This window comes from Phytohabitans aurantiacus, from assembly GCF_027923225.1.
Taxonomy (GTDB): Bacteria; Actinomycetota; Actinomycetes; order Mycobacteriales; family Micromonosporaceae; genus Phytohabitans; species Phytohabitans aurantiacus.
Map to the genome: position 1 here is coordinate 130,914 of NZ_BSDI01000013.1, position 113,293 is coordinate 244,206.

The 113,293-nt window shown below is 70.1% G+C and carries 105 protein-coding genes and 2 pseudogenes (2 of these 107 only partly in view); 62 read left to right on the plus strand and 45 right to left on the minus strand.

What is annotated here, in order from left to right:
- The 5 genes in view from thiS to thiC are tightly spaced (at most 21 nt apart) and all read left to right on the plus strand, a layout consistent with a single transcriptional unit that may run on beyond the window.
- A protein-coding gene (gene thiS, locus QMG73_RS16105) for a sulfur carrier protein ThiS (protein ID WP_281896285.1) crosses the window boundary here: on the plus strand, window positions 1-53 show its final stretch. Its footprint begins 148 nt before the window's first position; the window shows 53 of its 201 coding nt (coding positions 149-201); its start codon lies beyond the left edge, outside the window; it ends in the stop codon at window positions 51-53.
- A gap of 2 nt (window positions 54-55) precedes the next feature.
- Window positions 56-826: a thiazole synthase gene (locus QMG73_RS16110; RefSeq protein ID WP_281896289.1), complete on the plus strand. Its 771-nt coding sequence runs from the start codon at window positions 56-58 to the stop codon at window positions 824-826.
- Window positions 823-1,434 (plus strand): thiamine phosphate synthase, encoded by a 612-nt coding sequence (locus tag QMG73_RS16115; protein ID WP_281896291.1) that lies wholly within the window; start codon window positions 823-825, stop codon window positions 1,432-1,434. The genes QMG73_RS16110 and QMG73_RS16115 overlap by 4 nt, the downstream gene beginning before the upstream one ends.
- Window positions 1,431-2,219, plus strand: a complete 789-nt coding sequence (gene thiD / locus QMG73_RS16120) for a bifunctional hydroxymethylpyrimidine kinase/phosphomethylpyrimidine kinase (protein ID WP_281896292.1) — start codon at window positions 1,431-1,433, stop codon at window positions 2,217-2,219. Before QMG73_RS16115 ends, thiD begins: the two co-directional genes overlap by 4 nt.
- 21 nt (window positions 2,220-2,240) lie before the next feature.
- Window positions 2,241-3,830 carry a phosphomethylpyrimidine synthase ThiC gene (thiC, locus tag QMG73_RS16125; RefSeq protein ID WP_281896601.1) on the plus strand — a complete coding sequence of 530 codons (1,590 nt, stop codon included), beginning with the start codon at window positions 2,241-2,243 and terminating at the stop codon, window positions 3,828-3,830.
- Here the strand turns inward: thiC and QMG73_RS16130 are convergent.
- On the minus strand, window positions 3,827-5,608 hold the full coding sequence (locus QMG73_RS16130; RefSeq protein WP_281896294.1) for a hypothetical protein: 1,782 nt from the start codon (window positions 5,606-5,608) through the stop codon (window positions 3,827-3,829). The two genes, thiC and QMG73_RS16130, sit on opposite strands and share 4 nt — an antisense overlap.
- Window positions 5,609-5,689: 81 nt before the next feature.
- Between QMG73_RS16130 and QMG73_RS16135 the strand changes: the two genes are divergently transcribed.
- Window positions 5,690-6,865 (plus strand): 4-hydroxybenzoate 3-monooxygenase, encoded by a 1,176-nt coding sequence (locus tag QMG73_RS16135; protein ID WP_281896296.1) that lies wholly within the window; start codon window positions 5,690-5,692, stop codon window positions 6,863-6,865.
- A gap of 105 nt (window positions 6,866-6,970) precedes the next feature.
- On the plus strand, window positions 6,971-8,128 hold the full coding sequence (locus QMG73_RS16140) for a 4-hydroxybenzoate 3-monooxygenase (protein WP_281896603.1): 1,158 nt from the start codon (window positions 6,971-6,973) through the stop codon (window positions 8,126-8,128).
- Between the two features lie 9 nt (window positions 8,129-8,137).
- Here QMG73_RS16140 and QMG73_RS16145 read toward each other — a convergent pair whose 3' ends face one another.
- On the minus strand, window positions 8,138-8,959 hold the full coding sequence (locus tag QMG73_RS16145; protein ID WP_281896299.1) for an ABC transporter ATP-binding protein: 822 nt from the start codon (window positions 8,957-8,959) through the stop codon (window positions 8,138-8,140).
- 151 nt (window positions 8,960-9,110) lie between these two features.
- On the opposite strand from QMG73_RS16145, the gene QMG73_RS16150 reads away from it, so the two are divergent.
- From QMG73_RS16150 to QMG73_RS16160, 3 genes are read left to right on the plus strand one after another with little or no spacing between them, the layout of a single operon-like run.
- Window positions 9,111-10,115, plus strand: coding sequence for an ABC transporter substrate-binding protein (locus QMG73_RS16150; RefSeq protein ID WP_281896301.1), 1,005 nt, complete (start codon window positions 9,111-9,113; stop codon window positions 10,113-10,115).
- Window position 10,116: 1 nt separating this feature from the next.
- A complete protein-coding gene (locus QMG73_RS16155; RefSeq protein WP_281896304.1) occupies window positions 10,117-10,893 on the plus strand; it encodes an ABC transporter permease in 777 nt (258 codons plus the stop codon).
- A 31-nt stretch (window positions 10,894-10,924) separates the two neighbouring features.
- Entirely contained in the window at window positions 10,925-11,701 is a 777-nt protein-coding gene (locus QMG73_RS16160) for a class I SAM-dependent methyltransferase (RefSeq protein WP_281896307.1), read from the plus strand.
- A 77-nt stretch (window positions 11,702-11,778) separates the two neighbouring features.
- Here the strand turns inward: QMG73_RS16160 and QMG73_RS16165 are convergent, their stop codons facing one another.
- Window positions 11,779-12,348 carry an ABC transporter permease gene (locus QMG73_RS16165; protein ID WP_281896308.1) on the minus strand — a complete coding sequence of 190 codons (570 nt, stop codon included), beginning with the start codon at window positions 12,346-12,348 and terminating at the stop codon, window positions 11,779-11,781.
- 88 nt (window positions 12,349-12,436) lie between these two features.
- On the opposite strand from QMG73_RS16165, the pseudogene QMG73_RS16170 reads away from it, so the two are divergent.
- Window positions 12,437-12,604: pseudogene (locus QMG73_RS16170) on the plus strand (ATP-binding protein); the annotation flags it as partial.
- A 71-nt stretch (window positions 12,605-12,675) separates the two neighbouring features.
- Here QMG73_RS16170 and QMG73_RS16175 read toward each other — a convergent pair.
- From QMG73_RS16175 to QMG73_RS16195, 5 genes are read right to left on the minus strand one after another with little or no spacing between them, the layout of a single operon-like run.
- The gene (locus tag QMG73_RS16175; RefSeq protein WP_281896309.1) at window positions 12,676-13,764 is read right to left on the minus strand and encodes a uroporphyrinogen-III synthase; all 1,089 of its coding nucleotides are present in this window, start codon (window positions 13,762-13,764) and stop codon (window positions 12,676-12,678) included.
- Window positions 13,764-14,102: a nitrite reductase small subunit NirD gene (nirD, locus tag QMG73_RS16180; RefSeq protein WP_281896311.1), complete on the minus strand. Its 339-nt coding sequence runs from the start codon at window positions 14,100-14,102 to the stop codon at window positions 13,764-13,766. Before nirD ends, QMG73_RS16175 begins: the two co-directional genes overlap by 1 nt.
- Window positions 14,099-16,612: a nitrite reductase large subunit NirB gene (gene nirB, locus QMG73_RS16185; protein ID WP_281896312.1), complete on the minus strand. Its 2,514-nt coding sequence runs from the start codon at window positions 16,610-16,612 to the stop codon at window positions 14,099-14,101. Before nirB ends, nirD begins: the two co-directional genes overlap by 4 nt.
- A complete protein-coding gene (locus tag QMG73_RS16190) occupies window positions 16,609-18,045 on the minus strand; it encodes an FAD-dependent oxidoreductase (RefSeq protein ID WP_407676807.1) in 1,437 nt (478 codons plus the stop codon). The genes nirB and QMG73_RS16190 overlap by 4 nt, the downstream gene beginning before the upstream one ends.
- On the minus strand, window positions 18,042-20,135 hold the full coding sequence (locus QMG73_RS16195) for a molybdopterin oxidoreductase family protein (protein ID WP_281896313.1): 2,094 nt from the start codon (window positions 20,133-20,135) through the stop codon (window positions 18,042-18,044). The genes QMG73_RS16190 and QMG73_RS16195 overlap by 4 nt, the downstream gene beginning before the upstream one ends.
- Before the next feature lie 158 nt (window positions 20,136-20,293).
- On the opposite strand from QMG73_RS16195, the gene QMG73_RS16200 reads away from it, so the two are divergent.
- Together QMG73_RS16200 and QMG73_RS16205 are read left to right on the plus strand one after the other, a co-directional pair.
- Entirely contained in the window at window positions 20,294-20,539 is a 246-nt protein-coding gene (locus tag QMG73_RS16200; protein ID WP_281896315.1) for a DUF6364 family protein, read from the plus strand.
- A complete protein-coding gene (locus QMG73_RS16205) occupies window positions 20,529-20,822 on the plus strand; it encodes a type II toxin-antitoxin system PemK/MazF family toxin (protein WP_281896318.1) in 294 nt (97 codons plus the stop codon). Before QMG73_RS16200 ends, QMG73_RS16205 begins: the two co-directional genes overlap by 11 nt.
- 731 nt (window positions 20,823-21,553) lie before the next feature.
- Here the strand turns inward: QMG73_RS16205 and QMG73_RS16210 are convergent.
- The gene (locus QMG73_RS16210; protein ID WP_281896321.1) at window positions 21,554-22,915 is read right to left on the minus strand and encodes an MFS transporter; all 1,362 of its coding nucleotides are present in this window, start codon (window positions 22,913-22,915) and stop codon (window positions 21,554-21,556) included.
- A 235-nt stretch (window positions 22,916-23,150) separates the two neighbouring features.
- On the opposite strand from QMG73_RS16210, the gene rplM reads away from it, so the two are divergent.
- The 3 genes from rplM to glmM all read left to right on the plus strand — a co-directional run bounded on the left by rplM (window position 23,151) and on the right by glmM (window position 25,536).
- Entirely contained in the window at window positions 23,151-23,594 is a 444-nt protein-coding gene (gene rplM / locus QMG73_RS16215; protein WP_281896323.1) for a 50S ribosomal protein L13, read from the plus strand.
- A 20-nt stretch (window positions 23,595-23,614) separates the two neighbouring features.
- Window positions 23,615-24,076 (plus strand): 30S ribosomal protein S9, encoded by a 462-nt coding sequence (gene rpsI / locus QMG73_RS16220; RefSeq protein WP_281896325.1) that lies wholly within the window; start codon window positions 23,615-23,617, stop codon window positions 24,074-24,076.
- A 107-nt stretch (window positions 24,077-24,183) separates the two neighbouring features.
- Window positions 24,184-25,536: a phosphoglucosamine mutase gene (glmM, locus tag QMG73_RS16225; RefSeq protein ID WP_281896327.1), complete on the plus strand. Its 1,353-nt coding sequence runs from the start codon at window positions 24,184-24,186 to the stop codon at window positions 25,534-25,536.
- Here glmM and QMG73_RS16230 read toward each other — a convergent pair.
- Together QMG73_RS16230 and QMG73_RS16235 are read right to left on the minus strand one after the other, a co-directional pair.
- Window positions 25,526-26,668 carry a pyridoxal phosphate-dependent aminotransferase gene (locus QMG73_RS16230; protein WP_281896607.1) on the minus strand — a complete coding sequence of 381 codons (1,143 nt, stop codon included), beginning with the start codon at window positions 26,666-26,668 and terminating at the stop codon, window positions 25,526-25,528. The genes glmM and QMG73_RS16230 overlap by 11 nt on opposite strands.
- 42 nt (window positions 26,669-26,710) lie before the next feature.
- Window positions 26,711-27,247 (minus strand): MmpS family transport accessory protein, encoded by a 537-nt coding sequence (locus tag QMG73_RS16235; RefSeq protein WP_281896330.1) that lies wholly within the window; start codon window positions 27,245-27,247, stop codon window positions 26,711-26,713.
- 146 nt (window positions 27,248-27,393) lie between these two features.
- On the opposite strand from QMG73_RS16235, the gene glmS reads away from it, so the two are divergent.
- The 3 genes from glmS to QMG73_RS16250 all read left to right on the plus strand — a co-directional run bounded on the left by glmS (window position 27,394) and on the right by QMG73_RS16250 (window position 31,222).
- A complete protein-coding gene (gene glmS / locus QMG73_RS16240; protein ID WP_281896332.1) occupies window positions 27,394-29,256 on the plus strand; it encodes a glutamine--fructose-6-phosphate transaminase (isomerizing) in 1,863 nt (620 codons plus the stop codon).
- Window positions 29,257-29,408: 152 nt separating this feature from the next.
- Window positions 29,409-29,795 (plus strand): holo-ACP synthase, encoded by a 387-nt coding sequence (locus QMG73_RS16245; RefSeq protein ID WP_281896334.1) that lies wholly within the window; start codon window positions 29,409-29,411, stop codon window positions 29,793-29,795.
- Window positions 29,792-31,222: an NAD(P)H-hydrate dehydratase gene (locus tag QMG73_RS16250; protein WP_281896336.1), complete on the plus strand. Its 1,431-nt coding sequence runs from the start codon at window positions 29,792-29,794 to the stop codon at window positions 31,220-31,222. The genes QMG73_RS16245 and QMG73_RS16250 overlap by 4 nt, the downstream gene beginning before the upstream one ends.
- Window positions 31,223-31,226: 4 nt before the next feature.
- On the opposite strand, the gene QMG73_RS16255 is transcribed toward QMG73_RS16250, so the two are convergent.
- Together QMG73_RS16255 and QMG73_RS16260 are read right to left on the minus strand one after the other, a co-directional pair.
- Window positions 31,227-31,592, minus strand: a complete 366-nt coding sequence (locus QMG73_RS16255; protein WP_281896338.1) for a cupin domain-containing protein — start codon at window positions 31,590-31,592, stop codon at window positions 31,227-31,229.
- 163 nt (window positions 31,593-31,755) lie between these two features.
- Entirely contained in the window at window positions 31,756-32,709 is a 954-nt protein-coding gene (locus QMG73_RS16260; RefSeq protein WP_281896340.1) for a glycosyltransferase family 2 protein, read from the minus strand.
- A gap of 38 nt (window positions 32,710-32,747) precedes the next feature.
- Between QMG73_RS16260 and alr the strand changes: the two genes are divergently transcribed.
- The 8 genes from alr to QMG73_RS16300 all read left to right on the plus strand — a co-directional run bounded on the left by alr (window position 32,748) and on the right by QMG73_RS16300 (window position 38,738).
- The gene (gene alr / locus QMG73_RS16265) at window positions 32,748-33,866 is read left to right on the plus strand and encodes an alanine racemase (RefSeq protein ID WP_281896343.1); all 1,119 of its coding nucleotides are present in this window, start codon (window positions 32,748-32,750) and stop codon (window positions 33,864-33,866) included.
- The gene (locus tag QMG73_RS16270) at window positions 33,863-34,963 is read left to right on the plus strand and encodes an alpha/beta fold hydrolase (RefSeq protein WP_281896345.1); all 1,101 of its coding nucleotides are present in this window, start codon (window positions 33,863-33,865) and stop codon (window positions 34,961-34,963) included. Before alr ends, QMG73_RS16270 begins: the two co-directional genes overlap by 4 nt.
- Window positions 34,960-35,433 carry a tRNA (adenosine(37)-N6)-threonylcarbamoyltransferase complex ATPase subunit type 1 TsaE gene (gene tsaE, locus QMG73_RS16275; RefSeq protein WP_281896347.1) on the plus strand — a complete coding sequence of 158 codons (474 nt, stop codon included), beginning with the start codon at window positions 34,960-34,962 and terminating at the stop codon, window positions 35,431-35,433. Before QMG73_RS16270 ends, tsaE begins: the two co-directional genes overlap by 4 nt.
- The gene (gene ung / locus QMG73_RS16280; RefSeq protein WP_281896348.1) at window positions 35,433-36,107 is read left to right on the plus strand and encodes a uracil-DNA glycosylase; all 675 of its coding nucleotides are present in this window, start codon (window positions 35,433-35,435) and stop codon (window positions 36,105-36,107) included. The genes tsaE and ung overlap by 1 nt, the downstream gene beginning before the upstream one ends.
- Window positions 36,108-36,330: 223 nt before the next feature.
- Complete coding sequence (tsaB, locus tag QMG73_RS16285) at window positions 36,331-36,996, plus strand: tRNA (adenosine(37)-N6)-threonylcarbamoyltransferase complex dimerization subunit type 1 TsaB (protein WP_281896350.1); 666 nt, start codon at window positions 36,331-36,333, stop codon at window positions 36,994-36,996.
- Window positions 36,993-37,436 (plus strand): ribosomal protein S18-alanine N-acetyltransferase, encoded by a 444-nt coding sequence (gene rimI / locus QMG73_RS16290; protein ID WP_281896352.1) that lies wholly within the window; start codon window positions 36,993-36,995, stop codon window positions 37,434-37,436. The genes tsaB and rimI overlap by 4 nt, the downstream gene beginning before the upstream one ends.
- Entirely contained in the window at window positions 37,426-38,472 is a 1,047-nt protein-coding gene (gene tsaD / locus QMG73_RS16295) for a tRNA (adenosine(37)-N6)-threonylcarbamoyltransferase complex transferase subunit TsaD (RefSeq protein WP_281896354.1), read from the plus strand. The genes rimI and tsaD overlap by 11 nt, the downstream gene beginning before the upstream one ends.
- Window positions 38,473-38,483: 11 nt before the next feature.
- A complete protein-coding gene (locus QMG73_RS16300; RefSeq protein WP_281896358.1) occupies window positions 38,484-38,738 on the plus strand; it encodes a hypothetical protein in 255 nt (84 codons plus the stop codon).
- On the opposite strand, the gene QMG73_RS16305 is transcribed toward QMG73_RS16300, so the two are convergent.
- Window positions 38,735-40,426 carry a substrate-binding and VWA domain-containing protein gene (locus tag QMG73_RS16305; protein ID WP_281896360.1) on the minus strand — a complete coding sequence of 564 codons (1,692 nt, stop codon included), beginning with the start codon at window positions 40,424-40,426 and terminating at the stop codon, window positions 38,735-38,737. The genes QMG73_RS16300 and QMG73_RS16305 overlap by 4 nt on opposite strands.
- 289 nt (window positions 40,427-40,715) lie before the next feature.
- On the opposite strand from QMG73_RS16305, the gene QMG73_RS16310 reads away from it, so the two are divergent.
- The 3 genes and pseudogenes from QMG73_RS16310 to QMG73_RS16320 all read left to right on the plus strand — a co-directional run.
- Window positions 40,716-42,095 (plus strand): DUF6318 family protein, encoded by a 1,380-nt coding sequence (locus QMG73_RS16310; protein ID WP_281896361.1) that lies wholly within the window; start codon window positions 40,716-40,718, stop codon window positions 42,093-42,095.
- Between the two features lie 709 nt (window positions 42,096-42,804).
- Complete coding sequence (locus QMG73_RS16315; RefSeq protein ID WP_281896364.1) at window positions 42,805-43,386, plus strand: winged helix-turn-helix domain-containing protein; 582 nt, start codon at window positions 42,805-42,807, stop codon at window positions 43,384-43,386.
- Window positions 43,383-44,552: pseudogene (locus tag QMG73_RS16320) on the plus strand (MFS transporter); the annotation flags it as partial. The gene QMG73_RS16315 and the pseudogene QMG73_RS16320, both read left to right, overlap by 4 nt.
- Before the next feature lie 21 nt (window positions 44,553-44,573).
- Here the strand turns inward: QMG73_RS16320 and QMG73_RS16325 are convergent.
- The 9 genes from QMG73_RS16325 to QMG73_RS16365 all read right to left on the minus strand — a co-directional run bounded on the left by QMG73_RS16325 (window position 44,574) and on the right by QMG73_RS16365 (window position 52,825).
- Window positions 44,574-44,867, minus strand: coding sequence for a DUF1707 SHOCT-like domain-containing protein (locus tag QMG73_RS16325; protein ID WP_281896366.1), 294 nt, complete (start codon window positions 44,865-44,867; stop codon window positions 44,574-44,576).
- A gap of 225 nt (window positions 44,868-45,092) precedes the next feature.
- Window positions 45,093-46,271: an ROK family transcriptional regulator gene (locus QMG73_RS16330; protein WP_281896368.1), complete on the minus strand. Its 1,179-nt coding sequence runs from the start codon at window positions 46,269-46,271 to the stop codon at window positions 45,093-45,095.
- 3 nt (window positions 46,272-46,274) lie between these two features.
- The gene (locus QMG73_RS16335; RefSeq protein ID WP_281896369.1) at window positions 46,275-47,531 is read right to left on the minus strand and encodes a sugar ABC transporter permease; all 1,257 of its coding nucleotides are present in this window, start codon (window positions 47,529-47,531) and stop codon (window positions 46,275-46,277) included.
- Window positions 47,528-48,346 (minus strand): ATP-binding cassette domain-containing protein, encoded by an 819-nt coding sequence (locus tag QMG73_RS16340; RefSeq protein ID WP_281896370.1) that lies wholly within the window; start codon window positions 48,344-48,346, stop codon window positions 47,528-47,530. Before QMG73_RS16340 ends, QMG73_RS16335 begins: the two co-directional genes overlap by 4 nt.
- Window positions 48,347-48,419: 73 nt before the next feature.
- On the minus strand, window positions 48,420-49,523 hold the full coding sequence (locus QMG73_RS16345) for a sugar ABC transporter substrate-binding protein (protein WP_281896373.1): 1,104 nt from the start codon (window positions 49,521-49,523) through the stop codon (window positions 48,420-48,422).
- A 222-nt stretch (window positions 49,524-49,745) separates the two neighbouring features.
- Window positions 49,746-50,222: a Cys-tRNA(Pro) deacylase gene (gene ybaK / locus QMG73_RS16350; protein ID WP_281896375.1), complete on the minus strand. Its 477-nt coding sequence runs from the start codon at window positions 50,220-50,222 to the stop codon at window positions 49,746-49,748.
- Window positions 50,186-51,412 carry a non-hydrolyzing UDP-N-acetylglucosamine 2-epimerase gene (wecB, locus tag QMG73_RS16355; protein ID WP_281896378.1) on the minus strand — a complete coding sequence of 409 codons (1,227 nt, stop codon included), beginning with the start codon at window positions 51,410-51,412 and terminating at the stop codon, window positions 50,186-50,188. The genes ybaK and wecB overlap by 37 nt, the downstream gene beginning before the upstream one ends.
- A gap of 66 nt (window positions 51,413-51,478) precedes the next feature.
- On the minus strand, window positions 51,479-52,633 hold the full coding sequence (locus tag QMG73_RS16360; RefSeq protein WP_281896381.1) for a THUMP-like domain-containing protein: 1,155 nt from the start codon (window positions 52,631-52,633) through the stop codon (window positions 51,479-51,481).
- Complete coding sequence (locus QMG73_RS16365; RefSeq protein ID WP_281896384.1) at window positions 52,634-52,825, minus strand: DUF1918 domain-containing protein; 192 nt, start codon at window positions 52,823-52,825, stop codon at window positions 52,634-52,636. It lies immediately after the preceding gene.
- A gap of 268 nt (window positions 52,826-53,093) precedes the next feature.
- Between QMG73_RS16365 and groES the strand changes: the two genes are divergently transcribed.
- The 3 genes from groES to QMG73_RS16380 all read left to right on the plus strand — a co-directional run bounded on the left by groES (window position 53,094) and on the right by QMG73_RS16380 (window position 56,698).
- Window positions 53,094-53,408 (plus strand): co-chaperone GroES, encoded by a 315-nt coding sequence (groES, locus tag QMG73_RS16370; RefSeq protein WP_121399825.1) that lies wholly within the window; start codon window positions 53,094-53,096, stop codon window positions 53,406-53,408.
- 69 nt (window positions 53,409-53,477) lie between these two features.
- Window positions 53,478-55,118, plus strand: a complete 1,641-nt coding sequence (groL, locus tag QMG73_RS16375; protein WP_281896386.1) for a chaperonin GroEL — start codon at window positions 53,478-53,480, stop codon at window positions 55,116-55,118.
- A 77-nt stretch (window positions 55,119-55,195) separates the two neighbouring features.
- On the plus strand, window positions 55,196-56,698 hold the full coding sequence (locus QMG73_RS16380) for a molybdopterin-dependent oxidoreductase (protein ID WP_281896388.1): 1,503 nt from the start codon (window positions 55,196-55,198) through the stop codon (window positions 56,696-56,698).
- Here the strand turns inward: QMG73_RS16380 and QMG73_RS16385 are convergent.
- Window positions 56,661-57,065 carry a WhiB family transcriptional regulator gene (locus tag QMG73_RS16385; RefSeq protein WP_281896389.1) on the minus strand — a complete coding sequence of 135 codons (405 nt, stop codon included), beginning with the start codon at window positions 57,063-57,065 and terminating at the stop codon, window positions 56,661-56,663. The genes QMG73_RS16380 and QMG73_RS16385 overlap by 38 nt on opposite strands.
- A 173-nt stretch (window positions 57,066-57,238) precedes the next feature.
- On the opposite strand from QMG73_RS16385, the gene QMG73_RS16390 reads away from it, so the two are divergent.
- Entirely contained in the window at window positions 57,239-58,105 is an 867-nt protein-coding gene (locus QMG73_RS16390; protein ID WP_281896392.1) for a response regulator transcription factor, read from the plus strand.
- Window positions 58,106-58,173: 68 nt separating this feature from the next.
- Here QMG73_RS16390 and QMG73_RS16395 read toward each other — a convergent pair whose 3' ends face one another.
- Window positions 58,174-58,569, minus strand: a complete 396-nt coding sequence (locus QMG73_RS16395) for a DUF5319 domain-containing protein (RefSeq protein ID WP_281896394.1) — start codon at window positions 58,567-58,569, stop codon at window positions 58,174-58,176.
- A gap of 101 nt (window positions 58,570-58,670) precedes the next feature.
- Here QMG73_RS16395 and guaB point away from each other — a divergent pair, with 101 nt between their 5' ends.
- From guaB to QMG73_RS16410, 3 genes are read left to right on the plus strand one after another with little or no spacing between them, the layout of a single operon-like run.
- On the plus strand, window positions 58,671-60,164 hold the full coding sequence (gene guaB, locus QMG73_RS16400; RefSeq protein WP_281896396.1) for an IMP dehydrogenase: 1,494 nt from the start codon (window positions 58,671-58,673) through the stop codon (window positions 60,162-60,164).
- Window positions 60,165-60,174: 10 nt separating this feature from the next.
- Window positions 60,175-61,296, plus strand: a complete 1,122-nt coding sequence (locus QMG73_RS16405; RefSeq protein WP_281896398.1) for a GuaB3 family IMP dehydrogenase-related protein — start codon at window positions 60,175-60,177, stop codon at window positions 61,294-61,296.
- A 14-nt stretch (window positions 61,297-61,310) separates the two neighbouring features.
- Window positions 61,311-62,738 (plus strand): M1 family metallopeptidase, encoded by a 1,428-nt coding sequence (locus tag QMG73_RS16410; RefSeq protein WP_281896400.1) that lies wholly within the window; start codon window positions 61,311-61,313, stop codon window positions 62,736-62,738.
- Here QMG73_RS16410 and QMG73_RS16415 read toward each other — a convergent pair.
- Window positions 62,735-63,826: an LCP family protein gene (locus tag QMG73_RS16415; RefSeq protein ID WP_281896403.1), complete on the minus strand. Its 1,092-nt coding sequence runs from the start codon at window positions 63,824-63,826 to the stop codon at window positions 62,735-62,737. The genes QMG73_RS16410 and QMG73_RS16415 overlap by 4 nt on opposite strands.
- Before the next feature lie 63 nt (window positions 63,827-63,889).
- Here QMG73_RS16415 and QMG73_RS16420 point away from each other — a divergent pair, with 63 nt between their 5' ends.
- Window positions 63,890-65,572, plus strand: a complete 1,683-nt coding sequence (locus tag QMG73_RS16420; protein WP_281896405.1) for an FAD-dependent oxidoreductase — start codon at window positions 63,890-63,892, stop codon at window positions 65,570-65,572.
- Window positions 65,573-65,583: 11 nt separating this feature from the next.
- On the plus strand, window positions 65,584-67,137 hold the full coding sequence (gene guaA / locus QMG73_RS16425) for a glutamine-hydrolyzing GMP synthase (protein WP_281896407.1): 1,554 nt from the start codon (window positions 65,584-65,586) through the stop codon (window positions 67,135-67,137).
- A gap of 69 nt (window positions 67,138-67,206) precedes the next feature.
- Here guaA and QMG73_RS16430 read toward each other — a convergent pair whose 3' ends face one another.
- Window positions 67,207-67,449, minus strand: a complete 243-nt coding sequence (locus QMG73_RS16430; protein ID WP_281896409.1) for a PspC domain-containing protein — start codon at window positions 67,447-67,449, stop codon at window positions 67,207-67,209.
- A 144-nt stretch (window positions 67,450-67,593) separates the two neighbouring features.
- On the opposite strand from QMG73_RS16430, the gene QMG73_RS16435 reads away from it, so the two are divergent.
- The 3 genes from QMG73_RS16435 to QMG73_RS16445 all read left to right on the plus strand — a co-directional run bounded on the left by QMG73_RS16435 (window position 67,594) and on the right by QMG73_RS16445 (window position 70,595).
- Window positions 67,594-68,538, plus strand: coding sequence for an NUDIX hydrolase (locus tag QMG73_RS16435; RefSeq protein WP_281896411.1), 945 nt, complete (start codon window positions 67,594-67,596; stop codon window positions 68,536-68,538).
- 9 nt (window positions 68,539-68,547) lie between these two features.
- Entirely contained in the window at window positions 68,548-69,483 is a 936-nt protein-coding gene (locus tag QMG73_RS16440; protein WP_281896414.1) for an NUDIX hydrolase, read from the plus strand.
- A gap of 236 nt (window positions 69,484-69,719) precedes the next feature.
- The gene (locus tag QMG73_RS16445; protein WP_281896611.1) at window positions 69,720-70,595 is read left to right on the plus strand and encodes a CDP-alcohol phosphatidyltransferase family protein; all 876 of its coding nucleotides are present in this window, start codon (window positions 69,720-69,722) and stop codon (window positions 70,593-70,595) included.
- A 71-nt stretch (window positions 70,596-70,666) separates the two neighbouring features.
- Here QMG73_RS16445 and QMG73_RS16450 read toward each other — a convergent pair whose 3' ends face one another.
- From QMG73_RS16450 to QMG73_RS16460, 3 genes are read right to left on the minus strand one after another with little or no spacing between them, the layout of a single operon-like run.
- Window positions 70,667-71,917 (minus strand): phosphatidylserine decarboxylase, encoded by a 1,251-nt coding sequence (locus QMG73_RS16450; protein WP_281896416.1) that lies wholly within the window; start codon window positions 71,915-71,917, stop codon window positions 70,667-70,669.
- A 21-nt stretch (window positions 71,918-71,938) separates the two neighbouring features.
- Window positions 71,939-72,346, minus strand: a complete 408-nt coding sequence (locus tag QMG73_RS16455) for a hypothetical protein (protein ID WP_281896419.1) — start codon at window positions 72,344-72,346, stop codon at window positions 71,939-71,941.
- A complete protein-coding gene (locus QMG73_RS16460; RefSeq protein ID WP_281896421.1) occupies window positions 72,343-73,935 on the minus strand; it encodes a PspC domain-containing protein in 1,593 nt (530 codons plus the stop codon). The genes QMG73_RS16455 and QMG73_RS16460 overlap by 4 nt, the downstream gene beginning before the upstream one ends.
- A 164-nt stretch (window positions 73,936-74,099) precedes the next feature.
- Between QMG73_RS16460 and QMG73_RS16465 the strand changes: the two genes are divergently transcribed.
- A complete protein-coding gene (locus QMG73_RS16465; RefSeq protein WP_281896613.1) occupies window positions 74,100-75,353 on the plus strand; it encodes an ATP-binding protein in 1,254 nt (417 codons plus the stop codon).
- Window positions 75,350-76,009 (plus strand): response regulator, encoded by a 660-nt coding sequence (locus QMG73_RS16470; protein ID WP_281896422.1) that lies wholly within the window; start codon window positions 75,350-75,352, stop codon window positions 76,007-76,009. Before QMG73_RS16465 ends, QMG73_RS16470 begins: the two co-directional genes overlap by 4 nt.
- A 61-nt stretch (window positions 76,010-76,070) precedes the next feature.
- Here QMG73_RS16470 and QMG73_RS16475 read toward each other — a convergent pair whose 3' ends face one another.
- Window positions 76,071-76,805, minus strand: a complete 735-nt coding sequence (locus QMG73_RS16475; RefSeq protein ID WP_281896423.1) for a PIG-L deacetylase family protein — start codon at window positions 76,803-76,805, stop codon at window positions 76,071-76,073.
- A gap of 450 nt (window positions 76,806-77,255) precedes the next feature.
- On the opposite strand from QMG73_RS16475, the gene QMG73_RS16480 reads away from it, so the two are divergent.
- From QMG73_RS16480 to QMG73_RS16500, 5 genes are all read left to right on the plus strand, one after another.
- Window positions 77,256-78,899: a peptide ABC transporter substrate-binding protein gene (locus QMG73_RS16480; protein WP_281896426.1), complete on the plus strand. Its 1,644-nt coding sequence runs from the start codon at window positions 77,256-77,258 to the stop codon at window positions 78,897-78,899.
- Between the two features lie 145 nt (window positions 78,900-79,044).
- Window positions 79,045-79,971 (plus strand): ABC transporter permease, encoded by a 927-nt coding sequence (locus QMG73_RS16485; RefSeq protein WP_281896428.1) that lies wholly within the window; start codon window positions 79,045-79,047, stop codon window positions 79,969-79,971.
- A complete protein-coding gene (locus QMG73_RS16490; protein ID WP_281896430.1) occupies window positions 79,964-80,944 on the plus strand; it encodes an ABC transporter permease in 981 nt (326 codons plus the stop codon). The genes QMG73_RS16485 and QMG73_RS16490 overlap by 8 nt, the downstream gene beginning before the upstream one ends.
- 9 nt (window positions 80,945-80,953) lie before the next feature.
- On the plus strand, window positions 80,954-81,991 hold the full coding sequence (locus QMG73_RS16495) for an ABC transporter ATP-binding protein (protein ID WP_407676808.1): 1,038 nt from the start codon (window positions 80,954-80,956) through the stop codon (window positions 81,989-81,991).
- Window positions 81,984-83,030, plus strand: coding sequence for an ABC transporter ATP-binding protein (locus QMG73_RS16500; RefSeq protein WP_281896432.1), 1,047 nt, complete (start codon window positions 81,984-81,986; stop codon window positions 83,028-83,030). Before QMG73_RS16495 ends, QMG73_RS16500 begins: the two co-directional genes overlap by 8 nt.
- Before the next feature lie 377 nt (window positions 83,031-83,407).
- Here QMG73_RS16500 and QMG73_RS16505 read toward each other — a convergent pair whose 3' ends face one another.
- Together QMG73_RS16505 and QMG73_RS16510 are read right to left on the minus strand one after the other, a co-directional pair.
- Entirely contained in the window at window positions 83,408-83,725 is a 318-nt protein-coding gene (locus QMG73_RS16505) for a chorismate mutase (protein ID WP_281896433.1), read from the minus strand.
- Window positions 83,726-84,229: 504 nt separating this feature from the next.
- Window positions 84,230-86,086: a bifunctional metallophosphatase/5'-nucleotidase gene (locus QMG73_RS16510; RefSeq protein ID WP_281896436.1), complete on the minus strand. Its 1,857-nt coding sequence runs from the start codon at window positions 86,084-86,086 to the stop codon at window positions 84,230-84,232.
- A gap of 123 nt (window positions 86,087-86,209) precedes the next feature.
- Here QMG73_RS16510 and pcrA point away from each other — a divergent pair, with 123 nt between their 5' ends.
- Entirely contained in the window at window positions 86,210-88,570 is a 2,361-nt protein-coding gene (pcrA, locus tag QMG73_RS16515) for a DNA helicase PcrA (protein WP_281896438.1), read from the plus strand.
- A gap of 47 nt (window positions 88,571-88,617) precedes the next feature.
- Here pcrA and QMG73_RS16520 read toward each other — a convergent pair whose 3' ends face one another.
- Window positions 88,618-89,388, minus strand: coding sequence for a M23 family metallopeptidase (locus QMG73_RS16520; protein WP_281896440.1), 771 nt, complete (start codon window positions 89,386-89,388; stop codon window positions 88,618-88,620).
- Between the two features lie 265 nt (window positions 89,389-89,653).
- Entirely contained in the window at window positions 89,654-90,367 is a 714-nt protein-coding gene (locus QMG73_RS16525; protein WP_281896442.1) for a M23 family metallopeptidase, read from the minus strand.
- 380 nt (window positions 90,368-90,747) lie between these two features.
- Here QMG73_RS16525 and QMG73_RS16530 point away from each other — a divergent pair, with 380 nt between their 5' ends.
- The 4 genes from QMG73_RS16530 (at window position 90,748) to sucD (ending at window position 93,892) form a co-directional block, all read left to right on the plus strand.
- Window positions 90,748-91,152: a cobalamin B12-binding domain-containing protein gene (locus QMG73_RS16530; protein WP_281896445.1), complete on the plus strand. Its 405-nt coding sequence runs from the start codon at window positions 90,748-90,750 to the stop codon at window positions 91,150-91,152.
- Between the two features lie 216 nt (window positions 91,153-91,368).
- Entirely contained in the window at window positions 91,369-91,587 is a 219-nt protein-coding gene (locus QMG73_RS16535; RefSeq protein WP_281896446.1) for a hypothetical protein, read from the plus strand.
- Window positions 91,588-91,832: 245 nt separating this feature from the next.
- The gene (sucC, locus tag QMG73_RS16540) at window positions 91,833-93,011 is read left to right on the plus strand and encodes an ADP-forming succinate--CoA ligase subunit beta (protein ID WP_281896615.1); all 1,179 of its coding nucleotides are present in this window, start codon (window positions 91,833-91,835) and stop codon (window positions 93,009-93,011) included.
- A gap of 2 nt (window positions 93,012-93,013) precedes the next feature.
- On the plus strand, window positions 93,014-93,892 hold the full coding sequence (sucD, locus tag QMG73_RS16545; RefSeq protein WP_281896449.1) for a succinate--CoA ligase subunit alpha: 879 nt from the start codon (window positions 93,014-93,016) through the stop codon (window positions 93,890-93,892).
- Window positions 93,893-94,870: 978 nt separating this feature from the next.
- Here the strand turns inward: sucD and QMG73_RS16550 are convergent.
- Window positions 94,871-95,110 (minus strand): hypothetical protein, encoded by a 240-nt coding sequence (locus QMG73_RS16550; RefSeq protein WP_281896451.1) that lies wholly within the window; start codon window positions 95,108-95,110, stop codon window positions 94,871-94,873.
- A gap of 140 nt (window positions 95,111-95,250) precedes the next feature.
- On the opposite strand from QMG73_RS16550, the gene QMG73_RS16555 reads away from it, so the two are divergent.
- On the plus strand, window positions 95,251-96,552 hold the full coding sequence (locus tag QMG73_RS16555; protein WP_407676809.1) for a cell division protein PerM: 1,302 nt from the start codon (window positions 95,251-95,253) through the stop codon (window positions 96,550-96,552).
- A 184-nt stretch (window positions 96,553-96,736) separates the two neighbouring features.
- Here the strand turns inward: QMG73_RS16555 and QMG73_RS16560 are convergent, their stop codons facing one another.
- Together QMG73_RS16560 and QMG73_RS16565 are read right to left on the minus strand one after the other, a co-directional pair.
- Window positions 96,737-96,976 carry a hypothetical protein gene (locus QMG73_RS16560; protein ID WP_281896453.1) on the minus strand — a complete coding sequence of 80 codons (240 nt, stop codon included), beginning with the start codon at window positions 96,974-96,976 and terminating at the stop codon, window positions 96,737-96,739.
- 76 nt (window positions 96,977-97,052) lie between these two features.
- The gene (locus QMG73_RS16565) at window positions 97,053-97,691 is read right to left on the minus strand and encodes a hypothetical protein (RefSeq protein WP_281896454.1); all 639 of its coding nucleotides are present in this window, start codon (window positions 97,689-97,691) and stop codon (window positions 97,053-97,055) included.
- Between the two features lie 160 nt (window positions 97,692-97,851).
- Here QMG73_RS16565 and purN point away from each other — a divergent pair, with 160 nt between their 5' ends.
- Window positions 97,852-98,463, plus strand: coding sequence for a phosphoribosylglycinamide formyltransferase (purN, locus tag QMG73_RS16570; protein ID WP_281896456.1), 612 nt, complete (start codon window positions 97,852-97,854; stop codon window positions 98,461-98,463).
- Window positions 98,460-100,007, plus strand: coding sequence for a bifunctional phosphoribosylaminoimidazolecarboxamide formyltransferase/IMP cyclohydrolase (gene purH / locus QMG73_RS16575; protein WP_281896459.1), 1,548 nt, complete (start codon window positions 98,460-98,462; stop codon window positions 100,005-100,007). Before purN ends, purH begins: the two co-directional genes overlap by 4 nt.
- 40 nt (window positions 100,008-100,047) lie before the next feature.
- Here the strand turns inward: purH and QMG73_RS16580 are convergent, their stop codons facing one another.
- Window positions 100,048-101,667 (minus strand): peptide ABC transporter substrate-binding protein, encoded by a 1,620-nt coding sequence (locus tag QMG73_RS16580; RefSeq protein ID WP_281896461.1) that lies wholly within the window; start codon window positions 101,665-101,667, stop codon window positions 100,048-100,050.
- 47 nt (window positions 101,668-101,714) lie between these two features.
- Here QMG73_RS16580 and QMG73_RS16585 point away from each other — a divergent pair, with 47 nt between their 5' ends.
- The 3 genes from QMG73_RS16585 (at window position 101,715) to mdh (ending at window position 104,856) form a co-directional block, all read left to right on the plus strand.
- Complete coding sequence (locus tag QMG73_RS16585; protein WP_281896463.1) at window positions 101,715-102,575, plus strand: bifunctional methylenetetrahydrofolate dehydrogenase/methenyltetrahydrofolate cyclohydrolase; 861 nt, start codon at window positions 101,715-101,717, stop codon at window positions 102,573-102,575.
- Between the two features lie 163 nt (window positions 102,576-102,738).
- The gene (locus QMG73_RS16590; protein ID WP_281896465.1) at window positions 102,739-103,857 is read left to right on the plus strand and encodes a M23 family metallopeptidase; all 1,119 of its coding nucleotides are present in this window, start codon (window positions 102,739-102,741) and stop codon (window positions 103,855-103,857) included.
- A gap of 48 nt (window positions 103,858-103,905) precedes the next feature.
- Window positions 103,906-104,856 carry a malate dehydrogenase gene (gene mdh, locus QMG73_RS16595; protein WP_281896468.1) on the plus strand — a complete coding sequence of 317 codons (951 nt, stop codon included), beginning with the start codon at window positions 103,906-103,908 and terminating at the stop codon, window positions 104,854-104,856.
- 57 nt (window positions 104,857-104,913) lie between these two features.
- Here the strand turns inward: mdh and QMG73_RS16600 are convergent, their stop codons facing one another.
- Window positions 104,914-105,696: an MBL fold metallo-hydrolase gene (locus tag QMG73_RS16600; protein ID WP_281896470.1), complete on the minus strand. Its 783-nt coding sequence runs from the start codon at window positions 105,694-105,696 to the stop codon at window positions 104,914-104,916.
- A gap of 70 nt (window positions 105,697-105,766) precedes the next feature.
- Between QMG73_RS16600 and QMG73_RS16605 the strand changes: the two genes are divergently transcribed.
- The gene (locus QMG73_RS16605; RefSeq protein WP_281896471.1) at window positions 105,767-106,981 is read left to right on the plus strand and encodes an NADP-dependent isocitrate dehydrogenase; all 1,215 of its coding nucleotides are present in this window, start codon (window positions 105,767-105,769) and stop codon (window positions 106,979-106,981) included.
- Between the two features lie 958 nt (window positions 106,982-107,939).
- Here QMG73_RS16605 and QMG73_RS16610 read toward each other — a convergent pair.
- On the minus strand, window positions 107,940-108,869 hold the full coding sequence (locus tag QMG73_RS16610; protein WP_281896472.1) for a S1C family serine protease: 930 nt from the start codon (window positions 108,867-108,869) through the stop codon (window positions 107,940-107,942).
- Complete coding sequence (locus QMG73_RS16615; protein WP_281896473.1) at window positions 108,866-110,575, minus strand: aminotransferase class V-fold PLP-dependent enzyme; 1,710 nt, start codon at window positions 110,573-110,575, stop codon at window positions 108,866-108,868. Before QMG73_RS16615 ends, QMG73_RS16610 begins: the two co-directional genes overlap by 4 nt.
- A 112-nt stretch (window positions 110,576-110,687) precedes the next feature.
- Here QMG73_RS16615 and QMG73_RS16620 point away from each other — a divergent pair, with 112 nt between their 5' ends.
- Entirely contained in the window at window positions 110,688-111,008 is a 321-nt protein-coding gene (locus QMG73_RS16620; protein ID WP_281896474.1) for a hypothetical protein, read from the plus strand.
- 213 nt (window positions 111,009-111,221) lie between these two features.
- Here the strand turns inward: QMG73_RS16620 and QMG73_RS16625 are convergent, their stop codons facing one another.
- From QMG73_RS16625 to msrA, 3 genes are all read right to left on the minus strand, one after another.
- The gene (locus tag QMG73_RS16625; protein ID WP_281896619.1) at window positions 111,222-111,719 is read right to left on the minus strand and encodes a GNAT family N-acetyltransferase; all 498 of its coding nucleotides are present in this window, start codon (window positions 111,717-111,719) and stop codon (window positions 111,222-111,224) included.
- Window positions 111,720-111,724: 5 nt separating this feature from the next.
- Window positions 111,725-112,624, minus strand: a complete 900-nt coding sequence (locus tag QMG73_RS16630; protein ID WP_281896475.1) for a ribonuclease Z — start codon at window positions 112,622-112,624, stop codon at window positions 111,725-111,727.
- A 438-nt stretch (window positions 112,625-113,062) separates the two neighbouring features.
- Window positions 113,063-113,293 carry the end of a peptide-methionine (S)-S-oxide reductase MsrA gene (gene msrA / locus QMG73_RS16635; RefSeq protein WP_281896476.1) on the minus strand. 426 nt of this gene lie beyond the right edge of the window, so the window shows 231 of its 657 coding nt (coding positions 427-657); its start codon lies off the right edge, out of view — the gene reads right to left on this strand; it ends in the stop codon at window positions 113,063-113,065.

Consider the following 113,293-nt stretch of genomic DNA (forward strand, 5'->3'; position numbering starts at 1 on the left):
TGCTGCGCGACGGCGACCAGATCGAGGTGCTGACCGCGGCGCAGGGAGGCTGACCATGCCGTTGACGATCGCGGGCGAGTCGTTCGGGTCGCGCCTGATCCTCGGTACCGGTGGCGCGTCGTCGCTCACCGCGCTGGAAGAGGCGGTCAAGGCGAGCGGGACCGAACTCGTGACGGTGGCCCTGCGCCGGGTCGAGGCGGCGGCCACGATGGGCGGCGGTCTGCTCGACCTGCTCGACCGCTGCGGGGTACGCCTGCTGCCGAACACGGCCGGCTGCTACACGGCCACCGAGGCGATCAAGGTGGCTCACCTGGCGCGGGAGGCGTTCGAGACGCCGTGGGTCAAGCTCGAGGTGATCGGCGACGAGCGGACGCTCCTGCCGGACGGTGTCGAGCTGGTACGCGCCGCCGAGGAGCTGGTGGCCGACGGGTTCACGGTGCTGCCGTACACCACGGACGACCCGATCCTGGCGCGTCGCCTGGCCGATGTCGGCTGCGCCGCGGTCATGCCGGCGGGTGCGCCGATCGGGTCCGGGCTCGGTGTCACCAACCCGCATCACATCGCGCTGATCAGGCAGAACGTCGAAGTACCGGTGATCCTGGACGCCGGGATCGGCACGGCGTCGGATGCCGCGCTCGCGATGGAGCTGGGGTGCGACGGCGTACTGCTCGCGACCGCGGTCACCCGCGCGGCCGACCCGGCGCGGATGGCGGCCGCGATGCGGCACGCGGTCGAGGCGGGCTGGCTGGCGGCGGGCGCGGGCCGCATCCCCAAACGCTTCCACGCCTTGGCGTCCACGCCCGACGAGGGACGGCCAGACCTATGAACGGTGTGGTGGTGTTGACGGATCGGCGGCAGGTGCGCCGCCCGCTTCGCGAGGTGATCCAAAGAGCGGTCGATGGCGGGGCGCGATGCGTCGTACTCAGGGAAAAGGATCTGCCGCGCGACGAGCGTGCCGCGCTGGCGGCGGCCCTGCGGTCCGTACTCGCGCCGGTCGGTGGCCGGCTCGTCGTCGCGGGCCCGGACCCGCTCGGCGGCGATGCCGTGCACCTGACCGCCAGCGGCCCGTATCCGCCGCCCGACCTGGCTCTTGTCGGCCGCTCCTGCCACGACGTTTCCGAGTTGGAGCGGCTCACCACCGAGCACTACGCGATGGTGTCACCGGTCTTCCCGACCGAGTCGAAGCCCGGGTACGGCCCAGCGCTCGGCGTCGATGGCCTGGCCCGGCTGGTCGGGTGCAGCCCGGTGCCGGTGCTCGCGCTCGGCGGGGTGACGCCGCGGACCGCGCGGGACTGCGTCGCCGCGGGTGCCGCGGGCGTGGCGGTCATGGGCGCGGTCATGCGGGCGGACGACCCGGCAGACGTGATCCGGGGCCTGGTGAGTGCGACAGAGTCCGTCGGACCTTTCGCTGACCGGGGTGGAGTGAGGTCATGACACCACCGATCGCCCTCACGGTCGCCGGTTCCGACTCGGGCGCCGGGGCCGGCATCCAGGCCGACCTGAAGGTCTTCGCCGCGCTGCGGGTGTATGGCACGTCCGTGGTCACGGCGGTGACCGCGCAGAACACCCGCGGGGTGCACGACGTGTACCCGATCCCCGGGAACGTGGTGGGTGCCCAGCTCACCGCGCTCCTCGACGACATGCCGCCGCTGGCGACCAAGACCGGGATGCTCGCGAGCGGGGAGGTGGCCGCCGCGGTGACGGCGAAGGCGCGCGCCGGGCTCCTGCCGAACCTGGTCGTCGACCCGGTACTGGAGTCGTCGAGCGGTCGCCGGCTGGGCGTGGTGAGCGCCATCGAGCGGCTGCTGCCGTACGCCCTGGTGGCCACGCCCAACTGTGAAGAGGCGTCCGCCCTGGTGGGCTGGCCGGTCGCCACCCCCGCCGACATGGCCGGTGCGGCGGGGCAACTCGCCGCGGGCGGGCCGAAGTTCGTCGTGGTGACCGGCGGCGACCTGGCCAGCGGCGACGAGGCGGTCGACGCGATGTGGACGGACGCGGGCGTGCGCTTCCTGCGGTACCCGCGCATCGCGACCCGCAACACCCACGGCACGGGCTGCACGTTCTCCGCCGCGATCGCCGCGCGGCTCGCGCTCGGCGACGCCGTGCCGCAGGCCGTCACGTTCGCCAAGCAGTACGTCGCCCGGGCGCTCGCCGACGCCCGGGAGTGGAAGTTGGGCAGCGGCGCGGGTCCGCTCGACCACTTTGGTTTCGACAAATGATGGCCGTGGCTTGGAGGCATGATGGGAAGTCGTCGCAAGGTGTACGTATCCGGCAGCCGGCCGGACATCCAGGTGCCGTTCGCCGAGGTGGACCTGACGGGTGACAACCCGCCGGTCCGGCTGTACGACACCTCGGGACCCGGCTCCGATCCCTCGGTGGGGCTGCCGCCGCTTCGCGGACCGTGGATCGCCGAACGGGGTGACGTGGCGCCGGTGCGGGGCGCGGGTACGCCGCTGGCCGGTACCCGCCCGACCCAGTTGGCCTATGCGCGCGCCGGTGTGATCACGCCGGAGATGGAGTTCGTGGCGATCCGGGAGGGCGTCGCGCCGTCATTCGTGCGCGACGAGATCGCCGCCGGCCGCGCAGTACTGCCGGTCAACGTCAACCACCCCGAGGTCGAGCCGATGATCATCGGCAAGAGCTTCCTGGTGAAGGTCAACGCCAACATCGGTACGTCCGCGGTCACATCGTCGATCGCGGAAGAGGTCGAGAAGCTGACCTGGGCCACCAAGTGGGGCGCCGACACCGTCATGGACCTGTCCACCGGCAAGCGCATCCACGAGACGCGCGAGGCGATCATCCGGAACGCGGCCGTGCCCATCGGCACCGTGCCGATCTACCAGGCACTGGAGAAGGTGGGCGGCGATCCGGTCAAGCTCTCCTGGGACGTCTACCGGGACACCATCATCGAGCAGTGCGAGCAGGGCGTCGACTACATGACCGTGCACGCGGGCGTGCTGCTGCGCTACGTGCCGCTCGCCGTCGATCGGGTCACCGGCATCGTGTCGCGCGGCGGATCGATCATGGCGGCGTGGTGCCTGGCCCACCACGAGGAGAACTTCCTCTACACGAACTTCGCTTCCCTGTGTGAAATCCTGGCCCGCTACGACGTCACCTTCTCGCTGGGTGACGGGTTGCGGCCGGGTTCGATCGCGGACGCGAACGACGAGGCGCAGCTCGCCGAGCTCCGCACGCTCGGCGAGCTGACGAAGGTGGCCTGGGAGCACGACGTCCAGGTGATGATCGAGGGCCCGGGTCACGTGCCGATGCACAAGATCAAGGAGAACGTGGACCTCCAGCAGGAGTGGTGCCACGAGGCGCCGTTCTACACGCTCGGCCCGCTGACCACGGACATCGCGCCCGCGTACGACCACATCACGTCCGCGATCGGTGCCGCGATGATCGGCATGTTCGGCACGGCGATGCTCTGCTACGTCACGCCGAAGGAGCACCTCGGACTGCCGGACCGCGACGACGTCAAGGCCGGCGTGATCGCGTACAAGATCGCCGCGCACGCCGCCGACCTGGCGAAGGGACACCCGGGCGCGCAGGCGTGGGACGACGCGCTGTCGAAGGCGCGATTCGAGTTCCGGTGGGAGGACCAGTTCAACCTGGCGCTCGACCCGGAGACGGCGCGGGCGTACCACGACGCGACGCTGCCCGCGGAGCCCGCGAAGACCGCGCACTTCTGCTCGATGTGCGGCCCGAAGTTCTGCTCCATGAAGATCACGCAGGAGCTCAAGGAGTACGCCGCGAGGGGCATGCAGGACAAGTCCGACGAGTTCGTCGAGGCGGGCGCCCGGGTGTATCTCCCGCTGGCGCAGGGCTAACGCTGGTCAGGGTCGGCCAACCCGCTGACCCAGTCGACGTACTCCTCGTCGCGGCGCGGGATGGGCGCGGGCCCGGCGTCACCGGTCGGTGCGGGTGTCTCCGGGCGCGGCTCGTCCTTGCGCTGCTCGGGCACCTCCACCGGCGGCGGCGCCGCCTTGCGGCGACCGAAGAGGCCACGGCGCGGGCGCTTCTCCGCGCTCTGTTCAGGCTCGGGCTGGGTCGGGGTCAACTCGGGCACCGGCCCCTTGCCGCCCGCGGCCTGCCGGCCGGCCGAGAAGGCGGTCACCGCCCCGGGCGCGGTCGGGTTCCGGGGCGGGCCGCCCTGCTGCTGCCGGCCCACTACCCCCGCCGCCCACTCGGGCGCGAGCGGCGGCCCGGGGACATTCCGATCCGTGCCCGGACGACCTGGCTGGCCGGTCACTGGGCCGCCGCCGGGGTCCTGCCCGGTGTACGGAGAGCCGGTGTAAGCGGGGCCGCTGTGAGGCGGGCCGGTGTAAGGCGGGTTGGTGGCCGCGGGACCGGGAGGTGCGAAGGCTTCGGCGCGGGAGCCGCGCCGGCCCCGCTTCCGTAGCGGCGGCTTCTCGGCCGCGGGAGCGGACGCCGGCGAGCCCCGCGTCGCGGTGCCACGCTCGGGGCCGCCCTGGTCGAGCGCGCCAAGGTCGCGGGCCCGCGGATTCGAAGAGCCAAGATCCGAAGGACCCTGATCGGCACGGCCCTGATCGGCACGGGCCAGGTCTGGACGGCTCTGGTCGGGACGGGCCTGGTCGCGTGCGCCGCGGTTGGGCCCCTCGGGGTCGTCGGCGGAGCCGCGGGCCGTCGACGGGTGGTCGGGAGCGGAGCCGCGGGCCGTCGACGGGCGGTCGGGGGCGGAGTCGCGGGGGCGGTCGCCGGGGGCCCGGTCGGGGCCGGCGTCGGGAGCCGGCGACGGGTCGGCCGGGGCGGGACGGCGGATGGTGGTCGCGAGCATCGAGCCGAGGGCGCCGGCGGCGACGGCCACGAGCGCACCCCAGTACGGCGCGGCCTGGTACTTGTCGGCGTCGGTGCCCGGCCCGGCCACCAGGTACGCGAGCGACAGCGTCGCCGGCCCCACCACGCCAGCGGCGGCGAGGGCCCGCGACGGCCGGCTCAGCCAGCGGCCGAGACCGGCGGTGATGGCGCCAGCGGCCAGCGCCAGCAGGGGCATGGTGATGACACCAAGACGCTGGGCGGTGCCGGTCGACAGCGTGGTCGGGTCGTAGACGCCGAGCCGCACCGCCGGCTGCTCATCGCCGAGCGACTGTCCCATGGAGATCAGGCCGAGGAGCCAGGCGCCGGCCGTCACCACGACGACGTTCCAGAAGAGGGCGTCCTGGCTGAGCACCGCGATCGCCGCGAAGATGCCGGCGATCGTGCCAAGGCCGACGGAGAGTCCAATGATCAGTACCGGGTCGCCGGTGGGCACGTCGGCACCCCTGGCCGGCAGCATCGCGAGCGGCACCGCGACAGCGGCGCCGAGGCTCGCGGCGATCGAGTACAGGATCCGCGAACCGGTCCCACCCTGGTATCCCTGCCGGAAGGCGCGCCGGTCGGCGGCGATGGCGCCCGCGACGGCGGCCACGATGGGGAACCAGGTGACCCAGGCGAGCTGGGCTACCCACAGGTTTTCCTCGGCGGCGGTGAAGGTGCGGTCGAGCCGCACGATCCCGAGACCGAACGCGATGCCCAGTTGACTCGTGCTGGCCAGCAGCCCGACGGCGAGCGCGGTGACCAGCACTCTGCCCCAGGTCCGAAGTGCCATGCCCGGCACGTTACGTCGAGCGGGCCCAGTCCGCCAACACGCATCGATGCCGTTACCCAGAGATACGGGTTAAAGTCCGGTGTGGACCTGGATACGTCGGTGGTCATCGTCGGCGCCGGCCCGGCCGGTTTGACCCTGGCAAACCTTTTGCGGCGATCAGGGCTGAATTGCGTAGTGCTGGAGAAGCAGAGTCGGTCCTATGTGGAGCGGCGCCAGCGAGCCGGCATTCTGGACCACCATTCGGCGAGCATCTTCGAGGAGTGGGGCCTCGCAGACCAGGTCCTCGCCGGCGCGCCATCCGACACCGTCATCGAGATCCGGGTCGACGGGGTGCCGCGGTACTTCGATGTGCCGGGCCTCGCGGGCGGAAAGCACAGCCGGCTGCTGCCGCAGCAGTTCGTCGTCCAGCGGCTGCTCGACGCGTACGTGGACGGCGGCGGCGACCTGCGCACCGACGCGAGCGACGTGACACTGCACGGCATTGACGGCGACCGCCCGGTGGTCACGTACCGCGACGCGGCCGGTGCGGAGCGGCGGGTCTCATGCGAGTACGTGGCCGGTTGCGACGGGCACCACGGGGTGACGCGCCAGAGCATGCCGAAGGATGCGTTCACCACGTACTCCTATGACCACGGCATCGGCTGGATCACCGTACTGGCGGACGCGCCCGCACCCCGGTACCCGCTTTTCGCGGTGAGCCAGCACGGGTTCGCGGCACAGTTCCCGCGCGGCCCGCGCGCCAGCCGGTACTACCTCCAGCGGCCGCCGAGCGACGCGGTGACGGACTGGCCGGACCACAGGGTGTGGAAGCAGTTGCGGGCGCGACTCGGCGACCCTGACCTGCCCGCCGGTCCCATCACGGAGAAGGCGCTGGTCGAGATGCGCAGCTTCGTCGTCGACCCCATGTCGTACGGCCGGCTGCATCTCGTCGGCGACGCCGCCCACATCATCACGCCGATGGGCGGCAAGGGCATGAACCTGGCCCTGGCCGACGCCGACGCACTGGCGAAGGCGCTGGTGGCGGCGTTGAAGGACGGCGATGGGGCGGCCCTGCGGTCGTACTCCGCGACCTGCCTGCGGCGCACCTGGGACTACCAGGAGTTCTCCCGCTGGATGCAGGAGATGATGCACGACGCGGGCGACGACACGGTCACGGGCCCGTTCCGGCGCGAGCTCGCCCGAGCCCGGCTGGATCGGCTCTTCACGTCGCCTGCGGCGGCGACCCTGTTCGCCACGATGATGGCCGGTACGAACTGACCCGCTCCGACCAGCACAATCGTCATGATCAATACGTTTTGCCGTATCGTCCGCTTGATCGACGTGTCATTTTGGTGAATAAAGTCTGATGTGGACACGACAACCGTGGCGATTATCGGTGCGGGGCCCGCTGGCCTCACACTAGCGAATTTATTACAAAGGTCCGGAGTGGACTGTGTGGTGCTCGAGCGGCGCAGCAGATCCTATGTGGAGCAGCGGCAGCGGGCGGGCGTCCTGGAGCACCGGGCGGCCCGGATGTTTCAGGAGTGGGGGCTGGGTGACCAGGTTCTCGCGGGCGTACCGGTCGACGGCCTGCTGGAGTTCCGGATAGACGGCGTGCCGCGGCACCTGGACGTACCGGCTCTGGTCGGTGGACGGCACAGCTGGCTGATGCCGCAGCAACTGCTGGTGCGACGGCTGATCGTGACGTTCGAGACCGGCGGCGGTGACCTGCGGACGGACGCGGAAGGCGTCGCTCTGCACGACATCGACGGGGACCGGCCGGTGGTCAGGTATCACGATGCGGCCGGAAGGAGCCGCGAGTTCGCGTGCGACTACGTGGCCGGCTGTGATGGATTTCTGGGGCTGAGCCGGCGCAGCGTGCCAGAGGGCGCCCTGCGCACGTACACGTACGACCACGGAGTCGGGTGGGTCACCGTGCTGGCCGACACGCCCGCGCCGCGCCACCCGTTGCTGGCGGTCAGCGAGTACGGGTACGCGGCGCAATTCCCCCGCGGTCCGCACGCCAGCCGGTACTACCTGGAGTGCGACCCCGATGAAGCGTCCGTGGCCTGGCCGGACGACCGGATCTGGAAGCAACTGCGACTCCGGCTGGGCGACGACGATCTTCCGATTGGGGAGGTCACCGCGACGTCCATGGTGAAGATGCGCAGCTTCGTTGTCGACCCGATGTCGTACGGGCGGCTGTTTCTCGTCGGCGACGCGGCGCATGTCATCACGCCGATGGGCGGCAAGGGCATGAACCTGGCGCTCTTCGACGCCGAGACGCTGGCCAGGGCGCTGCGCGCGGCGGTACAGGATGGCGATGGCGCGGCGCTGAGTGCCTATTCGGCGACCTGCCTGCGACGGACCTGGGATTATCAGGAATTCTCGCGGTGGCTGCTCGAAACGGTGCACGAGGCCGGAGACGCTTCGCGGTGCGGGCCGTTCCGCCGCGAATTGGCCCGCGCGCGATTGGAGCGGCTCTTCGAGTCTCCGGCGGCGGCCACCGCCTTCGCGGTGCTGCGAGCCGGCGTGGACTGACCGCCGCGATCAGGAGGCGGGCGTCCTCACCCCGTGCGGGCGGTCTCCATGGTGGGCGATTGGAGCTGCCGGCGGCCCGTCCGGGGTGAGCAGCAACTCGTGCAGCTCGGCGCTGACCTGCGCCACCTCTTCGAGGTGAGCGTTGTGGCCGAGCGACCGCGGGCGGGGGATGTTGACCTCGACGACCCGGCGCAGCCGACCCGGGCGCGCGCTGAGCACGACCACCCGGTCGGCGAGCAGCACCGCCTCGTCGATCGAGTGCGTGACGAACACCGTCGTGGCGCCCAGCTCCATGTGGATGCGCTGCAACTCGGCGGAGAGCTCCTGGCGGGTGAGCGCGTCGAGAGCGGAGAACGGCTCGTCCATCAGCATGACCTTGGGCTGCTGCATGAGTGCCCGGCACAGCGCCACCCGCTGCTGCATGCCGCCGGAGAGCTCGTGTGGCTGTCGCTTGTGGAAGTCGGTCAGGCCGACGATGTCGAGCAGTCGCATCGCCCGCTCGCGCTGGCCGCCCTCGCGCCAGCCGAAGATCTCCGCAGGGAGCAGCACGTTGTCGAGCACCGACCGCCAGGGCAGCAACGCCGGTCGCTGAAACATCATCGAGATGTCGCGCCGCGGCTTCGTGACACGGGAATCGGCGACGGCGACCTCGCCACTTGTCGGCGTGATGAGCCCGGCGATCAGCCTGAGCAATGTGGACTTTCCACAGCCAGACCGCCCGATCACCGCGACGAACTCGCCCTCGCCGACCGCGAGGTTGATGTTTCGCAGCGCCTCTACGGTGCCCGAGCGACCCCGGAAGGTGTGCGACACGCCGGACAGTCGAATCATCGTGCTTCTCCCAAATGTGGGGCCGCGTCGTCGGAGGTCAGGTTAGCCGGCCGAGCTTCTGGAGGGTACCGCGCCGTAATGGATCAACCCAATTCCGATCATGTGGATTCGACCGCTATCGTTCCAAACGTCACCGCACTGGAGGTGGGTCGTGGGAGTACTCGGCAAGGCCGCGGCCGCCGTCGCGGTGGCCTTGACGCTGTCCACCGCCGGTTGCGGGGGCGGCGACGCTGACGCGGGTAAGCCGGCGACGGAGAAGGTCACGTACCTGACCGGTGCCGGCGTGCAGGGCCGCGAGGCTTACGTCTACGTCGCCATCGAGAAGGGCTACTTCGCGGCCGCCGGGTTCGACGTCGAGGTGCGGCCGGGCAACGGCACCAACCAGAACCTGCAGCTCCTCCAGAGTGGACAGGCCGACTTCGCGGTCGTCGACATCACGGCGGCGCTCATCGAGTACGGCCGCGGCACCTTCACCGACTTCACCGTCGTGAGCGCGCTGCACCAGCGCAATCTCTCGTGCATCGCGGCGATCGCGGGCAAGGGCGTCGCGCAACCGCGCGACCTGGCCGGCAAGAGGATCGGATACCTTCCGGGCGGCGTGGTGAAGGCGCTCTTCGACGCGTACGCCGGACGGGCCGGCGTCGACGCCAAGTCGATCAAGTGGGTCAACATGCCGGCGCAACAGATGGCGCAGAATCTGGCCGCCGGCACCATCGACGCCGCCACCCAACTCGTGGTGGGTGCTCCCGCGATCGAGGCGGCCGCGAAGGGCCAGAAGGTCGTCGTGCTGCCGCTCAGCGACCACCTGCCCGACCTGTACGGCAACGGCATCGCGGTCGGCCGCGCGGCCGCCACGGACCAGCCCGAGCGGGTACGGCGGTTCAACGAGGCGGTGCTCAAGGGGCTCGCGGACGCGATCGCGGACCCGGCCGAGGCGGGCCGCATCTACGCCAAGTACCAGAAGATCCAACCACCCGCGGTGGCCGCGGCCGAGGTGCGGCTCATGGTGCCGTACGCGACCGGCGGCGCGGCGCTGGGCGCGCTCGACGAGGCGCGGATGACCCGCAACGTCGAGTTGGTCCATGGTGCGGGCGCGATGCCGAAGGTCGTCAAGCCTGCCGACGTCGTCTCGTTCGACCTGGCGCCGAAGGGCTGACATGCCGGAATCCCGGGACGGCCGGTGGTCGGCCGTCGCGGCGATCAGCCTGCCGATGGGTGGCGCGGTCGCCACTGTGGGCCTGTGGTGGCTGGTCATCGTCGCGTTCGGCATCGAGTCGTACGTGGCACCGACGCCGCCCGAGGTGGCCGCCGCGTTCGGCCGGATGCCCGGGTACCTGCTGGAGAACGCCTGGGTCACGCTGGTGGAGACGTTGCTGGGCTTCGCGATCACGGTCGTGGCCGGCGCGCTGGTGGGTGCCGTGATAGCCGGTTCCCGGTCGGTCGAGCGGGCGTTCATGCCCACCCTTGTCGCGCTCAACGCGGTGCCGAAGCTGGCCTTCGCGACACTCCTCATCGTGTGGATGGGGTACGGCCGCGGCCCCAAGGTCGCGATGGTGATTCTGATGTGTTTCTTCCCGATAGTGCTGGCCACCGCGACCGGCCTCACCCGCACGCCGGCCGAGTTGGTGGAGCTGGCGCGAGCGCTGTCCGCGTCCCGCTGGCAGGCGTTCGCGAAGATCCGGTTTCCCGCCGCGCTGCCGCAGGTCTTCGTCGGGTTGAAGGTGGCGATGCCGCTCGCCGTCATCGGTGCGCTCGTGGGCGAGCTGTTCGGTTCCACGGCTGGGCTCGGGTTCGTGATCCAGACCGCCGGCGCCGACACAGCGCTCAGTTTCGCCGCGATCGTGCTGCTCGCACTGATGAGCATCGTGCTCTTTTACGCGCTCGTCGCGGTGGAGCGGCTGCTCGTGCCCTGGGTACCGGAGACCACCGCCTGACCCGTAGGGTCTATGCGTGCGAAGCCCTAGCATGACTTACTCATTCAACAATGACGACGCCGAGGCCGGCGACCGGCACAACTACCTCTCCACCGTGTGTGACGAGTTCTCCTTCGCTCGACTGTCCACAGTGGGTAGTTTGGCCGGGAAGCGGTGCCTGGAGGTGGGCGCGGGCGGCGGGAGCGTGGCGGCCTGGCTGGCCGATCGGGCCGGGCACGTGCTTGCGACCGACATCAACCCCAAGCACGTGCCGGACGGCGCCGGATACGAGGTGCTGCGGCACGACCTGGTCACCGAGCCGGTGCCCGATGGCCCGTGGCACCTGATCCACGCCCGGATGGTGCTGCTGCACATCCCGGAGCGGCGCGAGATCCTGCCCAGGCTCGCGGCCGCGCTGGCGCCCGGCGGCGCGTTGGTGATCGAAGACTGGGACACGTCGTTCGGCAAGCTGGTCCTGGACGCGCCCGACGCCAGGACGGCCGATCTGGTCAACGACTACCAGGACACGTTGATCCAGACCATCATGCCGAGCCGCGGCAACGATCCGGGCTGGGCGACCGAGGTGGGTGCCGCCATGAGCGCCGCCGGTCTGGTCGATGTGGACACCGAGATCCACGCCCGGTCGTGGCGGGGTGGCAGCGCCGGCGCGATGCTGATCGAGGTGAACACCCGCCAGCTCTGGGCCGACTTCCTGAACGTCGGTTGGACCGAGGAGCGGCTCGACGAGCTGTGCCAGGCCGTCGCCGACCCACGGCTGGTCGTGCGCGGCCACTTCGCGTACTCCACGATCGGCTACCGGCCCGCCTGACGCCGCACGAGACAGGGCGTCTCTCCCGTCGTTCCAAACGACCGGGAGGGACGCCCTGATTGTGTGCGGCGGCGGTGTCAGCCGGCGATTTCGCGGGCCCACGGCAGGAGCAGGCGCTCCGCCAGCACGGTGAGGTAGTACAGGCTGACGCTGATGCTCGCGAGCAGCACGATCGACGCGAAGGCGAGCGGGGTGTCGAGGCTCGCGCCAGATAGTGCGATGACCGAGCCCAAGCCGCGATCAGGATTCTGGATCTCCGCCACCACCGCGCCGATGACGGCCAGCGTGATCGCGACCTTGAGTCCCACGAAGATGTGCGGCAGCGCCCACGGCAGGCGGATCTTGAGGTACGCCTGCCACCAGGACGAGGACAGCGCGCGGCTCAGCTCACCCAGGTCGGACGGCGTGGAGGTGAGGCCGGACATCGAGGCCACCACGACGGGCAGGAAGCAGATGACGATGACCAGTGCGATCTTCGGGCCCCGGCCGAAGCCCAGCCACACCACGAGCAGCGGTGCGAGCGCCACCTTCGGTATCGAGTTCAACGCGACGAGAAGCGGCATCGTGGCGCGCTCGATGGTGCGGGACGCGGACAGGATCATCGCGACGGCGATCGCGCCCAGGCAGGCGGCACCATAGCCGATCATGATCGTGGTGAATGTGGCCCACGCCTGCTCGAGCAGGAAGGCGGGCTGCTCGAGGAAAGATTCGACGATCTCGGGCGGCGCCGGGAGGATGATGGAGGTGCGCGAGGCGCTCGCGATCTCACCACACGTGCCGCTGATGATGACCGACGCGCGCCACCGCGACCAGGTCAAGCAGGTGCTGGTCAACGTCGTCGAGCACGCCATGGTCATGCTGCGCGGCGAGCGCGGCAGGGGCGCTCCCGCCCCCGTGGGCTAGCCCTTCCCCGTGATCATTGCGTCATTCAAGTCGCTCTTATGACTTGAATGACGCAATGATCACGGAGGGGGTCAGTCGACAGGCAGGCGGTAGCCGCGCTTCACCACGGTCTGGACGACGCCCGGTGCGCCCAGACCTGCCCGGAGGCGGGCCACCGCCATCTCCACCGCGTGCTCATCGGCGCCCCGCGGCAACGTACGCAGCAGCGCCGCCCGCGAGAGCACCCGCCCCGGCGTACCCGCCAGTGCCCGCAGCACCGCCATCGGCGCCGGCGCCAGCGGCCGCAGCTCGCCGTCGACCACGGCGGCGTGGCCCCGAAGCGTCAGCACGTGACCGGCCACCTTGAGGTTCACCGCCCGCTGCGGCAGCTCGTCGACGATCGTGCGAACCAGCGCGCCGAGCCTGGCCCGCGTCGGCGCCACCACCGGCACCCCGTACCGGCGCAGCGGCGCCGCCGTGACCGGACCGACGCAGGCGGCCATCACGTCGGAGCGCAGCGCGTCGAGCACCGCGTCACCGCCCGCCCCGGCGGCACGCAGCAGCGCGCCAACGGCGGGCGCCGACGTAAACGTGACCGCGTCGACGAGCCGGCCGGTGACCAGGTCGACCAGGCGGTGCAGGGGAGCGGGGTCGGTCGGCGGCGCCCAGCGGTACACGGGCACCTCGATCACGGTCGCCCCGGCGGCCTCCAGGGCGGCCGTGCACTCCGGCTGGCGCTCGCCGTGCAGTTGCATGGCGACCACTTGCCCGGCGACGCCGCGCTGCTGGAGGTGCTCGATCACCTCGTCGCAGCTCTCGCCGGGCGCCGACCACTCGTCGTGCAGGCCGGCGGCCCGGATCGCGCCGCGCGCCTTGGGCCCGCGAGCCACGATGTAGGCGCCGCCCAGCACCGACTTCAACGACTCGGCCAGCCCCCAGCCCTCGGCGGCCTCCAGCCAGCCGCGCATGCCGATGCCGGTGTTGGCCATCACCACGTCGGGCGGGGATTCGAGGCACGCGCGGGTCGCAGCACGCAACTCGGTGTCGTCGGCGAGCGGCACGATGCGCAGCGCTGGTGCCAGTACGACCCGGGCGCCGCGCCGCTCCAGCAAGGCGGCCAGCTCGTCGCGACGCCGGTCGGCGGTCACTCCGACCGTGAAGCCGGAGAGTTCGTCGGACATTAGCGCGAGATCTCGATCATGTCGTCGCGCAACCGGACGTTGTAGACGGGTACGGACACCCCGGGCTCGTCGAGGCACTCGCCGGTGCGCAGGTCGTACACCTGCTTGTGCAGCGGGGAGGCGACGGTCGGCGCGTCGCCCCGGGTGCCGACGATGCCCCGCGACATCACGTAGGCGCCGGCGATCGGGTCGCGGTTGCCGATGGCGTACAGGCTGCCGTCGAACGTACGGAAGATGGCCACCTGCTCGCCGCCGACGAGCGCGGCCACGCCGCGTTCCGGATCCACCCGGTCGTACGGGCAGACGACTGTCCACTGTTGAGTAAGTGTGTCCGTCATTGGCGTGCTCCCATGGTCGGAAGGCCGAGCGTCACCGGGCGGCGCTCTCCCAGAGCCGGGACCGGCTGCCCGCGCTCCACCTCGAAGCTGATCGAGGGGTCGGGGGTGTCCGGCGCGTTGACGAAGGAGGTGAAGCGCCGGACTCGCTCGGGGTCTTCGATGGTCGCCCGCCACTCGTCCTCGTACGCGCCGACGTGCTGGGCCATCGCGGCGTCCAGCTCGTCGCAGAGACCGAGGGAGTCGTCGACGATGACCGCGCGCAGGTGGTCGAGGCCGCCCTCCATGGCCTCGATCCACGCCGCGGTGCGCTGCAGCCGGTCGGCGGTGCGGATGTAGAACATCAGGAACCGGTCGATCAGCCGGACCAGCTCCTCAGTGGACAGATCGCTGGCGAAGAGGTCGGCGTGGCGCGGGCGGAAGCCGCCGTTGCCGCCGACGTACAGGTTCCAGCCGTTGTCAGTGGCGATGACGCCGAAGTCCTTGCTGCGCGCCTCGGCGCACTCCCGGGCGCAGCCGGACACCGCCGACTTGAGCTTGTGCGGGGCGCGCAGCCCGCGGTACCGCAGCTCCAGCGCGACCGCCAGCCCGACCGAGTCCTGCACGCCGTACCGGCACCACGTGCTGCCGACGCACGACTTGACCGTGCGCAGCGCCTTGCCGTACGCGTGACCCGATTCGAACCCAGCGTCGACCAGCCGGCGCCAGATCTGGGGCAACTGCTCGACGCGCGCGCCGAACAGGTCGATCCGCTGGCCACCCGTGATCTTCGTGTACAGGTTGAAGTCGCGCGCCACCTCGCCGATGACGATCAGCTTCTCCGGCGTGATCTCGCCACCGGGAATGCGCGGCACCACAGAGTAGGTGCCGTCCTTCTGGATGTTGGCGAGGAAGTGGTCGTTGGTGTCCTGCAGCGCGGCCTGCTCGCCATCCAGGATGTACCCGCTGCCGAGCGCCGCCAGGATCGACGCCACCGCCGGCTTGCAGATGTCGCAGCCCCGCCCGCGCCCGTGCTCGGCGACGAGCTGCGAGAACGTCCGGATGCCGCGCACCCGGATGATCTCGAACAGCTCCTGCCTGCTGTGGTCGAAGTGCTCGCACAGCGCCTTCGACATCTGTACGCCGGAGACGGCCAGCAACTGCTTGAGCATCGGTACGCAGGAGCCACAGCTCGTGCCGGCGCGAGTACACGACTTGATCGCGCCCACGTCGGTGCAGCCCTCGTGGATCGCGCCGATGATCTGGTCCTTGGTGACGGCGTTGCAGGAGCAGACCTGCGCGCTGCCCGGGAGCGCGGCGATGCCGGCTCCGGTGCCGCCGCCCTCGGACTCGGGCGCGAGCAGCGCGAGCGGCGGGCCGGGCAGCGCGCCGCCGACGCTGGCGCGCAGCGTCGGGTACGCCGTGGCGTCGCCGACGAGAACGCCGCCGAGCAGGGTCTGGGCGTCGTCGGAGAGCACGAGCTTCGCGTACACCCGGGTGGCGGGGTCGGTGAACGTCACGTCGAGGCAGCCCTCGGTGGTGCCGTGCGCGTCGCCGAAGGACGCCACGTCGACACCGAGCAGCTTCAGCTTGGTCGACAGGTCGGCACCGGGGAACGTCGCCTGGCCGCCGAGCAGCCGGTCGGCCACCACCTCGGCCATCGCGTACCCGGGTGCGACCAGGCCGTAGCAGAGCCCGTCGACCGCGGCGCACTCGCCGATCGCGAAGATCCGGTCGTCGGAGGTCTGGCAGGTGCCGTCGACGAGGATGCCGCCCCGGTCGCCAACCGCGATACCGGCGGCGCGCGCCACGTCGTCGCGCGGCCGGACGCCCGCCGCGACCACCACGATGTCCGCCTGGATCCACTCGCCGTTCGACAGCGTCAAACCGTGTACGTCACCGTCGTTACGGGGGCGGATCGCCGTCGTCGCGGCACCGGTGTGCACCTTGACGTCCAGGTCCTCGACGTACCGCCGCAGCATCGCGCCGCCCGCCTCGTCGACCTGTACCGGCATCAGCCGCGGCGCGAACTCGATCACGTGCGTCGACAGGTCGAGCAGGCGCAGCGCGTTGGCCGCCTCGAGACCGAGCAGGCCGCCACCGATCACGGCACCCGTGCGCTTGCCCTTGGCGAAGTCGCGGATCGCCTCAAGGTCGTCGAGCGTGCGGTACACGAAGACGCCGGACAGGTCCCGGCCGTCGATCGGTGGCACGAAAGGGTAGGAGCCCGTCGCGAGTACCAGGGCGTCGTACGGGTACTCGCCGGCACCCGTCACGGCCACCCGCCGCTCGCGGTCGAGGCTGACCACCGGCTCGCCGAGCCGCAGGTCGACCTCGTCGTCCGGGGTGTGCAGGCTCAACTCCTCGGGGCTCACCCCGTCGAAGAACGCCGACAACCGCACCCGGTCGTACGCCGGCCGGCCCTCTTCGGCGAGGACGGTGATCCGCCACTCGCCGGTGGTGTCGCGGGAGCGCACCGCTTCCACGAACCGCTGGCCGACCATGCCGTTGCCGACGACCACCAGGTTTTTCATGCGGCGACCTCCGTCGAGTCCACAGTGGAAAGCCATTCGACGATGCCCTCCACGGCGTCGCGGCACGTGCCGCAGCCCGTGGTGGCCCTGGTCGCGGCGACCACGTCGTCGACGGACCGCGCACCGGAGCGCCAGCAGCGCACCAGTGTTCCCTTGGTGACCGTGTTGCACTGGCAGACCGTCACGGCGTCGGGCATGAGCGCCGGCGACTCCGCCGTCACCGCCGCGCCACCGCCGATGGCACGGCCGAGCAGCAGAGCACGACGGTCGACCGGCACCGGAGCGCCACGGTCGAAGAGCTGGATCACCGTGCCGATCGCCGGGTTGTCGCCGAGCATGATGGCGCCGGTCAGCCGTTCGTCGACGATCGTCAGCTTCGCGTACGTGCCGCGGACGGGGTCGGCGAAGCTCAGCTCCTCCGCCACGGCACCCTCGGGCGCCGGGTTACCCATGGCGGCGAGATCGATGCCCGCGGCCTTGAGCCGCGTGACCACCGGAAGCGGCCGGTACCGTGCCGTCGGGTCGTCGCCGGCCAGCACGCGGGCGACGATCCGTGCCTGCTCCCACGCGGGCGCCACCAGGCCGCTGACCACGCCATCGTGCTGGGCGCAGTCGCCGATCGCGGAGATCGCCGGGTCGCTGGTGCGCATCCGGTCGTCGACCACGATGCCCCGCTCGACGGTGAGGCCGGCGGTGCGGGCCATCTCGGTTTCGGGCCGCACGCCACAGGCCACCACCAGCAGGTCGGCGGTCAGCTCGCGGCCGCCGGCGAGGCCGAGCGTCACGCTGTCGGGGCCGGCGGTCACGGACGACGCCATCGCGTCGAGGTGGGCGGTGATGCCGATGCCGGCCAGTGTCCGCACCAGCACGGCGCTCGCGCCGGGGTCCAGCTGGCGCTCCATCAGGTGCCCGACCGCGTGCACGACCTGCACGTCCAGGCCGCGGGCCGCGAGGCCACGCGCGGCTTCGAGACCGAGCAGACCGCCACCGAGTACCAGGGCCGTGCGCGCGCCGTCAGCGGTGGCGAGGATCCGCCGGCAGTCGTCGAGCGTGCGGAACACCGCCACCCGGTCCGGCAGGTTCGTGGTGTCCAGCCCCGCGAGCGGCGGCACGAGGGCGCGGCTGCCGGTGGCGAGTACCAGGTGGTCGTACTCGATCTGCTCGCCATCGGCGGTGGTGAGCTGGCGCGCGGCGCGGTCGACGGCGGTGACCGTGACCCCGGGGCGCAGGTCGATCCCGTGGCCGGCGGCCTCGGTGATCTCCACGTCGCGCTCGCCCACCTTGCCGGCGAGGACGCTGGACAACATGATCCGGTTGTAGGCCCGGTGCTGTTCCGCACCGAGCACGGTGATCTTCATGTCGGTGCCACGGTCGCGGAGCTCGGCGGCGAGCCGCGACCCCGCCATCCCGTAGCCGACAATCACTACCTTCATGCCAATTCCACCTTGACTGCGCACACCTTGAACTCCGGCATTCGAGACGTCGGGTCGAGGGCGTCGCTCGTCAGTGAGTTGGCCCGGGCCGCGCCGCCCCAGTGGAACGGCGCGAAAACTGTGTCCGGCCGGATCGTCTCGGTCAGGCGGGCGGGAGCCCGCATCTGACCGCGCCGGCTGGTGACCACCACCTCGTCGCCGTGCTCGACGCCGAGGCGGGCGGCCAGGTCGGGGTGCATCTCCACGAACGCGTTCGGCGCCGCCTTGCGCAGCGGGCCGATGCGCCGGGTCTGCGCCCCGGACTGGTACTGGGCCAGCACCCGGCCCGTCGTGAGATAGAGCGGGTACTCCGCGTCGACCTCCTCGGCGGCGGGACGGTGCTCGACCGGCAGGAACCGCGCCCGGCCGTCTGGAGTGGCGAAGGTGTCGACGAAGAGCCGCGGCGTACCCGGTTGGTCCACCGATGGGCACGGCCAGAACACGCCGTCCTCAGCGTCGACCCGCTCCCACGTCACGCCTGCGTAGTCGGCCGTGCCCCCAGCCGAAGCACGCCGCAGCTCCTCGAACACGGCGCGCGGCTCGGTGGTGAACCGGTCGCCGGTGCCGAGCCGGGAGGCCAGCTCAGCGATCACCGCCAGGTCCGTCCTCACTCCTGGCGGTGGCTCTCGGAGGGCGTGGCGCCGCAGCACCCGCCCCTCCAGGTTGGTCATCGTGCCGTCTTCCTCGGCCCACTGGGCGGTGGGCAGCACCACGTCGGCGAGCGCCGCGGTCTCGGACAGCACGAAGTCGGAGACGACCAGCAGGTCGAGGCTCCTGATGCGCTCCTCGATGTGCGCGGCGCGCGGCGCCGACACGACCGGGTTGGAGCCGAAAACCAGCATGGCCTTCGGGCCGCCCGGCGTGCCCAGCGAGTCGAGCAGCTCGTAGGCCGACACACCGGGGCCGGGCAGCTCGTCAGGGTCCACGCCCCACACCGCGGCCACGTGGGCACGCGCCGCCGGGTCGTCGATCTTCCGGTACCCGGGCAGCTGGTCGGCCTTCTGCCCGTGCTCGCGCCCGCCCTGCCCGTTGCCCTGGCCGGTGAGGCAGCCGTACCCCGATCCCGGCCGTCCGGGCAGGCCGAGCGCGAGCGCCAGATTGATGTACGCGGTGACCGTGTCGACGCCCTTGGCGTGCTGCTCGGCGCCGCGCGCGGTCAGGATGATGGTCTTTCCGCCGCTCGCCAGCGCGCGGGCGGCGGCCTCCAGGTCGGCGACCGGCACGCCGGTCATCCGCTCGACCCGGGCCGGCCAGTAGCTCGCGACCGTGCGCCGCACGTCGGCGAACCCGGTCGTGCGGGCGGCGATGTAGTCCTTGTCTATCCAGCCTTCGCTGAGCACGATGTGCAGCAGCGCGTTGGCGAGCGCCAGATCGGTGCCCGGCGTCGGCTGGAGGTGCAGGGTGGCCTGCCGCGCGGTCGTGGTGAGCCGCGGGTCGATGACGATCAGCGTGCCGCCGCGCTGCTTCTGCTCGGTGAGGTAGCGCGCGAACGGCGGCATCGTCTCGGCCACGTTGGCGCCGACGAGCAGCAGCGTGTCGGCTTCGCCGATGTCACTGAGCGGGAAGGGGAGGCCCCGGTCGACGCCGAACGCCTTCATGCCCGCCGCGGCCGCCGACGACATGCAGAACCGGCCGTTGTAGTCGATGTTCTTCGTACGCAGGCCGACGCGGGCGAACTTGCCCAGCGCGTACGCCTTCTCGTTGGTGAGGCCACCGCCACCGAAGACCGCCACGGCGTCCCGGCCGTGCTCGTCCTGGATCCTCCCGATCGCGCCGGCGATCTTGTCGAGGGCCTCTTCCCAGGTGGCCGGTCTCAACGCGCCGTCTTCTCTGACGAGTGGCGTCAGGAGACGGTCGGGGTGGTCGAGCAGCTCCGCCGACGTCCAGCCCTTCTGGCACATGCCGCCCCGGTTGGTCGGGAACTGCCTGGCCAGCACCTCGGTTTTTCCCTCCGGGGTGGCCCGAAGAGTCATGCCGCACTGCAGGGCACAGTACGGACAATGTGTGGCGACCTCCCGGGTCGCCGTCACCGCCTCCGCACCGCCTGTCATGTCTCGAAGCGTGCCGAGCAGCGGTTTCGCCACCGCGTCCCGATTGTTTCGAGCCTGCTAAGAGAGGTTCACTAGCCCTGTTGGCAGACGGTCAGCCCTTCCTGGACGGCGGTTGGCTTGGGGTGACACCTGGTCATACCGGCGGTACGCTTCAGCGCATGACCAAGAAGGTGACGCTGTCGTTCCCGGACGACACCATCGAGGAGGCGCGCCGCTTCGCGAAGCGCGAGGGGCTCTCTTTGTCCGCCTGGATGGATCAAGCCGCCCGCGAAAAGGCGCTCCGCGAGGTCTTCACCGCGCACGCTGCGGCGGTCAACCGTGCCGGCTTCGACCTGGAAGCCGACGCGCTCGCCGACGAACGCGAAGTGGCGATGGTCGACGCGGCGATCTTCCGTGCTTCGTAGGGGCGAGATCTGGCGGGTGGAGGGCGCCCGCGAGCGGCTCGGCCTCGTGATCAGCTCAGACGTCTACAACAGCACCGACGTGCCGATCGTCGTGGTGGCCGAGGTGGTGGAGGAGGAGTTGCTGCGCGACTCGCCGCTCGCTGTGCAGATGGGCCAGTACGTGGTGATGCCCGATCGGCTGTCGTCGCCGATGAAAAAGTGGTTCACCGAGTGCGTCGACTACGCAGACACCGACACCATGAACAAGGTCGCCCGAGCCCTACGCATAATCCAAGACCTCTAACCCGCCCGCCGCGCGGCGCGCCGCGCCGCGTTGCGGGGGCCGCGCCGGCCCCGCGCCCCGCGCGCTCTCTTGCGCCGATCAAGGGCAGATGCACGCGCTTTGATCGCAAAACCGCGTGTTTTCGCCCTTGATCGATGCGACCTTCCTTGATCGCGGCGGCCGTCGGCGTCGTCGCGCGCCCGCGCCGCCGGCGGGCGGCCCTGGGGGCGTTCGGCCCGTACGCCGCGCCGTACGCGGGAGGGCGTCGCCGGTCGATGCCGCAAGTTCCGGGATAACGCGGCATCCCGTAGGGTGCGGGGCCGCAAGTTCGGCGAAGTTGCGGCATCAAGCGATCACCAGCGGACCCAGCCCGGCAGCGCTACACGCTCGCACAAGCCCTTGCACCGCGTTGTCCGCACCGCGTTGTCCGCACCGCGTTGTCCGCACCGCGTTGTCCGCACCGCGTTGTCCGCGCACCGCGCCGCGCCGATCAAGGGCATTCGCATCGATCAAGGGCGAATACACGCGGAAAGAGATCCAACCGCGTGTGTTCGCCCTTGATCGGCGCAAGCGGCGTGGCGACACGCCGTGCCGCGCTCGCCAGGCGGCGCCTGCACGCGGATCGGAGATAGAACCGCGTGCGTTTGCCCTTGATCGGCGAAAAGAGGCCCCCGCCGCGCGGGGCGCGGCGGGGGTAACGGGGGCGCACGGCGGCGGGCCGCCGAGGGGGTGGAGCCGGCCAGCGGGTGGAGCTAGACGGTGGCGTGGGCCAGGCTGGGGACCTGGGCGACCAGGACGCGGCGGCGCATGTAGCACCACCAGGTGACGAACAGGCAGGTCGCGTACATCACGCCGAACCAGGTGAAGGCCGTCGTGATACCGCCGGTCGCGGTGTAGGAGTCGGAGATCGCGCGAGGCAGGTAGAAACCGCCCACCGCGCCGATCGCGCCCGCGATGCCCAGGGTCGCCGCCGACTCCCGCTTGGCCGTGGCCAGGTCGGGGGACTTCGCCGCGAAGATCGCCGGGATCATCCGGTACGTCGAGCCGTTGCCGGCACCGGCTGCCGTGAAGAGCAGCCAGAACGAGGCCAGGAACAGGCCCATGCTCTTGTTGTTGGCCGCGGTCACCACGCCGTACGAGCCGATGCCCATGAGGGTGAAGCAGACGGCGGTGACCCGAGCGCCGCCCACCTTGTCGGAGAGCCAGCCGCCGACGGGGCGGGCGAGGGAGCCGATCAGTGGGCCGCTGAACGCCAACGTGATCGTGGCCGCCCCGATGTGCGCGGTGGGCGCGTCAGGGAACTGCAGCTTCAGGACCAGCGGAAACGTCGCCGAGTACCCGAGGAACGAGCCGAACGTGCCGATGTAGAGGAAGGACATGATCCATGTGTGCAGCCGCTTGACGGTGGCGAACTGGGCCTTGAAGGGTGTCTTCGCGACCGCCAGGTTGTTCATGAAGAAGCGCGCGCACACCGCCGCGGCCAGTACCAGTGGCAGCCACATGAGCCCGCCGTACACCAGCCCGACCGCCAGCACCATCGGCACGAAGAGCTGCATGGTGCTGATGCCGATGTTGCCGCCGGCCGCGTTGAAGCCGAGCGCGGCACCCTTCTTCTTCTCCGGATAGAAGAAGGAGATGTTCGTCATGGAGGAGGCGAAGTTGCCACCACCGAAGCCAGCCGTCGCGGCGAGCGCGAGCACCACCCAGTACGGCGGCTTCGCGGTGATCGCCACCGTCAGGCCGGCGATCGGGATGAGCAGCAGCAGGGCGCTGATCATGGTCCAGGTGCGCCCGCCGAGGCGGGTGACCGCGAAGGTGTACGGGATGCGCATCAGCGCGCCGATCAGGTTGGGCAGTGCCACCAGCCAGAATCGCTGGTCGACCGAGTACGGGAACTGCGACGCCGGCAGCGCGACGACGACCACGCTCCAGATCGTCCAGACCGAGAACCCGAGGTTCTCTGCGAAGATTGAGAAGATTAGGTTACGGCGTGCCACTTTGCGGCCGGTCGTGGCCCAGAAGGTCTCGTCCTCGGGGTTCCAGTCGGTGATCCACCGGCCCTTCGCGGCCGGAGCAGCCGCGGCAGCCGCGGGAGGGGTCAGTGTCGTACTCATGACGAGCAAGTTATGGAGGAGATTTTGCCGCCGGGTTCCACCGGATGTACCCGGGGTGTAAAACTCGGCCTACCAGCCAGGCCGTCAGGGTTGTGAGGAGGACGGTCCGGCCCACTTTGACCCTGGTGCGGGCGACCGGGTATTGTTGCCTGCTGTTGTGCTATGCCGTGAGCGCTGCCCCCGTAGCGGCGGACCCAGCATGCGCCCCAGTCCGACGACGAGACAAGGTAAACCTGTGCGTACGTACAGCCCGAAGCCGGGTGAGATCGAGCGTCAGTGGCACGTCATCGACGCCGCTGACGTCGTTTTGGGCCGTCTGGCGACCCACGCCGCCACGCTCCTGCGCGGCAAGCACAAGCCGACCTTCGCCCCGCACGTCGACACCGGCGACTTCGTGGTGATCGTGAACGCTGGCAAGGTGGCGCTGACCGGCAACAAGCGCGCGACGAAGGTCGCCTACCGCCACTCCGGCTACCCGGGCGGTCTGAAGCAGGTTGGCTACGAGGAGCTGCTTGCCAAGCGCCCCGACCGGGCCATCGAGCTGGCCGTTCGTGGCATGCTCCCGCACAACCGGCTCGGCCGTAAGCTGATCAAGAAGCTGAAGGTGTACGCCGGCCCAGAGCACCCGCACACGGCCCAGCAGCCGGTGCCGTTCGAGATCAAGCAGATCGCGCAGTGAGCGCGGGCGAAGGAAACAGCATGACCGACACCATCGTCCCGACCCCGCCGGCCGCCGACGTCGCTCCGGTGACGGTGGCGCGCGTGCCGCGCGGCGACCGGCCGATCCAGACGGTGGGCCGCCGCAAGGAGGCCATCGTCCGGGTGCGCATCGTTCCGGGCACCGGCAAGGTGACCTGCAACGGTCGCGACATCGAGGAGTACTTCCCGAGCAAGGTTCACCAGCAGCTCATCCGCGAGCCGCTGGTGACCGCCGAGAAGGCGGAAGCTTTCGACATCATCGCCAACCTGCGGGGCGGCGGCATCACCGGTCAGGCTGGCGCGCTGCGCCTGGGCATCGCGCGGGCGCTCTGCGTCAACGACGTCGACGACCGGCCGGCGCTGAAGAAGGCCGGCTTCCTCACCCGTGACGCGCGGGTCAAGGAAAGCAAGAAGTACGGCCTCAAGAAGGCCCGTAAGGCGCCGCAGTACTCCAAGCGCTGACACGCTTGCACGCCTGATCGGACGGCCGGCCCGCCCCCCATCCGGGGCCGCGGTGCCGGCCGTTTCGCTGCCGCCGTACCGGCGCTCCCCCTGGAAGGCTTACGCGCATGGGTCGTCTCTTCGGCACCGATGGAATCCGTGGCCGGGCCAACGCGGACCTCACGCCCGAGCTCGCTATGGCGGTCGCGATGGCGGCGGCGCGGACGCTCGCCGAGTCCGACCGCAGCCACCCGCCGCTCGCGGTGGTCGGTCGCGACCCGCGCGCCAGCGGCGAGATGCTGGAAGCCGCCGTGGTGGCGGGCCTCACCAGCGCCGGCGCCAACGTGGTACGTGTCGGCGTGCTGCCCACTCCCGGCGTGGCGTTCCTCACCGCCGAGGCCAAGGCCGACCTGGGGGTCATGCTCTCCGCCTCGCACAACCCGATGCCGGACAACGGCATCAAGCTCTTCGCCGCTGGCGGGCACAAGCTGCCCGACGAGGTCGAGATGACGATCGAGGCGGCGGTGGAGAGGGGCGCTGGCGGTGCCCGGCCGGTGGCCGGCGGTATCGGCCGCGTGCACGACCTGCTCGACGGCACCGACCACTACGTACAGCACCTCGTCGGCACGGTCCCGCACCGGCTCGACGGCCTGAAGGTCGTGGTCGACTGCGCCAACGGCGCCGCGTCCGAGGTCGCGCCGGCCGCGTACGAGGAAGCCGGCGCCGAGGTCATCGCGATCCACGCCGAGCCGGACGGGCTCAACATCAACGACGGCTGCGGCTCGACCCATCTGGAGCCGCTGAAGGCCGCCGTCCGCGAGCACGGCGCCCACCTGGGTATCGCGCACGACGGCGACGCCGACCGGTGCCTGACCGTCACGGCAGACGGTGCTGAGGTCGACGGCGACGAGATCATGGCGATCCTGGCGCTCGCGATGCGTGACGCGGGCGCGCTGACCGCCGACACGCTGGTCGCGACCGTGATGAGCAACCTCGGGCTGCGGCTCGCGATGGCAGAGGCGGGCGTCCGCCTCGTCGAGACCAAGGTCGGCGACCGGTACGTGCTGGAGGAGCTGCGCGCGTCGGGGCTCGCGCTGGGCGGTGAGCAGAGCGGGCACGTCGTGATGCCGGCGTACGCCACGACCGGCGACGGCATCCTCACCGGGCTGCACCTGATGGCACGGATGGCCGCCACCGGCCGGTCGCTCGCCGACCTGGCGTCCGTGGTCACCAAGCTGCCGCAGGTACTGATCAACGTGCCGGTCGGCGACCGTCAGGCGGGCGCCTCGGCGCCCGAGGTGCTGGCGGCGACCGCCGAGGTCGAGGCCCAGCTGGGCGCGACCGGCCGCGTGCTGCTCCGCCCGTCGGGCACGGAGCCGCTGGTGCGGGTCATGGTCGAAGCGGCGACGGTCGACACCGCCCGCGAGGTGGCCGAGCGCATCGCGGCGGTGGTCCGCGAGGCGTCCCCGGCTAAGAGCTGAGGCGGCGGACCGCTTCCTCGATGACTTCGGGGCGCTTGCAGAAGGCGAACCGCACCAGGTGCTGGCCGGCCGCCGTGTCGTCGTAGAAGACCTCGGTCGGCACCGCCACCACACCGCTGCGCTCGGGCAGCGTGCGGCAGAACGCCATGCCGTCGGTCCCGCCCAACGGGGTGATGTCGGTGGTCACGAAGTACGTGCCCTCGGACGGCAGCACGCCGAACCCAGCGGCGCTCAGACCGGCAACGAGCTGATCCCGCCGCTGCTGGAGGCCGGCGCGGAACTCCTCGTAGTAGCTGTCGGGCAGGCCCAGCGCCACGGCGACGGCGGGCTGGAACGGCGCGCCGTTGACGTACGTGAGGAACTGCTTGACCCGCATCGCGGCGGTCACCAGGTGCGCCGGGCCACTCGCCCAGCCGATCTTCCAACCAGTACACGAGAAGGTCTTGCCGGCAGATGAGATGCGCAACGTGCGGTCGCGCATGCCGGGCAGCGTGGCCAGCGGGATGTGCGGCGCCGCGGCGTCCGTGAAGGCCAGGTGCTCGTAGACCTCGTCGGTGACCGCATAGGCCCCGTGCTCCTGGCACAGCTCCGCGACGAGCGCCAGCTCGGCCGGGGTGAAGACCTTGCCGGTGGGGTTGTGCGGCGAGTTGAGCAGCACCAGCTTGGTGCGCGGGCCGAACGCCGCCCGCAGCGCGTCGGGATCGAACTCGTACCACCCGGAAGCGCCGGGCCGGAGCGTGACCGGCTTGCGCACCGCGCCCGCGAGCGCGATGGAGGCGGCGTACGAGTCGTAGTAGGGCTCGAAGCAGACCACCTCGTCGCCGGCCTCGCACAGGCCCAGGATGGCCGCCGCGATCGCCTCGGTGGCTCCGGCGGTGACCAGCACCTCGCCATCCGGGTCGTACTCGAGCCCCCAGAACCGCCGCTGATGAGCCGCGACAGCCGCGCGCAGCGCGGGGATGCCCGGTCCCGGCGGGTACTGGTTCTGGCCGCCGCGCAGCGCCTCGGCCGCCGCGGCGAGCATCTCGGGCGGGCCGTCGGTGTCGGGGAAGCCCTGGCCGAGGTTGACGGCGCCGGTGCGCACCGCGAGCGCCGACATCTCCGCGAAGATCGTGGTGCCGAAGGGCCGCATCCGCTGGACGCCGACCTCGTAAGCCGTGGTCACGGGTCGAGCCTAGCCAGGCAGCACGAGCTTGGTGCAGGTCGCGGTGGCGAAGGTGCCGGAGGCGGACTTCTTGGCCACCTCTTTGCCGCCGATGGTGAGGCGGCAGTTGACGGCGCCGTTCGACCGGAGACCGCGGGTGGCGGTGACGGTGGCCAGGGCGGCGCTGTCGTCGAGGGTCAACTCCAGCCGCCACGGCAGCTCGACGTCGGACTCCTGCACCACGGTTCGCCCGTCCTGCTTGACGTACACGATGGTGGCCGGGCCTTCGCCGGTGACCTCGTAGACCACCTCGCGGCCACCGTCGCCGTCCGGCTCCTTCGACGGCGGCTCGTTGGTGGGCTCCTTGGCGGGCCGGTCGGCGTAGCCGGTCGGCGTGCTGACCGGGTCATCCGGGGCGTTGTTCTGGTTGACCAGCAGCACGCCGGCCACACCGCTGCCGCCGCAGAGCAGCACGGCAAGCACGATCACGACGGCCAGCAAGGGGCCGTTCGAGCGTCTGGGCCGCGGCGGTTGCGGCGGCTCGTACATCGGCTGGGTATAGGTCATCGGATGACACGGTCTTGCACTCTGACCGGATTCGGCAAGTCGGGTGTCCGATTGTTCCCAGCTGTTCGTCAAACGCTCATGTCGGATGCGCGATAAGGCGACTTTCGAGCAAGCACGATGAGCGATTCTTCGCTACGCTGCGGAGCATGTGTGGAATCGTGGGGTACGTCGGCGGGCGGCCGGCGCTGGGCATCGTGATGGACGGGCTGCGACGGCTGGAATACCGCGGGTACGACTCGGCGGGTGTCGCGGTCGTCGCCGCCGACGAGGTGCTCACCGAGAAGCGAGCCGGCAAGCTCGCCATCCTGGAGAAGGCGCTGGCCGAGGGCGACATCGCCGGTATCGCCCAGGGCACCACCGGCATCGGGCACACCCGTTGGGCGACCCACGGCGGTCCCACCGACCGTAACGCCCATCCGCACCTCGCCCGCGACGGCCGGGTAGCGGTGATCCACAACGGCATCATCGAAAACTTCGCGAAGCTGCGCGCCGAGCTGGAGGCGGACGGCGTCGAGTTCACCAGCGAGACCGACACCGAGTGCGTGGCGCACCTGCTGGCCCGCGAGATGATCGGCGACGGTGCCCAGGCGCTCGCCGAGGGCATGCGTCGCGTCTGCCGGCTGTTGCAGGGCGCGTTCACGCTGCTCGCCGTGTCGGCCGACGCGCCCGGAGCGGTGGTCGGCGCCCGGCGCAACTCCCCGCTGGTGGTCGGTCGTGGCGAGGGTGAGAACTTCCTCGCCAGCGACGTGTCCGCGTTCATCGAGCACACCCGCGAGGCGGTCGAGCTGGGCCAGGACCAGGTCGTGCTGATCACCGCGGACGGCATCGAGATCACCGACTTCGACGGCGAGCCGGCCACCGGCCGCGACTTCCACATCGACTGGGACGCCTCAGCCGCCGAGAAGGGCGGCTACGACTACTTCATGCTCAAGGAGATCGCCGAGCAGCCGGATGCCATCGCGGACACGCTGCTCGGGCGGCTCAAGGAGAACGGCGACATCGTCCTCGACGAGGTTCGCCTCAGCGACCAGGACCTGCGCGACGTCGACAAGGTCTTCATCGTCGCCTGCGGCACCGCGTACCACGCCGGCATGGTCGCCAAGTACGCCATCGAGCACTGGACGCGCATCCCGTGCGAGGTCGAGCTGGCCAGCGAGTTCCGGTACCGGGACCCGGTGCTCGACCGCTCGACGCTGGTCGTGGCGATCAGCCAGTCCGGCGAGACCATGGACACGCTGATGGCGCTGCGGCACGCCAAGGAGCAGAAGGCCCGCGTGCTCGCCATCTGCAACACCAACGGGTCCACGATCCCGCGCGAGTCCGACGCCGTGCTCTACACGCACGCCGGCCCGGAGATCGCGGTCGCCTCGACCAAGGCGTTCCTGACCCAGCTGATCGCCTGCTACCTGGTCGGCCTGCACCTCGCACAGGTGCGGGGCATCAAGTACGCCGACGAGGTGGCCGCGGTCGTCGAGCAGCTCCAGCGGATGCCCGGCAAGGTCCGCGAGGTACTGGAGACCATGGAGCCGGTGCGTGAGCTGGCCCGGTCGCTGGCCGACGCCAAGAGCGTGCTCTTCATCGGCCGCCACGTCGGATACCCGGTCGCGCTCGAAGGGGCCCTCAAGCTCAAGGAACTGGCGTACATGCACGCCGAGGGGTTCGCCGCCGGCGAACTCAAGCACGGCCCGATCGCGCTGATCGACCAGGGCTGCCCGGTCGTGTGCGTGGTGCCGTCGCCGGCTGGGCGGGGCGTCCTGCACGACAAGATCGTGTCGAACATCCAGGAGGTGCGCGCCCGGGGCGCCCGCACGATCGTGATCGCCGAAGAGGGCGACACGGCTGTCGAGCCATACGCGGATCACCTGGTCCGGGTGCCGCGCACGCCGACACTCCTCGCGCCCCTGGTGACCACCGTGCCGCTGCAGGTGCTCGCCTGCGAGATCGCCGCGACCCGCGGCCACGACGTCGACCAGCCCCGCAACCTCGCAAAGAGCGTGACAGTCGAATAAGCCGTGATCAGGGCGTCCCTCAAGTAAACCCAAGCCGGAATTCGGGTCGTTCGCCGTCGTCGGCCACTACGGCTCCTAGCAGGATCCGAAGGTGACCTGGGGCAACTTGAGGGACGCCCTGATCACGGCGGTGGGGCCGATAAGGTGAACGCGTGATCGTGGCTGTCGGCATCGACGTCGTCCTGGTCGACCGGTTCACCAGCGCGCTCGCCCGCACCCCGCTGCTCGCCGACCGCCTCTTCACCGAGGCCGAGCGGCTCACGACCTCGGGCAACCCGCGCTCGCCGGAGTCGCTGGCCGCCCGGTTCGCGGCCAAGGAAGCGGTCGCCAAGGCGCTCGGCGCTCCCACCGGCCTGCACTGGCACGACTGCGAGATCGTCTCGGACCCCGACGGCCGGCCCTGGCTGACCGTCGGGGGCACGGTCGCCGACGCGGCCGCCGAGCGCGGCATCACCCGCTGGCACCTGTCCCTCTCCCACGACGGCGGCATCGCTTCGGCGATGGTGGTGGCGGAACGGCTCCCGGAGGAAACCTCATGAGGCACGCGTGGCGGGTCAGCGACGTGCGAGCGGCCGAAGAGGCGCTCATGAAGACGGTGCCCGAGGGCACGCTCATGCAGCGCGCCGCCGCCGGGCTCGCGCGCCGCTGCGCGCTCCTGCTCCGCGAGCGGGGTGGCGTGTACGGGGCACGCGTGCTGCTGCTCGTCGGCGCGGGCAACAACGGTGGCGACGCGCTGTACGCCGGTGCCCGCCTCGCCGAGCGCGGTGCGGCTGTTCGCGCGCTGCTGCTGGCGCCCGAAAGGGTGCACCACGGCGGCCTGGCCGCGCTCGAACGGGCCGGTGGCCGAGTGGTCGACGCGGTGCCGCACGACATCGATCTCGCCGTGGACGGCATCGTCGGCCTGGGCGGCTCGGGCGGGCTGCGCGAGGGCGCCGCCGAGGTGGTCGAAGAGCTGCACGCGCGCCGCACGCTGATGGTCGCCGTCGACATCCCGAGCGGCGTCGAGGTCGATACCGGCGGGGTACGCGGGCCGGCGGTACGCGCCGATGTGACCGTCACGTTCGGGTGCCTCAAGCCGGCACTGTTCGTGGGGGCGGCGGCGCCGTACGCCGGTGAGGTGGAACTGGTCGACATCGGGCTCGGGCCGTGGCTGCGGGCCGACGCCGCGCTCGCGATACCGGACCGCGCCGACATCGACGCGTGGTGGCCGCGCCTGGGTGCCACCTCTGAGAAGTACACCCGTGGCGTGGTGGGCATCGCGACCGGCTCGGCGACGTACCCGGGTGCCGCGGTGCTCTCCGTCGGTGGCGCGCTCGCCGGCCCCACCGGCATGGTCCGGTACGCCGGCAGCGCGGCCGGTCACGTGCTGCGGCAGCACCCGTCGGTGATCGCCACGAAGCGGGTCGCCGACGCCGGCCGGGTACAGGCATGGGTCTGCGGTTCCGGCCTCGGTACCGACGAAGCCGCCGCCACCGAGCTGCGCACCGTGCTCGCGACCTCGCTACCGGTGGTCCTAGATGCCGACGCGCTGACCCTGCTGGTCGGCGGCCGGATGGCCGATCAGCTTCGCGGCCGCGACGCGCCGATCGTGGTGACCCCGCATGACCGGGAGTTCGCCCGGCTGGCCGGCGGCGACCCGGGCCCGGACCGGGTGGGCGCGGCTCTGCGGCTGGCCTCGTGGATGAACGCGGTCGTGCTGCTCAAGGGCGATCGCACGGTGGTCGCCACCCCGGCCGGCGAGGCGTGGGCCAACCCGACAGGCACGCCGGCGCTGGCCACCGGCGGTACTGGTGACGTGCTGGCCGGGTTGCTCGGTTCGCTGCTCGCGGCCCGGCTGCCCGCCGAGCGAGCCGCGGTCGCGGCCGCGTACCTGCACGGCCTCGCCGGCCGGGAAGCGGCCCGCCGCGGTCCGGTGACCGCGGCGGACGTCGCGCTGGCTCTACGCGACGTGGTGCCGCTGTCCTAGCCCTCTACTTACGGAGGGCGTATTCGGCGATCTCGCCGAAGTCGACGAAGACGCAGGTCTCGTTGCCCACGACCTCCGCGTTGTGCCCCGGGTGGATCGCGACGACCTCGCCCGGTACCAGTTCCTGCTCGCTGCCGTCGGCCATGATTACTCGCATCCGGCCCTCGAGCACGTAGCCCATGTGGGAGACCTGGCACAGATCGCCGCCCACGATCGGCTTGACGTTGCCCTCCCACGACCAGCCCGGCTCGAAGTGCCCGCGAGCCACGGTCTTGCCCCCGACCGTGCAGAAGTCGGCCCAGCCCTTGCCTTCAAATTCGCGCGTCTCGTCCGGCTTGTCGAAAGTCTTGACCTCGATGCTCTTCTTCACGGCATCCACCCCCAACTGCGCAGGCTGACCGGAGCCTCCCCTACCCGGTTCCCCCCTCGGGAACGTCTCAACAGATGGACGGTAACCACCGGTTGCGTAGGCATGTCAAGGCTCCGTCACCGCATGATCGCGGAGTGTGGCCGCTTGGCCGATGACAGACCGCTCAGGAGGAACTCGACGCGCTACGGGGCCGCAATGGGGACATTTCCGTCTCCTTGGCTAAGTAGTGCGGGCGGCGCTTGGCCTCGTAGTACAGGCGGCCGATGTACTCGCCGATGATGCCGAGCAACATCATCTGGATTCCGCCCAGCCCGATGACACTGACGATGATCGTCGTGTAGCCGGGCATGTCGATGCCGCGCACCATCGCGCTCACCACGACCCACGTCATGTACGCGACGGCCAGCAGCGTCAGCGCCAACCCGCCGTAGATCGCGAGGCGCAGGGGGCGGTTGTTGAAGGAGAGCAGCCCGTCGAGCGCGTAGTTGAAGAGCTTGCCGAAGGTCCATTTGCTGCGGCCGCCCTGGCGGGACTCATTCGTGTAGGCGAACACGACCGTGTTGAAGCCGATCCACGAGTAGATTCCCTTGGAGAACCGGTTGGCTTCCGGCAGCGACAGGATGGCGTCGACCGCCCGCCGGGAAAGCAACCGGAAGTCGCCCGCGCCGTCGACCAGCTGCACGTCGACAAGTCTGTTGACCATGCGGTAGAAGGCACGCGAGGCGAGCGTGCGGAAGAACTGGTCGCCCCTGCGGTCGCGGCAGGCGATCACCTGGTCGTAGCCCTGCTCGTACAGCTCCACCATGCGCGGGAGCAGGTGCGGCGGGTGCTGGAGGTCGGCGTCCATGATCACGATCGCCTCGCCGGTGGCGCGTTCAAGGCCAGCCAGCATGGCCGCTTCCTTGCCGAAGTTTCGGCTGAGCGACGTGTACTTGACCGACGAATCGCGCGCGGCGAGCTCGCGCAGGGCTACTAACGTGCCGTCGTCGCTGCCGTCATCGACGAACACGATTTCGACATCCGCGGTCAACGATTGCACGGCGAGGGTCACCGCGGAGTGGAGGCGATCGATGCTCGCCTCTTCGTTGAAGCACGGCACCACGACAGACAGGCGCATTCTGAGATGTTACGTGGCCGGTCAGTAGGCTGAAGAGCATGTGGCAGGCGGAAGTTCGCGTCGACCTCGACGCGATTCGCGAAAACGTGACGCGGCTGCGCGCCGGCACCGGTGCCGAGCTGATGGCCGTCGTCAAGGGCGACGGGTACGGCCACGGGATGCTCCCGGTCGCCCGCGCCGCTCTGGACGCCGGTGCGACGTACCTCGGCGTGTGCACGCTCGACGAGGCGCTGACGCTGCGCCGCGCCGGGCTGACCGTTCCCGTCCTGGCCTGGCTGCTCGCGCCCGGCCTGCCGCTGCACGAGGGCGTCGCGGCCGACATCGAGCTGAGCGCCGCCAGCCTCGACCTGCTCCGCGAGATCGTGGAGGCCGGTCGCCGCGCCGGCCGCCCGGCGCGCGTGCACCTCAAGCTCGACACCGGCCTCTCGCGCGGTGGCGCCACCGCCGCCGACTGGCCGGCGCTCGCCGAGGCCGCCGCGAAGGCACAGGCCGACGGCGAGATCGAGGTCGTCGGCCTGTGGAGCCATTTCGCGTACGCGGACGCGCCCGGCCACCCGAGCGTCGACAAGCAGCTGGCGGCGTTCCAGGAGGGTGTGGCGGTCGCCGAGCGGCTCGGTATCACCCCGCAGTACCGGCACATGGCGAACTCCGCCGCCATCCTCACCCGCCCCGACGCCCACTTCGACCTCGTACGGGCCGGCATCGCGATGTACGGCCTGTCGCCGGTGCCGGGTGAGAAGTACGGGCTGCGGCCGGCCATGACCGCTCGGGCTCGCGTGATCTTGAGTAAGCGGGTACCGGCCGGCGAGGGTGTCTCCTACGGCCACACGTACGTCACGGAGCGCGAGACCACGCTGGCGGTCGTGCCGCTCGGGTACGCCGACGGGGTGCCCCGGCACGCGTCCAACGCCGGCCCGATCGAGTTGGGCGGCCGGGTCCGCCGGATCGCCGGCCGGGTCTGCATGGACCAGGTCGTACTCGACTGCGGCGACGACCCGGTGGCCGCCGGTGACGTGGCGACCCTCTTCGGTGCCGGTGAGCATGGTGAGCCCACCGCCGACGACTGGGCCGAGGCGGTCGGCACGATCAACTACGAGATCGTCACGCGGTTTGGCAGTACCAGAGTCCCCAGGATCTACGACGGAGAGCGCGCATGAATCCGCGGACGAAGCGTGTCGGCCTGATCGGCGCTGTTGTAGGTGTGGCCGCCGCGGGTATCGCGGCGGGTGTGGCAACCGAGCGCGCGCTGGTGCGGCGCACCAAGCGCGGCACGCCCGATCCGTACCTGGATGAGGAGTTCGGCGACCAGGCGTACGACGAGTCGCTCACCGTCACCACCGCCGACGGCACCGACCTGTACGTCGAGGTGGTCGAGCCCGCCGATGGCATCGAGCTGGACGCCGGCTTCGCCGACGGGGAGACGGCATCCGAGCCGACCCTCGTCTTCGTGCACGGCTTCTGCCTCGACATGGGCACGTTCCACTTCCAGCGCAAGGAGCTCACCCGTCGGGGCGACTACCGCATGGTCTTCTACGACCAGCCGGGTCACGGCCACTCCGGCAAGCTGGAGGCCGGCGAGTACGAGCTGCCCGCGCTCGGCGAGGCGCTGCGCGCGGTGATCGACGAGACCGTGCCCGACGGGCCGCTCGTGCTGGTCGGGCACTCCATGGGCGGCATGACCATCATGGCGTTCGCCGAGCTGTACCCGGAACTGTTCGGTGACCGGGTGGTGGGCACCGTGCTGATGGCCACGTCGGGTGGGCGCCTGGAGGAGACCAAGCTCGGCCTGCCCGCGCTGATCGCCCGCGCCGGCGCGCCGATCATGCCGCTCGTCAACAGCGCCACGCGGCTCACGGGCGGTGCCATCGACCGCGCGCGCAAGGCGTCGTCGGACCTGGCCTGGCTGCTCACCAGGCGGTACGGGTTCGGCAACACCCGGCCGAGCCCGTCGCTGGTGTCCTATGTGGAAGAAATGAACTCGCGCACCACGGCCGAGACGGTCGCGCGGTACCTCCGGACGCTCTACACTCACGCGCGGTACCCGGCGCTCAGGGCGCTGCGGGCCACACCCACGCTGGTCATCGTCGGCGAGAAAGACATGATCACGCCGTTGACGCATTCCGAGGAGATCATGCGGCACCTGCCGGACGCCGAGTTCGTCAAGATCCCCGACAGCGGCCACGTCGTGATGCTCGAACACGCCGACGAGGTCAACGTCGCGCTGCTCGCGTTTCTGGAGAAGCTCGAAGGATGAGTCTGCGGTTTGCCACTGTCGAGGACACGCAGGAGTTTGGCCGGAGGCTCGGCGCGATCCTGCGCGCCGGCGACCTCGTGGTGCTCACCGGCCCGCTGGGCGCGGGCAAGACCGCGCTCACGCAAGGCATCGGGGCCGGCATGCGGGTACGCGGTGACATCACTTCGCCGACGTTCGTGATAGCCCGGGTGCATCGGCCCGACCCCGAGCGCGGTGGTCGGGTGGCTCTGGTACATGCCGACGCCTACCGTCTGGGCGCGGCGACCGACCCGCGCGCCGAGATCGACGACCTCGATCTGGACGCGTCGGTCGACGATTCGGTGACCGTGGTTGAGTGGGGAGAGGGCATGGTCGAGCAGTTGGCCGACGCGCACCTTCAGGTGCGCATCGACCGTCACGACGACGACGCGCGGGTTGTCGAGCTAACGCCGACCGGCGGCGACTGGGCCGCCCGGATCGAGGCGCTCTGATGGACCTGCTGCCCCTGCTGCCGGCGGCCTGGCGCACCGCCGTCGAGCCGCACCTCGATCTCGCCCGCACCGCCGAGCTGAGCACCTTCTGCGCCGCCGAGTACGCCGCGGAGACCGTGTATCCGCCGATCGAGGATCTCTTCTCCGCGTACCGGCTGTGCGCCCCTGAGCAGTGCCGCGTGCTGATTCTCGGGCAGGACCCGTACCACCGGGCCGGGCAGGCGCACGGGCTGAGCTTCAGCGTCCGCCCCGGCGTGTCCGTGCCGCCGTCGCTGCGCAACGTCTTCAAAGAACTGGCCGACGACCTGGGCGTCCCGGCACCGCGCACCGGCGACCTGACGGGCTGGGCATCACAGGGCGTACTGCTGCTCAACGCGGTGCTGACCGTGCGCCAGGGCAAGCCCGGCTCGCACGCGGGGCAGGGCTGGGAAGAGTTCACCGACGCCACGATCCGGGCACTCGACGGGCTGGACCAGCGGGTCGTGTTCCTGCTCTGGGGCAGCTACGCGCGCAAGAAGAAGGCTCTGGTGACGAACCCGGCGCACGTGGTGCTGGAGGCCGGCCACCCGAGCCCCATGAACCCGCGCGGATTCCTCGGCAGCCGCCCGTTCAGCGCCACCAACAAGGCCCTGACCGACGCCGGCTTACCCGAAATCACCTGGACCGCCCTCTAAGAGGAGGGCCGGCACGCCGCTCTCCCCGCCGATCAAGGGCAAAGACACGCGGTTGGATCTCTTTCCGCGTGCATTTGCCCTTGATCCATGCGGATCTCCTTGATCGGCGGGAGAGCCGCGCGGAGCGGCGGGAGAGCCGGGCGCGTCCGCGCGGCGTGCGGCGCCGGGCGCGGGTGGGCGTGGCCGCGCAGGGCCTCGTGGCCGAAAAGATAGGGTGCGTACTGTGCTCGTACTCGTGGTGGATTCGGCTACGCCGGCCGTGACCGCGGCTCTCGCCGAGGTCTCCGACGACGCGGTCGTGGTCCGCTCGCAGCGGCGTGCGGTCGATGCCCGGGCGCACGGTGAGCTGCTCGCTCCCGCCGTCGAGGCGGTGCTCGCCGAGGCCGGCGCCCGCCCCCGTGACCTCACCGCGATCGTGGCTGGCCTCGGGCCCGGCCCGTTCACCGGACTGCGGGTCGGGCTGGTCACCGCGGCCAGCATCGGGCAGACGCTCGACGTTCCCACGTACGGCGTGTGCTCACTGGACGCGCTCGGACTCCTCGACGGCAAGGTGCTGGTCGCCACCGATGCCCGGCGCCGGGAGGTCTACTGGGCGGTGTACGAGGACGGCACGCGGCTCACCGAGCCCGCCGTCGACCTGCCCGCGACCGTGGCGGGTCGAGCCGCCGAGCTGGGCGTTGCCGTGGCGATCGGCGAGGGCGCGCACAAGTACGCCGAGGTGCTCGGGGTGGCGGCGCGCGACGAGCCGCTCTATCCACCCGCGGCGGCGCTGGCCGCGCTGGCCGCTGACCGGGTGCGCGCCAAGGCGCCGGGCGAGCGGCTGACCCCGCTGTACCTGCGCCGTCCGGACGCGGTCGCGCAGTCCGTGCGCAAGCCGGTGTTGCCGTGACCCTGGAGCGGTTCCGCTGGTGGCACATCGACGAGGTGCTGACCATCGAGGCGGACCTGTTCGGCGCGGAGCAGTGGTCGGCCGGCATGTTCTGGAACGAGCTCGCGAGCGGCCACTACTACCTCGTCGCACGCGGCGAGGGCGGCGAGCTCGTCGGGTACGCGGGACTGGCCGTCCAGCCGCCCGACGAGGCGTGGGTGCAGAACATCGCGGTACGCCGCGACGCCCAGCGCCGGGGGATCGGGCGCATGATGCTGGAGGCGTTGCTGCGCGAGGCCGCCCGGCGCGGCGCGCGCAAGACGCTGCTGGAGGTCGCGGTCGACAACGCGCCCGCGCAGAAGCTCTACGCCGAGTACGGGTTCGAGCCGGTCGGCGTCCGCCGCGGGTACTACCAACCGAGCAACACCGACGCACTCGTGATGATGAGACGTGATGACTGAACCACTGGTACTGGGTATCGAAACGTCCTGCGACGAAACCGGCGTCGGTGTCGTGCGCGGCCACACGCTGCTCGCCGACGCGCTGGCGTCCAGTGTGGACGAACACGCCCGGTTCGGTGGAGTGGTGCCCGAGGTGGCGAGCCGCGCCCACCTGGAGGCGATCGTGCCGACGATGCAACGCGCGCTCGACGACGCGGGTGTGACGCTGGCCGACATCGACGCGATCGCGGTGACCGCCGGGCCAGGGCTCGCCGGTGCCCTGCTGGTCGGCGTGGCGGCCGCCAAGGGATACGCGCTCGCCGCAGAGAAGCCGATCTATGGCGTGAACCACCTGGCCGCACACGTCGCCGTCGACACGCTGGAGCACGGGCCGCTGCCCGAGCCGGCGATCGCACTGCTGGTCTCGGGTGGGCACTCGTCGCTGCTGCTGGTCGACGACCTGGCGGCCGGCGTGACGCCGCTGGGCGCCACGATCGACGACGCGGCGGGGGAGGCGTTCGACAAGGTGGCCCGGCTGCTCGGGTTGCCGTTCCCGGGCGGGCCTCCCATCGACCGGGCGGCACGGGAGGGCGACGGCGAGTCGATCGTGTTTCCGCGCGGGCTCACCGCACCGAAAGACCTGGCGAGGCACCGGTTCGACTTCTCGTTCTCCGGCTTGAAGACGGCGGTGGCCCGCTGGGTGGAGGCGCGCGAGCGGGCTGGCGAGCCGGTTCCGGTCGCGCACGTCGCGGCGTCGTTCCAGGAGGCGGTGTGCGACGTGCTCACGAACAAGGCGATCGACGCCTGCCGGGAGCGCGGTGTGGAGACGCTGGTCATCGGCGGCGGGGTCGCCGCGAACTCCCGGTTGCGGGCGCTGGCCGAGGAGCGGTGCGCGAAGTACGGCATCACCGTCCGCGTACCGCGGCCCAAGCTGTGCACCGACAACGGCGCGATGGTCGCGGCGCTGGGATCGCATCTTGTCGCTGCCGGGGTAGCGCCGAGCCGCCTGAACCTGCCCGCGGACTCCGCGATGCCACTGACGGTGGTGAGCGTGTAGTGTCCGGCGACGTGATCGTCCGGATGTGGGAAGTGCGGGCCGTGCCGGACCGGTTAACCGACATGATCACCTGGGTCTGTGACACCGCGCTGCCCGACATCGAGGTCAGCCCGTTGCACATCGCGAGCGAGGTGTTCTCCTCGACCGACCACCGGGTCGTGGTCATCTCGAAGTGGCGCAGTCAGCCAGTGGCGCTGCCCGAGCCGCCGGCCGGCTACGCCGCCCGCCCCCCGCACTCCTGGGACTTCACCCAGGTCGACCGCTAGCCGATCCTCCCGGCGAAGGCCAGCACGATCTGCTGGACCGCGGATACGTCGTCGCGCGCCACGAATGTGCGGCCTCCGGTCACCTTCGACACCTCGCCCAGCGCGTTGGCGTCGGCCTGCGGGCCGCACGCGATGCCGATGACGGGGAGTGGCCGGTCCGCCCGGGCAGCGCGTTTCAGCTGGGCGGTCAGCTGCGCAAGGGAGAGCCCGTTCTCGTCCTCGTTCTTGCCGTCGGTCATCACCACGAGCACGTTCTGCGCGTTCGGCTGCCAGGCCTGCTGCATCCGCAGGTACGCGGCGTAGATGGTGTCGTATAGGCCAGTGCCGCCACCGGCCTTCAGGCCCTGGACCGCGCCGGCTATCGCCTGGCGGCGCGGCACGCCGCCGACGGCCTCACTCGCGAGACCAGGCGGCACGAGCTCGCGGTAGTCGGTGGTCGGCGTCTGGTCGATCGAGAACGTCCACAGCCCGACCGTCGTCTGGTTGTTGAGCAGCCCGGATCCGGCGATCGCGGCTCGCTGTATGAGCTGGAGGCGGCTCTGGTTGGTGCCGGGCACGCTGTCGTTCATCGAGCCGGACGTGTCGAGCAGCAGCAGGGCGTTGTTGGGACGCTGGAGCACCGTCCACGTGCCAAGGAGTTGGGTGAGGCCCTCGGCGGTCAGGCCGCGTGACGGGGCGGTCAGCGAGGCGCGGAAGCCGTGGTCGGTCGCGAGCAGGGTCGCGCCGCCGACGGCGTGACCGGGGTCGCGGAATCCGGCCGCCTGGTACGCCCGCCGCCCGTCGGAGCTTTGGAGGAACGTGAGCAGGTCGGCCGCCGCGCGCCGCCGGGTGTCGTCGACCCATTCGGCACGCAGGATCGCGTACGGGTAGTCGGCGTACCCGATGCCCTCGCGCGGATACACGGGCACCAGCGGCACCCGCGGCTTGTTGGCGGCGTACTGCGCGAGCTCCCGCTCCAGTACCGGAAACGCGGCCGGCAGTGGGTTGTTGCCGCCGGTCTCGCTGAACCGGCGCATGAGTTCGGCCGGGTCGGCCGCGTTGATGGTGGTGAGCTGCGAGAGCGATAGGCCGCCGAAGAGCTCCTCGTTGCTCATTGTCTGGTCGTTGTTGGGGTCGAGGATGGTCAGGGCGGCGACCAGGCCGGCGCCCGATTTGGTCGGGTCGACCATCCCGATCTGCAACGGTCCCCACTCCGGATGGCCGTACTGCGCCCACGTCTTGCCGCCGCTGAACGCGCCGAGCAGCCCGGACCAGCCCAACTCCTCGCGCGGCCAGCCGAGCGCCTCGGCCATCGGGCGCTGCATCGCGATGACGGTGGGCGAACTGGCGAGACTCTGCGGGGCGGCCGTCGGCAGTACCGTGGCGGCGTCCTGACGCGCGGCGGCGAGGGTGAGCCAGGCGCTGAAGTCGGGCGCCCATACGTCGGGGCGCGGACCGTCGCGGCGTTCGTCCCAGCCGGGGCCGATCGTGGCCGCGACAGCGCTGGCGGGCATCGAGCGGACGGTGGCCGCGACGCACCGGCCGTCGACGTCGGGCCTGGTGGCGGTCCACTGGTCCGCGAGGCGGTTCAGGACGGGGAACTGGTCGGGTGACGACACGACCGTGAGGCGCACCGGATCACCGGTGCACCCCTCGTCGCCGGCGAGTTGGAGGTATCCGACGGTGCCTGCCCCCACGGCGACCGCCATCGCGGCACCGGCCGCCGCCAACCGCCCGGAATGACCCCCTCGGCGGTGTCGCAGAACAGTAGCCCCCATCGACTGCTCACCCCACATTGCGATGACGCTTGGCACATACACCGTTGCGCACAGTGCGCGAGGGTGACTTCTGGCCAGGTTGGTTGCACAGTGATACGAACATACGGGCTGTGGGGGATGGGTTGATGACCATCATGGTCACAATTCCGCAGGCCAATGGTCACATGTGGGGGCATCGCCAGTGACTCGAACGGTTGGCGGCCGTTACCGGCTGTATCAAATGTTGGCCAACGGTGACACCGGGGAGGTGTGGCACGCGGTCGACGTCGGCACCGAGCGTGCCGTCGCGGTGAAGCTGCTGTACCCGGATCTCGCCGCGGATCCGCGCCTGGTGGACCGATTTCTGCGCGCCCGCACGGAGTTGACCGCTCTGTGGCACCCGTCCATCGCTCGCCTGCTCGACGTGGTGGCGGATGGCGAGGTGCTGGCGCTGGTGACCGACCTGGTGCCGGGTACCGATCTGGGTCGCCGGCTGGCCGACTCGGGACCGCTGCCGCCCGCGCTCGCATCGTCGGTGGGCGCGTCGATGGCGGAGGCGCTCGGCGCGGCTCACCGGATGGGGGTGGTGCACGGCGACGTCAAACCGTCCAATGTGGTCATACCCCCGCCGGGCGAGGGCCCGGCGTGCCTGACCGACTTCGCGGTGGCATTGCTGGTACGCGCCGGCCGCCGTCACCCGGAACCCTTCGAGCGGCTCCGCTATCGGGCACCCGAGGTCACCGACGGGGCCGTCCCGACACCGCCGAGCGACGTGTACGCCCTGGGCGTGGTGCTCGCCGAGATGCTGCCCGACAACCCACCGCACCGATTGAGCCTGCTCGCCAACGCGTGCCTCCGAGACGACCCGGCCGCCCGCCCATCAGCCGCCGAACTCGGCGTAGAACTGGGTGAGCTGGCCGCCGGCCTGAGCGGCAGCAGAGCGGGGGAAGCGCCCCGACCGCTGCCGCCCGCGCGACCGTCGCGTCGGCGGCGTGCGAATGGCTCCCGGCAGGCGTGGCTCTTCGGTAGCCCGACCCGGCTGGTGGCCATCTTCGCGGTCGCGATGGCGATCGTGCTCGGCGCGTTCGTGGTCACCCGGTTCCTCGGCTCGGGAAACGCCGATACCGATCAGGGCGGATCACCCACGACCGGTGCGCCGGGCGGCGCCGCGTCGGTACCCGGAACCGCGGGGCCGTCGCAACCCACCGCGGCCGGCCAGTACAGCCGCGACGGTGGCGAGGCATTCATCCGGTACTGGTTCGACCTGCTCACGTACGCCCAGCGCAGCGGTGACACCACCGACCTCGACGAGGTCACCAACGACCGGTGCGGCGACTGCGGCACGGCGCTCACGACCATCCGCGACGTGTACGCCGAGGGTGGCTCACTGCGCGGCGGCGCGTACCTGGTGCGGCGCATCGCCACGAACAGCCTCTTCACGCTCGACCGCCCGATCTACGAAGCGACCGTCGACCGCAGCCCGCGCGCGACGCTCGACCGGTCAGGTGTGGAACGAGGCTCCCTGCCTGGCCTGACCGTGGCCAACTGCGTGCTGATCCTGGAATGGGCCGGCGACCACTGGCAAGTCCTAGACTTCACCTCCCGAGACTGCGTCGCCTAACCCACGCGCCGCGCGCCGCGCGCCGCGCGCCGCGCGCCGTGCGCTGTGCGGGCGCCGCTCGCCCTGCGCGCGCCGCGCCCCCTTTCCGTCGATCAAGGGCGAATGCACGTGCTTTGATCTCTTTTCCGCGTGCATTTGCCCTTGATCGATGCGATCTCCCTCGATCGGCGCAGCGGGAAGCTGGACGGACGTTTGGAATACGCGCGCTGCCACCTCCCTGCGCTTGCGCGGTGAGGGCCCTGCGTAGCGCGCAGCGCGCGCCCCCGTGCGCTGGGCGGCGCACACAGCCCAAGTGGCCCGCGGTGCGTAACCGGCAATCCGGTCAGGCGTCGGCGCCTCGCGGTGCCCGCGGGCACGCGCGGGTGATCTGCCTTGCCGCGGCGCCGGACCACCTCGCGCATGTCGCCGATCAAGGACATCTCCATGGATCAAGGGCGAATACACGCGGAAAGAGATCCAACCGCGTGCGTTCGCCCTTGATCGACGGAGGTCGGAGGCGGCGTGGCGACACGCCGTGTCGCGCTGGCCAGGCGGCGCCCGCGCGTGGATGGGAGATCAGAGCACGTGCGTTCGCCCTTGATCGGCGGAAATGGCGCCTGCCGGCGAGGAGCGGCCGCTGCGGAGAGGTCGTTCGCGGGCGGGCGTGCGCGGGCTGGGTGCGGTGCTGCAGGGCTTGCAAAGAACTCTTTGCAAGCATAGCGTTGCAAACATGTCTGCGGATCAGATCAGGCTCGACCCAAAGTCACTGCGCGGCGTGGCACACCCCTTGCGGGTACGCATCCTGGGGCTGCTCAGGCAGGACGGGCCGGCCACCTCGACCACGCTCGCTGACCGGCTCGGCCTGTCGACCGGCGCGACCAGCTACCACCTGCGGCAGCTCGCGGCGTACGGCTTCGTGGTCGAAGACACCGACCGCGGCGTGGGGCGCGAGCGCTGGTGGAAGGCCGCCCACCAGCGCACCATTCTCGAACCGGAGACGGTCATGGCGGCGCCCGCTGACGCGGAGGCGTACCTGCGAGCCGTCGCCGCCTCCTATGCCGACGAGATCGACCGCTGGCTCGGCGAACGGCCGGCACTACCGGAGGAGTGGCGGAACGGCAGCACGCTCAGCAACTGGACCCTCCGACTCACTCCGGCCGAGGCGGAAGCGTTGCGCAGGGAGCTCACGTTGCTCGCGGAGCGGTACCGGCGATTCGACGCGCCGGACGCGCCAGCCAACGCCCGGCCGGTGACCCTCCAGGTCCAGCTCATGCCGTTCGCCGGCAGTGAAGCGGACGGCGACGACGAATGAAGCGCGGTCTGATCGGGCTTTTCGTCGCCAAGGCGGTGTCAGCGGTCGGCACCAAGATGTCGTTCCTGGCCGTGCCGTGGTTCGTGCTGGTCACATCGGGCAGCGCGGCGCGCACCGGCTTCGTGGCGTTCGCCGAGATGCTGCCGTACGTGCTGGTCTGCGCGTTCGGTGGTCCGGTGATCGACAGGTTGGGCGCCCGCCGCATCGGCGTGATCGCCGACCTGGGCAGCGCACTCGCCGTCGCCGCGATCCCGATCCTGCACCGCGGCCCCGGCTTGAGCTTCCCGGTCCTGGTCGCCCTCGTCGCCGCGCTCGGGCTGCTGCGGGGCTTCGGCGACTCGGCCAAACGTGTACTGCTGCCGCGTGCGGTCGAGATCAGCGGCGTACCAATGACTCGCGCGACCTCCATCCAAGACGGCATCTTCCGGCTGTCGACCCTGCTCGGCGCGCCGCTCGCGGGCGTACTGATCGCGGCGTTCGACGCACCGACGGTCCTGTTGATCGACGCCGCGACATTCCTGGTCGCGTCCGTGCTGGTCGGGAGCCTGGTGCCGCGCGCGGAGAAGGTGGCCGGCGAGCCCTACCTGCGCGCGTTGAAGGCCGGCTGGAGATTCGTACGTCGCGACCGCCTGATACTCGCGGTCGCGCTGATGATCTTCATGACGAACCTGCTCGACCAGGCGTACGCGGCGGTGCTGATGCCCGTGTGGGGTCGCGACGTGGTCGGCTCGGTCACGGCTGTCGGCTTGCTGTGGGGGCTCTTCGGCGCCGGCGCGGTCGCCGGAAACGTGGTCTTCACGGTGCTCGCGCCGAAGCTGCCCCGGTACACCACGTTCGCGGTCGGCTTTCTGATCGCGGGTGCACCGCGGTTCGTGGTGCCGGCGCTGACCGATGAGGTCTGGATCGTCTGCGTGATGGCGGTGGTGAGCGGGTTTGCCATCGCGGGCGTCAACCCGGTGCTGGGCGCGGCGCAGTACGAGCGGGTGCCGAAGGAGATGCACGCCCGGGTGCTCGGTGCGTCGATGGCCATCTCCTGGGGCGGTATCCCGCTCGGCGGGCTGATCGGCGGCTGGGTCGTCGAAGAACTGAGCCTCACCGCCGCGTTCTGGATCTTCGGCGCCCTGTATCTGGCAACGACGGTGACGCCGTTCCTGCTGCCGGTCTGGAAGGAGATGGACGATCCCGTGTCAACGGGTGACGGCCATGAAGACGCCGAGCAGGATGAGGGTCACGGCGGCTATCGCGAAGATGAGCAGCAGGTCGCGCCGGCCATTGCTGGCGGTGGCGGCGGCAGTGGCCGGCGGCTCGGCGGGTAGATCCTGGGTGAGCGCCGCGAGCTGGCCGAGCGTGCGCGCGGTGTAGACCTCGCCCACCCGCTCGGAAAACTCTTCCAGAGTCAGCCGGCCGGCCTCGGCGTGCCGCTGGAGCGCGGCGACTACCTGTTGCCGGTCGTCGTCGGAGGCTCGCAACTCCACGCTCACGCCCTCAGCGTAGGCGACGCGACACGCCCGGACGGGCGCCGATCAAGGGCATTCGCATGGATCAAGGGCGAATGCACGCGGAAATGAGATCGAACCACGTGCATTCGCCCTTGATCGGCGGGGAGAGGGCGCCGCGGCGGGGCGCGCGCGGGGCGGGGCGCGGGCGCCGCCGGCGCGCGGGGCGCGGCCGCGCGGGGCGCGACCGCGCGGCGCGGTGGGGTGGGGTTAGGTTGAGAGGGGGTCGGCTAGGAGTTGTTCGAAGGCGAGCTCGGCGGCGCCTATCAAGGCGGCGTCTTCGCCCAGCTGGGGGGTTCGGAGGCGGACGCGTTCGCGGGCGGCGGGGAGCGCCATCGAGTTGAGGCGGCTGCGTACCTGGGCCGCCGCCGCTAGGTACAGCTCGCGGAGCGTACCGCCGAAGATGACCATCTCCGGGTTGAAGACGTTGACCAGGTTGGCGACGCCGAAGCCGAGCCAGTCGCCCACCTGGCGTACCGCGGCCTGAGCGCTGGCATCCCCCCGCGAGGCGGCGTCGACGACGGTGAGCATGCCGGCAGTACGCGTCGAGGGGTCTCGTCCGGCGGCCTTGAGCAGCGCGTACTCGCCGATCTCCGTCTCCCAGCACCCGCGCGAGCCGCAGCTGCACGGCCGGCCGTTCGGCTGTACGACCATGTGGCCGACCTGCCCGCCCTGGCCGGCGTGGCCGCTGAGTCGCCGGCCACCGACGATGATGCCGGCGTCGACTCCGGCGTCGCGGTGCAGGTAGATGACGTTGTCGCAGCCGACCGCCGTGCCCCGGGCGTGCTCCGCCAGGGCCGCGACGTCGCCCGCGTTGCCGGCGACGACCGGGCGCTCCACGCCCAGCTCGGTGGCCAGCGCGGCGGAGAGCGGGGCCGCGATCTGCTCGGTGGTGAAGGTCAGCCGGGGGAGTCCGTCGTCCCGGCGCATCATCCGGCACACGGAGACGCCACTGCCGACGTAGAGGGCATCGTCGGGCACCGAGTGGTGCAGTTCCTTGACGAACTCGGCCAGCAGAGGCACGGCGTCGGTCGCCGCCAGCCCGTGCGGGCGCTCGTCGACGCGCAGGTCGAGCACCTGGCCGCCGAGCCCGACGCGGGCGGCGCGGATCTGGTCGACCTCGATGCTGAACGCGTACGCGTAGACCCGCGACGACTCGGGCCGGACGACCAATGAAGGCCGCCCGGCCCGCCCGGTTTCTCGGGGCGCCGCCTCGGTCACCAGGCCCGCGCCCGCGAGGTCCGCGGTCAGCGCGCCGATGGTGCTGCGGTTCAGTCCCAGCTCCGACGTCAGTTCGGCGCGCGACGTCGGTCCATGGATGTGCACGTACCGGAGCAGAGCGCCGAGGTTCTGCCGGCGAACCTCCTCTTGACTCGGTCCGATGCGCATCGCTTATCGCGTACCGGTTGCCGCCGCTCGGCGCCTGGACAGTGCGTCGACGCCCGCCGCCAGCAGCAGCACCACGCCGGTGAACACGAACTTCTGGCCGGAGCTGAGCCCCATCAGGCCCATCCCGTTGTCGATGACCGCGATCACCGCGCCGCCGAGCAGCGCGTCGAGTACCCGGCCCTTGCCGCCGAAGAGGCTCGTGCCGCCGATGACCGCCGCACCGACCGCGTACAGCAGCACGTTGCTGCCGCCGGTGTTGGCGTCGACGGAGTTGGCTCGGCTGGCGGCGACGATGCCCCCGATCGCGGCCATGCCGGAGCAGATGACGAACACCGAGATGCGGATGCGGTCGACGCTGATGCCCGCCCGGCGGGCCGCTTCACGGTTGCCGCCGACGGCGTAGATGTGCCGGCCGTACGCGGTACGCCGCAGGATGAACGTCCAGATGATCAGCAGGGCGGCGATGATCGGTACGACGATCGGCACGCCCTTGAGCGAGACCACCACGACGTTGCGGCTGCGCTCCTGGTTGAGCACGAAGACCGCGATGCCGAGGATGACGGCCAGCGCCGCGATCCGGCCGACGGCTACCGCGAGCGGCTCGGTGACCAACCCGCGCGCGGCTCGCCGGCGGCGGCTGAGGAGCACCACGGCGGCGTACCCGGCGATGCCGATGATCGTGAGCACCCAGCCGAGCCACGGGACGATGTTCTTGTTGGCGATCGCGAGGATGACGTCGTCGCGGATGGAGACGTTCGTGCCGCCCTTGATCAGCAACAGCACGGTGCCCTGGAAGGCGAGGAATCCGGCCAGCGTCACCACGAACGACGGGATGCCGACTTTCGCCACGAGGAACCCGAGCACCAGGCCGATCACGACACCGGTCACGATCGCGGCGAGGACGGCGAGGTACCAGGGTGCTCCCTGCTCGGCCATGAGCTGGGCCAGGATGGCGGCGCACACCCCGCTCGCGAAGCCCGCCGAGAGGTCGATCTCGCCGAGCAGCAGTACGAAGATCAGGCCCATCGCGATGATGGTGACCGCCGCGCCCTGCGTGAAGAGGTTCGCGAAGTTGCCCGCGGAGAAGAAGACCGGCTTCATGATCGCGAAGAACACGCAGAGCACGATCAGACCGAGTACCGCCGGAAGTGCCCCGAGGTCACCGCCGCCTACCCGGCTCAGATAGTCGCGGATGTGGCTGCCGACCGTCGGTTTGGGTGCCACGGCGACCGGCTCGATGTGATGCGCGGTGGTGGTCATTGCTCGGCTCCCGGGGTCGTGAGGGTGTCGGCGTACTCGACCCCGTTGTCGATCTTCTCAGCCGCCAGGCCGAGGTCACCGCTGCGCCCCGCCGTGATCAGCTCGACGACCTGCGCGTGCGTCACGTCGGTGGTCTTGACCTGGGCCACCATCTGGCCGAGGTACAGCGCGGCGATGCGGTCGGACACCGCGAATACGTCGTTCATGTTGTGCGAGATCAGCACGACGGCGAGGCCCCTGTCGGCCAGCCGCCGGACCAGTTCGAGCACCTGGGCGGTCTGTGCCACGCCGAGCGCGGCGGTCGGCTCGTCGAGGATCACCACCTTGCTGTTCCACAGCACCGCCTTGGCGATCGCGACGGTCTGCCGCTGCCCGCCGGAGAGGCTGGAGACGTGCTGGCGCAGCGACTTGACGGTGCGCACCGAGAGGCCGGCCAGCGTCTCCGCCGCCATCTGCTCCATGGTGGGCTCGTCGAGCACCAGGCCGGAGCGCCGCTCGCGCCCGAGGAACATGTTCTGGACGATGTCGAGGTTGTCGCACAGCGCCAGATCCTGGTACACGACCTCGATGCCCAGGCCGGCCGCGTCACGCGGGCCGTGGATGGTCACCGGCTGGCCGTCGAAGAGGAACTCGCCCGCGTCGATCGGGTAGATCCCGCTGATGCACTTGACGAGTGTGGACTTGCCGGCGCCGTTGTCGCCGACCAGCGCGGTCACCTCGCCGGGCGTGACGGTGAGGTCGACATCTTTCAGGACCTGGACGGGACCGAAGCGCTTGTCGATCCCGCGCGCCTCCAGCAGTGGGGTGACGGACACGAGTGCTCTCCTTCGCCATGTGCGCCTGGGCGCCGCCCGGCGGTTGGGCCGGGCGGCGCACCGTGGCGTCTTTCTAGCTGACGCCCGCCTGCGTGCACAGGGTGGCGAAGTTGCCGGTGCACAGTTCGGCCTTTGTCACGAAGCCGTCGGCGACGACGTCCTTGACGGTCTCCTTGGTGATCGCCTTGGGCGTGAGCAGCACGGAGGGCACGTCGCGGTTGCCGTCGGGGTCCTTGACGGTCTGCGTGGTGTCCTTCTTCTCGCCCTTGGCGAGCCCGATCGCCAGGTCGGCGGCCGCGTCGGCCTCCTGCTTGATCGCCTTGTAGACGGTCATGCACTGGTCACCGGCGAGGATGTTCTGCAGGCCCTGGACGGTGGCGTCCTGGCCGGTCACCGGCACCTTGCCGTTGAGGTTGTTCTTCTTCAGCACGGAGATGACCGCGTTGCCGAGGCCGTCGTTCGCCGCGAGCACGCCGTCGATCTTGCCGCTCTTCTCGGTCAGCATCTGCTCGAAGATCGTGCCGGCCTGGGCGTTGTCCCAGTCGGGCACCCACTGGTCCGGACCCTGTACGTAGTCGCCCGAGGTGTACTTGGGCTTGAGTACCGAGTCGTAGCCCTCCTTGAAGAGGGTGGCGTTGTTGTCGGTCTGCGAGCCGTTGAGCTCGGCGACGACCGGCTTCTGCTTGTTCATGGTGGTGAGGCACTGCACGAGGCCCTCACCCTGGAGCTTGCCGACCGCCACGTTGTCGAAGCTGACGTAGTACTGGGCGGAGCCACCCAGGGTCAGCCGGTCGTAGTCGATCGTGGCGACGCCCTGCGACTTCGCCTTGTCGAGCACCGCCTTGCCGGTACCGGAGTCCAGGTTCACGATCATCAGGACGTTGACGCCGCTGGTGATCATCTGGTCGGCGATGGTCTGGAACTGGGTCTTGTCGCCCTGCGCGTTCTGGATGTCGTACTGCACGCCGGCGGCCTTGAACGCCTCTTCGAGGTACTTCCGGTCGGCCGTCTCCCAACGGGCAGACGAGGCGCTGTCGGGCAGGATGACGCCGATCTTCGCCGTCTTGGTGTCCGTGCCGCTTCCGCTGTCACCGCTTCCCGAGTCGTCGCCGCAGGCGGCGAGGGTGCCGGTGATCATCAGGCCAGCGGCGGCGATGGAGAGGATCCCTTTGCGCATCGCTCGGGTCCTTTCGATGGTGGGGTCAAAGGTGGGTGTCAGGTTGTTTTGTTGTGCCCGGCAACGTATTGCGGGCGGATGCGTCCGCACAAGGGCATCGAAGCCGCGAGTTTGTTGGCGGCGATAACAATTCTGCAACGTGATCGACATCTAACCGTCCGTCGCGCCAATTCCCTCGATCTAGGACATTAATCCCGATCGCGGGCGAAGATGTGCGGAAAGTTAAAGCGCGATCGTTGCCACGGTCGCGCCGGTGAGGCGGACCAGGTCGGCGGGCGCCAAGCGCACCTGCAGGCCACGGCGGCCCGCGGAGACGTACACCGCGTCGAGGCTCTCCGCCGACGCGTCGATGACGGTGCGAAGACGCTTGCGCTGGCCGAGCGGGCTGATGCCGCCGCGCACGTACCCGGTGGTGCGCTCGGCCACCGCACGGTCGGCCATGGTCGCCCGCTTGCCACCCGCGGCAGCCGCGAGCGCCTTCAGGTCCAGGTCGCCGGTGACCGGTACGACGGCGACGGTCAGGGCGCCGTCGACCTCGGTGACAAGGGTCTTGAAGACCTGCTCGGCGGGGACGCCCAGCGCGGCCGCCACCTCCGCGCCGTAGTTGGGGGAGTCGGGAGACACCGTGTACGGGTGGGTCGTGTGCGCCACCTTCTGCTTCGTCAGGAGCGACGTCGCCGGGGTTCCCTGCCCTGCCATGCCCTGACCCTACGGCGCGGGCGGGTACGGGGAAGACGCGGAGACAGGTGTCCCGGAAAGGAGCCCACCGGCGGGCCCTCCCCGAACAGGTGCAGCAGTGCGGCGACCGCTCGCTCGGCGGCCCGGCCATCGCCGTACGGGGACACCGCCCGCGCCATCCGTGCGTGCTCCCCGTCGTCGTGCAGCAGTTTCCGGGTCTCCGCCACGATGCGTTCCCGATCGGTCCCGACGAGCCGCGCGGTGCCCGCCGCCACCCCCTCGGGCCGCTCGGTGGTGTCGCGCATGACCAGTACCGGCTTGCCGAGGCTCGGCGCCTCCTCCTGTATGCCGCCCGAGTCGGTCAGCACCAGGTGGCTCCGGTTCATCAGGCGGCAGAAGTCGGCGTACCCGATCGGGTCGGTGAGGTGCACGTTCGGCAGTCCGTCGAGCGCCGGCAGGAGAGCCGCGCGCACGACCGGGTTGCAGTGTGCCGGCAGTACGAGCAGGACGTCCGGTTCGGCGGCTGCGATTTCCGCGAGCGCGGCGGCCACCTCGCGCATCGGGGCGCCCCACGACTCGCGGCGGTGCGCGGTCACGAGCACCACGCGGCGCGGGTCGCGGTCGAGTGCCGCGAGCCGCGCGTCCTGGTACCGGGTCGCGTGCCGCACCGTCCACTGCAGAGCGTCGATCACCGTGTTGCCAGTGACCACGACGCTGTCACCGCTGGCGCCCTCGCCGAGCAGGTTTCGGGCGGCGAGCGGCGTGGGTGCCAGGCGCAGCGCCGCGAGTTGGTCGATGACGCGCCGGTTGCCCTCTTCCGGGTACGGCGAGTCGATGGTGTTGGTGCGCAGTCCCGCCTCCAGGTGCACGACCGGGGTGCGGTGGTAGAAGGCGGCGAGCGCCCCCGCGAACGCGCTCGTGGCACCGCCCTGTACCAGCACGGCATCCGGCTCGCGGACGTCCAATATGGACTCCAGTCCCGCCAGCGCGAGCACGGTGATCTCGGTGAGGCTGGCGCCGTGCCGCATCACGCCCAGGTCGGCGACCGGGTTGATGTCGAAGTGGTCCAGCACCTGATCGAGCATGAAACGGTGCTGCGCGGTGCTCACCGGCAGGCAGTGGATGCGCGGATCACCGGCCAGCCGTTGGATCAGTGGCGCGACCTTGATCGCCTCGGGGCGGGTACCGAAGATGACCATCACGGAGTGCATAGGCTTACCCCATTTCAGGGGATTTGCGTATAACAACCGAAAGTTTATGATCCGTGACGCTCTGTGTCAGTCGGGCGTACAGACCAGAGAGGTCGGGCGCCCGGCCACCCGGGTCAGGACGACCGTCGCCGAATTGGGCCCGGTCAGCCGCAGGTCGCGGCGAAGCTGCTCGGGATCGAGGGCGGAGCCGCGTTTGAGGATCTCGAGCCGGCCGACGCCGCGATCGCGCAGCAGGGCCCGCAACCGCTTGAGCGAGAACGGCACCTCGTCCTGTACCGCCAGCCGCCGCGCGTATGGGGTGTCGATCGCGGTGTCGGTGTACACGTACGCGATGTCCGGATCGGCGAGCGTGCCGTCCACTGTGGAGGCGAACTCGGCCACCAGATGGGAGCGCACCACCGCCCCGTCCGGGTCGTACAGGTACCGGCGCACCGGCCCGACCGGTGCCCGCTCGTCACCGGTACCGGTGAGCACGGCACCGGAAGGCAGGAGGGTGGCCCGGCGGGGCACCTCGGCGAGCGGGCCGCACCAGAAGGCCGCCTCGACCACCTCACCAGCGACGCTGACCCATTCCGCCTCGGCGCCGGGCGGCACGAGCGAGTGGTCGATGCCGGGCGCCAGCTTGAGCACCACGTGCGGCACGCGCCCGGGCAGGGCGGCCACGAAGTCCCAGGGCGGCGAGTAGGCGGCCGGGTCGAACACGCGGCGGCCACCCTTGCGCCGGGCCGGGTCGCAGAACACCGCGTCGAAGCCGGTCAGGTCGACGGACGTCGCGTCGGCGCAGGTCACCGTCAGGTCGGCGAGCTCAAGAGCGGCGGCGTTGGCGGCGGCCACGCCCGCGGTGCCGGGGTCGGCTTCCACGGCGTACACCTTGATGCCGGCACGGGCGGCGGCGATCGCGTCCGCGCCGATGCCGCAACCGAGGTCCGCGAGGGTGCGCACCCCGGCGGCGCGCAACCGCGCCGCGCGGCGCCCGGAGACGATGGCGCGCGTGGCCTGTTCGAGGCCCGCGCGGGTGAAGAACATGCGCGCGGCGTCGGCGCCGAACTTGCCGGTCGCGCGGTGGCGCAACTCGGCCTGGGTGAGCGCGGCGGAGGCCAGGTCGGCGGGCACGCCGCGAGTGCGGAGCGTGGCCGCCGCCGCCAGTGGGTCGCCGCCGGCCAGCTCCGCCGCCGTCGCGAGCGCCCTTTCCCCTTCGGGGGTACGGAGCGCGTCGATCACCTATTGAGTCTGGCTGTGCTCGATCACGCTGTCGGGACCGGGGTACACCAGACTCTCGTGTCCGTCCGGGAACCGGACGAGGTAGGGCGGATGCCCCTCGGCGCCACGCACCTCGACGATCTCGGCGATCCGGTCGTGGGCGCCAACCGTGTTGCTGTGCACGTGCAAGCGGTCTCCGACTGTGGCGTGCATGTCTTCGCCTCCGCGGTTGGGCGGGCAGGTGCTTCCCCTGACAATGCCGTAAATCACCCCGCGCCGCCATCGGATCGTGTCGTGCTGGCACTCTCCTTGACGGAGTGCTAGCAGCCGGCATAACCTTCGGTTAGCACTCTCGTGTCGAGGGTGCTAGCTTTCGGGCACGCCGGCACCCGCGACGACGGCATCGCCCGGTGGCATGAGGCAGCGATTGACGCTGGCTGAAATGAATATGGCCGGCAACCAACAAGTACCCCAGGAGGGTATGCCCGTGACTACCGCGACCAAGGTTGCGATCAAGCCGCTCGAGGACCGCATTCTGGTCCAGGCGAACGAGGCTGAGACCACCACGGCGTCGGGCATCGTGATCCCCGACACCGCCAAGGAGAAGCCGCAGGAGGGCACCGTCCTCGCTGTCGGCCCGGGCCGTATCGACGACAAGGGCAACCGCATCCCGGTTGACGTCAGCGTCGGCGACACGGTTATTTACTCGAAGTACGGCGGCACCGAGGTCAAGTACGCCGGCGAGGAGTACCTGGTGCTCTCCGCCCGCGACGTCCTCGCGGTCATCGAGAAGTGACTGACTGAACGCTGACATCGCCCCGGGCCGCATTCGTGGTCCGGGGCGGTGCCGCTTGAAGGGATATTCATGGCTAAGATCCTGAGTTTCTCGGATGACGCCCGGCACCTGCTGGAGCACGGCGTCAACCGGCTCGCGGACGCGGTCAAGGTCACTCTCGGCCCGCGCGGGCGCAACGTCGTACTGGACAAGAAGTTCGGCGCCCCCACGATCACCAACGACGGCGTGACGATCGCCAAGGAGATCGAGCTCTCCAACCCGTACGAGAACCTTGGCGCGCAGCTCGTCAAGGAGGTGGCGACGAAGACCAACGACGTCGCCGGTGACGGGACCACCACCGCGACCGTGCTCGCCCAGGCCATGGTCCGCGAGGGCCTGCGCAACGTGACCGCTGGCGCCAACCCGGCCGGTCTCAAGCGGGGCATCGACGCGGCCGCCCAGGCCGTCTCCGAGGCCCTGCTGGAGAAGGCGGTCGAGGTCGCCGACAAGCGGTCCATCGCCCACGTCGCCACCATCTCGGCACAGGACGCCACCATCGGCGACCTGATCGCCGAGGCGATGGAGAAGGTCGGCCGCGACGGCGTCATCACCGTCGAAGAGGGCTCCACTCTCGCGACAGAGCTGGAAGTCACCGAGGGTCTCCAGTTCGACAAGGGCTTCATCTCCCCCCACTTCGTCACCGACCTGGACAGCCAGGAAGCGGTGCTCGAAGACGCGTACGTGCTCGTCACGACGCAGAAGATCTCCGCGGTCGAAGAGCTCCTGCCGCTGCTGGAGAAGGTGCTCCAGGCCAGCAAGCCGCTGCTGATCATCGCGGAAGACGTCGAGGGTCAGGCGCTGTCCACGCTCGTGGTCAACGCGATCCGCAAGACGTTCAAGGTCTGCGCGGTCAAGGCGCCCGGCTTCGGTGACCGGCGCAAGGCCATGCTCCAGGACATCGCCATCCTCACGGGTGGCGCGGTCGTGGCGCCCGAGCTCGGCTACAAGCTCGACGGCGTCGGCCTCGAGGTGCTGGGCCAGGCGCGGCGGATCGTCGTCGACAAGGACAACACCACCATCGTCGAGGGTGCCGGTCGCGACGACGAGGTCGCCGACCGCGTCGCTCAGCTCCGCAAGGAGATCGAGGCCAGCGACTCCGACTGGGACCGCGAAAAGCTCCAGGAGCGGCTCGCCAAGATCTCCGGCGGTATCGCGGTCGTCAAGGCCGGCGGCGCCACCGAGGTGGAGCTGAAGGAGCGCAAGCACCGCATCGAAGACGCGATCTCGGCCACCAAGGCCGCGGTCGAAGAGGGCACCGTCCCTGGCGGTGGCGCCGCGCTGGCGCAGATCCTCCCGGTGCTGGACGGCGACCTGGGCCTCAAGGGCGACGAGGCGGTTGGCGTCTCGATCGTCCGCAAGGCGCTCGTCGAGCCGCTGCGGTGGATCGCGCAGAACGCCGGTCACGACGGCTACGTCGTGGTCGAGAAGGTGCGCGAAGCGGCCTGGGGCACCGGCCTCGACGCCGCGATCGGCGACTACGTCGACCTGGCCGGCTCCGGCATCATCGACCCGGTCAAGGTGACGCGTAACGCCGTCACCAACGCCGCGTCGATCGCCGGTCTCCTGCTCACCACGGAGAGCCTCATCGTGGAGAAGCCGGAGAAGGCCGAGCCCGCCCCGGCGGGTGGCCACGGCCACGGTCACGGCCACCAGCACGGCCCCGGTTTCTAGACGCACTGTCTAACCGGTTTCTTACGTAGTCTCCCGCACCATCGGGTCCACCCCGAAGGTGCGGGAGACTTGCGTTTATGCGGGACTCGATACGTGGCGGGCTGATCGGCGTCGGCGCGGCCGCTGTCGCACTCGGAGTAGCCGAGGTCATTGCCGTGTTCACCGGCGCACGGAGCGCGCCTCTCGTGGCGGTGGGCGGCGTGGTCGTCGACCACGTGCCCGAGCCGCTCAAGCAGTTCGCCATCGACACCTTCGGCGTACACGACAAGACCGCGCTACTCTCCGGCACCGTCGTGCTGCTCGCCGCGTTCGCCGCGGCCATCGGGATCCTCGCGCTGCGCAGCTTCTGGTACGGCGTCGCCGGCATCGCCGCGTTCGGGCTGATCGGGGTCGCCGCCGCGCTGACCCGGCCGGACGCCGGCCCCGCAGCGGCCCTGCCCTCGCTGCTCGGCGCGCTGGTCGCTGGCGGGGTCCTGTGGGCGCTGATCGAGCTGCCCGACGTGGGCGAGCACGAGGTCGACCGGCGGCGGCTGCTCACCGGCGTCGCGCTGGCCGTGGGCGCGGCGGCGGTCAGCGGGTTCGGCGGGCGGTGGCTCGCCACCCGCCGCAGCGTGTCGGAAGCCCGAAACGCCGTCGTACTGCCAACGCCGGCCAGCCCCGCACCGGCTGTGCCCGCCGGCGCCGACCTGTCGCTGACCCAGCTCGCCCCGTACGTCACCTCGAACTCCGCGTTCTACCGCATCGACACCGCGCTCGTCGTGCCGCAGGTCGACCCGGTCGACTGGCAGCTGAAGATCCATGGACGGGTGCGCAGGCCCATGACGCTGACGTTCGAGCAGCTCCTCGCGCGACCCATGATCGAGCGGTACGTCACGCTGGCGTGCGTCTCGAACGAGGTGGGCGGCGACCTCATCGGCAACGCGCGCTGGCTGGGCGTACCGCTGAAGGACCTGCTCGACGAGGTCGAGCCGCTCGACGGCGCCGACCAGGTCGTGGGCCGGTCCGCGGACGGCTGGACGTGCGGCACGCCCACGGCCGTGCTGCGCGACGGGCGCGACGCCATGCTCGCCGTCGGCATGAACGGCGAGCCGCTGCCGGTCGAGCACGGATTCCCGGTGCGCGTGGTCGTGCCGGGCCTCTACGGGTACGTGTCAGCCTGCAAGTGGGTCACCGAGCTGGAGCTGACCAGCTTCGCCGACTTCGACGCGTACTGGGTCCCGCGCGGCTGGGCGGCCCAGGCACCCATCAAGACCCAGTCCCGCATCGACACGCCGCGCGGGCGGAACAACCTCGTCGCCGGGCCGGTCGCCGTCGCCGGTGTGGCGTGGGCGCAGCACCGAGGCATCGCCAAGGTGGAGGTACGAGTCGACGGTGGGCCCTGGCAGGCGGCCACGCTGGCCCGCACCGTCTCGATCGACACCTGGGTGCAGTGGTCATGGCAGTGGCAGGCGACCCGGGGCGAGCACACGCTCCAGGTACGCGCCACCGACACCGAGGGCGCGGTGCAGCCGGAGGAGCAGCGGCCACCCGACCCCGACGGTGCTACCGGGTGGCACTCTGTCGACGTTGAGGTGGAATAGCGGCTGCTGGCACCGACTTGTGCGGCTTGCCGAGCCGGGCCTCCAGGCGCTCGATGTCGACCCGCGTGCGGTACCGGTTGGCCAGGTCTTCCCAGCCCACCGCGAGCAGCCGCAGCCGTTCGGACTCGCTGAAGCCGCCCCACACGCCGTACGGCTCCCGTACGGACAGGGCGTGCGCCGCGCACTCGGCCCGTACCGGGCAGGCGCCGCACACCCCCTTGGCCTTCGCCTCGCGCTTGTTGCGGGTGGTTCCCCGCTCACCATCAGGGTGGAAGAACTGGGCGCTGTCCCGACCTCGACAGGCGCCAAGCAGTTGCCAATCCCAGATATCCGCGATGGGCCCAGGCAGTCTGCTCACGTTGGCCACTGCGCCCCTCCTCCCGACTCGCAGCCCTCGTACCCGGTCATGTCGGAGAGGAAACAACGAGCGACGGCCTCGATGAGAACTGTCGGGAAGTTTCAACTTCTTTAGCGCCAAAAGACCGTAATGATCACTTGGTTGCGTGGTCTCCTCCTCAGAGGATTTTGAGGAGGATGACTGTGCGAACCGTCCTCGTGTGCGTCCGGACACCGCTCGCCGCGCAGACCGTGGCGGCAGCCGCGGCTCGGCTCGGTCTGAGCGGCGCCGTACGCACCGCCGTGACCGAGACCGAAGCGCTTCTCCGGCTCGCCGAACGGCCTGCGGATATTGTGCTCGCCGACACCGCGCTGACCCGGCGGGACAGCGTGGGATTCACTCGCCGGGTACTAGTTCGAGCGCCCAGCGCGATCCTCATCCTGTTCGGCGCCGAAGATCCACGGGTGTCCGCAGCGGTGATCGCGGCCGGCGCCCGGGGCGTACTCCGCGGCGGCGACCACGATCTGGTCAGCGTGGTCGCCAAGGCGCTGCTGCTGTGCCTGCCCGACCGCTCGTCCCCGGGCGGGGTGGGGCGTACGGCGTCAGCGGCGCCCGTGCCCCGCGAAACGCCCGGCGGCCCGTCCAACGGCCTGCCGGCGGTCGCCACGACGCCCCGCCCGGCGCCGTCGGCCGGGCCACCCGGACCCCACGGCCCGCACACTCCGCAGGGCCCCCACGGCCCGTCGGTGGTACCCGCGCAACGCGACCAGCCTGAGCTGAGCCCCAACCGCCCCACGGTGCCCGGTCCCAACGCCGGTCCCGCCTGGCGCCCGGGCCAGCGAAACGGCGACCGCACCGACGCGGTGGCCCGCCGGATGGCGCTGACCGAACGGGAGCTGCAGGTGCTGCGCGGAATGGCCGACGGCAAGAGCAACGCCGAGATCGGGCGCGAGCTCTTCGTCTCGGAGGACACGGTGAAGACGCACGCCCGCCGCTTGTTCCGCAAGCTGGGCGCCCGCGACCGGGCCCACGCGGTAGCGGCAGGCTTCCGCGCCGGCCTGGTCGCCTAGTTCTCTTAGTGATCAGGGCGTCCCTGAAGTCGTTAGAACGACTTCAGGGACGCCCTGATCACAAGGGTTTAGGCGTCGTCGGATTCGTCGGACAGCGTGTCGTGGACGCCGTCGGCGTAGCCGCGGGCGTACTCCCACGTCACGTAGTGATCCGGGTCCGGGTCGTATGCCGGCTCGTGGACCCGGGGCCGCCCGGAGCTGAGCAGGTGCCGCAGATTGCCCCGGAGCAGATCCCAATCGAAGTAGTGCGGCTCGTGACAGTCTTCGCACTCGATGACCAGGCCACGGACCCCGATGGGGCTCAGCAGCGCCTGGTAGATCTCGAGGTCGGCCAGATCCTCCAGCACGTCCTGCCGCTCGGTGTCGGACAGCGGGTCGAGCTGGCCATCCTCACCGAGGTCGTCCAGCCCGGCGGACGGGTCAGCGGGGTCTCCGCTGAACGGGTCGATCGGCTCGTCTTGCACCCCTCCACCGTAGTCGTTACCCCGCTCTCCGCGCCGACCTGAACCCGACGTGAACTGGCGTCCCGGTAGGATGAACCATCGCGCCACCGAGGGGATCAACTGTGGAGAATGCGCCCAGCTTCGAGACCGTGCCGATCGGCCTGACCTTCGACGACGTGCTGCTCCAGCCAGCCGAGTCAGAGGTGATCCCGAGCCGGGTCAACACCGTGACGCAGGTGAGCCGGAATGTCCGGGTCGCGCTGCCGTTGCTGTCGAGCCCGATGGACACGGTGACCGAGGCGCGGATGGCGATCGCGATGGCTCGCATCGGCGGCCTCGGCGTGCTGCACCGCAACCTCTCGATCGACGACCAGGCGCTGCAGGTCGACCAGGTCAAGCGCTCCGAAGCGGGCATGGTGACCAACCCGATCACGTGCAGCCCCGACGACACCATGCGTGACGTCGACGCCCTCTGCGCCCGATACCGGATCTCCGGCGTGCCCGTCACCGACGCTTCCGGCACTCTGGTCGGCATCGTCACCAACCGTGACATGCGGTTCGTCACCGACGGCGGCACGCCGGTGCGCGACATCATGACCCGCATGCCGCTGGTCACCGCCCCGGTCGGGGTGTCGAAAGACGGCGCGCTGGCCCTGCTGCGCGAGCACAAGGTCGAGAAGCTGCCGATCGTCGACGAGGCGGGCAAGCTCCGCGGCCTCATCACGGTCAAGGACTTCACCAAGAGCGAGCAGTACCCGGACGCGACCAAGGACGACGCCGGCCGGCTGCGGGTCGCGGCTGCCGTGGGCGTGGGCGACGACGCCTACAAGCGGGCGCGCACCCTGGTCGACGCCGGCGTCGACATCCTGGTCGTCGACACCGCGCACGGTCACCAGCGGGCCGTGCTGGAGATGGTCGCCCGGGTAAAGAAGGACACCACCGTCGACGTGATCGGCGGAAACGTCGCGACGTACGCGGGGGCGAAGGCGCTCGTCGACGCCGGTGCCGACGCGGTCAAGGTCGGTGTCGGCCCGGGCGCGATCTGCACCACGCGCGTGGTGGCCGGTGTCGGGGTGCCGCAGATCACCGCCGTGATGGAGGCGACCCGGGCCTGCCGTCCGGCCGGCGTGCCGGTGATCGCCGACGGTGGCATCCAGTACAGCGGCGACATCGCGAAGGCGCTGGTGGCAGGCGCGAGCACGGTCATGCTTGGCAGCCTGCTCGCGGGCTGCGAGGAGAGCCCCGGCGACCTGCTGTTCATCAACGGCAAGCAGTTCAAGGCCTACCGGGGGATGGGGTCGCTCGGCGCGATGCAGTCGCGCGGGCAGGCCCGCTCCTACTCCAAAGACCGGTACTTCCAGGACGACGTGTCCAACGAGGAGAAGCTGGTGCCGGAGGGCGTGGAGGGTCAGGTGCCGTACCGCGGCCCACTCGCCCGCGTCGCCCACCAGCTCATCGGCGGGGTACGGCTCGCAATGGGATACGTCGGCGCGGAGTCCATTCCCGAGATGCACCGCCGCGGCAAGCTCATCCGGATCACCGCGGCGGGGCTCAAGGAGAGCCACCCCCACGACATCCAGATGACCGTCGAGGCGCCCAACTACCACACTCGATAGGAGAATCCGCGTGCGAGACGTGGTCGAGATCGGGTTGGGTAAGACCGCGCAGCGCGGCTACCACCTTGACGACATAGCAATCGTGCCGAGCCGGCGCACCAGGGATGTGGACGACGTGTCCACGGCCTGGCAGCTCGACGCGTACCAGTTCCAGATCCCCTGCGTCGCGCACCCTTCAGACGCGACCATGAGCCCGGCGACGGCCGTGACCCTCGGCCAGTTGGGCGGCCTCGGCGTGCTCAACGTCGAGGGCCTGTGGACCCGCTACGAAGACCCGGTCAAGGTGCTCGACGAGCTGGCTTCGCTCGACGACGACGCGCCCACGACGCGGCGGCTGCAGGAGGTCTACGCCGAGCCGATCCGCCCGGAGCTGATCGCCGAGCGGGTGCGGCAGATGCGCGAGGGCGGCATCACCGTCGCCGTGCGGGTCTCGCCGCAGCACACCCTCGCGCTAGCCCCGGTGATCCTCGACGCCGGCGTCGACATCCTGGTCATCCAGGGCACGCTGGTCTCGGCTGAGCACGTCTCGACCAACGACGAGCCGCTCAACCTCAAGGAGTTCATCGCCGACCTCGACCTGCCGGTGATCGCCGGTGGCTGCACCGACTACAAGACGGCGCTGCACCTGATGCGCACCGGCGCCGCCGGGGTCATCGTCGGCATCGGCGGCGACGAGTGGTCGACCACCGACACGGTGCTGGGCATCCGGGTGCCGATGGCCACCGCGATCGCCGACGCCGCCGCGGCTCGGCGCGACTACCTCGACGAGACCGGTGGGCGCTACGTGCACCTGATCGCCGACGGTGACATCTCCACCTCTGGCGACATCGCGAAGGCTCTCGGCTGCGGCGCCGACGCGGTGATGCTGGGCGAGCCGCTGTCGCTGTCCGCCGAGGCGCCGGCGCAGGGTGCGTGGTGGCACTCGGCGGCGAGCCACCCGAAGCTGCCGCGTGGCGGGTTCGGCACCGCCGGCGACGACCCGCTGGGGTCGATGGAGAGGGTGCTGTACGGGCCGGCCGACGAGCCGCACGGCCAGCTCAACCTGTTCGGCGGGCTCAAGCGGGCGATGGCCAAGTGCGGATACCGCGATCTGAAGGAGTTTCAGCGGGTCGGGCTCGTGCTCGATCGGTAAGTACCCTCGATCGGGTGAACCGTAGGCCGATCGCCGCTGTACTTACCATCGCGCTTGTCTCGCTTGCCACACTGGCCGGGTGCACCGGGCGCGACCCCGCGCCCGGGTCCTCCTCGTCCGCGCGTGACTTCCAGCCGGGCGCCGATGGTGCCGGCGACGAGTACTTCCCGAAGTACGGCAACGGCGGGTACGACGTGAAGTCGTACGGGCTCAAGCTGCGGTACGACCCGGCGAAAGACGAGCTGACCGGCACGGCGACGATCACGGCGACCGCCACGGCAGACCTCTCGCGGTTCAACCTCGACCTGTCGGGGCTGGCGGTCACCGCGCTGTCGGTCGACGGCAAGCCCGCGCAGGACAGCCGCGACGGCACCGAGCTGGTGATCACGCCGAGCGCGGGCCTCGCGAAGGGCGCCGAGTTCACTGTGGAGATCGGGTACGGCGGGAAGCCCGAGCCGGTCAAGAGTGCCGACCTGGGCGAGGGCGGCTTCCTGCACACCGGCGACGGTGCGATCGCGCTCGGCCAGCCGGAGTCGGCCAGTACCTGGTTCCCGGTCAACGATCACCCGAGCGACAAGGCCACGTACGACATCGAGGTCACGGTGCCCAACGGCGTGGAGGCGCTCAGCAACGGCGTACCGGACGGGTCCACTGAGGACGGTGAGTGGACCACGTGGAAGTGGTCCGAGCAGGCGCCGATGGCGAGCTACCTGGCGACGCTCGTGATCGGCCAGTACCGGGTGGTGAGTGGCACGCACAACGGCAAGCCGATCGTCACGGCGGTACCGGAGTCGTTGCCCCGTAACGGCAGCGCGGAGGCGGCGATGCTGTTCACCGCCGAGATCGCCGACTTCCTGGAGACCCAGTTCGGGCCGTACCCGTTCGACGCGTACGGCGGCGTGGTGGTCGACGACGACCGGATCGGGTACGCGCTGGAGACGCAGTCCCGGCCCGTGTACGGGAATGTGTGGTTCAAGCAGCGCGTCAACACCGACGTGGTGGCGCACGAGCTGGCGCACCAGTGGTTCGGTGACAGCGTGTCGATCGCCCGCTGGGAAGACATCTGGCTCAACGAGGGCTTCGCCACGTACGCGGAGTGGCTGTGGGCCGAGGAGCAGGGGCGCGAGTCGGTCCAGGAGAGCTTCCAGGCCGAGTACGACAAGACCGACGACTGGTCGAAGCCGACCCTCGACCCGGGCCGGGCGGAGATCTTCAGTCGAGCGGTCTACAAGCGGGGTGGGCTGACCGTGCACGCGTTGCGGCTGGCCGTTGGCGACGACGACTTCTTCAAGATCCTCAAGACGTGGACGGCCGAGAAGCGCAACGGCACCGCGCAGACGGCCGACTTCATCACCGTCGCCGAGCGGGTGAGCGGCGAATCCCTCCGCCCGTTGTTCGACGAATGGCTCACGTCGCCGACCCCGCCGAAGATTCCCGCCTAGCGCTTGATGAGCAGCTTCGGGTGGGCGGCCAGGTAGGCGTCGGCCCGGCCCGCCCGCAGCTCGGAGATGAACTTCCGGCCCTCCGCGGTCAGCTGCTCGCCCAGGTAGTCGCCGCCCCGGCCGACGCCGCTGCCGGGCAGGCCGACGAGGGTGAGCGACGACGGGCTCAGGCCACTGAGGGCGTACGCGAAGTCGATGGGCTTGCGCCCGCGCCCGTCGAAGACGAAGGCGTCGCCGACGGCGCGCAGCACGCGGTCGACCTCAACGGGATTCTTCGCCAGGCTGAGCGAGCCGACCTTGGTGAGCACGGCACGGATGAGCTGCTGGTGGTGGCGCTGGCGGGTGTAGTCGCCACCCTTCAGGTACCGCTGCCGGGAGTAGTCCAGCGCCTGCCAGCCGTTGAGGTGCCGGTTGCCCACCTCGTACACCATCGGCGAGCCGCCGCTCGACAGGCCGCGACCGCTCTTGTTGAGGTGGATCGAGGTGACCTTCTGGTCGACGTACAGGTCGATGCCTCCCACCGCGTCGACCAGCTTGCGGAACCCGCGGAAGTTGATCACGACGCCGGCGTCGAACCGCTTGATCCCGGTGTACCGGCTGACCGTCTGCGCGAGAAGCTGGAACCCTTGCGCGGGGCTCGGCTTGGCCTTGCCCCGCCGGCTGCCGTAGCTCATCGCGTGGGTGAGTTTCGTGCGGCCGCCGCGGTAGCCGGACTTGGGAAACGCCGGGATGTCGACCACCAGGTCGCGGGGGAGGGAGAAGAGGTACCCCTTCGTGAGGCCGCGCGGGATGTGCAGGATCGTCACGGCGTCGGCGTGCGGCTCCCAGTCGGGCACGCTCTCGCGGGTGTCGATGCCGACGATCAGCACGGTGAGCGGGCCCGTGATGTCGGCTCCCGGCTCGGGGGTGGGGCTCGGCGTGGGGGAGGGGCTGGCGGACGGCGAGGGCGTCGGAGATCCGAAGAGGTCGGCGGTCGGCACCTCGTACCGGTCGCGCAGCGCGTAGGTGGCGGCGACCGCGCCACCGCCGAGCAGCACCACGGCCGCGAGTACCGCCGCGCCGATAAGGATCAACCGACGTCGAGTCATAGAGTGGCATCGTGCCCGTTGACGGTCTGGTGTGCTAGCTACTCGTGAGTAATGATGAGCCGTATGCGGTATGACGTGGTCGTCATCGGGTCCGGATTCGGTGGCAGCGTGGCCGCACTGCGGCTCGCCGAAAAGGGATACTCGGTCGCCGTGCTGGAGGCGGGCCGGCGGTTCGCCGACGACGAGTTTCCCGAGACCTCCTGGCGCACCAGGCGCTTCCTGTGGGCACCGAAGCTCGGCTGCTATGGCATCCAGCGGATCACGCTGCTGCGCTCGGCCAGGGGAGAGCCGGGCGCCGGCGTACTGGTGCTCTCCGGGGCGGGTGTCGGCGGCGGTTCGCTCGTCTACGCCAACACGCTCTACGAGCCGCTGCCCGCGTTCTACGAAGACCCTCAGTGGCGCGGCATCACCGACTGGCGCGCCGAGCTCGCCCCGTACTACGACCAGGCGAAACGGATGCTGGGCGTCACGACGTACCCGAATCAGACCGCGGCAGACCGCGCGATGCGCGCGGTGGCCGACCGGATGGGGGTCGGGCACACGTTCCACTCGACACCGGTCGGCGTGCACATCGGGCGCCCCGGGGAGCGGGTCGCCGACCCGTACTTCGGCGGCGCGGGGCCTGAGCGCACCGGCTGCCTGCACTGCGGCTCGTGCATGACCGGCTGCCGGCATGGAGCCAAGAACACGCTGGTCAAGAACTATCTGTGGCTGGCCGAGCGGATGGGTGTCGAGGTGCATCCGCTCACCACGGCGCTCACGGTCCGGCCGGGAGAAAGCGGCTACCGGATCGAGACGGTGCGCACCGGCGCGTGGCTCGACAAGAAGAGGCGGACCTTCGAGGCAGACCAGGTGATCTTCGCGGCGGGGGCGCTCGGCACCCAGCGGCTGCTACACGAGGCGAAGCAGTCCGGTGCGCTGCCGGAGCTGTCCCCGCGGGTGGGCGCGCTGACGCGTACCAACTCGGAGGCAATTCTCGGCGCCGCGCTGCTGCGGCCGGAAGCGAAGCGGCGCGGGGTCGACTTCACCAAGGGCGTGGCCATCACCAGCTCGTTCCACCCCGACGAGCACACCCATATCGAGCCGGTCCGGTACGGGCGGGGCTCGAACGTGATGGGCTTCCTGCAGTCGGCGCTGGTCGACGGCGGGCCGCGCCGCCCGCTGCGCTGGCTCGCCACCATGGCCGCCCGGCCGCTGACGTACCTGCGGCTGCTCTCGGTGCGCGACTGGTCCCAGCGCACCGTGATCGCGCTCGTCATGCAGTCGCTCGACAACTCGCTCACCACCCACTTCCGGCGCGGCAAGCTGCGTACGACGCAGGGACACGGCGCGCCCAACCCGGCCTGGATACCGGCCGGCAACGAGGCGGTGCGGCTGCTCGCCGACGAGATCGGCGGGGTACCGGGTGGGGCGGTCACCGAGGCGTTCAACGTGCCGCTGACCGCGCACATCCTCGGCGGTTCGGCGATCGGTGCCACCGCGGCGGACGGCGTCGTCGACCCGTACCACCGGGTCTTCGGGTACCCGGGACTCCATGTGGTCGACGGCGCCGCCGTCACCGCGAACCTCGGCGTGAATCCCTCGCTGACGATCACCGCGCAGGCCGAGCGGGCGATGTCCTTCTGGCCCAACAAAGGCTCACAAGATCCCCGGCCTTCGCAGGATGAGCCGTACCGCCGGATCACTCCCGTGGCACCCGTCGCACCGGCCGTGCCGCGCGGCGCTCCGGCCGAACTGCGCCTGTAGGCTGCACACACATGAGCACACCGCGCCCGGTACTGGTTGTGGACTTCGGCGCCCAGTACGCCCAGCTGATCGCCCGCCGGGTGCGTGAGGCCAAGGTCTACTCCGAGATCGTCCCGCACTCGATGCCGGTGGCCGAGATGCTGGCGAAGGACCCGGCCGCGATCATCCTCTCCGGTGGTCCGGCGAGCGTGTACGCGCCGGGTGCGCCACAGGTCGACGCCAAGCTCTTCGACGCGGGCGTGCCGGTCTTCGGCATCTGCTACGGCTTCCAGGCGATGGCGCGGGCGCTCGGCGGCACAGTGGCGCACACCGGCGACCGCGAGTACGGCGGCACGGTCCTGGCGACCCGCCCCGATGCCAGCGTGCTGCTGCGCGACCTGCCGGGCGAGGTGTCGGTGTGGATGAGCCACGGCGACTGCGTCACGGAGGCGCCGCCCGGGTTCGCGGTGACCGCTGGCACCACCGTCACGCCGGTGGCCGCGTTCGAAGACGTCGCCGGCCGGCGCGCCGGCGTGCAGTTCCACCCCGAGGTGGCGCACACCGCGCACGGGCAGGAGATGCTGACCCGCTTCCTGTACGACATCGCCGGCATCGAGCCGACCTGGACGATGGGCAACATCATCGACGACCAGGTGGCCGCGATCCGCGAGCAGGTCGGCGAGAAGGAGGTCATCTGCGCGCTCTCCGGCGGTGTCGACTCGGCGGTCGCCGCCGCGCTCGTCCACAAGGCCGTCGGTGACCAGCTGACCTGCGTGTTCGTCGATCACGGCCTGCTGCGCGCGGGCGAGGCCGAGCAGGTGGAGCAGGACTACGTCGCCGCCACGGGCATCAAGCTCAAGGTCGTCGACGCCGCCGACCGGTTCCTGGGCGCGCTCGCGGGGGTCACCGACCCGGAGGAGAAGCGCAAGATCATCGGGCGCGAGTTCATCAGGGTCTTCGAGGTCGCCGCGCGCGAGGTCGCCGCCGCCGGCGACGTGGAATTCCTGGTACAGGGAACGCTGTACCCGGACGTCGTGGAGTCCGGCGGCGGCACCGGTACTGCCAACATCAAGTCGCACCACAACGTGGGCGGCCTGCCGGACGACCTTCGCTTCTCCCTCGTCGAGCCGCTGCGCACGCTGTTCAAGGACGAGGTACGCCAGCTCGGCCTGTCGCTGGGGCTGCCGGAGGCGATGGTGTGGCGGCACCCCTTCCCGGGGCCGGGTCTCGCCATCCGGATCATCGGTGCCGTCTCCAGTGACCGGCTGGAGTTGCTGCGCGCCGCTGACCTGATCGCCCGCGAGGAGCTCACGGCGGCTGGGCTCGACCGGTCGGTGTGGCAGTTCCCGGTGGTGCTCCTCGCTGACGTGCGTTCGGTGGGCGTACAGGGTGACGGTCGCACCTACGGCCATCCGATCGTGCTCCGGCCCGTCTCCAGCGAAGACGCCATGACCGCCGACTGGTCGCGCCTGCCGTACGACGTCATCGCGCGGATCTCGACCCGGATCACCAACGAGGTGCCCGAGGTCAACCGGGTGGTGCTCGACGTCACCAGCAAGCCGCCGGGCACCATCGAGTGGGAGTAAACCTGAACCGGAATCCGGGTCGAGTGCCGTCGTGCGCGTCCACGGCTCCAACCGTCATCCGAAGGTGAACTACGGCGTCTTTGGGGGCGAAGGCCAGGCTGGGGCGTCGACGGGCTCTTCGGGCATCAGGAACCACATGATCGGGTACGCGAGCACGGCCAGGCCGGCGGTGACGACGGCGGCGAAGGCGAAGAGCACGCGAACGAGGACCGGGTCGACGTTGAAGTAACGGCCGAGGCCGCTGCACACGCCGGCGATGATCCGGTCGGTGATCGGGCGCCGGAGTTGCTTGTACGGGGGCATTGCGTTCATGACTCAACGGTCCGCTTTGGGGTCTTGACTGACCTCGGTGAGCGCCCGGATCCTTACCCTGAGCGCCCCCTGACGGGCGATCATCTGTCAGGAATCTGACGGTGTTCATGGACTTGTCATCTCATTCGGGAAGAATGCCCCCCTGTGACCCCCGCCCTTGAACCACTTCGCCGGATCGCGGCGTACGCAGTAGTCACCAACCCCGACGGGGAGGTGCTGCTCGTTCGCGCATCGCCCAAGTCGGGCACACCGGGTGTGTGGTCGCTTCCCGGCGGCGCGGTGGATCACGGCGAAGACCCCAACCACACGGTCGTCCGCGAGACCGCCGCCGAGACCGGGCTCTCCGTGACGGTGGTGGGGCTGCGCGACGTGCTCGCCGACATGCGGGCGCTGCCGCACCGGGGCATCACGATCCACACCGACCGCCTGATCTACGAGGTGTCGGTGCGCGGCGGCACGCTCTGCGACCGCATCGGGCAGCCGACCGACCTGGCGCGCTGGCACACCATCGAAGCCGCGCAGGGGCTGCCGCTGCGGCCGTTCACCGCGAGCGCGCTCGGCCTGCCCGCCGGCCCGATCGACCTGCGGCCCGAGGAGGCGCCGGACTTCCCGTCGTTCTACGCGGTGCCGGGGCCCGACGGGTTGCACCGCGCCCAGCGGTTCGCGGCGTACGCGGTCGCCACCGACCCTGACGGCCGGATGCTGCTGACCCGGATCGCCCCCGGATACCCGGGCGAGGGCTGCTGGCACCTGCCCGGCGGCGGCACCGACTACGGCGAGCAGCCCGGCGCCGCCCTGATCCGCGAGCTGCTCGAAGAGACCGGGCAGAGCGGGCGGCTGGTCGAGCTCCTGGGCGTCGCCAGCCACCGCGACGCGGCCTCGCTCGGCCCCGAGGGGTACCCGATCGACTGGCATGGCGTGCGCGCCTTCTACCGGGTCGCGGTCGACGCGCCGGTGCCGCCCGCGGTGGGTGACGTGGGCGGTTCGACGTCCGAGGCGCGGTGGTTCAGCCGGGACGAGTTGACCGTGCTGCGGCAGCACGAGTTCACCGAGGTGACCGCCGAGGCGATGCGGGCGGTCGGTTTCTAGTCTTGGCGGGTGATACAGAAGCGCAGGATCGCGGCGTACGGGGTCTGCCACGGCGAGGGTGACCGGTTGCTGCTGACCCGCAGCTCGGACCAGGCCGCGTTCCCGGGCATCTGGCAGATTCCCGGTGGCGGCATCGACCACGGGGAGCACCCCGCCGACGGCGTCGTCCGGGAGTTCGCCGAGGAGACCGGCCTCGCCGTCGAGGTGATCGGGCTGCGCGCGGCGGTGTCCGACGTGCTGGCGCTGCCGGGCGTGGAGATCGCCGAGCACACCGACCGGATCGTGTACGACGTCCGCGTGACCGGCGGCACCCTGCGCGACGAGCCGGACGGCACGACCGACCTGGCCGCCTGGATCACTCCGGAGCAGTTGCGGGCGCTCCCGCTCATGCCGTTCACCGCTGAGCTGTTCGGGCTGCCGGTCGACCCGCTGCCCGGAGCGACGCACACCACACCCGCACCACCCGGCGGCCGCGTCACCCGTGGCCAGCGCTTCGCCGCGTACGGGCTCGCCACCGACCCGGCCGGCCGGGTACTGCTCACGCTGATCGCGTCCGGATATCCGGGCGCCGGCCGGTGGCACCTGCCCGGCGGCGGCACCGACTTCGGCGAGCAGCCGGCGGTGGCCCTGCTGCGCGAGCTGGCCGAGGAATCCGGGCAGGTGGGACGGGTCACCGACCTGCTCGACGTGAGCCACCACCGGAACCCCGCGGCGCGCGGGCCCGAGGGGTACGCCATCGACTGGCACGCTGTGCGAGTCCTGTACCGCGTGGCGGTCGACGCGCCCACCGAGCCGGTGGTGACCGAGGCGGCTGGCGGCTCGACCGCCCGAGCGGCCTGGTTCGAACCGGCCGAGGCGGCCCGGCTCGACCTGACCGACGTGTCGGCGGCGGCGCTCGCCCGGGTGGCGGGGCGGCCGGCCGGGTTGTCGGCCGAGCGATATTGATATAGCCGGTTAGACTGGTGGGTCGAGAACGACTTGTCCGCTTACTCAAGTTATGTCCGCGCCTATCGCCAAGCCGGACCGTGGTGTGCGATGGTGTAGGCCGCGTACGACCGGGCGGCCGCCGTGGCGGCGGACACACCGACCCGGTGATGGAGGACTAGGTGCCGAGAGCCCCTTGGCGTCGGCGTCGTGCGACGGACAGCCCGCGCCCAGCAGGGCGCCGGTGGGCGGGCCGCCTGCGACGTAGTGGCACATTCGCCCGGCAAGTCCTGTTTGTCCAGGGAATCCGCCGGCGCCGCTCCGAGACCGGCAGCGGCACCATGGTGGTCGTGCCGGCTCACCCCACCGAGGTCGCCCCGCTGACCGACGACGAGATCGAGTCGCTTCTGTCGCCGGCGCCGGTGGACGAGCCCGCCAGCCTGGCCATCCCGCTGCTTCCCGGCGAGCACACCGCCGCCCGGCGATTCAAGTTCGCCGTGGTCAACGCGTGCACGCTCGGCAGCCTGGCGCTCGGCGTACTGGCGATCATGCTCGCCATGCGCGGTGACGTGCGCGCCGGCGCGATCTGCTTGATCGCGTGCGTGATCTTCGACGGCGCCGACGGCATCCTCGCTCGGCGGTTCGGCGTCGCCAGCCCGTTCGGCGCCCAGATGGACTCGCTCGCCGACATGTGCTCCTTCGGCCTGGCCGCGCCCGTCGTCGTGTACGCCTCACTGGCCGGCACGGTGCCCACCCCGGCGGCCGCCCTGGCCTGCGTACTGGTGGCCGGCTGCGCCGCCGTCCGGCTGGCCCGCTTCAACGTGTCGCCCAAGGACGGGCGCTTCTTCTGCGGCGTACCGACCACGATGGCCGCGGCCGTGCTCGCCCTCGGCGTGCTGATCGAGCTGCCGATGTCGGGCGCCGCGCAGCTGGTCGGCGTCGCGTTGCTGGCGTTCGCGATGGTGTCCAGCTTCCCGTACGCCAAGCTGGCCCGCCTCATCAAGCTGCCGCCGTGGCTGTGGCTGCTGCCGGTGGTGGGCGCGCTGGTCGACCCGCGACTGACGTTCGCGGTGGCTGTGGGCGGCTACCTGGTGAGCGGCCCGGTCCTCTGGCTCCGCCACCGTCGCCTCTAACCCACCACCGTCCACTTCGTGATCAGGGCGTCCCTGAAGTCGCTATGACGACTTGAGGGACGCCCTGATCACTACTCGGCTGAGCCGGTGGTGGTCCAGCGGGCGATGACCGTGGCGCCGCCCAGGACGCGGTCGCCGGGGGCCACCAGGGGCTCGGCGGCGCCGGCGGGAAGGTACACGTCGGTGCGGGAGCCGAAGCGGATCAGCCCGAATCGCTCGCCCTTCGCGAGCAGCGCACCCGCCGGCGCCCGCTGCACGATCCGGCGGGCGATCAGGCCGGTGCGCTGCGCGACCGCGACCCGGCCGTGTGCCGTGTCCAGCAGCGTGTACGCGGCCACGTTGTGCTCCGCGTCGGGCTTCATCGCGGCGGCGAACCCGCCATCGGTGACGAAGTAGTCGACGACCTTGCCGGCCACGGGCGCCCTGTTGACGTGCACGTCGAGCACCGACAGGAAGACGGCGATCCGCAGGAACTCGTCGGGGCCGAGCCGCTCGTCGCGCAGCCGCTCGACCGACAGCACCTTGCCGTCGCTGGCGGCGACCACGGCCGACTCGTCTTCGGGCACGTCGCGCTCGGGATCGCGGAAGAACGCCGCGACCGGGGCCGCCGCGAGCGCCGGGATCAGCCACAGCCGCGACTTGGGACGGGCGGCGCGAGCGAGAGCGGCGATGCCCAGCGCGATGCCGGCCGCCGCGACGCCGTTCGAGTCGATGTGCATGCCCCGGGTCACGGGCACGCTGGATGGCCGGTACGCGGGGGAGACGCGGGTGGCCTGCGTGGCGTCGGCCGGTGTGAACCGGAGTCTGTGCACCCGCAGTGGCGGCACATTGCGCACCACCACGTCGACGCCCACGCCGAAGAGGGCGCCCTGGCGGTCGAGCTCGGCCGCGGCGCCGCCGGTGATGCCGGCCGAGGCGCAGAGCACTCCGCCCTCGGCGAGGTACTTCGCGAGCCCTTCGATGGTGGCGCGGGCCTCTTCAGCGGTGCCGGTGAGTGGCTCACCGACCACCACGACGTCGGCCGCGTCGGCTTCGGCGAGGGTCTCGACGACCCGTACCCGATCGGCGACCCACCGGCCCTGGGCCTCGACGTGATCGCGCAGCGCCCGCACGGCGGTGCTCTCCGCCGGCACGACGGTGAGCGTGTCTCCGGGCAGGAGCGCCTTGCTCACCTGAGCGAGGGTGGCGGAGCCGGCGTCGACTCCGACGAGGAGTCCGGTCTTGGGGCCGTTGTGCCGGGCGAGTTCGGCGATGAGGGTGCGGGCGGCGCGGTCGCCGGCGCGCGGGCGCCGAGCACCACCAGCAGCGGATACCAGGGTCACAGGGCAAGCATAGGGTGCGTGTCAGTCACGGGGCTCGCCGCGCTCCGCAACGGTCGGCGGCTCCGGATCGACGGCGGTGCGGGCCGGTGCCGAGTCGGTGAGGGTGACGGGCTCCGGGGGCAGGTACGGCAGCTGAGGGCCGGTGAGCAGCTCGCGCACGATGTCGGCGTGCAGTTCGGCCGGTACGCCGCTGACCGGCACGGCCACGGGCTCCTCCGCCGGTGGTGCCGGCGCCGGCTGGTCGCCACGCCCGGAACGCAGCGCTCCGAGCAGGCCGAGCGCGCCGATGAAGATCAGCGCACCGGCAACGAACCAGCCGACGGCCGGCAGCGGGAGATCGAAGAGCCGCGAGAGCAGCCACCAGACCACGAGCGACATGAAGATCAGCGCGAACGTCAGGGAGACGCCGTCGGTGCGGTGCGGTTTCATCGGTGTACCTCCAGCGACCCGCCGTTGACCTTCAGCGTCATGTTGATCTTGCCGCCACCCGGCCCGTCGGTGCCGTTGTCGACGACCTCGGAGGGCACGACGTGGAATCCGCTCGACGTGTTGCCGAGTACGTCGGCGTCACCGGCGCTCACCTCGGAGTTGACCGTGACGTCGACGGTCGGGGGCAGGATGACCTCGAGCTCGCCCAGGTTGAGCTCCACGTCGATGGTCTGCTCCTGGCCGGTGAAGTCGACCTGCGTGAGGTCGAGCGTCGCCCTGCCCAAGCTGTGCTCGTACCGGTCGGCGACCGCCTGGATCGTCTTCGGCTGCCAGACCACGTCACTGCCCGAGGTGCCGCCGTAGTGGTTGACCTGCGACTCGGCGATCGTCGAGATGCCCAGCGCGGCGGCGGCGATCACACCGAGCGCGATCAGCCAGCGTGCGCGGCCGAACCAGGCGCCCACGAGCAGGCCGAGCGCGACCGTGACGAGCGCCGCCGCGAAGTACGCGGACGGAGACACGCTGAGCACGTTGGACAGGTCCAGCGCGGCGACCGTGCCGATCGCCACGAAGATCAGCGAGAACGTGGCCGCGCCGAGCGGTGACCGCTGCTTCGGCGGCTTGGGCGGTTTGGGCGGCCGGGGCGGCGGCGCGTACTGCGGCGGGTAGGGGCCGGGTCCGGCGTACGGCCCGTGCGGCGCGAACGGCTGGCGGTAGCCGCCGGGCGGCGGGGGCGGTGGCGCCGGGGTGTACGCCTGGTGGGCGTAGGCACCGGCGGGTGTGACGGGGCTCGGTGGCACCGGAGGCATCGGTGCGGCCGGCGGTGTCGGCGGTACCGGAAGCACCACGGTGGGCGGCTCGGCGCCCGCCGCCGCGACGGTCGGCTCGCTCATGGCCGACGGCCCGGTGCCGGTGCCGCCAGCGGGAGCGGGCGCGTCCATCCCGCCGGGAACGGGCGCGGTGCCGTCAGCGGGGGCGCCCGGCCAGGCTGGACCGCCGGGCAGATCAGGTCCCCCCGGACCGCCGCCGGGTGCGCTCGGCCCGGCAGCGCTGCCCGGCTTGCGATTGAGTAGGAGCGCTACCCCGATCAGCGCCGCCGCACCGAGCACCGCGGCGCGGAACCCATCGGTCACGATCAGGCCGAACATGACCGCCGCGAGCACTCCCAGCACGATGACCGTGACCGGAGACATGCTCGATCGGCCCCGGCCGAGCATCGACTCGACCGGTGACGCCGTGTCGCCCTCGGCGGGAATGACCAGCCAGCCGGCCAGGTACACGAGGATCCCGATACCCCCGAAGAAGCCGAGCACCGCGAGCAGCACGCGCCACAGCACCGGGTCGGTGTTGGTGGCGCGGCCGATGGCGGCGCAGACGCCGGCCACGTACCGGCCCTGGCGCGGGCGTACGAGCCCGTACCGGGTGGTGAACCCGGCGGACTCGCCGGCGCCCGGCCCGCCAGGTGGCGGCCCTGGCGGAGGTCCGACAGGCGTGCCGGGCGGAGGCCCAGGCGGCGAGCCGGGCGGCGGCGGCGAGCCGGCCGCGGACGTGGCGGCGGAGAACGGCGCGGACGAAGGCTCGGAGGTCATGCTGTAGATACTGGTCGCTTCCCCGCCCGAGCGACCTCAGGCGCCAACCCTGACCCCACCCTGAGATCTTCCCGTGGAATGTCCGGGGCGTCCCCGTGGCCAGGCGAGCGCCAACCGTGTGACGATCGAAGCACGCCACCGGAGACCACGATAGGGAGCACGCCATCACCACCGTCCGGGCGGAACAGCCCCGCCTCCTCCGCGCTCGCGACCAGCGTGTCGTCGCTGGCGTGGCGTCGGGCATCGCCCGGCACCTGGGGATTCCGGTCACGCGGGTGCGCATCGCGTTCGTGGTCCTGCTGCCGCTCAGCGGCCTGGGGCTGCTGCTCTACTCGGCATTCTGGGCGGTCCTGCCGCTCCAGCCGCGCACGGCCGAGCCGCAGCGCCGCAACCTCATGCACCTGCTGCCGTTCGTGGCGATCGGGATGGGGCTGATCCTCCTCCAGAGCCTGGTCTTCGGCTCGCGGGGCGTGAGCGGCACCGCCGGCTGGCTGGTGGCGATCATCGCGGTGGGCGCGGGCATCATCTGGCACGAGTCCGACCCCGAGCGCCGCCGGCAGTGGAGCGAGACCATGCCGCAGGTGCCCTGGCTGGGCGCTGTGGTGGCCGAGAGCGACCGCCGGGCGTTCCTGCTCCGGTTCATCGGCGGTGGGGTGCTGGTCTCCGTCGGCATCATCGGCGTCGTCGCCGTGTACTCCCCGGCGGAAAACTTCGGCGCGGTGGTCAACGGCATCATGTTCGCGCTCGTCGGCCTCGCCGGCGTGGCCGTCGTCGCCGGGCCGGTGCTGTGGCGCACTTACAACCAGCTCCGCACCGAGCGCGAAGGGCGCATCCGTGAGCAGGAGCGCGCCGAACTGGCCGCGATGGTCCACGACCAGGTGCTGCACACGCTGGCGCTCATCCAGCGCAACGCCGCCGACGTCAAGGTGGTGCAGCGGCTGGCCCGAGGCCAGGAGCGCAGCCTGCGCAGCTGGCTGTACAAGCCGGTGGCATCGCCGACCGAGCGGTTCGCCGCCGCGCTGGAGCAGGTGGCGGCCGAGGTCGAAGACACGTACGCGATCACGGTGGAGACGGTCGTGGTGGGCGACCGCGAGACCGACGAGAAGGTCGGCGCGCTGGTGGCTGCCGCCCGGGAGGCGCTGGTCAACGCCGCCCGGCACGCCAAGGTGCAGAGCGTGTCGCTGTACGCCGAGGTGGAACCCGATCAGTTGAGCGTGTTCGTGCGCGACCGCGGCGCCGGGTTCGACCCCTCTACCGTGGAGGACCACCGGCACGGCGTCCGTGGTTCCATCATCGGGCGGATGCAGCGCCACGGCGGCCGCGCGACCATCATCAGCGAGCCCGGCAGCGGGACGGAGGTGCGGCTGTTCCTGCCGACCGCTAAGGACAGCCTCGCCGTTGGGAAGGATGCGCAATGACGGACACGGAGGCACGGGGGCGCCTACGCGTGTTCCTCGTCGACGACCACGCGATGTTCAGGGCCGGCGTCCGAGCCGAGTTGGGGGTGCACGTCGACGTCATCGGTGAGGCGAGCACGGTCAGCGAGGCGGTGACCCGGATCGGCACGCTCCAGCCCGACGTGGTGCTCCTCGACGTGCACATGCCCGACGGCGGCGGCCGTGCGGTGCTCGACTCGATCCGGCGCAGCCATCCGCAGGTGCGCTTCCTCGCGCTCTCGGTCTCCGACGCGGCCGAAGACGTGATCGGCCTGATCCGGGCCGGCGCCCGCGGCTACGTCACCAAGACGATCTCGCCGGACGAGCTGGCCAACGCCGTGCGGCGAGTGGCCGACGGTGACGCGGTGTTCAGCCCTCGGCTGGCCGGGTTCGTGCTCGACGCGTTCGCCGCGCGCCCCGACGCGCCGGTGGCGGATCCGGAGCTCGACCAGCTCACCAACCGCGAGCGCGAGGTGCTGCGACTACTCGCGCGCGGGTACGCGTACAAGGAGATCGCCAAGGAGCTGTTCATCTCCATCAAGACGGTGGAGACGCACGTGTCCAACGTGCTGCGCAAGCTCCAGATGTCGAACCGGTACGAGCTGTCTCGATGGGCCGCGGATCGTCGTCTGGTCTGACATCCAAATCCCATGATCAGGGCGTTCTTCAAGTCGTAGGAGCGACTCTCGAAGGCACTGATCATGAAGTTGACAAAACGGTGTAGGCCTCCGCCAGCCGCCCAGGAGGCAGGCCGCCGGCTTCGGCCGTGGCGGCCATCCGGGTGCGCAGGACCCCGTCAAGGTCGAGGTGCGCCGTCTGGGAGACATGTTCGCGCAGGGCGGCCAGCTTGCGCGGGTACGCCTCCGTGACGTCGACGATGTGGTCTGGGTCCGGCCCTCCGGAGTACCAGATCTCCCGGACCACCCACGGCTCCAGTCCTTCGCGCAGCAGCTCAGGATGCGCGAAGGGGTTGCGCGCGTCCGGGTAGATGGCGCAGGTGGTGGCCTCGCCGACGGCGAGGTGGTCGGGGTGACTCGGCCCGGCGATGCGCTCCCAGCGGCGCAGCGGCGAGCTGGTCAGCACGCGATCCGGCCGCCACCGGCGGATCGCGGCCGTGATGTCGCGGCGCAGAGCCAGCGATGGCGTGACCGTGCCGTCGGCGTACCCGTCGAGGAACTCCACGTGCTCGACCCCGACGGCGGCCGCGGCCGCGCGCTGCTCCTTTTCCCGCAGGAGCGGCATCTGGTCGCGCGGTGTGTCGTCGAAACCGCCGGCGTCGCCGCGGGTCGCGATCAGGTACGTGACCTCGATGCCGGCCTCGATCCAGGAGGCCACGGTGCCCGCGGATCCAAAGTCCACATCGTCGGGATGGGCAAATACGGCAAGTACCCGGCGGACGTCGGAGAGTGCCGGCGCGGAGGGGGGAAACGTCACGAGAACCGATGGTACGTCGCATCGGTGCTGATCAAGTATGGGACAAAACCCCAGGTCAGGAGCTTTTGATCATCTTGAAATCTGATCTTTACACAGTATCGAGCGCGTCCCGGCCGAATATCGGGTTGATAACGCTCCTTCACGATGCTGGCCAGGTGGTGTCACAGTGTCAGCACCTCACCCGCCCCGCACCAGCGCCCAGGAGGCATGGTCATGCTCGCGTACGCCGCACTCAAGGCTGTTCGTGACAAAGGAGCTCCCTGGCGTTCCGCGCGTCGGCGGTGGTGACGGCCCGTTTGAGCGGATCATCGACCTGCCAGGACCCGGCCAGTAGCGCGGTTGTAGCGTCCCTGTCCGGATGGCGAGTCGCGGCTGTTGGCCGGCACCGAACCGTAGCTGTGCGATTCACACGAGGAATACCCAGCAAGAAACAAGGGAGGCCCTGAACAAATGAGAGGCTCGAAGCGTGCGAGCGTAGTCGCGCTAACCGCGGCTGTCGCGCTCGTCGTGGCAGGCTGCGGTGGCGGAGACGACGACAGCACCGGCAGCGACGACAAGAACGCGACCGGTGCCATCACCATCGACGGCACTCAGCCCGAGGTTGGTCTCGTCCCGGCCAACACGACCGAGACCGGCGGCGGCGACATCGTCGACTTCCTCTGGACCGGCCTGGTCACGTACCCGGCTGGCGGCGGTGACCCCAAGAACGCTCTGGCGGAGTCGATCGAGACGACCGACTCGCAGAACTACACGATCAAGCTCAAGAAGGGCACGAAGTTCCACGACGGCACCGAGGTGAAGTCGAAGAACTTCGTCGACGCCTGGAACTTCGCGGCGTACTCGCCCAACGGCGTGCAGAACGGCAGCTTCTTCGGTGACATCGAGGGCTTCGCCGACGTGCACACCGAGGACCCGGATGGCGACGGCGCGCAGAAGGCGCCGCAGCCGAAGGCCGACAAGATGTCGGGTCTCGCGATCGTCGACGACTACACCTTCACGGTGAAGCTGACCGCGCCGTTCTCGATCTTCCCGACCAAGCTCGGCTACAGCGCCTACTACCCGATGCCCGACGCGTTCTTCACGCAGGGCATGGAGGCGTTCGGCAAGAACCCGATCGGCAACGGCCCGGTCAAGTTCGTGTCGTGGACCGACAACGTCGAGATCAAGCTGACCCGCTTCGACGACTACACGCTCGACGACAAGGTCAAGATCAAGGACGTCACCGTCAAGCTCTACCAGGAGGACGCGGCCGCGTACGCCGACCTGCTGGCGGGCAACCTCGACTACATGCAGCAGGTGCCGGTCTCGGCGCTTGCCGGCGACAAGTGGAAGACCGACCTGGGCGACCGTGCCCTCGAGGTCGACATCCCGGTCATGCAGCTCATCGCGTTCCCGATCTACGACGCGAAGTTCAAGAACGCCGACCTGCGCAAGGCGATCTCGCTCGCGATCAACCGGCAGGAGATCGCGGAGAAGATCTTCTTCGGCACCCGCAAGCCGGCGACGAGCTGGGCGCGTCCGGGTGTTCCGGGTGGCGAGGGCTTCACCTGCACCGTCTGCGAGTACAAGCCGGACGAGGCCAAGCAGCTCCTGCAGCAGGCCGGTGGCTTCACCGGTGAGCTGGTGTTCTACTACAACGCGGACGCCAGCCACAAGGAGTGGATGGAGGCCGTTGCCAACAGCGTCAAGAGCACGCTGGGCATCAACGCTCGCGCCGAGGGTGTTCCCACCTTCGCGGTCTTCCGCCAGAACATCAACGGTCGCAAGATGACCGGGCCGTACCGTGCCGGCTGGCAGGAGGACTACCCGAGCGCTGAGAACTGGGTCGGCCCGCTGTACATCACCGGTGGTTCCTCGAACGACGGTCTGTTCAGCAACCCCGAGGTGGACAAGCTCTACAAGGAGGGCACGGCGGCTCCGAACGAGGACGCGGCCTACGCCAAGTTCGCCGAGGCGATGAAGATCGTCGACCAGCAGGTGCCTTCGATCCCGATCGTGTCGGTCGTGCAGCAGTCCGGCACGTCGGCCAAGGTGAAGGGCGTCAAGGCGAACAACGTCGGCTCGATCGACCTGTCGACCGTTTCGCTGGCCTAGTCATACAGGTTTCACCCCGGGTCCGGCTTACCATCAGGTAGGCCGGACCCGGGCCCTTACGTTGGCGGCGTACCGCACCCCTGATGCGCCGCCGCGCTCCCCGTGTCCGGGCGTCAACCCACGACGCCGCTGTCTGGAGGACCCCATGGGCCGTTACGTGTTGAGACGGCTACTCCAACTGATCCCGGTGTTCTTCGGGACCACGATCCTGATCTACTGGCTGGTCTGGTCGGTCCCGGGCGACCCGTTCGCCGGGAAGTGCGGCGAACGTGCCTGCCCGGACTCATACGTCCAGTTCATGACTGACAAGTACCACTTGGACGATCCCCTCCCGATCCAGTACTTCCATTACATGGCGAACCTGCTCACAGGTGACTTCGGTCAGACCTTCGGCGGGCGCGACATCGGCGGGATCATCGCAGCGGCCTATCCGAACACCATCAAGCTGGCGTTCGTGGCCCTCACCATCGAGGGCGTGATCGGCCTGACCGCCGGCGTGCTGTCCGGCCTGCGCCGCAACGGGTTCCTCGACAACCTGGTGCTGGTCTCCACGCTCTTCCTGCTCGCCATCCCGACCTTCGTCACCGGCTTCGTGCTCCAGTTCCTGCTGGGCGTGCAGTGGAAGATCATCAGTCCTACGGTGTCCGGTGACGCGCCGATCAGCCAGCTGATCGTGCCGGGCTTCGTGCTCGGCAGCATCTCGATGGCGTACGTCGCCCGCCTCACCCGCACCAGCATCGCGGAGAACTCCCGCGCGGACTACGTGCGCACGGCGGTGGCCAAGGGCCTGCCCCGTCGCCGCGTGGTGGGCGTGCACCTGTTGCGCAACTCGCTGATTCCGGTGATCACCTTCCTCGGCACCGACCTCGGCGCCCTCATGGGCGGCGCGATCGTGACGGAAGGGATCTTCGGTATCAACGGGATCGGCCGTGAGGTGTACAGGGCTATCGTTACCAAAGAAGGCGCGACCGTAGTCGGCATCGTGGTCGTCCTGGTGATGGTCTACCTGCTGATGAACCTTGTGGTCGACCTGCTCTACGCCGCTCTCGACCCGAGGATTCGCTATGAGTGACCCCACATCTGGCTCCCTGGTCACGACCTCACCCGGCGAGCAGCCCGGCCTGGTCGCCGAGGCGGCGCCCGCCCCCGGCGCGCCACCCCAGCAGCGCGACAAGCCGCGTGGCCTGCTCGGCGACGCCTGGCACGATCTGCGCCGCAAGCCGATCTTCTGGATCGCCGCCACGTTCATCGTGCTCTTCCTGCTGATGGCGATCGTCCCGCAGCTCTTCACCTCGGTCGACCCAGAACACGACAGCAACCTGAGCCGCAGCCTTGTGGGGCCGGGCTCGACGGGCTGGTTCGGGTACGACCTCCAGGGCCAGGACATCTACGCACGTACCATCTACGGCGCCAGGGCGTCGATCATTGTGGCGGTGGTCGCCACGCTCGGCACGGTGCTGTTCGGCAGCCTGGTCGGCGTGATCGCGGGCTTCTGGGGCGGCTGGCTCGACGCGCTCCTGTCGCGGCTCGCGGACGTGTTCTTCGGCATCCCGTTCGTGCTCGGCGCGATCGTGATCCTCTTCACCTTCAACACGTCAAACTCCGGCCGCAGCACGGTGCGGATCACCACGCTGGTGATCATCGCCTTGGTCACGCTGACGTGGCCGGTGTCCATGCGCATCATGAGATCGTCGGTCCTGGCCACGAAGCAAGCGGATTACATCGTGGCCGCCAGAGCGCTCGGCGCGAGCAACACCCGGATCATCTTCAAGCACCTGATCCCGAACTGCCTCGCGCCCGTGCTGGTCTACGCCACGATCCTGGTCGGCGCGTTCATCGGCGCGGAGGCGACGCTCTCGTTCCTGGGCGTCGGTCTCCAGTCCCCGGTGATCTCGTGGGGCGTGATCATCAACGAGTCCCAGAACTACATCCGGGTCGCGCCGTACTGGTTGCTGTTCCCGGCCGCGTTCCTCGTCACCGCGGTGCTGAGCTTCGTCATGCTCGGCGAGGCGGTACGCGAGGCCCTCGACCCGAAGCTCCGGTAGGAGACCGAGTTGTCCAACGTGTTCGTATCCGAACAGTCCGAAGCGGCGGCCGCGGGGCACCCCAGCGGCCGGCTGCTCGAGGTCGAAGACCTGCGCGTGGAGTTCCGCACCCGGGACGGCGTGGCCAAGGTCATCAACGGCGTCACGTACCACGTCGACGCCGGCGAGACCCTGGCCGTCCTGGGTGAGTCCGGCTCCGGCAAGAGCGTGACCGCCCAGACCATCATGGGCATCCTGGACACCCCGCCCGGCTTCGTCACCGGTGGCGAGATCCGGTTCCACGGCCGCGACATGCTCAAGATGTCGGCCGAGGAGCGGCGTCGCATCCGCGGTGAGGGCATCGCGATGGTGTTCCAGGACGCCCTGTCGGCGCTCAACCCGGTCTTCACGGTCGGGTTCCAGATCGCCGAGCAGTTCCGCGTCCGAAGGGGCATGAGCCGGGGCGACGCGAAGAAGCGCGCCGCCGAGATGCTCGACCAGGTCAAGATCCCGAACGCGAAACAGCGGATCAACGAGTACCCGCACCAGTTCTCGGGCGGCATGCGGCAGCGCGTCATGATCGCGATGTCGCTCGCGCTGGACCCCGAGGTACTGATCGCCGACGAGCCGACCACCGCTCTCGACGTGACGGTGCAGGCGCAGATCATGGACCTGCTCGCCGAACTCCAGCAGGAACGGCAGATGGGGCTCATCCTCATCACGCACGACCTGGGCGTCGTGGCCGACGTCGCCGACCGGATCGCGGTCATGTACGCCGGCCGGATCGTCGAGGAGGCGGACGTCCACGAGCTGTACGCCAAGCCGGCACACCCGTACACGCTCGGTCTGCTCGAATCGATCCCGCGCATCGACGAAAAGGGTCAGCAGCTCCGGACGATCAAGGGGCTCCCGCCCAGCCTGCTGCGTATCCCGTCCGGCTGCCCGTTCCACCCACGGTGCCCCATGGCGCAGCCCGTCTGCGCGGAAAAGGTGCCGCCGCTGCTGCAGCTCGGCCCCACCAGGGCCAGTGCCTGCCACTTCGCTCAGGATCTGGTGAGCCGTGACTGAAAACATTCTCGAGGTCAACGACCTGGTCAAGTACTACCCGGTCACTCGCGGCATCGTGTTCAAGAAGACCATCGGGCACGTACAGGCGGTCGACGGCGTCTCGTTCAACCTGCGCAAGGGCGAGACTCTCGGCGTGGTGGGCGAGTCCGGCTGCGGTAAGTCGACGCTCGCCCGGGTGCTCATGAGCCTGGAGAAGCCCACCCGCGGCAGCGTGAAGTTCAACGGGCAGGAGATCTACGGGCTGGGCGCGTCGGGGATGCGGCGGCTCCGGCGCAACATCCAGCTCGTCATGCAGGACCCGTACACGTCGTTGAACCCGCGCATGACGGTCGGCGACCTGATCGGCGAGCCCTACGAGATCCACCCTGACGTGGCGCCCAAGGCGAGCCGGCGGCAGAAGGTCCAGGAGCTGCTCGAGGTCGTGGGCCTCAACCCGGAGCACATCAACCGGTACCCGCACCAGTTCTCCGGCGGCCAGCGGCAGCGCATCGGCATCGCCCGTGCCCTGGCGCTGCGCCCGGAGATCATCGTCTGTGACGAGCCGGTCAGCGCGCTGGACGTGTCGATCCAGGCCCAGGTCATGAACCTGCTGGAGAAGCTCCAGAACGAGTTCGGCCTGTCGTACATTTTCATCGCACACGACCTGTCGGTGGTGCGCCACCTCTCCGACCGGGTCGCCGTGATGTACCTCGGCAAGATCGTCGAGATCGGCTCGGAAGACGAGATCTACGAGCGGCCGACTCACCCGTACACCCAGGCGCTGCTGTCAGCGGTACCGGTGCCGGACCCGAGCAGCCGTGAAACCAAGGCGATCATCCGGCTCACCGGCGACGTGCCCAGCCCCGCCAACCCACCCTCGGGCTGCCGGTTCCGCACGCGTTGCTGGAAGGCTCAGGAAATCTGCGCCACGGAGGTGCCGGAGCTCACGGTTCGCGAAGGCTCCGACCACCCGAGCGCCTGCCACTTCGCCGAGAAGCGCGAGATCGTGGCGACCCACGAGGCCGGCGAGCTGACCGACCTCCCGACGCGCACCCTGTAACCACGACCGCCGCGGCGCAGACGCGCCGCGGCGGGGTTACGGTCCGGCGCACCCGCACCGCGCGTGCGGGCCCACGCGGTCGCAGCCCACGTACGCCGCAGCGCGCCGCCGCGCCGCACCCCCTGCCCGTCGATCAAGGCCGAACGCACGCGGTTGGATCGCTTTTTGGCGTGCGTCCGCCCCCGGCCGGCCCGGGGGCGGCGTGTCGCCACGCCCTGTGCGCCGATCAAGGGCAAATGCCCGTGGTTGGATCGCTTTTCCGCGTGCATTCGTCCTTGATCGTGGGGAATGCCCTTGATCGGCGAGCGCGATCCGCCGTGCGCGTCGCGGTCGGCGCTCGACCCCAACCCCTGCCTTTGCGCTTCGCGCGGGCGGGCTCAGAGGGGGCCGCGGCCGGCGCGCAGGATGAGCAGCGCGAGCTGGGTGCCGTCCGCCCCCAGGGCAGCGCGGAAGCGGTCCAGGATCTCCCGCTCCCGGGAAAGCACCAGCCGGGTACCCCCGGAGGCCAGCCGCGTCGCGCCGACCTGCTGGGAGAGCGCGGCGCGCTCCTGCCAGAGCTGGATGAGCGCATTGTCGATCTCGTCGATGCGCTGCCGCATCGCGGTGATGCGGTCGGACGCGTCCTGGGCTTCGGTGCCGGTATCGGCGCTGGCCGCCGCGCCGCCGGGTTGCTGCTCTGCCACGTCGGTGGCCATCGGGTGCTCCCTGGGTCTCGATCCCGGTGTCCTGGCGTCCGGAAGCGCGAAAGCCCCGGACTCCAGGAGCCCGGGGCTTTGGTAGGTCTGTGTGATCAGGCGCGACCTACGGCTGCCGGACTCCCGGTGCCGTAAAAGTAGAACCGCGCGTGGTGGATCACGGCGCAAGTATGCCGGCGCGTCAGGCCCAGCCGCAACCCCATCCCACGATCAGGACAAATCACCGCACGGCCCGTTCGGCGCGGCACCGCCCATCCCGCCCGACGGCGCCCATCCAGCCCGCGCCGCCGATCAAGGCCCTTCTCGTCGATCAAGGCCGAATACACGCGAAAAAGGATCAAACCACGTGCATACGCCCTTGATCGGCGGAAAAGGCCATGATCGGCGGGCAAGGCCCGCATGCTGAGCCTGGCCGGCGGGCAAGGGCGGCGGCGAGGTGTCGCAATGGTCAGGGCGTCCCTCAAGTCGTTAGCGCGACATGAGGGACGCCCTGATCACGGAGCGTTAGATCCGGGTGATGCGGTTTTGGGGGCCGGGGCCGATCGGGGCCGCCGGGCCGCCCAGGTACGCCACCAGGGCGTCCACGTCGAAGCCTGGCGCCGTGGCCCGGTCGGTGCCGGCGGTCAGCCTGGTGAACCCGTCACCGCCGTTGGCGAGGAAGTCGTTCGTCGTCACCCGGTAGGTGGCCGCCGGATCGACCGGTACCCCGTTGAGCGTGATGTTGCTGACCTTCGAGCCTGCCGCCGCCGTCGCAGAGTACGTGTACGCGAAGCCCGCCGACACCTGCAGGATGCGCTGGGTGGTCTGCCCGCCGAAGCCGACGAACTGCTGCTCCAGTACCTCCTTGAGCTGGGCGCCGGTGAGCGTCTGGGTCACCACCAGGTTGTTGAACGGCTGCACGGTGAAGCATTCGCCGTACGTCACCTGGCCGGCCGCCTCGCCGCCGGGCGAGTTGCCGAACGTCAGCGGTGCCCGGATGCCACCGGGGTTCATCAGGGCCAGTTGTGCTCCCGCCGCCGATGTCGTGTACGCGAGCTGCGCGTCGGCGATGACGTCACCGAGCGAGCTCTCGCCGGCCGCGTTGGCCGTCGTGGTGAGGTCGGCGCTGATCGAGCCGACGACGCGGTTCGCGATCGGGGCGACCGCCGTGCGGTACTTGTCGGCGATGACCTTGGCGCCCGCGTCGACCAGCGCCGGGTTCCGGACGAACGCGCCGGAGGCGTCGGTCTGCCACGAGCCGTCGGCGTTCCGGATGCCGTTTTCGACGATCACGTTGCGCGCCGAGATCTCGGCGAACTTCCCGCTGCGCTTGTCGAGCGTGAAGTCGATGTCGGTCACGAGGACGCCGTTGGAGCCGGCGCTGGTGACCACGGTGGGCGCGCCCGACTTGTTGGGCAGCTGGCACGAGTAGAACCGGTGCGTGTGCCCGGAGACCACGATGCCGAACTCCGGCCGCAGCCCCGCCACGATGTTGGTGATCGGGCCGGCGAAGTTGTTGCAGCCGTCGACGGGCAGTACCGGCGGGGGTGCCGCCTGCGCGCCGCCCTCGTGGATCAGCAGCACCATCGACTTGACGCCGGCGAGCCGGAGCAGCGACGCCCACTTGTTGGCGGTCTCGACCTCGTCGCGGAACTCGACGGTGCTGATGCCCGCCGGGTTGACGATCGACGGGGTGCCCTTCAGCGTCATGCCGACGAAGCCGACAGGTACACCGTCAACGATCTTGATGTCGACGGGCAGCAAGATCGGCAGACCGGTCTTCTTGTTGACCACGTTGGCCGCCAGGTATTTGAACTTGGCGCCCTTGAACCCGTCGCCGTCCTGGCAGCCGTCGGTCGGGTGGCAGCCGCCGCGCTGGAGCCGCGCGAGCTCGGTCGTACCCTCGTCGAACTCGTGGTTGCCGACCGAGCTGATCTGCAGGCCGGCGTTGCTCAGCAGCTCGATCGACGGCTCGTCGTGGAACGCGGCGCTGACCAGCGGCGTGGCGCCCACGAGGTCACCGGCTCCGACGGTGATCGAGGTGCGCTTCTCCGCCTTGGCCTCGGCGCGAAGCTTCTTGATCCAGGTGGTCAGGTATTCGACTCCGCCGGCCGGGTTGCCGTTGACGAGCCCGCCGCTGCCTGTGGGCGGGTCGACGGCGCCGTGGAAGTCGTTGAAGCCCAAGAGGTTGCCCTTGGCGGCACCGCCTTTGAGGTCATGGCCGTACGACACCGAGACGGGTGTCATCGGCGTCCACTCGGACGCCTTGGCGGGCGAATCTCCGCCGCGATTGAAGGGAACAGTGGCGACAACGGCCAGCGCGAGCGCGGGCACCGCGAGGTGACGCAGCACCGCCCAGCCGCGTGAGCGCGCACGGGTCATGTGTCTCTCCTAGTATGCGCAGGACAACATGGGTCATCGTTCTCGTTGGAAATAGATCACGCCAGACCCACCGGGTGACGAATTGGTAGCCGTGTCGGTGGGCGGGCATAGACTCGCTCTGCGATGCAGACACTCTTTGACACCCCAACCGCGGAGCCCGCCGATTCCAAGGCGCGGCGCAGCCGCAGGCCCGATCCGGAAAAGCTGTTGGAGGGCCTCAACGGTCCCCAGCGCGAGGCGGTTGTGCACGCCGGTTCCCCGCTGCTGATCGTGGCTGGTGCGGGCTCCGGCAAGACCCGCGTGCTCACCAACCGCATCGCCTACCTGCTCGGCGCGCGCGATGTGCACCCGGGCCAGATCATCGCGATCACCTTTACCAACAAGGCCGCCGGTGAGATGAAGGAGCGGGTGGCCGCGCTGGTGGGCGGTCGGGCGCGGTTGATGTGGGTGTCCACGTTCCACTCGGCGTGCGTGCGGATCCTGCGGGCCGAGCACGAGCACGCCGGGCTCAAGTCCAGCTTCTCCATCTACGACGCTGACGACTCGCGGCGCCTGATGCAGATGGTGGCGCGCGAGCTCGATCTTGACCCGAAGCGGTATCCGGCGCGCGGGCTCGCCGCACAGGTGTCGAACCTGAAAAACGAGCTGATCGACCCGGAGGAGTTCGCCGGTCGCGCGAAGGGGCCCAACGAGCGGGCGCTCGCCGAGGCATACACGCTCTATCAGCGGCGGCTCGGCGAGGCGCACGCGCTCGACTTCGACGATCTCATCATGACCACCGTGCACCTGTTCCAAGGGCACCCGCACGTCGCCGAGACATATCGGCGGCGGTTCCGGCACGTGCTTGTCGACGAGTACCAGGACACCAACCACGCGCAGTACGTGCTCATCAAGGAGCTGGTGGGCGGCACGCCGGAGCTCGAGCCGGGTGAGCTGTGCGTGGTTGGCGACGCTGACCAGTCCATCTACGCGTTCCGTGGCGCCACGATCCGCAACATCCTCGAGTTCGAGCGCGACTTCCCCAACGCCCGCACGATCCTGCTGGAGCAGAATTACCGCTCCACGCAAACAATCCTCAACGCCGCCAACGCGGTCATCGACCGCAACACCTCGCGCAAGCCCAAGCGGCTGTGGAGCGAGGAGGGGTTGGGGGAGCAGATCGTCGGATACGTCGCCGACACCGAGCACGCCGAGGCCGACTGGGTGGCCCGCGAGATCGACCGGCTGTGCGACGCAAACGAAGCTCGCCCCGGCGACGTGGCGGTGTTCTACCGCACCAACGCGCAGTCCCGCGTCTTCGAAGAGGTGTTCATCCGGGTCGGCCTGCCCTACAAGGTCGTCGGCGGGGTCCGGTTCTACGAGCGCAAGGAGGTGCGCGACGCCCTGGCCTACCTGCGGGCCGTGATCAACGACGACGACACGGTGAGCATCCGGCGCATCCTCAACACGCCGCGTCGCGGCATCGGAGATCGGGCCGAGGCGTGCGTCGAGGCGCTGTCCACTCGCGACCGCATCTCATTCGGCGCGGCGCTACGCCGCGCCGGCGAAGCGCCGGGCATCTCGTCGCGCGCGGCCAACGGCATCGCCGACTTCGTCGCGCTGATGGATGCGGTACGCGAACTCGCCGCGACCGCTCCTCCCGAAGAGGTACTGGAGGCGGTGCTCCAGCGTTCGGGTTACCTGGCGGAGCTGGAGGAGAGCCTCGACCCCCAAGACGCCGGCCGTGTCGAAAACCTGCAAGAGCTGGTGAGCGTGGCCCGCGAATACACCGAGCGGATCGAGTCGCAAGACGAGACCGCCACGCTGGTCGGGTTCCTGGAGCAGGTGGCGCTGGTGGCCGACGCCGACCAGGTGCCCACCGACGATCCCAACCACCAGGGCGTGGTCACCCTGATGACCCTGCACACCGCCAAGGGCCTGGAGTTCCCGGTGGTGTTCCTGACCGGGCTCGAAGACGGCGTGTTCCCGCACCTGCGCTCGCTCGGCGACAACCGCGAGCTGGAAGAGGAGCGGCGCCTGGCCTACGTGGGCATCACGCGGGCTCGTCAGCGGCTCTACCTGTCCCGCGCGATGACCCGGTCGGCGTGGGGGCAGCCGCAGTACAACCCGGTGTCCCGGTTCGTCGACGAGTTGCCGGTGGAGCTGGTGCGCTGGGAGCGCACCGAGTCGGCGTATACGTCGTGGTCAGGCACCGGCGGCGGGATCGGCAGTGGCCGTTCGGAGCGGCAGCAGTTCACGGGCGGCACGGCCAAGGCGGCCCGGATCGCCGAGCGGCTTGGCATCGACGGCAGCAAGCTGGCCACAGCGGGCGATCTGCCACAGGTGCCGAGCGTCGCGGCCGGCGACAGGATCAACCACCAGCGCTACGGGCTGGGCCGGGTGCTGGAGGTCGAGGGATACGGCGCGCGCACCCAGGCGAAGGTCGACTTTGGCGACCAGGTGATGTGGATCGTGCTCCGGCATGCGCCGATCGAAAAGCTCTGACCCGTCGCTCCTCCCCACCGGTGCGTGGGGAGGAGCGATCGGGGGGTTCAGCAGGAGACCGCGATGCCGCGCGCCTTCAGCCACGGCGCCGGGTTGATCTGGTTCCACAGGGCGCCTTGGTGTACCTCGAAGTGCAGGTGCGGGCCCGTCGAGTCACCGGTCGAGCCTTCGTACCCGATGACCTGGCCGACCGCGACCTTCTGGCCGACCTTGACCGCCACCCTGGACTGGTGCGCGTAGTGGGTCAGGTACCCGTTGCCGTGGTCGATGACCACCGAGATCCCGTACCCGCTGTACGCCCAGCCGGCGGCGACGACGGTGCCGGCGCCGACCGCGTGGATCGGGGTACCGGCGTCGGCCGCCAGGTCGACGCCCGCGTGGAGCACCCCCCAGCGTTGGCCGAAGCACGATGTGGTCGCCGCACCCGGCATCGGGCTGACCCAGGCGGGGGTGACCTTCTTGGGGGCAGCGGTGGTGGTCTTGGGCGCCGCGGGGGTGGTCGGGGCGGCCTTCGGCGCGGCCGTGGTGGGCGCCGGCTGGGCGGGGGTGGCCGGTGTGGTCTGAGTGGCTGCCCGCTCCGCGCGGTCGGCCCGCTGCGCGGCTTCGGTGCGGGCCTGCTGGTCCGCGGCGACAGCGGCCGTCACCGGTGCCTCCGTGGGGCCGCCGGCGACCGCTGCGGAAATGCCGGCCAGGCCGGCGCCGACCGCGAGCACGGTCGCCGGTACGGCGAGGCGGGCCCGACCGGCGAGGCGGCCACGGACCCGGTGCCGGGCGACGTCTGCGCGCGCCCGGATATGGGGGAACTTGCTTTCCTGCACGAGGGGGGACCTCCGTGGTTGTGCGACACGGACCCGGAAATGTTGGTGTGCCGCTTCGTAACCACGGGTAAGGGGGAACCCAGAGGTGTGCGGACACACCCAGGGCCCAGTCCGCTTTTATGCCGGTTTAGTCTAGTAACGGTGCGTAGTCGAATGTGGTCTAGGCCACTTTTGTGACTGTGACGGGGGAAACTTTGTGACGCCTCTGAGGTGCAAAAACCGCCCATGCCACGAGGCATGGGCGGTTACGGGACGCTACAGGGAGTTATTGAGCCGTCACGCCGGCAAAAATTGAGTCGACTTGCAGCTTGATGTCCGCTTGGCGATCGCGGAACCACGGGATCGGGTCGCGGGGCTCGCCGTTGACATGCACCTCGAGATGCAGGTGGCTTCCGTACGAGTGACCGGTGTTACCCACTAGGCCGAGCGTGTCGCCGGCCTTCACCTGCTGCCCGGCTTTGACGAGAACCTTCTGGGAGTGGCCGTAGATGGTCTCGACGCCGTTGCCGTGGTCGACGATGACGGCGTAGCCGTAGCCGCCGTAGTACTGGGCCAGCTTCACCGTGCCGTCGGCTACCGCCTTGTAGGGCGTGCCCTCGGGTGCGGCCAGGTCGACGCCGGCGTGCAGCTGACCCCAGCGCATGCCGTACGGCGAGGTGAACTGGTAGTCCTGCAGAGGCAGCAGCCAGACGTCGGCGGCTTCTTGGCCGGCGGTCGTGGCGGAGCGATCGTCACGCGACGCGCGGTCGGCGTCTGCGGCGCGGTCTGCGAGATCCTGCGAGGCTGCCGCGCGGTCGAGATCGGCGAGCGCGCTCGGGTCGACCGTCTTGGCGTCTGGAAGGGCCGCGGCACCTAGTGCGACGAAACCCGCTCCGACGAACGCGGTGGTGACGACCGCGGCATAACGGCTGCGCGGAGGTGTGGGTACGCGGCGACGACCGCGATATCGGTCCGGCTCAGACGACAGGCGCTGACGCACGCACACCCTCCGTTGTCGGTCTTAGGCGGCCGATGCAGCGTCTAAATGGGGGGTGAACGCTGTCTGGCCGCGTCGCCATCCGGCGGGGACCGGGATGACAACCGTGGGCCACGGTAACTAAACCCTGGGCGTGTCACAAGCCGGACGGCCAAATTGGCTACAGAACGGCGCACCGTCCGTTGTGGAATGCCGGATTTCGTAACCATTTGTGGGGGGCATCGTTAGTAGCTTTCCGTTATATCAACGACTACAGATGGTCATGTGACACACCCGACAGTCCTAAATGCTTGCCACAGTTTCTGGGTCCGATGTTTCTGGGTGTGGCGGGCGAGTTACCGTTCGTTCAGGCGTAGTGTCGGCGGCGCGGAAGGTGTGTGCTCATGAGCTCTCGGATACGAGTGGTCGTCGCGAAGCCTGGCCTCGACGGGCACGACCGGGGCGCCAAGGTGGTAGCGCGTGCGCTGCGCGACGCCGGCATGGAGGTCATCTACACCGGACTCCACCAGACGCCCGAGCAGATCGTGGAGACCGCCATCCAGGAGGACGCCGACGCGGTCGGCCTCTCCGTACTCTCCGGTGCGCACATGACGCTCTTCAGGCGCGTGCTTGACCTGCTGGGAGAGCGTGGCGCCGGCGACATCGTGGTGTTTGGCGGCGGCATTATTCCGGACGCCGACATTCCAGAACTGAGTCAGATGGGCGTGGCGAAGATATTTACCCCGGGCGCTACGACGCAGGCCATCGTGGAATGGGTACGGGCGAACGTAACTCAACCCGTTGGTTAGCATCACTCACGGTTGCGAAAAGGGGAGAGGCCGGACGCACCCCTCACACGTCCGGCCTCTCTATGCACGATGCCCCGCCGCCACCCCTCGACCGACAGGGCATCGGCCGCTTTTGCTGTCTGCTGTATCGCTCAGACATCTGACTCAACGATGCCCTTCACCGGGGGTTACGCGGCCGGCGGAAAAAGATTCCCTGGTGTCGTGCGCTCTGCTCCCGTGACGGCCCCACCCCAGACCAGCAGCCTGGTCCTCGCCCTCGTGATCGGCTGCCTACCCGCCGTCGGCAGCGGCGAGGTGCTCGCGGGTCTCGCCATCATCGGCTGCGCTCTCTGGATCAAGACGCGGCCCACCCGCGGACAAGCGATCTGGTTGCCGTCGGAGGCGATCGCGCCGGTCGTCGTCTGGGTCCGCCGCAGGCCGGCCATGCCCTTATGAAACAGGCCCTAGGCGTCAGCGACGGTCTTGAAGCCGCGGAGGGTGAGGCCGCGGGAGCTACGGTCTGTGCCGCGACGGACGTCGCGGTAGCTCGATATCTCTTGGAATTGATCGTCTGGCGCCAGCGGCACTGTGCATTAGCGCACACCGCGCACCCGCTCCGTTGCCGGCGGTACTTTGGTCGCTAGGCTGCCGGCAATCAACCTATTTTCTCACCCTAGGTGCCGTCCTTCTGGGAGCTGAAGTTGGATCTGTACGAGTACCAGGGGCGTGAGCTGTTCGAGCGGCATGGCCTGCCCGTGTTGTCCGGCGGCGTCGCCACGACCCCGGAGGAGGCCCGCGCGATCGCCGAGCGGCTTGGCGGACGGGTGGTCGTCAAGGCTCAGGTGAAGGTCGGGGGACGCGGCAAGGCGGGCGGCGTCAAGCTCGCCGAGAATGCCGAGGAGGCGGTGGCTCACGCCACCAACATCCTGGGCATGGACATCAAGGGCCACACGGTCCACAAGGTGATGCTCACCGTGACCGCCGACATCGCCGAGGAGTACTACTTCTCGTACCTGCTGGACCGAGCGAACCGCACGTTCCTGTGCATCGCGAGCGTCGCGGGCGGCATGGAGATCGAGCAGGTCGCCGAGGAGGCGCCGGACAAGGTCGCCAAGATCGCGATCGACGCGAACGAGGGTGTCGACGACGCGAAGGCCCGCGAGATCGTGGCAGCGGCCGGCTTCCCCGCCGACGTCGCCGACCAGGTGGCCGCGATCGCGGTCAAGCTGTGGCAGGCGTTCATCGCCGAAGACGCCACGCTCGTCGAGGTGAACCCGCTGGCCCGTACGCCGGAAGGCCGGGTCCTCTGCCTCGACGCCAAGGTGACGCTCGACGCCAACGCCGACTTCCGCCACCCCGACCACGAGGCACTGGTCGACCAGGCAGCCGTCGACCCGCTGGAGCAGCGCGCCAAGGAAAAGGACCTCAACTACGTCAAGCTCGACGGCGAGGTCGGCATCATCGGCAACGGCGCGGGTCTGGTCATGTCCACGCTCGACGTGGTCGCGTACGCCGGCGAGGAGTTCGGCGGCGTCAAACCGGCCAACTTCCTCGACATCGGCGGCGGCGCCAGCGCGGCCGTGATGGCCAACGGGCTGGAGATCGTGCTCTCCGACCCGGCTGTCAGGAGCGTCTTCGTCAACGTCTTCGGCGGCATCACCGCGTGCGACGAGGTCGCCAACGGGATCGTGCAGGCGTTGAGCCTGCTCGAGCAGCGCGGTGAGCAGGTCTCCAAGCCGCTCGTGGTGCGGCTCGACGGCAACAACGCCGAGGTCGGGCGTGCCATTCTCGACAGCGCGGCCAACCCACTCGTACAGCGGGTGGACACAATGGATGGAGCGGCCAAGCGCGCCGCCGAGCTCGCGGCCGTGGGGGTCTGATCATGGCAATCTGGCTGACCAAGGACTCGAAGGTCATCGTGCAAGGGATGACCGGTTCCGAGGGCTCCAAGCACACCCGGCGGATGCTCGCCGCCGGCACCCACGTGGTGGGCGGCGTCAACCCGCGCAAGGCGGGCCAGACGGTCGACTTCGACGGTACGGCGCTGCCGGTCTTCGGCGGCGTGGCCGACGCGATGCGCGAGACCGGCGCGGACGTCACCGTGATCTTCGTGCCGCCGGCGTTCTCCAAGGCCGCGGTGGTGGAGGCGGTCGACGCCGAGATCCCGCTGGCCGTGGTCATCACGGAGGGCATCCCGGTGCACGACACGGCGGCCTTCTGGGCCTATGACAAGGCAAAGGGCAACAAGACCCGCATCATCGGGCCAAACTGTCCGGGCATCGCGTCGCCGGGCGCCTCGAACGCCGGCATCATCCCGGCCGACATCACCGGCGCGGGCCGGATCGGCCTGGTCAGCAAGAGCGGCACGCTGACCTACCAGATGATGTACGAACTGCGGGACATCGGATTCTCCACCTGCGTCGGCATCGGCGGCGACCCGGTCATCGGCACGACGCACATCGACGCGCTGGCCGCGTTCCAGGACGATCCGGAGACCGACGCGATCGTCATGATCGGCGAGATCGGTGGCGACGCTGAGGAGCGGGCCGCCGACTTCATCAAGGCCAACGTGACCAAGCCGGTGGTCGGCTACATCGCCGGCTTCACCGCCCCGCCCGGCAAGACCATGGGCCACGCTGGTGCGATCATCTCCGGCTCATCCGGTACGGCCGACGCGAAGAAGGTCGCGCTGGAGGCTGCTGGCGTCAAGGTCGGCAAGACGCCGTCCGAGACCGCCCGGCTGATGCGCTCCCTGTTCTAGTACCGCTTCTAGTACCGCCCGAGGGGCGCTCGCACTCCGCGCGTCGCTCGTTGCGCGCCGCGCGTTTGCCGTCGATCAAGGGCAAACGCACGTGGTTCGATCTCCGATCCGCGTGCGTTTGCCCTTGATCCGTGCAAGGGCCCTTGATCGAGGTCCTGGCGACGCGCGGTGATTGCGGCGCGAAGTGTGGTCGGCCCTTCAAGGACTCCGACACCCGCCGCACGGCGGGTCCTGGGTGTCGGCGCCGGCGGGTGGCGGGTGTGCATCGGCGGGATCGCGCGTTTTCCCCGAGCTTGCGGCATCAGACGCGGCGTGAGGCCGCGTTTTCCCTGAACTTGCGGTATCCGAGGCGGCGTGAGGCCGCGATTTCCCCGAACCTGCGGTATCGGAGCGCCGAGGCCAAGCACCGCGCACGCCGCGTGGCCCCAGCCGGCGCGGCTCCCGCCAGCGTGGTCAGGCCAGCGTGGTCCGGGCGCGGCATGGGCTGGCCTGGCGCGGTCTGGACCAGCGCGGCCCGTCCGGCCCGCTGCAGCCCGGCGCGGTGCGGCCCCCGCGGCGGCGCGGAAGGCGCATAGAGGCGCGACGCAGCCGCGTCGATCAAGGAGATCTCCATCGATCAAGGGCGAATGCATGCGAAAAGAGATCCAACCACGTGCATTCGTCCTTGATCGGCGGAAGCGGCGTGGCGACACGCCGTGCTGGGCTGGCCTGGGGGCGGACGTGCGCGGAGAAGAGATACAACCACGTGCGTTCGCCCTTGATCGGCGCGTCGGGCGTGGCGACACGCCGTCACCCGGCGGGCGGCGCCGCCGGGAGAGAGGACGGGCGGGGGCTGGTTTGCCCTCTTTCACCCGCCTGCGGGTGGCTCGAAGGGCCAGGGCTCTTGATCGGCGCGGAAGAGCGACGGCGCGGAGCGTATCGACGCCAGAGAGTAGCGACGAGCGGTGCGGCGACGAGTGGGGAAGGCGTGCGAGCGGGCTAGTTGCGGGAGGCCCAGAAGATGCCGTTGCCGACCAGGCTCAGGACGCTCAGGGCGATCGCCACCCAGCCCAGTACCGGCGATTTGCCGACCCGCTTGGCGTCGCGGATCGACAGGGCGCCGAAGATGACGCCGATCACGGGACAGCAGATCAGGCCGATGACGATGCCGAGTACGCCCCAGAGTGTGGTCCGGTCGTTCGAGGGTGCGGCCGCCGGCGGTGGGTACGGTGCGCTCACATTGGCCTCCGCATTTGTAGGTCCTTGGGCAGAGGCTAGCGAGAATCGCCCTGAAATGTCCGCATATCGGGCAACGAACACCATGATCGACGGTGGTGTCGCCATCTCCCTGGCCGGCTGGCGTGCCAAAGTAGGGGCTGATGCCAGCGACCACCCCTGACCAGCCCGACCCGGGCGCCCCGGACACCAGGGAGACGGTGCGCATCACCGTGCGAGACCCGATGGCCAATCGGGAGACTGTACGCCTGCCTCAGCAGCGGACCGGCGGCGCGCGCGGTGGCAAGCCGCGCCGGGCGCCCCTGGTGGTTGCCGCTGCGGCCGCCACGGTCTGGGCCGCCGTCGTCTCGTACCTGCCGGTCGCCGTCGTCATGGGGCTGGCCCAGCTCACCGAGGGCGCTGCCTCGATCGGCGGCGCGGCGCGGCTCGGCCTCGCCGGTTGGCTTCTCGGCCACGGCGTACCGCTCGACACCGCCGCCGGCACCCTCGGGCTCGCGCCACTCGCCTTGGCGGTGCTCGCCGCGTGGCGGGTCGCGCGCGCTGGGGTACACGTCACGCGCGCGATCGGAGCCCGGCATCGCGGCTCACCGGCGCAGGCACTCGCCGTCGCGGGCACGATCGGCATCGGGTACGGGGTGCTCGGCGCGATCGCCGCTCTCATCCTGGACGGCGGTGGGCTGTCCGCGTCGCCGGCCCGGGCCGGGTTCACGTTTGCGCTGTTCGGTGCCCTGGCGGCGCTGGTCGGCGCGCTCCGGGCCAGCGGGGCGCTCCGGGTCGTGGTCCGGCGGCTCTCACCGGTCCTGCGCGACGCTATCCGCACGGGTGTGGTGGCCGCGGTCTTGGTGCTCGCGGCGGGCGCTGGCATCGCGGGGCTGTCCGTGGCGCTCGGCGGCGGCAGCGCGAGCGACATGATTGGCGCGTACCGAACCGGGGTGGCCGGTCAGACCGGCATCACGCTGATCAGCATCGCGTACGCCCCGAACGCCGCCGTCTGGGCAGCCGCGTACCTGCTCGGACCCGGATTCGCGGTCGGCACCGACACCGCCGTCCGCACCACCGAGGTGTCGGTCGGCGCGCTCCCGGCGGTACCAATCTTCGCCGGCCTGCCAGAAGGGCCGATCGGTGGCTACGGGGCCGCGATGCTGGCCGTACCGGTCGTGGCCGGCATGGTCGCCGGATGGCTGCTCACTCGCCGCAAGCTGCGGGCGGACCGCCCGGCTCAAGCGGCTCGCTGGCCCGTCGTACTCGGTGCGGCGGCGCTGGCTGGTCCGGTGGCCGGCCTGCTGCTCGGCGCGGCGGCTGTGGTCTCTGGTGGACCGCTGGGCGACGGGAGGCTGGCACAGATCGGCCCGGTCGCCTGGCACGTGGCGGCGGTGGCTGCCTTGGTGGTCGCGGTGGGCACGCTGATCGGAGCGGCCGCCACCCGCATCTTCGCCCACCCGTAGCGAAGCCGGCCCGTAGCGAAGCCGGCCCGTAGGGAAGCCGGCCCGTCACGAAGCCGGCCCGTCACGAAGCCGGCCCGCCCACGAAGCCGGCCCGCCCACGAAGCTGGCCTGCTCACGAAACGGGGAAACAATCGAGGCGCCCTCCCGCGATGGGGTGGGCGCCTCGGCCGTGGAGAAGCTGGACTCAGCTTCGCGCGCTGACCTGAACAATGATGCCGACGATGATGGAAAGCGCCGCGACGACGAAACCGATGATCGCGAGCGTCTGCGGCTTTCCTGCCTTCTTGGCGGCGTTCAGGGAAAGCGCCGAGAAGATGATGCCCACGATGGGGCAGCACAGGGCGAAGACGATGCCCAGTACGCCGAAGAGCGTGGTCTTGTCGTTGGCCGGCTGCGCGGCAGACGGCGGATAAGGCGTGGTCAAGTTTCTGTTCCTCCCCTATTTGTTCATTGTGGCTTGACGATGCTCGCGTTTGATCAGTGCCTCGTCAAGACCGTGGTCAGAAGTTGTAACCGACGTTGGCTACCAGGCCGACGATGAACGAGAGCAGGCCCAGTCCTGTGCCAACGAGGCCGCAGATGAATCCGGCCTTCGCCTGACCCAGATTGCTGGCCTGACCCTGCTCGGCCTTCTGCTTGCCGAGATAACCCATCACGGCGGCCGCGATGCCCAGCGGGAGGCCGAACAGGCCGCAGCAGAGGCCCATCGGAATCGACACGATGCCCACGATCATGGCGATCAGGCCGAGCGTGTTGTTCTGTCCCTGCGGCCCAGGTGCCTGGTATCCGCCGCCGGCGTAGTTCGGCGCGGTCGGGTACTGCCCGTAGGGCTGTCCGGAGGTCGGCTGGCCATAGGGCTGGCCGGAGGTGGGCTGGCCGTAGGGCTGGCCCGAGGTCGGCTGACCGTACGGCTGGCCGGAGGTGGGCTGCTGACCGTACGGGTCGGGTTGCTGCTGCGGTGCGGCGTAGGGATCCTGGTACTGCGGTTGGCCATACGGCTGCTGCCCATACTGTGGCGGCTGCGGCGGCTGCCCATACTGCGGGGGCTGCTGCTGCGGCTGCCCGTACTGCGGCGGCTGCGCCGTCGGGTCGTTCGGCTGTTGGCCGTACGGGTCCTGGCCGGGATAGCCGGGCTGCATTTGGTGCTCCTCGTCGTCAATGGGCTGTGTCGCTGGCGCTCGCTCCGCTCGCGCGGGTCCTGGAGTCTCCGAGGTGCCGTGCGCTCCTCAGCCCCAGAACCAGGCGTTCGGCAGCGTACCTGGTCATCGCCACTGTCGGGGGTGCCGGTAGGGTGCTGACGTGCGCGAACCGGCTCGTCTTGTGGTCCTTGTATCCGGCTCGGGCAGCAATTTGCAGGCCCTGCTCGATGCGTGCGCCGATCCCGGATACGGCGCCCGTGTGGTCGCTGTCGGCGCCGATCGGGACGGCATCGCTGGTCTCGACCGTGCTGCCGCCTCGGGAGTGCCCACGTTCGTCGACGTCGTCAAGGCGCATCCGACCCGCGACGACTGGGATCGGGTGCTGACCGAGCACGTGGCCGGCTACGAGCCCGATCTGGTGATTTCGGCCGGCTTCCTGAAGCTCGTCGGTGAGCGGTTCCTGGCGGCTTTCGGCGACCGGTACATCAACACCCATAACTCGCTGCTGCCCGCGTTCCCGGGAATGCACGGCCCGCGCGATGCCCTCGCCTACGGCGTCAAGGTCGCCGGGGCGACGCTGTTCTTTGTGGACGCTGGCGTCGACACCGGGCCGATCATCGCTCAGGTCGCGGTGCCGGTGCTCGGTGACGACACCGAGGAGACGTTGACCGAGCGCATCAAGGAAGCGGAGCGGCGCCAGCTTGTCGACGCGGTCGGCCGCCTGGTCCGCGAGGGCTGGACCATCAACGAACGAAAGGTCACCATCCCGTGAGTGAGCAAGGTCGCCGTCCGATCCGGCGGGCTCTGGTCAGCGTGTACGACAAGACCGGCATCGCCGACCTGGCACGGGCGCTGCACGGCGCCGGCGTACAGATCGTTTCTACCGGCTCGACCGCGGCGGCCATCGAGGCGGCCGGTGCCCCGGTGACCCGGGTCGAGGAGCTGACCGGTTTTCCCGAGTGCCTGGACGGCCGCGTCAAGACGCTGCACCCCAAGGTGCATGCCGGGCTCCTCGCCGACCTGCGCCTCCCCGCGCACGCCGCTCAGCTGGAGCAGTTGGGTGTCGAGCCCTTCGACCTGCTCGTCTCCAACCTGTACCCGTTCCAGGAGACGATCGAGTCGGGCGCGAGCGTCGACGAGTGTGTCGAGCAGATCGACATCGGCGGGCCGGCCATGGTGCGGGCGGCCGCCAAGAACTTCCCCTCGGTAGCCGTGGTGACCTCGCCCTCGGCGTACCCGGACATCGTGGCGGCCCTCGACGGCGGTCTCACCCTCGCGCAGCGCCGCGCGCTCGCGGCTCGGGCCTTCGCGATGATCGCCGAGTACGACCTGGCGGTCGCGCAGTGGTGCGCGTCGACCCTCAACCCCGACGAGGACGGTTGGCCGGCCTTCGCGGGGCTCGCGCTGCGCCGGGCGAGCGTGCTGCGGTACGGGGAGAACCCGCACCAGGAGGCGGCACTGTACGTCAATCCGGACGCGCCGCCCGGGCTCGCGCAGGCCGAGCAGCTGCACGGCAAGGAGATGTCGTACAACAACTACGTCGACGCCGAAGCGGCCTGGCGATCGGCCAACGACCACAGTGCACCGTGTGTCGCGATCATCAAGCACGCCAACCCGTGCGGCATCGCGGTCGGCGTCGACGTGGCCGAGGCGCACCGCAAGGCGCACGCCTGTGACCCGGTATCGGCGTACGGCGGCGTGATCGCCGTCAACCGGCCGGTCAGCGTGGCGATGGCCGAGCAGGTCGCGGAGATCTTCACCGAGGTCGTGGTGGCACCGTCCTATGAGGAGGGTGCGCTGGAGGTACTGTCCGGCAAGAAGAACGTGCGGCTGCTCGTCGCTCCTGAGTGGAACCCGCTGCCCGCGGAGTGGCGCCAGGTCGGCGGCGGCGTACTGGTGCAGATGATCGACCGCGTCGACGCCTCCGGTGACGACCCAGCCACCTGGCAGCTCGTGTCGGGTGAGCCGGGCGACCTGGACGATCTGACCTTCGCGTGGCGCACCGTGCGATCGGTGAAGAGCAACGCGATCCTGCTGGCGTCCGGCGGCGCCACCGTGGGCGTCGGCATGGGCCAGGTGAACCGGGTCGACTCGGCCCGGCTGGCGGTGTCGCGGGCTGGCGACCGGGCCTCCGGATCGGTGGCCGCGTCCGACGCGTTCTTCCCGTTCGCCGACGGGCTCCAGGTGCTGATCGACGCGGGCGTGCACGCGGTCGTGCAGCCGGGCGGCTCGGTGCGCGACGACGAGGTCATCGCTGCGGCCAAGGCGGCCGGCATCACGATGTACCTGACCGGAACCCGCCACTTCTTCCACTAGGAACCCTGGGAGCCGGGCGCGCGGGCGCCCGGCTCCTCTCTCAGGCCGTGGATTCGAGCGCCAGCACGTCAACCCGGCCGAACGCGTCGAGTTGCACCCCGCGCACCCCCGCCGACCAGCCGTAATGGATCTCGCCGAACCGCAGCGGGATCACCGGCATGTCCTGCGCGAGCACGTCCTCCGCCTCCTGGTACTTCTTGATCATGTCGGGCTCGCTGGTTGCCTGCGTGGCCTCGTTGACCAGGGCGTCGAAGCGCGAGTTGCTGTACCCGGAGTAGTTCGACGAGCCGGTCGTCGAGTACAGCGGACCGAGGTAACTCTCCATCGACGGGTAGTCCATCGGCCACCCCATCCGGAACAGGCCCACCGGCTGGCGCCGAGCCACCTTGTCCAGCAGGTCGACGAAGCGCGGCACGGCTGTGGGCGCACACTCGACGCCCAGGTTCGTGCGGAGCTGGGCGCAGGTGGCTTCGACCCAGGAGCCGTGGCCGCCGTCTTCGTTGTACGTGATCTGGAGCTTCGCCGGGCCGCCCGCCTCGGTATACAGGCTCTTGGCCGCCGCGGCGTCGAACTGGCAGGCCAGCCCACAGCTGTCCTCCCGATACCCGGCCACGACCGGCGGGACGAAGGCACGCGCCGGTTGCCCGTCCGGGAAGATCGCGTTCCGGTCGAGGGCCTTGGAGATCGCCGCGCGGACGTCCGGATTGGCGAACTCCTGCTGGTACATCGGGAACGCGAGAAACTGCAGTGTCGAGTCGACCTGGTGGCCGTACCGGTCGCCAAGATCTTTGGAAGCGCTCGCCACCTTTTCGGCGGGCACCGTGCGCAGCACGTCGAGATCGCCCCCGATCAGGTCACCGTACGCGGCGCTGAGCTGGTCGTAGGGCTGGAACCGCACGGCTGGCACCTTCGGCTTCTCGGCCGGATACGCCTCGTACCGCTCCAGGTCGATCGCCGCGCCGCGCCGCCACGCGCCCTTGAGCTTGAACGGTCCCTGCCCCACCACGGTGTCCTCGAACCCGGGGCTGAGCACGCCGGGCGACTGCCATGCGGCCTGCGGCAGCGGGTAGAAGGCGGTGTCGCCGAGCATCGCCGGGAACTCGGTGAACGGTGCGGCAAGCGTCACCCGGAAGGTGCGGTCGTCGACCTTCTTGAGGCCGGAGAGCGTCTGCGACTTCGGCTCGGCCGCTGGCTCCGGCCCGCCGCCGTCAGGGTCGGCTGGCTGGGTGTCCGCGTACCCGGTGATCCGCGCGAAGAAGTAGCTGTTGGCCTGGTTGTTGGGTGCGTACGCCGCGTAGTTCCAGGCGTTGAGGTAACTGTCGGCGGTCACCGGCTCGCCATTGTGGAACGTGTACCCGTCCTTGAGCGTGATCGTCCAGACCTTGTGATCGGTCGACTTGATCGACTCGGCGGCGAGCGGCTGCGCCCGATGGTCCCCGTCGTACCCGACCAGCGGCGTGAACAGCGCGGCAAGCACCTGGGAGCCATCGGTGTCGTTGGTGTTCGACGGCAGGAGGTGGCGCGGCTCGGTGATCCCGATCCGTACCGTGCCGGGCGCCGCCTCGCTGGCGGCGTCACCCCCGAACGGATCGCAGCCGGTCAGTGTCGCCGTCACGGCGAGCGGGAGCGTGATCCCAGCGATGAGCCCGCGTGCGTGCATCAGTCCCTCGGCTTTCGTCGTCGGCTCACTATGAGACCATTTGCGGCGTGACGGCCACAGTCCTGGACGGTAAAGCAACAGCGGCGGCGATCCGCGAAGACCTGCGGGCGAGGGTCAAGGCTCTCGCCAATCGTGGTCGCGTTCCGGGGCTGGGCACCGTGCTGGTGGGCGACGACCCGGGCTCCCGGGCCTACGTCGACGGCAAGCACCGCGACTGCGCCGAGGTGGGCATCGCCTCGATCCGCCGCGACCTGCCCGCCGACGCCACGCAGCAGCAGGTCGACGAGGTCGTCGCCGAGCTCAACGCCGACCCCGCCTGCCACGGCTACATCGTGCAGCTTCCGCTGCCGTCGCAGATCGACACCCAGCGCGTGCTGGAAGCCGTCGACCCCGACAAGGACGCCGACGGCCTGCACCCGGTCAATCTGGGGCGGCTGGTGCTCGGATACGACGGGCCGCTGCCGTGCACACCGCGCGGCATCGTCGAGCTGCTGCGCCGATACGACGTGCCGCTGCGCGGCGCCAACGTGACCGTGATCGGGCGCGGCACCACCGTGGGACGGCCGCTCGGGCTGCTGCTGACCCGCCGCAGCGAAAACGCGACCGTGACCCTGTGCCACACCGGCACGCGCGACCTGGCCGCACACACCCGAAGCGCCGACATCGTGGTGGCCGCAGCGGGCGTCCCGGGCGTCCTGACCGCCGACATGATCCGCCCCGGTGCCGTCATCATCGACGTGGGCATCACCCGGGTCGTCGGCGAAGACGGCAAGGGCGTATACACCGGCGACGTCGCCCCCGACGTGGCCGAGGTGGCAGCCGCCCTGGCCCCCGTGCCCGGCGGCATCGGCCCCATGACAAGGGCCATGCTCCTGACCAACGTCGTAGAGCGCGCCGAACGCCTTTAGAGCTTTTGGGCTACCGCGACGCTCGTCGCGCTCCATACCGCTGCTCCCGCGGCCTCACCCTCCGCGTCCCCAAGCCCCCACCGATCAAGGGCGTATGCACGCGGAAAGGTCTGACCGGCGTGGTGGCGTGACCGATTGGCGCCATTTGTTCATGATCGAGGGCATGCGAATCGCCGCCGCGGCTCTCGCACTCGGCCTGGTTGCCGCGCCCACGACGCCGCTCGCGGCACCACCTGACCCTGCCGCGTCGGCACCCGATCTTGCCGCCGCCGTCCGCGCCCGCGTGCCGGGTGGGGAGGTCACGATCGCGCGCAGCAACGTCGAGTGGGGGTTTGGTACCGCCGTCCGCATGGTGGCTGGCGAGGAGTACCCGGACGGGTGGCTCTTTGTCGCGCACCGCGAGCAAGGGCGCTGGCGGGTGGCTTTGGAAGGCGAGCCGCAGTTTGCCACGTTGAGCGGGGACGCGACGATCCTCAGTGGAGACGAACGCCGCACCCTCGGAGACAGGACCGAGGGTACCGACCGTCGCACCGGCATGCGGCTGCCGTTCGCGATCGGTCAGACGTGGCGGTACACGGGTGGTCCGCACCCGATGAGTGGCGGCGCCCGCAGCTCGATCGACCTGGCTGGCGGCGACGGCAGGGTGCTCGCGGCGCGCGGCGGTCTCGCGTACACGATGTGCAGGTCTGGCAAGGGTTGGGTGCGCGTGGTGCACGATCGGGGCCTCGCCACCGATTACTACCACCTCGAAGGCAACATTCGGCCGAACGGGACCAGGGTCGCCGAGGGCGCGTTCCTGGGCAACATCGGCAACGACGTCTCGTGTGGCGGGCGTTCGAGCGGCAAGCATGTGCACTTCTCGTTGCGGCGCGACGGGCAGTATGTCGAGATCGACCGGCACGCGTTCGGCAAGTGGGTGATCATCGATACCGGACGGGCGTACAGCGGGGCCGCCCGGCACGGTTCGGAGCAGGTCGCCGTGGGTGGCAGCCTGCGCAACTACGGGGCGCTCGGCCTCACGCAGGGCATCGTCGACACCGATGGCGGCAGTACGCTCAACCGCCGCGCCGGCCCGGGCATCGCGTACGCCGTGGCGGGCACCGTGGCCGACGGCGACACCGTCACGATCGCTTGCTCGGCGCGCGGCACCACGCACACCGGTCGCGACGGATACACCAGTGACCTGTGGAACAAGCTCACCGACGGCAGTTGGGTCAGCGATGTCTACGTGTGGACCGGCACAGGTGACCCGGTCAACGGTTTCTGTACCAAACACGGCTGATACGGTCCGGAAAAAGAACCCCGACCGGTTTCAGAGAGTGAGACGACCATGGGCAAGAAGGTCACCGTCGTCGGCGCCGGCTTCTACGGCTCGACGACCGCGCAGCGCCTGGCCGAGTACGACGTCTTCGACACGGTCGTGCTCACGGACATCGTGGACGGCAAGCCGGAGGGCCTGGCGCTGGACATGAACCAGTCCCGGCCGATCGAGGGCTTCGAGACCAAGGTCGTCGGCCAGACCACCGGCCCCAACGGCGAGGGCTACGAGGCGATCGAGGGCTCGGACATCGTCGTCATCACCGCTGGCCTGCCCCGCAAGCCGGGCATGAGCCGCATGGACCTCCTCGGCGTCAACGCCAAGATCGTCCGGCAGGTGGCGGAGAACGTCGCCAAGTACGCGCCGAACGCCGTCGTCATCGTCGTCTCGAACCCGCTCGACGAGATGACCGCGCTCGCCCAGATCGCCACCCAGTTCCCGAAGCAGCGGGTCCTCGGCCAGGCCGGCATGCTCGACACCGCCCGGTTCAGCCACTTCGTGGCCGAGACGCTGGCGGTACCGGTGGCCTCGGTACGCACGCTGACCCTGGGCTCGCACGGCGACACGATGGTGCCGGTGCCCTCGCAGTGCACGGTCGACGGCAAGCCGCTGTCGGAGCTGCTGCCCGCCGAGAAGATCGAGGAGCTCGTCGTCCGCACCCGTAACGGCGGCGCCGAGGTGGTTGGGCTGCTGAAGACCGGATCGGCGTACTACGCCCCGTCCGCCGCCGCGGCTCGCATGGCGCGCGCGGTCGCCGAGGACTCCGGCGCGGTGCTGCCGGTCTGCGCGTGGGTCGACGGCGAGTACGGCATCTCGGGCGTCTACCTGGGCGTCGAGGCGGCCATCGGTGCCGAGGGCGTCAACCGGGTCGTCGAGACCGACCTGACCGAGTCCGAGCTGGCCGCTCTCAAGGAGGCCGCCGAGGCCGTCCGCAGCAAGCAGGCCGACGTAGCCAACCTCTGACACTCCCATGATCAGGGCGTCCCTGAAGTCGCTAGAACGACTTGAGGGACGCCCTGATCACGAGATGGGGGTAAAGGGTTCCGGGAGGTGGGCGCTCGCCAGCACGACGCCGGGGGCGATCAGGTTCGCGCGCGACTCGCGCGCCGCACCCGGGTCCATCTCGAAGGTGTACGCCAAGTCGGGTGCCACGATCTGGACGGCGTGCACCAAAAGATCACCGGTGATGAGGGTCGGCTTGTCCGCGTACTCGATCAAAACGGCCTGGTGGCCCGGCGTGTGGCCGGGTGTGTGGACGGCCGTGACGCCGGGTCGGATCTTCGTTTCTCCCTCGACGAGCCGTAACTGGCCGGCGTCGGCCAGCGGGGCGAGGAGCCGTTCGCGCAGCGCCGGGTTCAGCTCGTCGACCGCGTCGGCGTCGGCACGCTGCAGCAGGTACTCGGCGTTGGGGAAGTAGGGCGTGTCGACGACCGCCCAGCCGCAATGATCGGTGTGCAGGTGCGTGAGGACGACGGTGCGCACATCGGCGGGGTCGATGCCGGCGGCGGCCAGCTCGTCGGGGAGGCGTCCGGGTACCGGCGCCCAGTTCGCCGCTGGTGAGTTGGCCGGGCCGATGCCGGTGTCGACGAGGATCACATCGTCGTCGCGGCGGATCGCGAAGCACCGGAAGCGCAGCAGCCACTCCCCGTCCGGCGTGACCGCACCCGGATAGCGCTCGTCGGCGAGCCGCCAGTGCTCGTCGGTCGCCTGCGGAAACGCCTTTTTCCGGGGCAAAAAGAACGGGCCTTCGCCGTCGCTGAGCGCGATGACTGTGACGTCGCCGAGGGTGTGAGTGAGCGGCATGCAGAGGAGTCTAGGCTGTGCAGTACGCTCGTACTGCTTAATGAATTCCCGCGAGAGGAGCGCCGGCGCGATGGCGAAGATCAAGGTGAACAACCCAGTCGTCGAGCTCGACGGCGACGAGATGACCCGGATCATCTGGAAGCAGATCCGGGAGCAGCTGATCCTGCCTTACCTCGACGTCGAGCTGGAGTACTACGACCTCTCGATCCAGCACCGCGACGAGACCGACGACCAGGTCACCGTCGACGCCGCCAACGCCATCAAGCGCCACGGCGTGGGCGTCAAGTGCGCCACCATCACGCCGGACGAGGCGCGGGTCGAGGAGTTCGGCCTGAAGAAGATGTGGCGCTCGCCCAACGGCACCATCCGTAACATCCTCGGTGGCGTGGTCTTCCGCGAGCCGATCATCATGTCGAACGTGCCCCGGCTGGTGCCCGGCTGGACCAAGCCGATCATCATCGGCCGTCACGCGCACGGCGACCAGTACAAGGCCACCGACTTCGTGGTGCCCGGCCCCGGCACGGTCACCATCACGTACACCCCGCAGGACGGCTCGGCGCCGGTCGAGTTGGAGGTCGCCAACTTCCCCGGTGGCGGCGTGGCCATGGGCATGTACAACTTCGACGAGTCGATTCGCGACTTCGCGCGCGCCTCGTTCCGGTACGGCCTCGACCGCGGCTACCCGGTGTACCTGTCGACGAAGAACACGATCCTCAAGGCGTATGACGGGCGCTTCAAGGACCTGTTCGCCGAGGTATTCGAAAACGAGTTCGCCTCGGAGTTCGCCGCCGCCGGCATCACGTACGAGCACCGGCTGATCGACGACATGGTGGCCGCCGCGCTCAAGTGGGAGGGCGGCTTCGTCTGGGCGTGCAAGAACTACGACGGTGACGTGCAGTCCGACACGGTGGCGCAGGGCTACGGGTCGCTCGGCCTGATGACCTCGGTGCTCATGGCTCCCGACGGCAAGACCGTCGAGGCGGAGGCGGCGCACGGCACGGTCACCCGGCACTACCGGCAGTGGCAGAAGGGCGAGAAGACCTCGACCAACCCGATCGCGTCGATCTTCGCGTGGACGCGGGGCCTGGCGCACCGCGGCAAGGTCGACGGGACGCCGGCGGTGACGGAGTTCGCGGAGAAGCTGGAGCAGGTCTGCGTCGAGACCGTCGAGGGCGGCCAGATGACGAAGGACTTGGCGCTGCTGATCTCGCGTGACGCGCCGTGGCTGACGACCGACGAGTTCATGAACGCCCTGGACCAGAACCTCGCCAAGAAGCTCGCCTGACACGGGTGTAACCGCGCCCGCGCCCGCCGCGCGCGGTGGGCACTGCGGGCGCCGTGCGCACCGCGCGTGTCCTGCGCGCCGTGCGCACCGCGCGTGCCCTGCGCGCCGTGCGCACCGCGCGTGTCCTGCGCGCTGTGCGCACCGCGCGCGCCGGCTTTCGTCGATCAAGGGCGAATGCACGTGGTTGGATCGCCAAACCGCGTGCATTCGCCCTTGATCCTTGCGATTGCCCTTGATCGGCGGTGGTTCCGCGCTGTAGCGCCCCGCGCCGGGCCCGGGCCGGCCTGCGCGCCCCGCGCGGAGTCCGCAGCGTGGCTTGGTAGGGCAGGCTGGGATCTGCGTCCGGATATATCCGGCTTGGTGGGGCGCAAGATCCCAGCTCACCCCACCAAGCCACGCACGCGGTCAGATCTTGGAGCTGGACCGTCGCCATAGCGACGGTCCAGCGCCAAGGTCTCGTGCTTCGCAATGTGTGGCCGCGAATCGCGGCCTTCGTCGCCGCCATTACGGGCAGCGCGGCGAAACGTGGCGCGACGGCGATCAAGGCCGATCTCATCGATCAAGGGCGAATGCACGTGGAAATGAGATCCAACCGCGTGCGTTCGCCCTTGATCGGCGTGCTCGGCGTGGCGACACGCCGTGCTGGGCTGGCTTGGGGGCCGACGCGTGCGGAGAAGAGATCCAACCGCGTGCGTTCGCCCTTGATCGGCGTGTGTGGGGCGTGGCGACACGCCGTCATGGGCGGGCGGTGGCGCCGGGGAGAGGACGGGCGCGGGCTGGGTTGCCTCTCTTTCGCCCACCTGTGGGTGGCCCGGAGGGCCAGGGCTTCTTGATCGGCGGGCTGGCGGCGCGGGGCCGAGTGCGGCGCGGGGCGGGGCGCGGGGGCGGTGCGGGGCCGGGGGGCGAGGGCGGGGGCGGGAAGGGTGGGAGTAGGGGTGGGTGGGCTCGCCGTGGGGAGTTAGTTCAGTTCGGCGGGGACGGTCACTACGTCTACTAAGGCGCCGCGGCGGAGGAGCGTTACGGGCATGCGGGTGCCGATTGCCGGGCCTAGCATCAGGCGCTGGAGCGCCTGCACGTTCGACACCGGGCGCCCGCCCGCGGAGATGATCACGTCGCCCAGGTAGATGCCCGCTACGCCGGCCGGGCTGCCGGGTACGACCTCCACGACGCGCAGGCCCATCTTCTGCTCCAGCCGCTCGGCGATCGGGGGCGGCAGCGGAATGGGTACGCCCGCCACGCCCAGCCAGGCACGCCGTACCCGGCCGGTCGACACCAGTTCGCCGATGATCTGGCGAGTGTTCGGGTTGATCGGCACGGCGAGCCCGAGCCCGTACCCGGCGACGGCCGTGTTGACGCCGATCACCCAGCCGTTGGAGTTGGCGAGTGCGCCGCCGGAGTTGCCCGGGTTGAGGGCGGCGTCGGTCTGGATCACGTCGTCGATGAGGCGCACGTTGCGGCCGTCGCGGGCCGGGATGGAGCGGCCAAGGCCGGACACGACGCCGGCGGTCACCGAGCCGGCCAGGCCCATCGGGTTGCCTACCGCCACCACGAGCTGCCCGATCCGCAGCCGGTCGGCGTCGCCGAGCTCGGCGGGCGGGGCGCCGGTTGCGCGTACCCGGAGGACAGCGAGGTCGGAGAGCGGGTCCGCGCCGACCACGTCGAACCGGGTTTCCAGGCCGTCGCCGAATGTGGCCGTGCCACCCGTGGCGCCGGCGACCACGTGTGCGCTGGTGAGCAGGAACCCATCGTCGGTGAAGGTCACGGCCGATCCGGCGCCCGCGCCGCGGGCCGTGCGTACCGCGAGAGCGGCCACGCTGGGCAGAACCTTCTCGGCGACGGTGGTGACCACCTGGGAGTACGCGTCGAAGACGTCCTGTTCGGTACTCATGACCTCCGGAACGCGGCCGGACGCCGGTCAATGTCCGGATCCGCTGTGAGCGAACACGCCGGCAGCTCGAACCAGCGCAGCTCTTCGAAGTGCGGTGACACCGCCTCGCCCGGGTGCCCGTCGAGATCCGGCTCGGGCAGGCTGAGCAGCAGGTCGCGGGCGTACGCCAGATAGCCGGCGAGCGCGTCCTCGTCGGCCCGTTCGTGGTGGCAGGGCCAGGACAGCCGGCCATCCTCGTCGTACCGGAGCTGGCCGAGCCGCAGCGGTGGCTCCACGACGCCTGCGCGGTGCCGCCACAGCGCTGTGTGCGGGTCGAACCGGTACTCCGGTAGGAGTTTCCACCCGTGGGAGGCGACGAGGTCCACGGCGTCGATCAGGTACCCGCACACCACGTCGGTCAGGAAGTAGTTGAAGCTGACCCGTACCCACCCGGGCTTGATTCCCTCGCAGCCCGCGACGATCTCCGCCTCGTACCGGTGCGAGAGCTCCAGGTCGACGCCCAGCAGCCGGTGTCCGTACGGTCCCGCACATGAGCAGCCGCCGCGCGACTGGATGCCGAACAGGTCGTTGAGCACGGCCACGACGAAGTTGTGGTGCAGGCCGCGGCCGTTCGGGCGGCGTATCACGAAGGAGAGGATCGAGAGCCGGTCAGCGGTCAGGTTGCCGAGGATCTGGATGGCCGGATTCGCGCTCCAGATCGTGACCGCCCGGCGCAGGAACTGCTCCTCCTGCTCGCGGATCACGTCCGTCCCGACGGCCCGCTTGAGCTGAAAAACGAGGCCGGCGCGGATGGACTCGACGATCGCAGGCGTGCCGCCCTCTTCCCGGTGCGCCGGGTCGGTGAGGTAGTGGTGCTCGTACGCGTTGACATAGTCGACCGTGCCGCCTCCCGGCACCGTCGGCACCCGGTTACGCAGCAGCTCACGCCGCACCACCAGCACGCCCGGCGTGCCCGGCCCGCCCACGAACTTGTGCGGCGACAGGAAGATCGCGTCCTTGCCGTCGATGCGGATGTCGACGTACGGGCCGGCGGCCGCGTAGTCCCAGAACGACAGCGCGCCGTGCCGGTGTAGCAGCGCGGCGATCGCGTCGGTGTCGGTGAGGATGCCGGTGACGTTCGACGCGGCCGAAAAGGACCCGATCTTCAAGGGCCGGTCCGCGTACCGGATCAGCGCCGCCTCCAGCGCGTCCTGATCGACATGGCCGTCGTGATCTTCGGGAATCAGCACGAGATCCGCGATCGATTCGCGCCACGGCAGGTCGTTCGAGTGATGCTCGTACGGTCCGATAAAGACCACTGGACGTTCGTGCGGCGGGATCTGGTCGCGGAGGCCATAGGCGTCGTCGAGCGCCGCCGGCAGCCGCAGGCCGAGTACCGAAATGAGCTTGTCGATCGCACCGGTGGCACCCGATCCGGCGAAGATGACGACGGTGTTCTCGTCACCGCCCACGCAGTCGCGGATCATCGTCCGGGCGTCTTCGCGTAGGCGGGTGGTCTGTAGTCCGGTGCCGGACGATTCGGTGTGCGTGTTGGCGTATCGTGGCAGCACCTCGTCGCGAATGAACTCTTCGATGAAGCTGAGAGCGCGTCCGGACGCGGTGTAATCGGCGTACGTCACGCGGCGCGGACCGTACGGACCCCACATCACCTGGTCGTCACCGATGACCGCTTCGCGTACGCGGCGCAACAACGGCGTGTCGCCCATGACTCATTATCGCCCCACTCAAAAGTGGAAATTTCGGGGAGTCGCACATCCTGTCCGGTTGCGGTCAGGCGCCGGCCGGTTGACTAGTCGTAGCTCCCGAAAGGGGGAACGGATGGTCAGCGTGGACCAGACTGAGCCGGCCGACGTGGTGGACCGCCTGTTGTGGCGGGACGCGCAGTACATGCTCGGGCGGCACGCACAACCCAACCAGGCCGGTGAGTGTGTCTGGTGCGGCTCGGAGTGGCCGTGCCCGCCCAGGAGACTCGCCGAGCGTGCCGAGGCGGCATCCCGCCGGCCCTGGCGCGAGGCATGGACGGCTCGGCACGACCTCAACGGGCTACGCGCACTGCCCAGCTGGCGCGAGAGACCCGGTGGAGGCCGGTGGCGGGAGCGACATGCCCCTGCGAACCGAGGCTCCTTCGACCAACCATGACCCATATTCGGCGGTGACGCCCCGGTGCCCCGCCAGCACCGTGGCGACCCGCGAAACACCCACCCAGCAGTCCGGTGGCCAGCATGCCTCCGCTGGTCCGACGCCTCCGGCCAGGCGTTCCCCCGGTTTGGGTGGGTATGGCGGGCGAGAGTACGTGATCGCCGGTTCCCCCGCATGCATCGATCACGTACTCTCGCCCGGCCAGTTTCCGTTCTACGGCAGTGGCCGGGCGTACCGCATCTGCCGCACGAGCGCCGAGCCGATGTGCTCGTCGCGCTCGACACCCTCTGGCGCCCAGCCGCCCCGCTCGTAAAAGTGCCGGGCCCGCGCGTTGCCGGTGAGCACCCACAGCACCGCCCGGCGCCAGCCGCTCGCGGCCAGCTTCGCGAGAGCGTCGCGCATCAGCAGCTTGCCCACGCCGCTGCCCAGCCGATCAGGGTCGACGTGGATGGCGTTCAGGATGCCCGTATCCGGCTCCTCGTCGGGCCCAAGATAGGTGAACCCGACGACCACCCCGCCCGCCTCGGCCACCGTGAGCTGGTAATTGTCTTTCTCGTACCGCCATCGCTCGACCCAGTAGTCGACCATCGCGTTCGCTGGCATGGCGGTGAGATCGTCGACCGGGATGAAACCCGAGTACGCCGTCAGCCTCGACCGGAAATGCAGCTCACCGACCGCGGGTAGGTCGTCTTCGGCACCGGCTCGGATCATGACGGTCACGCCGTCGAGGGTAGCCGCGGCGGCACGGGTACCCGCATGAGATCTTCGGCGATGACCAGCTCGCCGTCGAAGTGCTCGCGCGCCTCCGCGGCGAAGCCCGCCGGATCGTCGTACCGCTGGCTGAAGTGCGTCAGCACCAGCCGGCGTACCCCGGACTCCGCCGCCACGCGCGCCGCCTGCGCCGCGGTCAGGTGGCCGGCCTGCGCGGCGGTCGCGGCGTCCTGCGACCGGAAGGTCGCCTCGATGATCAGCAGGTCCGCGCCTTCGGCGAGCGCGTAGACGTTGTCGCAGAGGCCCGTGTCCATCACGAACGCGAAGCGCTGCCCGGGGCGCGGGGCGCTGACCTCGGCGAGCGTCACCCCGCGGAGATGTCCGGCACGAATGAGCTCACCCACCGCCGGGCCGGAGATGCCGTGGGCGGCCAGCTTGTCGGGCAGCATGCGGCGGCCGTCGGGTTCGATCAGCCGGTACCCGTAGGTCTCGATCGGATGGCGCAGCCGCCGCGCTTCCATGGTGGTGCCCGGAATCGGCCCGTCTGTGGTGATTGGCTGCTCGCGTACGTCAGCGGTCTCGTAGAAACTGGTGGCGTGCCGCAGCGCCCTGAAGAACCCGGTGCCGCTGGCGGGAAAGTGCGCGGTGACGGTGTGCGGCACCCGGTCGAGCGACAGCCGCTGGATGACGCCCGGCAGGCCCAGGCTGTGATCGCCGTGGAAGTGAGTGACGCAGATCCGGGTGATGTCGCTGGCGGCCACGCCCGCCCGCAGCATCTGCCTCTGCGTACCCTCACCCGGGTCGAAAAGAATCCCCTGGTCATCCCAGCGCAGGAGGTACCCGTTGTGGTTCCGTTGACGGGTCGGCACCTGGCTCGCCGTGCCGAGGATGATCAGCTCACGCACGCCAGATATTAGACAACCCCCGGGGCTCCCACGCTTGTGCGTGGACCGGCTGGACTAGGCCGGAACCCCGGGGGTCGGGTGTCTGACTTGGTTTCGCCGCACCGCTGTCACACGGTCTCGACGACGTGCTGTGTCAAGGACAGCGGCTAGCGGACAGCCACCTCACGAGTCCTATAGCTACACAAAGCCGGACCACCTCCCTTCCCGTGTACCGCCACGCTATCCACTACGCGAGGAGATCGGCAACGCCAATTTCCCCGCTCCCCACCGCCCGCTGCGCCGCCCGTCCGCGCCGCCCGGTCCCCGCCGCCTGTCCGCGCCGATCAAGGGCGAATGCACATGGTTCGATCTCTTTTCCGCGTGTTTTCGCCCTTGATCCATGCACATGGCCTTGATCGACGCGGCCGGAATGCGCCGCGCGTGCACCGCAGAGCCGGATCAGGCGCGGGCTACGCCGATTGGGCAGGTCATGCCGTTGGGGCCGTGGTTGCAGTACCCGTTCGGGTTTTTTGCGTCGGAAAGGTACTGCTGGTGGTAATCCTCCGCGAAGTAGTACTCCCGCAGGGGCTCGATCTCGGTGGTGATCTCGTCGCGCCCGGCCGCTCGCACCACCGGCGCGAACGCCTCGCGGGACGCCTCCGCCACCTTCGCCTGAGCGTCGGACGTGGT

Excerpts from the sequence above, each read along its gene's own strand:
- glmS (WP_281896332.1), top strand. The coding sequence starts at position 27,394 with ATGTGTGGAATCGTGGGGTACGTCGGCGGGCGGCCGGCGCTGGGCATC.
- QMG73_RS16510 (WP_281896436.1), bottom strand. The coding sequence starts at position 86,086 with ATGACCCGTGCGCGCTCACGCGGCTGGGCGGTGCTGCGTCACCTCGCG.
- groL (WP_281896386.1), top strand. The coding sequence starts at position 53,478 with ATGGCTAAGATCCTGAGTTTCTCGGATGACGCCCGGCACCTGCTGGAG.
- QMG73_RS16190 (WP_407676807.1), bottom strand. The coding sequence starts at position 18,045 with ATGAAGGTAGTGATTGTCGGCTACGGGATGGCGGGGTCGCGGCTCGCC.
- mdh (WP_281896468.1), top strand. The coding sequence starts at position 103,906 with ATGGGCAAGAAGGTCACCGTCGTCGGCGCCGGCTTCTACGGCTCGACG.
- QMG73_RS16160 (WP_281896307.1), top strand. The coding sequence starts at position 10,925 with ATGACTTACTCATTCAACAATGACGACGCCGAGGCCGGCGACCGGCAC.
- QMG73_RS16480 (WP_281896426.1), top strand. The coding sequence starts at position 77,256 with ATGAGAGGCTCGAAGCGTGCGAGCGTAGTCGCGCTAACCGCGGCTGTC.
- QMG73_RS16145 (WP_281896299.1), bottom strand. The coding sequence starts at position 8,959 with ATGATTCGACTGTCCGGCGTGTCGCACACCTTCCGGGGTCGCTCGGGC.
- QMG73_RS16415 (WP_281896403.1), bottom strand. The coding sequence starts at position 63,826 with ATGACTCGACGTCGGTTGATCCTTATCGGCGCGGCGGTACTCGCGGCC.
- QMG73_RS16365 (WP_281896384.1), bottom strand. The coding sequence starts at position 52,825 with ATGCACGCCACAGTCGGAGACCGCTTGCACGTGCACAGCAACACGGTT.
- QMG73_RS16470 (WP_281896422.1), top strand. The coding sequence starts at position 75,350 with ATGACGGACACGGAGGCACGGGGGCGCCTACGCGTGTTCCTCGTCGAC.
- nirD (WP_281896311.1), bottom strand. The coding sequence starts at position 14,102 with ATGACGGACACACTTACTCAACAGTGGACAGTCGTCTGCCCGTACGAC.
- QMG73_RS16565 (WP_281896454.1), bottom strand. The coding sequence starts at position 97,691 with ATGCAGCCCGGCTATCCCGGCCAGGACCCGTACGGCCAACAGCCGAAC.
- QMG73_RS16530 (WP_281896445.1), top strand. The coding sequence starts at position 90,748 with ATGAGCTCTCGGATACGAGTGGTCGTCGCGAAGCCTGGCCTCGACGGG.
- tsaE (WP_281896347.1), top strand. The coding sequence starts at position 34,960 with ATGAGTCTGCGGTTTGCCACTGTCGAGGACACGCAGGAGTTTGGCCGG.
- QMG73_RS16620 (WP_281896474.1), top strand. The coding sequence starts at position 110,688 with ATGGTCAGCGTGGACCAGACTGAGCCGGCCGACGTGGTGGACCGCCTG.
- ung (WP_281896348.1), top strand. The coding sequence starts at position 35,433 with ATGGACCTGCTGCCCCTGCTGCCGGCGGCCTGGCGCACCGCCGTCGAG.
- sucD (WP_281896449.1), top strand. The coding sequence starts at position 93,014 with ATGGCAATCTGGCTGACCAAGGACTCGAAGGTCATCGTGCAAGGGATG.
- QMG73_RS16235 (WP_281896330.1), bottom strand. The coding sequence starts at position 27,247 with ATGACCTATACCCAGCCGATGTACGAGCCGCCGCAACCGCCGCGGCCC.
- guaA (WP_281896407.1), top strand. The coding sequence starts at position 65,584 with ATGAGCACACCGCGCCCGGTACTGGTTGTGGACTTCGGCGCCCAGTAC.
- glmM (WP_281896327.1), top strand. The coding sequence starts at position 24,184 with ATGGGTCGTCTCTTCGGCACCGATGGAATCCGTGGCCGGGCCAACGCG.
- QMG73_RS16230 (WP_281896607.1), bottom strand. The coding sequence starts at position 26,668 with ATGCGGCCCTTCGGCACCACGATCTTCGCGGAGATGTCGGCGCTCGCG.
- QMG73_RS16485 (WP_281896428.1), top strand. The coding sequence starts at position 79,045 with ATGGGCCGTTACGTGTTGAGACGGCTACTCCAACTGATCCCGGTGTTC.
- wecB (WP_281896378.1), bottom strand. The coding sequence starts at position 51,412 with ATGCACTCCGTGATGGTCATCTTCGGTACCCGCCCCGAGGCGATCAAG.
- QMG73_RS16110 (WP_281896289.1), top strand. The coding sequence starts at position 56 with ATGCCGTTGACGATCGCGGGCGAGTCGTTCGGGTCGCGCCTGATCCTC.
- alr (WP_281896343.1), top strand. The coding sequence starts at position 32,748 with ATGTGGCAGGCGGAAGTTCGCGTCGACCTCGACGCGATTCGCGAAAAC.
- QMG73_RS16505 (WP_281896433.1), bottom strand. The coding sequence starts at position 83,725 with ATGGCCACCGACGTGGCAGAGCAGCAACCCGGCGGCGCGGCGGCCAGC.
- QMG73_RS16315 (WP_281896364.1), top strand. The coding sequence starts at position 42,805 with ATGTCTGCGGATCAGATCAGGCTCGACCCAAAGTCACTGCGCGGCGTG.
- QMG73_RS16430 (WP_281896409.1), bottom strand. The coding sequence starts at position 67,449 with ATGAACGCAATGCCCCCGTACAAGCAACTCCGGCGCCCGATCACCGAC.
- QMG73_RS16175 (WP_281896309.1), bottom strand. The coding sequence starts at position 13,764 with ATGTCCGACGAACTCTCCGGCTTCACGGTCGGAGTGACCGCCGACCGG.
- QMG73_RS16590 (WP_281896465.1), top strand. The coding sequence starts at position 102,739 with ATGCGAATCGCCGCCGCGGCTCTCGCACTCGGCCTGGTTGCCGCGCCC.
- QMG73_RS16600 (WP_281896470.1), bottom strand. The coding sequence starts at position 105,696 with ATGCCGCTCACTCACACCCTCGGCGACGTCACAGTCATCGCGCTCAGC.
- QMG73_RS16420 (WP_281896405.1), top strand. The coding sequence starts at position 63,890 with ATGCGGTATGACGTGGTCGTCATCGGGTCCGGATTCGGTGGCAGCGTG.
- QMG73_RS16605 (WP_281896471.1), top strand. The coding sequence starts at position 105,767 with ATGGCGAAGATCAAGGTGAACAACCCAGTCGTCGAGCTCGACGGCGAC.
- QMG73_RS16210 (WP_281896321.1), bottom strand. The coding sequence starts at position 22,915 with ATGAGTACGACACTGACCCCTCCCGCGGCTGCCGCGGCTGCTCCGGCC.
- QMG73_RS16580 (WP_281896461.1), bottom strand. The coding sequence starts at position 101,667 with ATGCACGCACGCGGGCTCATCGCTGGGATCACGCTCCCGCTCGCCGTG.
- QMG73_RS16200 (WP_281896315.1), top strand. The coding sequence starts at position 20,294 with ATGACCAAGAAGGTGACGCTGTCGTTCCCGGACGACACCATCGAGGAG.
- ybaK (WP_281896375.1), bottom strand. The coding sequence starts at position 50,222 with ATGGCAGGGCAGGGAACCCCGGCGACGTCGCTCCTGACGAAGCAGAAG.
- QMG73_RS16460 (WP_281896421.1), bottom strand. The coding sequence starts at position 73,935 with ATGACCTCCGAGCCTTCGTCCGCGCCGTTCTCCGCCGCCACGTCCGCG.
- QMG73_RS16625 (WP_281896619.1), bottom strand. The coding sequence starts at position 111,719 with ATGATCCGAGCCGGTGCCGAAGACGACCTACCCGCGGTCGGTGAGCTG.
- QMG73_RS16345 (WP_281896373.1), bottom strand. The coding sequence starts at position 49,523 with ATGCGCAAAGGGATCCTCTCCATCGCCGCCGCTGGCCTGATGATCACC.
- QMG73_RS16490 (WP_281896430.1), top strand. The coding sequence starts at position 79,964 with ATGAGTGACCCCACATCTGGCTCCCTGGTCACGACCTCACCCGGCGAG.
- QMG73_RS16195 (WP_281896313.1), bottom strand. The coding sequence starts at position 20,135 with ATGACAGGCGGTGCGGAGGCGGTGACGGCGACCCGGGAGGTCGCCACA.
- QMG73_RS16250 (WP_281896336.1), top strand. The coding sequence starts at position 29,792 with ATGAGGCACGCGTGGCGGGTCAGCGACGTGCGAGCGGCCGAAGAGGCG.
- QMG73_RS16335 (WP_281896369.1), bottom strand. The coding sequence starts at position 47,531 with ATGACCACCACCGCGCATCACATCGAGCCGGTCGCCGTGGCACCCAAA.
- nirB (WP_281896312.1), bottom strand. The coding sequence starts at position 16,612 with ATGAAAAACCTGGTGGTCGTCGGCAACGGCATGGTCGGCCAGCGGTTC.
- pcrA (WP_281896438.1), top strand. The coding sequence starts at position 86,210 with ATGCAGACACTCTTTGACACCCCAACCGCGGAGCCCGCCGATTCCAAG.
- rpsI (WP_281896325.1), top strand. The coding sequence starts at position 23,615 with ATGACCGACACCATCGTCCCGACCCCGCCGGCCGCCGACGTCGCTCCG.
- QMG73_RS16555 (WP_407676809.1), top strand. The coding sequence starts at position 95,251 with ATGCCAGCGACCACCCCTGACCAGCCCGACCCGGGCGCCCCGGACACC.
- QMG73_RS16305 (WP_281896360.1), bottom strand. The coding sequence starts at position 40,426 with ATGGCGGTCGCCGTGGGGGCAGGCACCGTCGGATACCTCCAACTCGCC.
- QMG73_RS16610 (WP_281896472.1), bottom strand. The coding sequence starts at position 108,869 with ATGAGTACCGAACAGGACGTCTTCGACGCGTACTCCCAGGTGGTCACC.
- QMG73_RS16310 (WP_281896361.1), top strand. The coding sequence starts at position 40,716 with ATGTTGGCCAACGGTGACACCGGGGAGGTGTGGCACGCGGTCGACGTC.
- thiD (WP_281896292.1), top strand. The coding sequence starts at position 1,431 with ATGACACCACCGATCGCCCTCACGGTCGCCGGTTCCGACTCGGGCGCC.
- QMG73_RS16165 (WP_281896308.1), bottom strand. The coding sequence starts at position 12,348 with ATGATCGGCTATGGTGCCGCCTGCCTGGGCGCGATCGCCGTCGCGATG.
- QMG73_RS16155 (WP_281896304.1), top strand. The coding sequence starts at position 10,117 with ATGCCGGAATCCCGGGACGGCCGGTGGTCGGCCGTCGCGGCGATCAGC.
- QMG73_RS16330 (WP_281896368.1), bottom strand. The coding sequence starts at position 46,271 with ATGCGCATCGGACCGAGTCAAGAGGAGGTTCGCCGGCAGAACCTCGGC.
- groES (WP_121399825.1), top strand. The coding sequence starts at position 53,094 with ATGCCCGTGACTACCGCGACCAAGGTTGCGATCAAGCCGCTCGAGGAC.
- thiC (WP_281896601.1), top strand. The coding sequence starts at position 2,241 with ATGGGAAGTCGTCGCAAGGTGTACGTATCCGGCAGCCGGCCGGACATC.
- QMG73_RS16380 (WP_281896388.1), top strand. The coding sequence starts at position 55,196 with ATGCGGGACTCGATACGTGGCGGGCTGATCGGCGTCGGCGCGGCCGCT.
- QMG73_RS16270 (WP_281896345.1), top strand. The coding sequence starts at position 33,863 with ATGAATCCGCGGACGAAGCGTGTCGGCCTGATCGGCGCTGTTGTAGGT.
- QMG73_RS16615 (WP_281896473.1), bottom strand. The coding sequence starts at position 110,575 with ATGGGCGACACGCCGTTGTTGCGCCGCGTACGCGAAGCGGTCATCGGT.
- QMG73_RS16115 (WP_281896291.1), top strand. The coding sequence starts at position 823 with ATGAACGGTGTGGTGGTGTTGACGGATCGGCGGCAGGTGCGCCGCCCG.
- QMG73_RS16260 (WP_281896340.1), bottom strand. The coding sequence starts at position 32,709 with ATGCGCCTGTCTGTCGTGGTGCCGTGCTTCAACGAAGAGGCGAGCATC.
- QMG73_RS16455 (WP_281896419.1), bottom strand. The coding sequence starts at position 72,346 with ATGAAACCGCACCGCACCGACGGCGTCTCCCTGACGTTCGCGCTGATC.
- QMG73_RS16130 (WP_281896294.1), bottom strand. The coding sequence starts at position 5,608 with ATGGCACTTCGGACCTGGGGCAGAGTGCTGGTCACCGCGCTCGCCGTC.